Origin of the sequence: Natrinema sp. SYSU A 869, from assembly GCF_019879105.1 — an archaeon.
Classification (GTDB): Archaea; Halobacteriota; Halobacteria; order Halobacteriales; family Natrialbaceae; genus Natrinema.
This window is the reverse complement of sequence record NZ_CP082249.1, coordinates 1,982,261-2,095,351: the sequence shown is the minus strand read 5'-3', so window position 1 is coordinate 2,095,351 and position 113,091 is coordinate 1,982,261. Positions and strand designations below refer to the sequence as shown.

At 62.3% G+C, this 113,091-nt stretch carries 111 protein-coding genes, 1 tRNA gene and 10 pseudogenes (2 of these 122 only partly in view); 71 read left to right on the top strand and 51 right to left on the bottom strand.

The window, feature by feature from the left end:
• Window positions 1-557, top strand: the 3' portion of a protein-coding gene (locus K6I40_RS18570; protein WP_222915290.1) for a hypothetical protein. Its footprint begins 97 nt before the window's first position; the window shows 557 of its 654 coding nt (coding positions 98-654); its start codon lies beyond the left edge, outside the window; the stop codon is at window positions 555-557.
• Between the two features lie 244 nt (window positions 558-801).
• Here K6I40_RS18570 and K6I40_RS18565 read toward each other — a convergent pair whose 3' ends face one another.
• Window positions 802-1,770 (bottom strand): hypothetical protein, encoded by a 969-nt coding sequence (locus K6I40_RS18565; protein ID WP_255681751.1) that lies wholly within the window; start codon window positions 1,768-1,770, stop codon window positions 802-804.
• 198 nt (window positions 1,771-1,968) lie between these two features.
• Between K6I40_RS18565 and K6I40_RS18560 the strand changes: the two genes are divergently transcribed.
• The 8 genes and pseudogenes from K6I40_RS18560 (at window position 1,969) to K6I40_RS18525 (ending at window position 13,790) form a co-directional block, all read left to right on the top strand.
• Window positions 1,969-3,177 (top strand): PQQ-binding-like beta-propeller repeat protein, encoded by a 1,209-nt coding sequence (locus K6I40_RS18560; RefSeq protein WP_222915288.1) that lies wholly within the window; start codon window positions 1,969-1,971, stop codon window positions 3,175-3,177.
• A 145-nt stretch (window positions 3,178-3,322) separates the two neighbouring features.
• The gene (gene radA, locus K6I40_RS18555; RefSeq protein ID WP_222915286.1) at window positions 3,323-4,354 is read left to right on the top strand and encodes a DNA repair and recombination protein RadA; all 1,032 of its coding nucleotides are present in this window, start codon (window positions 3,323-3,325) and stop codon (window positions 4,352-4,354) included.
• A 448-nt stretch (window positions 4,355-4,802) separates the two neighbouring features.
• A complete protein-coding gene (locus K6I40_RS18550) occupies window positions 4,803-6,176 on the top strand; it encodes a diaminobutyrate--2-oxoglutarate transaminase (RefSeq protein WP_222915283.1) in 1,374 nt (457 codons plus the stop codon).
• Window positions 6,173-7,762 (top strand): aspartate aminotransferase family protein, encoded by a 1,590-nt coding sequence (locus K6I40_RS18545; RefSeq protein WP_222915281.1) that lies wholly within the window; start codon window positions 6,173-6,175, stop codon window positions 7,760-7,762. Before K6I40_RS18550 ends, K6I40_RS18545 begins: the two co-directional genes overlap by 4 nt.
• Window positions 7,759-9,690, top strand: coding sequence for an IucA/IucC family protein (locus tag K6I40_RS18540; RefSeq protein ID WP_222915279.1), 1,932 nt, complete (start codon window positions 7,759-7,761; stop codon window positions 9,688-9,690). The genes K6I40_RS18545 and K6I40_RS18540 overlap by 4 nt, the downstream gene beginning before the upstream one ends.
• Window positions 9,687-10,352, top strand: a complete 666-nt coding sequence (locus K6I40_RS18535) for a GNAT family N-acetyltransferase (protein WP_222915276.1) — start codon at window positions 9,687-9,689, stop codon at window positions 10,350-10,352. The genes K6I40_RS18540 and K6I40_RS18535 overlap by 4 nt, the downstream gene beginning before the upstream one ends.
• Window positions 10,345-11,846 (top strand): annotated as a pseudogene (locus K6I40_RS18530) (lysine N(6)-hydroxylase/L-ornithine N(5)-oxygenase family protein). The gene K6I40_RS18535 and the pseudogene K6I40_RS18530 overlap by 8 nt, the downstream one beginning before the upstream one ends.
• A 3-nt stretch (window positions 11,847-11,849) precedes the next feature.
• Window positions 11,850-13,790 (top strand): IucA/IucC family siderophore biosynthesis protein, encoded by a 1,941-nt coding sequence (locus K6I40_RS18525; protein ID WP_222915274.1) that lies wholly within the window; start codon window positions 11,850-11,852, stop codon window positions 13,788-13,790.
• 67 nt (window positions 13,791-13,857) lie between these two features.
• Here the strand turns inward: K6I40_RS18525 and K6I40_RS18520 are convergent, their stop codons facing one another.
• From K6I40_RS18520 to K6I40_RS28605, 5 genes are all read right to left on the bottom strand, one after another.
• Window positions 13,858-14,706, bottom strand: coding sequence for a PHP domain-containing protein (locus K6I40_RS18520; protein ID WP_222915271.1), 849 nt, complete (start codon window positions 14,704-14,706; stop codon window positions 13,858-13,860).
• On the bottom strand, window positions 14,706-14,861 hold the full coding sequence (locus tag K6I40_RS18515; RefSeq protein ID WP_222915269.1) for a hypothetical protein: 156 nt from the start codon (window positions 14,859-14,861) through the stop codon (window positions 14,706-14,708). The genes K6I40_RS18520 and K6I40_RS18515 overlap by 1 nt, the downstream gene beginning before the upstream one ends.
• A gap of 187 nt (window positions 14,862-15,048) precedes the next feature.
• On the bottom strand, window positions 15,049-15,468 hold the full coding sequence (locus K6I40_RS18510; protein WP_222915267.1) for an iron-sulfur cluster assembly scaffold protein: 420 nt from the start codon (window positions 15,466-15,468) through the stop codon (window positions 15,049-15,051).
• Window positions 15,469-15,691: 223 nt separating this feature from the next.
• Window positions 15,692-15,940, bottom strand: a complete 249-nt coding sequence (locus tag K6I40_RS18505; RefSeq protein WP_222915264.1) for a hypothetical protein — start codon at window positions 15,938-15,940, stop codon at window positions 15,692-15,694.
• Between the two features lie 107 nt (window positions 15,941-16,047).
• Window positions 16,048-16,173, bottom strand: a complete 126-nt coding sequence (locus K6I40_RS28605; protein WP_255681744.1) for a hypothetical protein — start codon at window positions 16,171-16,173, stop codon at window positions 16,048-16,050.
• A gap of 289 nt (window positions 16,174-16,462) precedes the next feature.
• On the opposite strand from K6I40_RS28605, the gene K6I40_RS18500 reads away from it, so the two are divergent.
• On the top strand, window positions 16,463-16,645 hold the full coding sequence (locus K6I40_RS18500) for a hypothetical protein (protein ID WP_222915262.1): 183 nt from the start codon (window positions 16,463-16,465) through the stop codon (window positions 16,643-16,645).
• Window positions 16,646-16,824: 179 nt separating this feature from the next.
• On the opposite strand, the pseudogene K6I40_RS18495 reads toward K6I40_RS18500, so the two are convergent.
• A pseudogene (locus K6I40_RS18495) lies at window positions 16,825-17,225 on the bottom strand (HD domain-containing protein); the annotation flags it as partial.
• Between the two features lie 130 nt (window positions 17,226-17,355).
• Window positions 17,356-17,808, bottom strand: coding sequence for a response regulator (locus tag K6I40_RS18490; protein ID WP_222915260.1), 453 nt, complete (start codon window positions 17,806-17,808; stop codon window positions 17,356-17,358).
• A gap of 158 nt (window positions 17,809-17,966) precedes the next feature.
• Between K6I40_RS18490 and K6I40_RS18485 the strand changes: the two genes are divergently transcribed.
• Both K6I40_RS18485 and K6I40_RS18480 read left to right on the top strand, forming a co-directional pair.
• Window positions 17,967-18,191: a hypothetical protein gene (locus K6I40_RS18485; protein WP_222915259.1), complete on the top strand. Its 225-nt coding sequence runs from the start codon at window positions 17,967-17,969 to the stop codon at window positions 18,189-18,191.
• A gap of 314 nt (window positions 18,192-18,505) precedes the next feature.
• Window positions 18,506-18,781 carry a hypothetical protein gene (locus K6I40_RS18480; protein WP_255681740.1) on the top strand — a complete coding sequence of 92 codons (276 nt, stop codon included), beginning with the start codon at window positions 18,506-18,508 and terminating at the stop codon, window positions 18,779-18,781.
• A gap of 225 nt (window positions 18,782-19,006) precedes the next feature.
• Here K6I40_RS18480 and K6I40_RS18475 read toward each other — a convergent pair whose 3' ends face one another.
• The 5 genes from K6I40_RS18475 to K6I40_RS18455 all read right to left on the bottom strand — a co-directional run bounded on the left by K6I40_RS18475 (window position 19,007) and on the right by K6I40_RS18455 (window position 22,568).
• Window positions 19,007-20,254: a cysteine desulfurase gene (locus K6I40_RS18475; RefSeq protein ID WP_222915257.1), complete on the bottom strand. Its 1,248-nt coding sequence runs from the start codon at window positions 20,252-20,254 to the stop codon at window positions 19,007-19,009.
• 392 nt (window positions 20,255-20,646) lie between these two features.
• Window positions 20,647-21,492, bottom strand: coding sequence for a sensor domain-containing protein (locus K6I40_RS18470; protein WP_222915255.1), 846 nt, complete (start codon window positions 21,490-21,492; stop codon window positions 20,647-20,649).
• 11 nt (window positions 21,493-21,503) lie between these two features.
• Complete coding sequence (locus K6I40_RS18465; RefSeq protein WP_255681736.1) at window positions 21,504-21,899, bottom strand: hypothetical protein; 396 nt, start codon at window positions 21,897-21,899, stop codon at window positions 21,504-21,506.
• 4 nt (window positions 21,900-21,903) lie between these two features.
• A complete protein-coding gene (locus K6I40_RS18460; protein ID WP_222915253.1) occupies window positions 21,904-22,221 on the bottom strand; it encodes a hypothetical protein in 318 nt (105 codons plus the stop codon).
• A gap of 5 nt (window positions 22,222-22,226) precedes the next feature.
• Complete coding sequence (locus K6I40_RS18455) at window positions 22,227-22,568, bottom strand: winged helix-turn-helix domain-containing protein (RefSeq protein ID WP_222915250.1); 342 nt, start codon at window positions 22,566-22,568, stop codon at window positions 22,227-22,229.
• 102 nt (window positions 22,569-22,670) lie between these two features.
• On the opposite strand from K6I40_RS18455, the gene K6I40_RS18450 reads away from it, so the two are divergent.
• Together K6I40_RS18450 and K6I40_RS18445 are read left to right on the top strand one after the other, a co-directional pair.
• On the top strand, window positions 22,671-23,654 hold the full coding sequence (locus K6I40_RS18450; RefSeq protein WP_222915248.1) for an ABC transporter ATP-binding protein: 984 nt from the start codon (window positions 22,671-22,673) through the stop codon (window positions 23,652-23,654).
• The gene (locus K6I40_RS18445) at window positions 23,651-24,526 is read left to right on the top strand and encodes an ABC transporter permease subunit (RefSeq protein WP_222915244.1); all 876 of its coding nucleotides are present in this window, start codon (window positions 23,651-23,653) and stop codon (window positions 24,524-24,526) included. Before K6I40_RS18450 ends, K6I40_RS18445 begins: the two co-directional genes overlap by 4 nt.
• Before the next feature lie 126 nt (window positions 24,527-24,652).
• Here the strand turns inward: K6I40_RS18445 and K6I40_RS18440 are convergent, their stop codons facing one another.
• From K6I40_RS18440 to K6I40_RS18430, 3 genes are all read right to left on the bottom strand, one after another.
• On the bottom strand, window positions 24,653-24,946 hold the full coding sequence (locus tag K6I40_RS18440; RefSeq protein ID WP_222915241.1) for a DUF424 family protein: 294 nt from the start codon (window positions 24,944-24,946) through the stop codon (window positions 24,653-24,655).
• Between the two features lie 4 nt (window positions 24,947-24,950).
• Window positions 24,951-25,934, bottom strand: a complete 984-nt coding sequence (locus K6I40_RS18435; RefSeq protein WP_222915238.1) for a tetratricopeptide repeat protein — start codon at window positions 25,932-25,934, stop codon at window positions 24,951-24,953.
• A gap of 91 nt (window positions 25,935-26,025) precedes the next feature.
• A complete protein-coding gene (locus K6I40_RS18430) occupies window positions 26,026-27,651 on the bottom strand; it encodes an FAD-dependent oxidoreductase (protein WP_222915235.1) in 1,626 nt (541 codons plus the stop codon).
• A 132-nt stretch (window positions 27,652-27,783) separates the two neighbouring features.
• Between K6I40_RS18430 and thpR the strand changes: the two genes are divergently transcribed.
• From thpR to K6I40_RS18405, 5 genes are all read left to right on the top strand, one after another.
• Entirely contained in the window at window positions 27,784-28,398 is a 615-nt protein-coding gene (thpR, locus tag K6I40_RS18425) for an RNA 2',3'-cyclic phosphodiesterase (RefSeq protein ID WP_222915233.1), read from the top strand.
• A gap of 124 nt (window positions 28,399-28,522) precedes the next feature.
• The gene (locus K6I40_RS18420; RefSeq protein ID WP_222915229.1) at window positions 28,523-29,497 is read left to right on the top strand and encodes a hypothetical protein; all 975 of its coding nucleotides are present in this window, start codon (window positions 28,523-28,525) and stop codon (window positions 29,495-29,497) included.
• A gap of 125 nt (window positions 29,498-29,622) precedes the next feature.
• Window positions 29,623-29,775: a 50S ribosomal protein L39e gene (locus tag K6I40_RS18415; protein WP_004267621.1), complete on the top strand. Its 153-nt coding sequence runs from the start codon at window positions 29,623-29,625 to the stop codon at window positions 29,773-29,775.
• Between the two features lie 2 nt (window positions 29,776-29,777).
• Complete coding sequence (locus K6I40_RS18410; protein ID WP_222915226.1) at window positions 29,778-30,056, top strand: 50S ribosomal protein L31e; 279 nt, start codon at window positions 29,778-29,780, stop codon at window positions 30,054-30,056.
• 2 nt (window positions 30,057-30,058) lie between these two features.
• Window positions 30,059-30,724, top strand: coding sequence for a translation initiation factor IF-6 (locus K6I40_RS18405; protein ID WP_222915223.1), 666 nt, complete (start codon window positions 30,059-30,061; stop codon window positions 30,722-30,724).
• 495 nt (window positions 30,725-31,219) lie between these two features.
• Here K6I40_RS18405 and K6I40_RS18400 read toward each other — a convergent pair whose 3' ends face one another.
• Window positions 31,220-31,531, bottom strand: coding sequence for an ASCH domain-containing protein (locus K6I40_RS18400; RefSeq protein ID WP_222915222.1), 312 nt, complete (start codon window positions 31,529-31,531; stop codon window positions 31,220-31,222).
• 151 nt (window positions 31,532-31,682) lie between these two features.
• Between K6I40_RS18400 and rpl18a the strand changes: the two genes are divergently transcribed.
• The 6 genes from rpl18a (at window position 31,683) to K6I40_RS18370 (ending at window position 38,433) form a co-directional block, all read left to right on the top strand.
• Complete coding sequence (rpl18a, locus tag K6I40_RS18395) at window positions 31,683-31,856, top strand: 50S ribosomal protein L18Ae (protein WP_222915219.1); 174 nt, start codon at window positions 31,683-31,685, stop codon at window positions 31,854-31,856.
• On the top strand, window positions 31,856-32,317 hold the full coding sequence (gene pfdA / locus K6I40_RS18390) for a prefoldin subunit alpha (RefSeq protein WP_222915218.1): 462 nt from the start codon (window positions 31,856-31,858) through the stop codon (window positions 32,315-32,317). Before rpl18a ends, pfdA begins: the two co-directional genes overlap by 1 nt.
• 28 nt (window positions 32,318-32,345) lie before the next feature.
• The gene (ftsY, locus tag K6I40_RS18385; protein ID WP_222915216.1) at window positions 32,346-34,010 is read left to right on the top strand and encodes a signal recognition particle-docking protein FtsY; all 1,665 of its coding nucleotides are present in this window, start codon (window positions 32,346-32,348) and stop codon (window positions 34,008-34,010) included.
• Between the two features lie 80 nt (window positions 34,011-34,090).
• Window positions 34,091-34,672, top strand: a complete 582-nt coding sequence (locus tag K6I40_RS18380) for a hypothetical protein (protein WP_255681724.1) — start codon at window positions 34,091-34,093, stop codon at window positions 34,670-34,672.
• Window positions 34,673-35,126: 454 nt separating this feature from the next.
• A complete protein-coding gene (locus tag K6I40_RS18375) occupies window positions 35,127-36,827 on the top strand; it encodes a ferredoxin--nitrite reductase (protein WP_222915214.1) in 1,701 nt (566 codons plus the stop codon).
• A complete protein-coding gene (locus K6I40_RS18370) occupies window positions 36,817-38,433 on the top strand; it encodes a Coenzyme F420 hydrogenase/dehydrogenase, beta subunit C-terminal domain (protein WP_222915212.1) in 1,617 nt (538 codons plus the stop codon). The genes K6I40_RS18375 and K6I40_RS18370 overlap by 11 nt, the downstream gene beginning before the upstream one ends.
• A gap of 507 nt (window positions 38,434-38,940) precedes the next feature.
• Here the strand turns inward: K6I40_RS18370 and K6I40_RS18365 are convergent.
• Both K6I40_RS18365 and K6I40_RS18360 read right to left on the bottom strand, forming a co-directional pair.
• Complete coding sequence (locus tag K6I40_RS18365) at window positions 38,941-39,900, bottom strand: AEC family transporter (RefSeq protein WP_222915210.1); 960 nt, start codon at window positions 39,898-39,900, stop codon at window positions 38,941-38,943.
• Between the two features lie 348 nt (window positions 39,901-40,248).
• Window positions 40,249-40,458 (bottom strand): hypothetical protein, encoded by a 210-nt coding sequence (locus tag K6I40_RS18360; RefSeq protein WP_222915208.1) that lies wholly within the window; start codon window positions 40,456-40,458, stop codon window positions 40,249-40,251.
• Between the two features lie 396 nt (window positions 40,459-40,854).
• Here K6I40_RS18360 and K6I40_RS18355 point away from each other — a divergent pair, with 396 nt between their 5' ends.
• From K6I40_RS18355 to K6I40_RS18340, 4 genes are all read left to right on the top strand, one after another.
• Complete coding sequence (locus tag K6I40_RS18355; RefSeq protein WP_222915206.1) at window positions 40,855-41,556, top strand: GNAT family N-acetyltransferase; 702 nt, start codon at window positions 40,855-40,857, stop codon at window positions 41,554-41,556.
• A gap of 268 nt (window positions 41,557-41,824) precedes the next feature.
• Window positions 41,825-42,490 (top strand): thiamine phosphate synthase, encoded by a 666-nt coding sequence (thiE, locus tag K6I40_RS18350; RefSeq protein ID WP_222915204.1) that lies wholly within the window; start codon window positions 41,825-41,827, stop codon window positions 42,488-42,490.
• Complete coding sequence (gene thiM / locus K6I40_RS18345) at window positions 42,487-43,317, top strand: hydroxyethylthiazole kinase (protein WP_222915203.1); 831 nt, start codon at window positions 42,487-42,489, stop codon at window positions 43,315-43,317. Before thiE ends, thiM begins: the two co-directional genes overlap by 4 nt.
• Before the next feature lie 82 nt (window positions 43,318-43,399).
• Complete coding sequence (locus K6I40_RS18340) at window positions 43,400-43,672, top strand: hypothetical protein (RefSeq protein ID WP_222915201.1); 273 nt, start codon at window positions 43,400-43,402, stop codon at window positions 43,670-43,672.
• Between the two features lie 484 nt (window positions 43,673-44,156).
• Here K6I40_RS18340 and K6I40_RS18335 read toward each other — a convergent pair whose 3' ends face one another.
• On the bottom strand, window positions 44,157-44,792 hold the full coding sequence (locus K6I40_RS18335) for a rubrerythrin family protein (RefSeq protein WP_222915199.1): 636 nt from the start codon (window positions 44,790-44,792) through the stop codon (window positions 44,157-44,159).
• Window positions 44,793-44,953: 161 nt separating this feature from the next.
• On the opposite strand from K6I40_RS18335, the gene K6I40_RS18330 reads away from it, so the two are divergent.
• Window positions 44,954-46,174: a polysaccharide deacetylase family protein gene (locus K6I40_RS18330; RefSeq protein ID WP_222915197.1), complete on the top strand. Its 1,221-nt coding sequence runs from the start codon at window positions 44,954-44,956 to the stop codon at window positions 46,172-46,174.
• 173 nt (window positions 46,175-46,347) lie between these two features.
• On the opposite strand, the gene K6I40_RS18325 is transcribed toward K6I40_RS18330, so the two are convergent.
• Window positions 46,348-47,211, bottom strand: coding sequence for a sulfurtransferase (locus tag K6I40_RS18325; RefSeq protein WP_222915195.1), 864 nt, complete (start codon window positions 47,209-47,211; stop codon window positions 46,348-46,350).
• 278 nt (window positions 47,212-47,489) lie between these two features.
• Here K6I40_RS18325 and K6I40_RS18320 point away from each other — a divergent pair, with 278 nt between their 5' ends.
• From K6I40_RS18320 to K6I40_RS18305, 4 genes are all read left to right on the top strand, one after another.
• On the top strand, window positions 47,490-48,284 hold the full coding sequence (locus K6I40_RS18320; protein ID WP_222915194.1) for a sulfurtransferase: 795 nt from the start codon (window positions 47,490-47,492) through the stop codon (window positions 48,282-48,284).
• A gap of 129 nt (window positions 48,285-48,413) precedes the next feature.
• On the top strand, window positions 48,414-48,578 hold the full coding sequence (locus K6I40_RS18315) for a hypothetical protein (protein WP_222915191.1): 165 nt from the start codon (window positions 48,414-48,416) through the stop codon (window positions 48,576-48,578).
• Between the two features lie 22 nt (window positions 48,579-48,600).
• Window positions 48,601-48,792 carry a hypothetical protein gene (locus K6I40_RS18310; RefSeq protein ID WP_222915189.1) on the top strand — a complete coding sequence of 64 codons (192 nt, stop codon included), beginning with the start codon at window positions 48,601-48,603 and terminating at the stop codon, window positions 48,790-48,792.
• A 67-nt stretch (window positions 48,793-48,859) separates the two neighbouring features.
• Window positions 48,860-49,228 carry a hypothetical protein gene (locus tag K6I40_RS18305; protein ID WP_222915187.1) on the top strand — a complete coding sequence of 123 codons (369 nt, stop codon included), beginning with the start codon at window positions 48,860-48,862 and terminating at the stop codon, window positions 49,226-49,228.
• Between the two features lie 41 nt (window positions 49,229-49,269).
• Here K6I40_RS18305 and K6I40_RS18300 read toward each other — a convergent pair.
• A pseudogene (locus K6I40_RS18300) lies at window positions 49,270-50,846 on the bottom strand (ATP-binding protein).
• Between the two features lie 31 nt (window positions 50,847-50,877).
• A pseudogene (locus K6I40_RS18295) lies at window positions 50,878-52,331 on the bottom strand (dihydrolipoyl dehydrogenase).
• Between the two features lie 188 nt (window positions 52,332-52,519).
• Here K6I40_RS18295 and K6I40_RS18290 point away from each other — a divergent pair.
• Window positions 52,520-53,803 (top strand): 4Fe-4S binding protein, encoded by a 1,284-nt coding sequence (locus K6I40_RS18290; protein ID WP_255681717.1) that lies wholly within the window; start codon window positions 52,520-52,522, stop codon window positions 53,801-53,803.
• A 49-nt stretch (window positions 53,804-53,852) separates the two neighbouring features.
• On the opposite strand, the gene K6I40_RS18285 is transcribed toward K6I40_RS18290, so the two are convergent.
• The 5 genes from K6I40_RS18285 to K6I40_RS18265 form a co-directional block, all read right to left on the bottom strand.
• The gene (locus tag K6I40_RS18285) at window positions 53,853-54,074 is read right to left on the bottom strand and encodes a hypothetical protein (protein ID WP_222915185.1); all 222 of its coding nucleotides are present in this window, start codon (window positions 54,072-54,074) and stop codon (window positions 53,853-53,855) included.
• Between the two features lie 55 nt (window positions 54,075-54,129).
• Window positions 54,130-56,319 carry a potassium channel family protein gene (locus K6I40_RS18280; RefSeq protein WP_222915183.1) on the bottom strand — a complete coding sequence of 730 codons (2,190 nt, stop codon included), beginning with the start codon at window positions 56,317-56,319 and terminating at the stop codon, window positions 54,130-54,132.
• A gap of 52 nt (window positions 56,320-56,371) precedes the next feature.
• The gene (locus K6I40_RS18275) at window positions 56,372-56,941 is read right to left on the bottom strand and encodes a DUF2617 family protein (protein WP_222915181.1); all 570 of its coding nucleotides are present in this window, start codon (window positions 56,939-56,941) and stop codon (window positions 56,372-56,374) included.
• Window positions 56,942-56,943: 2 nt separating this feature from the next.
• Window positions 56,944-58,722 carry a spermidine synthase gene (locus K6I40_RS18270; protein WP_222915179.1) on the bottom strand — a complete coding sequence of 593 codons (1,779 nt, stop codon included), beginning with the start codon at window positions 58,720-58,722 and terminating at the stop codon, window positions 56,944-56,946.
• Window positions 58,723-58,822: 100 nt separating this feature from the next.
• A complete protein-coding gene (locus K6I40_RS18265; protein WP_255681713.1) occupies window positions 58,823-59,704 on the bottom strand; it encodes a hypothetical protein in 882 nt (293 codons plus the stop codon).
• Between the two features lie 107 nt (window positions 59,705-59,811).
• On the opposite strand from K6I40_RS18265, the gene K6I40_RS18260 reads away from it, so the two are divergent.
• The 3 genes from K6I40_RS18260 to K6I40_RS18250 all read left to right on the top strand — a co-directional run bounded on the left by K6I40_RS18260 (window position 59,812) and on the right by K6I40_RS18250 (window position 63,555).
• Window positions 59,812-60,777, top strand: a complete 966-nt coding sequence (locus K6I40_RS18260; protein ID WP_222915176.1) for a hypothetical protein — start codon at window positions 59,812-59,814, stop codon at window positions 60,775-60,777.
• Window positions 60,778-60,998: 221 nt separating this feature from the next.
• Window positions 60,999-62,393, top strand: a complete 1,395-nt coding sequence (locus tag K6I40_RS18255; protein WP_222915174.1) for a signal recognition particle protein Srp54 — start codon at window positions 60,999-61,001, stop codon at window positions 62,391-62,393.
• A gap of 166 nt (window positions 62,394-62,559) precedes the next feature.
• Complete coding sequence (locus K6I40_RS18250; protein WP_222915172.1) at window positions 62,560-63,555, top strand: hypothetical protein; 996 nt, start codon at window positions 62,560-62,562, stop codon at window positions 63,553-63,555.
• 2 nt (window positions 63,556-63,557) lie between these two features.
• On the opposite strand, the gene K6I40_RS18245 is transcribed toward K6I40_RS18250, so the two are convergent.
• Window positions 63,558-64,586, bottom strand: coding sequence for a CBS domain-containing protein (locus K6I40_RS18245; RefSeq protein WP_222915170.1), 1,029 nt, complete (start codon window positions 64,584-64,586; stop codon window positions 63,558-63,560).
• 173 nt (window positions 64,587-64,759) lie between these two features.
• Between K6I40_RS18245 and K6I40_RS18240 the strand changes: the two genes are divergently transcribed.
• Window positions 64,760-65,125: a VOC family protein gene (locus K6I40_RS18240; protein WP_222915168.1), complete on the top strand. Its 366-nt coding sequence runs from the start codon at window positions 64,760-64,762 to the stop codon at window positions 65,123-65,125.
• Window positions 65,126-65,216: 91 nt separating this feature from the next.
• Here the strand turns inward: K6I40_RS18240 and K6I40_RS18235 are convergent, their stop codons facing one another.
• Window positions 65,217-65,630, bottom strand: coding sequence for an RNA-binding domain-containing protein (locus K6I40_RS18235; RefSeq protein WP_222915166.1), 414 nt, complete (start codon window positions 65,628-65,630; stop codon window positions 65,217-65,219).
• Window positions 65,627-66,211: an AAA family ATPase gene (locus K6I40_RS18230; protein ID WP_222915165.1), complete on the bottom strand. Its 585-nt coding sequence runs from the start codon at window positions 66,209-66,211 to the stop codon at window positions 65,627-65,629. The genes K6I40_RS18235 and K6I40_RS18230 overlap by 4 nt, the downstream gene beginning before the upstream one ends.
• Window positions 66,212-66,581: 370 nt before the next feature.
• Between K6I40_RS18230 and K6I40_RS18225 the strand changes: the two genes are divergently transcribed.
• The 8 genes and pseudogenes from K6I40_RS18225 (at window position 66,582) to K6I40_RS18190 (ending at window position 72,883) form a co-directional block, all read left to right on the top strand.
• Window positions 66,582-66,995: a hypothetical protein gene (locus K6I40_RS18225; RefSeq protein ID WP_222915163.1), complete on the top strand. Its 414-nt coding sequence runs from the start codon at window positions 66,582-66,584 to the stop codon at window positions 66,993-66,995.
• Between the two features lie 180 nt (window positions 66,996-67,175).
• Window positions 67,176-67,250, top strand: a tRNA-Arg gene (locus tag K6I40_RS18220).
• 171 nt (window positions 67,251-67,421) lie between these two features.
• The gene (locus tag K6I40_RS28600) at window positions 67,422-67,661 is read left to right on the top strand and encodes a hypothetical protein (RefSeq protein ID WP_255681708.1); all 240 of its coding nucleotides are present in this window, start codon (window positions 67,422-67,424) and stop codon (window positions 67,659-67,661) included.
• A gap of 123 nt (window positions 67,662-67,784) precedes the next feature.
• Entirely contained in the window at window positions 67,785-68,075 is a 291-nt protein-coding gene (locus tag K6I40_RS18210; protein WP_222915159.1) for a hypothetical protein, read from the top strand.
• Between the two features lie 2 nt (window positions 68,076-68,077).
• Window positions 68,078-69,696, top strand: a pseudogene (locus tag K6I40_RS18205) (DNA-binding protein).
• 1,426 nt (window positions 69,697-71,122) lie between these two features.
• The gene (locus tag K6I40_RS18200; protein WP_222915157.1) at window positions 71,123-71,815 is read left to right on the top strand and encodes a hypothetical protein; all 693 of its coding nucleotides are present in this window, start codon (window positions 71,123-71,125) and stop codon (window positions 71,813-71,815) included.
• A gap of 59 nt (window positions 71,816-71,874) precedes the next feature.
• Window positions 71,875-72,393, top strand: a complete 519-nt coding sequence (locus K6I40_RS18195; RefSeq protein ID WP_222915155.1) for a hypothetical protein — start codon at window positions 71,875-71,877, stop codon at window positions 72,391-72,393.
• Window positions 72,394-72,630: 237 nt separating this feature from the next.
• Window positions 72,631-72,883, top strand: a pseudogene (locus K6I40_RS18190) (hypothetical protein).
• A 34-nt stretch (window positions 72,884-72,917) separates the two neighbouring features.
• Here the strand turns inward: K6I40_RS18190 and K6I40_RS18185 are convergent.
• From K6I40_RS18185 to K6I40_RS18160, 6 genes are all read right to left on the bottom strand, one after another.
• Window positions 72,918-73,184: a HalOD1 output domain-containing protein gene (locus tag K6I40_RS18185; protein WP_222915153.1), complete on the bottom strand. Its 267-nt coding sequence runs from the start codon at window positions 73,182-73,184 to the stop codon at window positions 72,918-72,920.
• 141 nt (window positions 73,185-73,325) lie between these two features.
• The gene (locus K6I40_RS18180) at window positions 73,326-73,709 is read right to left on the bottom strand and encodes a hypothetical protein (protein ID WP_222915151.1); all 384 of its coding nucleotides are present in this window, start codon (window positions 73,707-73,709) and stop codon (window positions 73,326-73,328) included.
• A gap of 175 nt (window positions 73,710-73,884) precedes the next feature.
• Window positions 73,885-75,060: a hypothetical protein gene (locus tag K6I40_RS18175; protein WP_222915149.1), complete on the bottom strand. Its 1,176-nt coding sequence runs from the start codon at window positions 75,058-75,060 to the stop codon at window positions 73,885-73,887.
• Entirely contained in the window at window positions 75,053-75,883 is an 831-nt protein-coding gene (locus tag K6I40_RS18170; protein WP_222915147.1) for a hypothetical protein, read from the bottom strand. The genes K6I40_RS18175 and K6I40_RS18170 overlap by 8 nt, the downstream gene beginning before the upstream one ends.
• Complete coding sequence (locus K6I40_RS18165) at window positions 75,880-76,449, bottom strand: hypothetical protein (protein WP_222915145.1); 570 nt, start codon at window positions 76,447-76,449, stop codon at window positions 75,880-75,882. The genes K6I40_RS18170 and K6I40_RS18165 overlap by 4 nt, the downstream gene beginning before the upstream one ends.
• A gap of 2 nt (window positions 76,450-76,451) precedes the next feature.
• On the bottom strand, window positions 76,452-78,275 hold the full coding sequence (locus K6I40_RS18160; protein ID WP_222915143.1) for a hypothetical protein: 1,824 nt from the start codon (window positions 78,273-78,275) through the stop codon (window positions 76,452-76,454).
• A 588-nt stretch (window positions 78,276-78,863) separates the two neighbouring features.
• Between K6I40_RS18160 and K6I40_RS18155 the strand changes: the two genes are divergently transcribed.
• The gene (locus K6I40_RS18155; protein ID WP_222915141.1) at window positions 78,864-79,049 is read left to right on the top strand and encodes a hypothetical protein; all 186 of its coding nucleotides are present in this window, start codon (window positions 78,864-78,866) and stop codon (window positions 79,047-79,049) included.
• Window positions 79,050-79,065: 16 nt separating this feature from the next.
• On the opposite strand, the gene K6I40_RS18150 is transcribed toward K6I40_RS18155, so the two are convergent.
• Window positions 79,066-79,341 carry a hypothetical protein gene (locus K6I40_RS18150; protein ID WP_222915139.1) on the bottom strand — a complete coding sequence of 92 codons (276 nt, stop codon included), beginning with the start codon at window positions 79,339-79,341 and terminating at the stop codon, window positions 79,066-79,068.
• Between the two features lie 548 nt (window positions 79,342-79,889).
• Between K6I40_RS18150 and K6I40_RS18145 the strand changes: the two genes are divergently transcribed.
• The 3 genes from K6I40_RS18145 to K6I40_RS18135 all read left to right on the top strand — a co-directional run bounded on the left by K6I40_RS18145 (window position 79,890) and on the right by K6I40_RS18135 (window position 81,513).
• Window positions 79,890-80,594: a hypothetical protein gene (locus K6I40_RS18145; RefSeq protein WP_222915138.1), complete on the top strand. Its 705-nt coding sequence runs from the start codon at window positions 79,890-79,892 to the stop codon at window positions 80,592-80,594.
• 63 nt (window positions 80,595-80,657) lie between these two features.
• Window positions 80,658-81,140, top strand: coding sequence for an RNA-binding domain-containing protein (locus K6I40_RS18140; protein WP_222915135.1), 483 nt, complete (start codon window positions 80,658-80,660; stop codon window positions 81,138-81,140).
• Between the two features lie 61 nt (window positions 81,141-81,201).
• Window positions 81,202-81,513, top strand: coding sequence for a hypothetical protein (locus K6I40_RS18135; protein WP_222915133.1), 312 nt, complete (start codon window positions 81,202-81,204; stop codon window positions 81,511-81,513).
• Between the two features lie 174 nt (window positions 81,514-81,687).
• On the opposite strand, the gene K6I40_RS28595 is transcribed toward K6I40_RS18135, so the two are convergent.
• Window positions 81,688-81,927: a winged helix-turn-helix domain-containing protein gene (locus K6I40_RS28595; RefSeq protein ID WP_255681701.1), complete on the bottom strand. Its 240-nt coding sequence runs from the start codon at window positions 81,925-81,927 to the stop codon at window positions 81,688-81,690.
• 639 nt (window positions 81,928-82,566) lie between these two features.
• Here K6I40_RS28595 and K6I40_RS18130 point away from each other — a divergent pair.
• From K6I40_RS18130 to K6I40_RS18125, 4 genes and pseudogenes are all read left to right on the top strand, one after another.
• Entirely contained in the window at window positions 82,567-83,619 is a 1,053-nt protein-coding gene (locus tag K6I40_RS18130) for a tyrosine-type recombinase/integrase (RefSeq protein WP_222915132.1), read from the top strand.
• Between the two features lie 205 nt (window positions 83,620-83,824).
• Window positions 83,825-84,072: pseudogene (locus tag K6I40_RS29040) on the top strand (DNA-binding protein); the annotation flags it as partial.
• Window positions 84,073-84,696: 624 nt separating this feature from the next.
• A pseudogene (locus tag K6I40_RS28590) lies at window positions 84,697-84,816 on the top strand (site-specific integrase); the annotation flags it as partial.
• Window positions 84,817-85,429: 613 nt separating this feature from the next.
• The gene (locus K6I40_RS18125) at window positions 85,430-88,627 is read left to right on the top strand and encodes a thermonuclease family protein (RefSeq protein ID WP_222915130.1); all 3,198 of its coding nucleotides are present in this window, start codon (window positions 85,430-85,432) and stop codon (window positions 88,625-88,627) included.
• A gap of 6 nt (window positions 88,628-88,633) precedes the next feature.
• Here K6I40_RS18125 and K6I40_RS18120 read toward each other — a convergent pair whose 3' ends face one another.
• Window positions 88,634-89,746 (bottom strand): glutamate-cysteine ligase family protein, encoded by a 1,113-nt coding sequence (locus K6I40_RS18120; protein WP_222915128.1) that lies wholly within the window; start codon window positions 89,744-89,746, stop codon window positions 88,634-88,636.
• 316 nt (window positions 89,747-90,062) lie between these two features.
• Here K6I40_RS18120 and K6I40_RS18115 point away from each other — a divergent pair, with 316 nt between their 5' ends.
• The 3 genes from K6I40_RS18115 to K6I40_RS18105 are packed head-to-tail and all read left to right on the top strand — an operon-like array spanning window position 90,063 to window position 92,004.
• Window positions 90,063-90,671 (top strand): FAD-dependent oxidoreductase, encoded by a 609-nt coding sequence (locus tag K6I40_RS18115; RefSeq protein ID WP_222915126.1) that lies wholly within the window; start codon window positions 90,063-90,065, stop codon window positions 90,669-90,671.
• 59 nt (window positions 90,672-90,730) lie between these two features.
• The gene (locus K6I40_RS18110) at window positions 90,731-91,354 is read left to right on the top strand and encodes a VOC family protein (RefSeq protein ID WP_222915123.1); all 624 of its coding nucleotides are present in this window, start codon (window positions 90,731-90,733) and stop codon (window positions 91,352-91,354) included.
• Window positions 91,351-92,004, top strand: coding sequence for a dienelactone hydrolase family protein (locus K6I40_RS18105; RefSeq protein WP_222915121.1), 654 nt, complete (start codon window positions 91,351-91,353; stop codon window positions 92,002-92,004). The genes K6I40_RS18110 and K6I40_RS18105 overlap by 4 nt, the downstream gene beginning before the upstream one ends.
• 45 nt (window positions 92,005-92,049) lie before the next feature.
• Here the strand turns inward: K6I40_RS18105 and K6I40_RS18100 are convergent, their stop codons facing one another.
• Window positions 92,050-92,466, bottom strand: coding sequence for a universal stress protein (locus tag K6I40_RS18100; RefSeq protein ID WP_222915119.1), 417 nt, complete (start codon window positions 92,464-92,466; stop codon window positions 92,050-92,052).
• Window positions 92,467-93,135: 669 nt separating this feature from the next.
• Here K6I40_RS18100 and K6I40_RS18095 point away from each other — a divergent pair.
• The gene (locus K6I40_RS18095) at window positions 93,136-93,315 is read left to right on the top strand and encodes a hypothetical protein (protein ID WP_222920473.1); all 180 of its coding nucleotides are present in this window, start codon (window positions 93,136-93,138) and stop codon (window positions 93,313-93,315) included.
• Between the two features lie 569 nt (window positions 93,316-93,884).
• On the opposite strand, the gene K6I40_RS18090 is transcribed toward K6I40_RS18095, so the two are convergent.
• The 3 genes from K6I40_RS18090 to K6I40_RS28580 all read right to left on the bottom strand — a co-directional run bounded on the left by K6I40_RS18090 (window position 93,885) and on the right by K6I40_RS28580 (window position 96,182).
• The gene (locus K6I40_RS18090; RefSeq protein WP_222915117.1) at window positions 93,885-94,988 is read right to left on the bottom strand and encodes an aminopeptidase; all 1,104 of its coding nucleotides are present in this window, start codon (window positions 94,986-94,988) and stop codon (window positions 93,885-93,887) included.
• Between the two features lie 85 nt (window positions 94,989-95,073).
• On the bottom strand, window positions 95,074-95,499 hold the full coding sequence (locus K6I40_RS28585; RefSeq protein ID WP_255681697.1) for a hypothetical protein: 426 nt from the start codon (window positions 95,497-95,499) through the stop codon (window positions 95,074-95,076).
• Window positions 95,466-96,182: a hypothetical protein gene (locus K6I40_RS28580; protein ID WP_255681696.1), complete on the bottom strand. Its 717-nt coding sequence runs from the start codon at window positions 96,180-96,182 to the stop codon at window positions 95,466-95,468. Before K6I40_RS28580 ends, K6I40_RS28585 begins: the two co-directional genes overlap by 34 nt.
• A gap of 156 nt (window positions 96,183-96,338) precedes the next feature.
• On the opposite strand from K6I40_RS28580, the gene K6I40_RS18080 reads away from it, so the two are divergent.
• Complete coding sequence (locus tag K6I40_RS18080; RefSeq protein WP_222915115.1) at window positions 96,339-97,355, top strand: GntG family PLP-dependent aldolase; 1,017 nt, start codon at window positions 96,339-96,341, stop codon at window positions 97,353-97,355.
• A 16-nt stretch (window positions 97,356-97,371) separates the two neighbouring features.
• Here K6I40_RS18080 and K6I40_RS18075 read toward each other — a convergent pair whose 3' ends face one another.
• On the bottom strand, window positions 97,372-97,518 hold the full coding sequence (locus K6I40_RS18075; protein ID WP_222915114.1) for a hypothetical protein: 147 nt from the start codon (window positions 97,516-97,518) through the stop codon (window positions 97,372-97,374).
• 402 nt (window positions 97,519-97,920) lie between these two features.
• Complete coding sequence (locus tag K6I40_RS18070; RefSeq protein WP_222915111.1) at window positions 97,921-98,436, bottom strand: metallophosphoesterase; 516 nt, start codon at window positions 98,434-98,436, stop codon at window positions 97,921-97,923.
• Between the two features lie 155 nt (window positions 98,437-98,591).
• On the opposite strand from K6I40_RS18070, the gene K6I40_RS18065 reads away from it, so the two are divergent.
• Window positions 98,592-99,536, top strand: a complete 945-nt coding sequence (locus K6I40_RS18065; RefSeq protein ID WP_222915109.1) for a cation diffusion facilitator family transporter — start codon at window positions 98,592-98,594, stop codon at window positions 99,534-99,536.
• Between the two features lie 22 nt (window positions 99,537-99,558).
• Here K6I40_RS18065 and K6I40_RS18060 read toward each other — a convergent pair whose 3' ends face one another.
• Window positions 99,559-99,987 carry a hypothetical protein gene (locus tag K6I40_RS18060; protein WP_222915106.1) on the bottom strand — a complete coding sequence of 143 codons (429 nt, stop codon included), beginning with the start codon at window positions 99,985-99,987 and terminating at the stop codon, window positions 99,559-99,561.
• A 164-nt stretch (window positions 99,988-100,151) separates the two neighbouring features.
• On the opposite strand from K6I40_RS18060, the pseudogene K6I40_RS18055 reads away from it, so the two are divergent.
• Window positions 100,152-102,301: pseudogene (locus K6I40_RS18055) on the top strand (ATP-dependent DNA helicase).
• A gap of 56 nt (window positions 102,302-102,357) precedes the next feature.
• On the opposite strand, the gene K6I40_RS18050 reads toward K6I40_RS18055, so the two are convergent.
• The 4 genes from K6I40_RS18050 to K6I40_RS18035 all read right to left on the bottom strand — a co-directional run bounded on the left by K6I40_RS18050 (window position 102,358) and on the right by K6I40_RS18035 (window position 105,059).
• Complete coding sequence (locus K6I40_RS18050; protein ID WP_222915104.1) at window positions 102,358-102,675, bottom strand: rhodanese-like domain-containing protein; 318 nt, start codon at window positions 102,673-102,675, stop codon at window positions 102,358-102,360.
• The gene (locus K6I40_RS18045) at window positions 102,675-102,968 is read right to left on the bottom strand and encodes a sulfurtransferase TusA family protein (RefSeq protein WP_222915102.1); all 294 of its coding nucleotides are present in this window, start codon (window positions 102,966-102,968) and stop codon (window positions 102,675-102,677) included. The genes K6I40_RS18050 and K6I40_RS18045 overlap by 1 nt, the downstream gene beginning before the upstream one ends.
• Window positions 102,969-103,020: 52 nt before the next feature.
• Window positions 103,021-104,193 carry a YeeE/YedE family protein gene (locus K6I40_RS18040; RefSeq protein ID WP_222915099.1) on the bottom strand — a complete coding sequence of 391 codons (1,173 nt, stop codon included), beginning with the start codon at window positions 104,191-104,193 and terminating at the stop codon, window positions 103,021-103,023.
• A gap of 365 nt (window positions 104,194-104,558) precedes the next feature.
• Window positions 104,559-105,059: a 2'-5' RNA ligase family protein gene (locus tag K6I40_RS18035; protein WP_222915097.1), complete on the bottom strand. Its 501-nt coding sequence runs from the start codon at window positions 105,057-105,059 to the stop codon at window positions 104,559-104,561.
• On the opposite strand from K6I40_RS18035, the gene K6I40_RS18030 reads away from it, so the two are divergent.
• The 9 genes and pseudogenes from K6I40_RS18030 to K6I40_RS17990 all read left to right on the top strand — a co-directional run.
• Window positions 105,046-105,258 carry a hypothetical protein gene (locus K6I40_RS18030; protein ID WP_222915095.1) on the top strand — a complete coding sequence of 71 codons (213 nt, stop codon included), beginning with the start codon at window positions 105,046-105,048 and terminating at the stop codon, window positions 105,256-105,258. The two genes, K6I40_RS18035 and K6I40_RS18030, sit on opposite strands and share 14 nt — an antisense overlap.
• A 237-nt stretch (window positions 105,259-105,495) precedes the next feature.
• Entirely contained in the window at window positions 105,496-106,626 is a 1,131-nt protein-coding gene (locus K6I40_RS18025; protein ID WP_222915093.1) for a hypothetical protein, read from the top strand.
• Between the two features lie 352 nt (window positions 106,627-106,978).
• Window positions 106,979-108,214: an argininosuccinate synthase gene (locus K6I40_RS18020; protein WP_222915091.1), complete on the top strand. Its 1,236-nt coding sequence runs from the start codon at window positions 106,979-106,981 to the stop codon at window positions 108,212-108,214.
• Window positions 108,215-108,216: 2 nt separating this feature from the next.
• Window positions 108,217-109,775 (top strand): annotated as a pseudogene (gene argH, locus K6I40_RS18015) (argininosuccinate lyase).
• A gap of 228 nt (window positions 109,776-110,003) precedes the next feature.
• On the top strand, window positions 110,004-110,168 hold the full coding sequence (gene lysW / locus K6I40_RS18010) for a lysine biosynthesis protein LysW (RefSeq protein WP_005554620.1): 165 nt from the start codon (window positions 110,004-110,006) through the stop codon (window positions 110,166-110,168).
• Window positions 110,169-110,256: 88 nt separating this feature from the next.
• Complete coding sequence (gene lysX / locus K6I40_RS18005) at window positions 110,257-111,135, top strand: lysine biosynthesis protein LysX (RefSeq protein WP_222915089.1); 879 nt, start codon at window positions 110,257-110,259, stop codon at window positions 111,133-111,135.
• Window positions 111,135-112,211 carry an N-acetyl-gamma-glutamyl-phosphate reductase gene (argC, locus tag K6I40_RS18000; RefSeq protein WP_222915087.1) on the top strand — a complete coding sequence of 359 codons (1,077 nt, stop codon included), beginning with the start codon at window positions 111,135-111,137 and terminating at the stop codon, window positions 112,209-112,211. Before lysX ends, argC begins: the two co-directional genes overlap by 1 nt.
• Window positions 112,212-113,084 carry an acetylglutamate/acetylaminoadipate kinase gene (locus K6I40_RS17995; RefSeq protein ID WP_222915084.1) on the top strand — a complete coding sequence of 291 codons (873 nt, stop codon included), beginning with the start codon at window positions 112,212-112,214 and terminating at the stop codon, window positions 113,082-113,084.
• Window positions 113,081-113,091, top strand: the 5' end (the start) of a protein-coding gene (locus K6I40_RS17990) for an aspartate aminotransferase family protein (protein WP_222915082.1). The gene runs 1,138 nt beyond the window's last position; only the first 11 of its 1,149 coding nucleotides appear in the window; the start codon lies at window positions 113,081-113,083; its stop codon lies off the right edge, out of view. Before K6I40_RS17995 ends, K6I40_RS17990 begins: the two co-directional genes overlap by 4 nt.

Sequence of the window (113,091 nt, the reverse complement as noted above, 5' to 3'; positions counted from 1 at the left end):
CCGCCTACCTCACGATGCAGGCCGATCTGGGCTATGAGTCGCTGGACGTCGGCGCGCTCTGCTTTTCCGGCGTCGACTCGAGCGACTTCCGTGACGCCGTCGACGAGGTCGAAGCGATCCTCGAGGCCGGCCAGGAAGAGACCGGCACCGGATTTTCGGTCACATCGGACGATCATGGCTATCACTGGGTCATCCTCGAGGACGACGACCCCGAGGATCTGATCACGAGCATGCACTTCGCCGCGGACACCTTCATCGAGCACGGCTACGGCTCGCGCCTGCTCGCGGCGGTCTTCGCCTACGAGGACAGCGATGCCGCTTCGCGGCATCGGAACGGAGGCGGTGGAACCGCCGACATGGACGAAACGGCCTACTGGATCTACTCCTTCCGTCGCGGCCGGTTCTACCCGTTCGTTCCCCGGTCCGGTCGGGAACGCGACTCGAGCGCGGAGTTCACCCTCGAGTCGGCGCTGGACGGCGAACTCGAGATCGAGCGCGAGAAGGAGTACTGGTATCCGCTCTGGCCCAGCGAGCGCGGGACCCACCCCTGGGAGTGAGCGTGCTGTCCGACCGGGAGACGAGGGCGTTGCCCTCTCGACCGGTGGGTTCCCAAACTATGTAGGAGTCACCCGTATACAGGTCCCCCGACTATGTAGAAGTACGCGGCAGGAAGCCACATCATCACAACTGCGCCATACACCAGTTGCTCCCTTTTCCTGCCGCTCTCCGTTCCTTGGTGACGAGCCCCCGGCTCGTCATCTCTGTTTCAGTAACCGGAACTCCGGCTATTGCGTACGTTGGTCAGGAGCGGATCACAAAACCGCTATACTGGGACCGAACCCTTTCAATGAAATTCCGGGGGTGCGGTGAGTTCAACCACGTACTCGCTGCCGTCGTACTGGACGAACCATTCCCCTGCTCCATCTTCCCGCTCGAGCGCGGGTTGCGAGAGAACCCGTTCGGACAGTGACGAAAAGGCGTCTTCTCCGTCTCCACCGGTGTACCTGCCGTCTTCGATCGCTTCGGTGACGATTTTTGCTCACCCTCCGAGAGCCCCGTCAGCTCGTATCGATATCGAGAGCGGAGCCAGGACAGGAAGTCGTCGTCCGTCGTTGCGACCCGTTCGGCCGTATAGTGATAGTTGTACCCCGATTTTTTCTCTGTGTGGGCTAACTCGAGCGAATAGCGTTGCCCGTCCCGGACGACCGCGTCGTACTCGGTCTCCGGGACGAGTTCCGACGTGTCCACCTCCTGTTCGTCGTAGAACGTCTGAACCGATTCATAGTCGCGTTCCCCGGTCTCCGGTGGGAGCGCACCCTCGAGCGACTCTCTGTCTCGCTCCGGGAGGGCATCGTACTCGATCGGCTTCGCAGTGTCCTCGGGCGGCGTCCCCGCCGTTCCGATATGGAACTCGGCTTCTATCAGCGTCCGTTCGACCGTTTTCGACAGTGAAAGCGTGTAGTACGCGCCGTCGTATTTGATCGGCCGTTGCACTGCCGATGCGACCACCGGCTGTGCAGGTTCCACGCGGGGACGCGGGGAGGGACTACTGAGTTTGGTGGTGCCAGTTTCGATCGTCTCGACGATCGGTCGGAGTCTGTCGGACGTGGTGTCGACGGGAATCGTACTGGCTGCGCTCGAAAGGAGATCCGAATCGGATGTCTCTCGCATCGTCAGGGATGGACCGTGACCCCAGCATCCGGCGACCACTGCGGGAACGACCGCGGCAACGGCCCCGAGTAGCTGTCTTCGCCGTAGTGATAGCGGCATGTCGTGTACCTAACACCACTGTCGCACTACAAGTGTTTTCTGTGTGTGTAATGAGGGAGAAAAGAGAGAGCCAGTGTGTCCCTACTCGGGAGACTCTGTCGAACTACTTTATCGAGTGACTGGCTCCGACCCGTCGCATGCCACTGCAGGGCGGTGACACGCCTACTGTTATGACCGTTCGGTCGGTAGCCGCGAACAGTGACTGAGTGGAACCAGTTCAAAGGCGATCCGCACAATTCGGGACTCCGGCGCGATCTCGAGGGCCCGGTCCGTATTAGCGAGGCGTGGACAGCCGACCTCGTCGGCCCGCCGGGGTCGCCGGTGCTCGACCGCGACACCGTCTACGTCGGCACGGCTCGGGGGAACTGCTACGCGCTCGAGCGGGAGACGGGTCGCCGGCGGTGGTTGTTCGAGACGACGGCGGCAACCGATGCGACGCCGGTTGTCACCCGCGAGTACCTGTATCTGGGCACGGGCGAGGGAACCGTCTCCGCCCTCGACCCTGCCACCGGCGAGGAACGATGGCAGGCCGAACTGCCGGGCTCGCTCGAGGGCGCGCTCGCGCTCTCGGACGGCCGACTCTACGCCGGCCACGCAGATGGACTCTCCGCGCTCGAGGCCGAAACGGGGACGGAAATCTGGACCCACGAGACCGAATCGACCGTGGTCGGCGCTCCGGCGATCACCGACGGGCGGGAGGGAGAGCAGCGCCGATCCGCGCTGGACGAGGACCGGGGCGACGAGCCCCTCGAGTCGGGAGCGCTGTCGCTGCTCGACGCGGAGCGAGTGCAGGAGCCGGATCGACAGTGGGGAGCGACCGAGGAACGGCTGTTCGTCGGGACCACGGCCGGGACGGTGCTGGCGCTCGAGGCCGAGACGGGCGAGGAGGTCTGGACCGCACCGGCTAACGGAGCGATTGCGGCGGGGCCGACGGTCGCCGACGGGCGGGTCTACGTCGGCGACGACGGGGGAACGATGCTCGCGCTGGACGCAGGGACCGGCCAGACGTGGTTCACCTATGAAATCGGCGACGGCTTTACCACGTCCGCGACCGTGCTCGCGGCCGCCGAGACGACATTTATCGGTGCCGATGACGGCTATCTGCACGTCACCGACACGACCGTCGGCCGGCGCAAACTGCGCGGCTGGCTGTTCTCGCAGAAGGGGGTCGAACTCGATGGCCCGATCCGTTCCTGCCCCGTCGTCGCCGGTGACGTGCTCTGCGTCGGCGACGCGACCGGCTCGCTCTACGGCGTCACCGTCGACGACCCCGAACCGCTGTGGCGATTCGCGGCTGACGACGCCATCAGCGGGACGCCCGCGATCGCGGCCGAACGGCTCTACGTCGGCAGCGACGACGAGCACCTCTACTGCCTCGAGTGGGACGCCGACGAGCAACTGCACTGAGACCGGTCTCTGATTCATCCCCTCGATGCGCCTTCGCTCTTCAACCCACTGTCACTCCCTCGAGCAACCCCGCTTCCTGCTGGCACTTTCACTTTCACTCTCCTGTAAACGAGGGTTTATGGGGGGTCCGGCACAACGAGAGAGTATGCCCGAATCAGATCTCGAGGAACTCCCTGGTGTCGGACCGGCGACCGCAGACAAACTTCACGATGCAGGCTTTGACTCCTATCAGAGTCTCGCCGTCGCCGCGCCGGCGGAGCTGTCGAACACGGCCGACGTCGGCGAGTCCACAGCCGCGGACATCGTTCGCGCTGCCCGTGGTGCCGCCGACATCGGTGGCTTCGAGACCGGCTCGACGGTACTCGAGCGACGAAACGAGATCGGCAAGCTGAGCTGGCACAACGACGAAGTCGACGACCTGCTCGGTGGCGGAATCGAAACGCAGTCGATCACCGAGGTCTACGGTGAGTTCGGTGCCGGTAAGTCCCAGGTCACCCACCAGATGGCTGTTAACGTCCAACTCCCACAGGAGGTCGGCGGCCTCCACGGCAGCGCCATCTTCGTGGACAGCGAGGACACCTTCCGGCCCGAGCGAATCGACGACATGGTCCGCGGGCTGCCGGACGAAGCAATCAACGCGACGCTCGAGGACCGCGAAATCGAGGGCTCGGCCGACAACGAGGCGGCGGTCGACGCACTCGTCGAGGACGTCCTCGAGAAGATTCACGTCGCGAAGGCGTTCAACTCCAACCACCAGATGTTGCTCGCCGAGAAGGCGAAGGAACTCGCGGGCGAACACGAGGACTCGGAGTATCCCGTTCGACTGCTCTGTGTCGACTCGCTGACCGCCCACTTCCGTGCGGAGTACGTCGGCCGTGGCGAACTCGCGGACCGACAGCAGAAGCTCAACAAGCACCTCCACGACCTCGATAAGGTCGGCAACCTCTACAACGCCGCCGTCATCGTCACCAACCAGGTCGCCTCGAACCCCGACTCCTACTTCGGCGACCCGACGCAGCCGATCGGTGGCAACATTCTGGGTCACAAGTCGACGTTCCGGATTTACCTCCGCAAGTCCAAGGGCGACAAGCGAATCGTCCGACTGGTCGACGCGCCGAACCTGGCCGACGGCGAGGCCGTCATGCGCGTCCAGGACGCAGGCCTAAAGCCGGAATAGCGACACTGACACATCGGTTCGATTCGTTTCGTGGCTACTCGACGACACGGTCTACACCGTCATTTCAGCGGTTCGAGCCTGCCGAGCACACCGAAATTGTTGGATAGCGATCCGATACTGGTCCGCTACTTTTCGAACTGAGCGGTCGCGGTCGCGTTCGCGATTACGATGGTGGCTAATCATTGCTGCACCCTCGAATCCCCGGTCCGTCGGGCGACCGGCCTCGGTCGTCCCTGTTACTTCTCGTTCCCATCGTTCGATTCCCGATCACCTTTCAGCCCTGCTACTCCGCAATTACGCGTTGTTCAGGATCTCCGGTATATGCTTTAGGTTACCCTAAAAACCGACACGCTTTTATTTGTTTAGGTTAGCCTAAAACTCGCATGACGCAGGGACAATTACCATTGAGACGATTCGGCGAACGGTCGCCGAAGAGAGGTGAGCGGTCGTGACTGACGGCAGATCGTCGGCCGAGCACCTTCTCGCACAGCAGGCGCGTCGCGAGTCGAACGCACGAACTTATCCTCGCTCGCTGCCGCTCGCGATCGAGCGCGCCGAGGGCACGATCCTCGAGGATGTCGACGGCAACGAGTACGTCGACTGTCTGGCGGGTGCGGGGACGCTCGCGCTCGGTCACAACCACCCCGCGGTCGTCGAGCGAATGGAGGAGTTGCTCGAGCGCGGGCAAGCGATTCACACGCTCGATCTGACGAGTCCGGTCAAGGAGCGGTTCGTCGACCGATTGCTCGAAAGCCTCCCCGAGGAGTTCGCTGAGAACGCGACGGTCCAGTTCTGTAGCCCCGCTGGCACGGACGCCGTCGAGGCCGCGCTGAAACTCGTCAAGACAGCCACTGGAAACCGATCGATGCTGGCCTTCCAGGGCGGGTATCACGGGATGACCAACGGCGCGCTCAGCCTGATGGGCGATACGGCGGCGAAGGAACCGATTCCGGGGCTGATGCCGGACGTTCATCACCTCCCCTTCCCCTACGAGTTCCGCTGTCCGTTCGGTCTCGGCGGTACGGACTGCTGGCAGACGAGCGCCGAGTACGTTGAGCGCACCCTTTCGAACCCCGATAGCGGGATCGTCGACCCGGCGGGGATGATCCTCGAGCCGGTTCAAGGCGAGGGTGGCGCGGTCCCAGCGCCCGCCGAGTGGCTCCAGGAGATGCGCCGAGTCACTCGCGAACACGACGTCCCGTTGATCGTCGACGAGATCCAGACCGGCCTCGGGCGCACCGGCGAGCTGTACGGGATCGAGCACGCCGATATCGTCCCGGACGTGATGACGCTCTCGAAAGCCGTCGGCGGCGGACTCCCCCTGTCGGTCGTCGTCTACGACGAGTCGCTCGACGTCTGGGACCCCGGCGCACACGCCGGTACGTTCCGTGGCAACCAACTGGGGATGGCCGCCGGGACGGCAACCATCGAGTACGTCCTCGAGCACGACCTCGAGGAGCACGCCGCGGCGATGGGCGACCGGCTGCAGGACCACCTCGAGGAGACGGCCGCGACGTTCGAGGCGGTCGGCGACGTCCGCGGGCGTGGCCTGTTGCTCGGGATGGAACTCGTCGATCCTGACGGGGAGCCCGACTCGCTCGGCCGCTTCCCCGCGGACGGCGACCTCGCGTCGGCCGTCCAGTCGGCGGCGTTCGACCGCGGGCTGATCGTCGAGACCGGCGGCCGCGACGGCAGCGTCGTCCGGTTCCTCCCGCCACTGACGATTTCGCCGTCGCGGATCGACGACGTCGGCGACATCATCCACGAGAGCGTTCGTGCGGCGACCGCGGACGATCGAGCTCGGACGGAGGCTCCGGCATGACGAACGACGGGCTCGCCGGGCAGCGCCGTTCGATCCCCGACGAGCCGACGCCGCCGGCCGCCGCGAGTGCGTTCCTCGGCGATTCCGACGGAAACGCTGCCTACGATGACGCGATCGACCGGGCACGCGAGTGTCTCCACGAGTCGTTTGCAACGGCCGAGGGGCCGTACGCGGGGACCGATCATGAGACGCTTCGCGAGCGGATCGACGAACTATCAGTCTTCCCCGACGAGGGCGAACCGCTCGCAGCCGTCCTCGAGACGGTCGGCGAGGACGTGCTCGCGGACTCGGTCCGGGTCCACGATCCCGGCTGCGTCGCCCACCTCCACTGCCCGCCGGCCATCCCGGCGCTCGCCGCGGAGCTGTTGCTCTCCGGGACGAACCAGTCGATGGACTCGTTCGATCAGGCCCCCGCGGCGTCCGTGCTGGAGGAACGCGTCGTCGACGCGTGCTGTGATCTGTTCGACTATCCGTCCGGCGCGGACGGCGTCTTCACTGGCGGCGGCACGGAGTCGAATTTCCTCGGCTTACTGCTGGCTCGCGACTGGTACTGCCAGACGCGGTTCGATCGAGACGTTCAGACCGCGGGAGTACCACCCGAGGCGACGGACCTCCGCCTGTGCTGTTCGGAGGCCGCCCACTTCACAGCGAAGCAGGCGGCTCACCACCTCGGGCTCGGCGAGGACGCGGTCGTCACGGTGGCGACCGACGACGATCAACGGATCGACCTCGCAGCACTGGACGAGACGCTCGAGCGACTCAAGGCCGACGGTCGCCATCCGTTCGCGATCGTCGGCACCGCTGGCACGACGGACTTCGGCAGTATCGACCCGCTTGCGGCACTGGCGGATCGGGCCGCCGAGCGCGACCTCTGGTTCCACGTCGACGCCGCCTACGGCGGCGCGTGTGCGATCAGCGACCGCCTCCGCCCGAAGCTCGCGGGGATCGACCGCGCCGATTCGATCGCCGTCGACTTCCACAAGCTGTTCTACCAGCCGATCAGCTGCGGGGCCTTCCTGTTGCGTGACGGCGACCGCTATCGGTTCCTCGAGCGCAACGCGACCTACCTCAATCCCGAGCGCGACGATGCAGCGGGGGTCCCGAACCTCGTCTCGAAGTCGACTCGGACGACCCGTCGGTTCGACGCGCTGAAGCCGTTCGTGACGTTCAACACCCTGGGTCGGACGGGCGTGGCCGACTGCGTCGAGTATGTCTGCGACCTGGCCGACGCTGTCGCCGCCGAGATCCGGGCCGAGCCAGCGCTGGAACTGTGCTGTGAGCCCGAACTGAGCGCGGTGATCTTCCGGTATCGGCCGGACCGATCGAGCGAGCACATCGAGGAGAATGAGCGGGGCAACGGAACTACCGCGGCCGCCGTCGACCGCGTGAACCGTGCCGTCCGCGATGAACTGCTGGCCGACGGCGAGGTCGTGCTCGCTCGCACCGAAGTCGACGGCACTGCCGCACTGAAGTTCACCCTTTTGAACCCGAAAACGACGCTCTCGGACCTTCGAGACGCCCTTGAAGCGATCGTCGACCGCGGTGAGGCGCTCGAATGCGACCGAAAGGTAACCGATTCCGCATGACTCCACGACCACCGACACGGACGACGCCGACTGACGAACAACGCGTCGATGCGACGCGAGTCGCACGCGATGCGACAGTGCACAGCTTCCTGAACTGCTACTGCCACGAGACTGGTGCCGGCGAGTTCGTCGCCGCTGCGGACGTGCCGATCGACCGCTCATCGGCGAGCGGGCTGGTCCTGCAGTTCCCGCTGGCGAACCAGGGGATCGACTGCTTCGTTCCCGTCGAGTATCGGTCCCCGACGGGTCGCCACCGATTCGATCTACCCGCCTACTACCGTGCCAGAGCCAGCGGGGCCGACGGAACCGGCGGCGACAGCGATCCGATCGAACTGGACTACGCGACGCTCGCGACGCTCGTGACGAAGGAACTCGAGCTCGCACGCGGCGCGGACCCGAACCGCGATGACCTCCTCGAGCGGGTCGTCCGTTCCTGCCGGAACGTCGAGCGATACGTCGACGCCCGCGCTGGCGACGGCGAGACCCTGTACGGAACGGACTTTACCTTCCGCGAGGCCGAACAATCGCTCGTCTTCGGCCACCTCCGCCATCCGACGCCGAAGAGCCGCCGGGGAATGGAGCGCGACGCAGAGCGCTATGCCCCGGAACTCGAGGGCTCGTTCCGACTCCACTACGTTCGCGCGGACGCCGACATCGTCGAGAGCGAGTCCGCGCGCGACGACTCCGCTGCCGCGTGGGTCCGTGAGGCCCTCCAGGAGGATCCGGCCGTCGACGAGTCGGTCCTCGAGGGTTCCCTCACCGACAACGACGTTCTTCTGCCGGTTCACCCGTGGCAGGCCGACCGTCTGCTCGAGCGATCCGATGTCCAGGACCTCGTCGCTGCGGGGAAACTCGAGTCGCTCGGTCCACTGGGTCGCGAGTTCTATCCGACGACGTCCGTGCGGACGCTGTACGCGCCGGATTCCCCGTTCATGGTCAAGGGATCGCTCGCGGTCGAGATCACGAACTCGCTGCGGACGAACAAGCGGCCGGAACTCGAGCGCGGCGTCGCGGTTTCGGACCTGCTGGCGACCGAACTCGGCGACGACCTGCGTGACCGATACCCCGACTTCGACGTGGTTCGGGATCCGGCCTACCTGACGATCGATCCGGACGCGCTGGATGCCGACGGCGACGAGTCCGGCTTCGAGGTCGTCCTCCGGGAGAATCCATTCCGGGGCGAGGACGCTCGGCGGGCGACGCCCGTCGTCGCGCTCTGTCAGGACGCGATCGGGGACGAGATCTCTCGTCTCGGCCGCATCGTCGCCTCGATCGCCGAGCGCGAGGGTCGTGACACCGCCGCCGTCAGCGAGGAGTGGTTCCGCCGTTATCTCTCGATCTCGGTCCGGCCGTTGCTGTGGCTCTACCTCGAGCGGGGGATCGGCCTCGAAGCCCACCAACAGAACAGCGTCCTCACACTGGACGAAGCGGGCTACCCCGACGAGTTCCGCTATCGAGACAATCAGGGCTACTACTTCCCTGAGGACGCCTACGACCGGATCGAGGCCGTCTGTCCCGGCATCGGCGAGCGGGCAGACTCGATCTGTTCCGACGCGGTCGCCGATGAGCGGATCCGCTACTACGTCCTGCTCAACAACGCCCTCGGCGTGATCAACGCCTTCGGGACCGCGGGGCTCATTGCGGAAGGTCGGCTGCTCGACGTCCTCCGCGAGGAACTCGAGTCGCTCCAGGAGTTCGACCGGCCCGGCACGTCGATTCTGGACCCGCTGCTCGAGTCGGATACCGTGCCCTGCAAGGCGAATCTGCTGACTCGCTTCCGCGGACTGGACGAACTCGACGCGCCATCGCTCGACGAGCAGTCGGTCTATGCCGACGTGCGGAACCCGCTGGTCGATCGACCGGCAGCGGACGATTCCGCGGACTCGACTGACGCGCCGGAAGCGGCGGAGCCGGAGGCGAACCGATGACGGCACAAGACTCGAATCGGGGCCCCCACGCGACGGTCATCTCGGACTACGACTTCGAGTACTACGACGAGACGATCGACCGGCACGTTGGCTTCCGGCCGGTCTCGCTCGAGCACGACCTCGGCCGCCTGCACGCGTGGCTGGGGTCGGACCACGTCACGCCCTACTGGGACCTCGACGAGCCGCTGCCCGAGTTCCGGGAGACGCTCCGGGAGAAGCTCGCGGACGACCACCAGACGCTGTACGTCGGCTGTCTGGACCACGTTCCGATGAGTTACTGGGAGCGCTACTGGGCCGCCGAGGACGATCTGGCGGTGTACTACGACGCCGAGCCGGCCGATCAGGGGATTCACCTCCTGATCGGTCCCGAGGAGTACCTCGGCGAAGGGTACGCGGTCCCCCTGCTCCGCGCGATGCTCGCGTTCCAGTTCAGCCATCCCGAGACCGACCGAGTCGTCGCCGAACCTGACGCCCGCAACGAGGCGGCTCTCGCGACCATGGAACGGTGTGGCCTCGAGTCTCATCGTGAATTCGATTTCCCGGAAGAAGAAAAGACCGCGGCCCTTACCGTCTGTACGCGCGAGCGGTTCGAACGCGAGATCTGGCCGCCGACCGCCGACGAAGCGGACGCGCGACCGCCTGAGGTGACCGACGATGACTGAGGGGGGTGACCCCGTCGCTGTCGTCGATGACAGCGACGACGCCGACCCCGTCATCGACCGCGGTCACTACGACGTGCTCGGCGTCGGCCTCGGGCCGTTCAACCTCGGGCTCGCGGCGCTGCTCGACGGCGCGGACTCCGACCTCGAGCTCGATGCGATCTTCCTCGAGCGCGAGCCCGAATTCGCCTGGCACGAGGGATGCTGATCGAGGGGGCCACCCTCGAGGTGCCGTTCCTCGCGGATCTGGTGACGATGGCCGATCCAACCAGCCCCTACAGCTTCCTCAACTACGTCCGCGAACAGGACCGCATCTACGAGTTTTACTTCTATGAGACGTTCCAGATTCCCCGCCGCGAGTACGACGCGTACCTGCGCTGGGTCGCCGAGCGCGTGCCGACGACTCGGTTCGAGCGGGAAGTGACGAGCGTCGCGTACGAGGCCGCGGACGGCGACTCGAGCGAATCGGAACCGACGTCGAGCGGACCGAAACCCGATGATGGCGGAACCTTCGTCGTCGAGGCCGTCGTCCCCGAGACGGGCCAGCGCTACCGCTACCGGGCCGACGACCTCGTCATGGGTGTCGGTTCCCGGCCGGCGCTGCCGACGTTTGCCCGTGACCACGCCGACGGGGACGATCCCTTGTTTCACACCGCTGACTACCTCGAGCGCCGCACGGACGTCCTCGAGACCGACGCGATCACCGTCGTCGGCTCCGGGCAGAGCGCCGCCGAGGTCGTGCTGGATCTGCTCGAGCGCCAACCGAATCACGAGTACCGGCTCGATTGGCTCACCCGCTCGGACGGGTTCTTCCCGATGGAGTACTCGAAACTCGGGCTCCAGCACTTCACGCCCGAGTACACGCAGTACTTCTACGACCTGCCACAGTCGCGAAAGGACGACCTGCTGGCCGATCAGGACCTGCTGTACAAGGGAATCGATCCCGAGACCAGCGAGCGGCTCTACGACACGCTCTACGAGCGCTCGATCGGCGACCGCGAGCCTGACTTCGGCATGCTCGCGACGACCGAAGTCCGCGACATCGAGCGCCTCGCGGATAGCTACTGGCTCGAGTGCGAACAGCGCCAACAGGCGGCGGCGTTCGCCCTCGAGACCGACGCTGTGATCTTCGGCACGGGCTATCAGCGTCCGATGCCGACGTTCCTCGAGCCGATCGCGGACCGGATTGCGTTCGGTGACCAGGGCCGGTTCCGCGTGAGCGAGGAGTACCGCCTCGAGGGGGATCTCGGTGGTGCGGACGACCCTAGCGGCCGCGTGTTCGTCCAAAACGCCGAGATGCACACGCACGGCGTCGGCACACCGGATCTCGGACTGGGCTGTTACCGGAACGCGGTCATCATCGATCAGCTTGCCGGCCGCGAGGTGTACCCGATCGACGGGGACACCGTCTTCCAGAATTTCGACGTCGAACAGTTCGCCGACCACGCGCCGGTGCACACCGATGCGCCGCAATCGCTGTCGCTCAACACGGAGTAATTCATGCAAAACACACGACGTGATACCGATCAGGAGTACGGACTCGACGGAATAGCGACGCTGGACAACGTGCTGACCGAAGACCGCTGGAACGATGCTGGGCGGGAACTCCTCGCGAAGATCCTCCGGGAGTTCACCTACGAGGATATCCTCGAGCCGGAGCCGGTCGATGACGACCCATCCGACGATGGGCCGGACGATGACGCCCCGTCTGGCGACGGGCAGGACGACGGGTGGACTACCTACGAAATCGATCTCGAGGGGACCAGATATCGCTTCGACGCCGTCGAGCGGTCCTGGGACAGCATCGGCGTTCGCGTCGACTCGATCGAACGCGATGCCGGCGATGGATTCGAGTCTGCCGACGACCCCCTCCAGTTCGTCGTCGATCTCGAGCCGACAGTGGAGATGGACTCGATCACGGCCAGTCATCTCGTCCGCGAGTACACGAACACGCTTCTCGCGGATGCTCACATCGACGCCGACGGTGCCGATGGTGGCGATGCCGACGAGGCCAGCGATATCACCGGCGACGTCGGCACCACCGGTACTGAGACATCGGTTCTCGACATGTCCTACGCCGAGATTGAGGGCGAGATGACCGGCCACCCGTGGCTCACGTTCAACAAGGGCCGGGTCGGCTGGGGGTACGATGACTACCGCGACTACGCGCCCGAACGCGCCGAGCAGATCCGACTCTCGTGGTGTGCCGTCTCCCGCGAGGCAGCCGAGTTCGTGAGCGTCGCGGGCCTCGAGCACGAGGCGCTGCTCGAGTCGGAACTCGGGGACTACTACGCGGAGTTCCGCGCGGAACTCGAGGGTCGCGGGCTCGAGCCTGACAACTACCTCTTCGTGCCGGTCCACGACTGGCAGTGGGAGAACGCCATCGTTCCCCTGTTCGGCAAACAGCTCGCGACGGACGACATCGTACCGCTGGGGGCGGGTCCGGACGAGTACCTGCCGATGCAGTCGGTCCGGACGTTCGTTAACGCCGACGAGCCGACGAAGCACAACGTGAAGCTCCCGATGCAGATCATCAACACGCTCGTCTGGCGCGGCCTTCCCGGCGAACGCACCGAAGCCGCGCCGCTCGTCACCGAATACGTGAAAGACGTTCGGGACTCGGACCCGTTCCTGCGCGACGAGTGCGAGGTCGTCCTGCCCGGCGAAATCGCGGGCGTAAACTTCGATCACCCGACGTTCGACTCGCTCGAGGCCCCGGCCTACCAGTACAACGAATTACTGGGCTGTGTCTGGCGCGAGAGCGTCACGGACCTCATCGACGACGGCGAGCGGGCGATGACCCTCTCATCGCTGCTGCACGTTGAGGACGGCGAACCGGTGATCTCGAAACTGGTCGAGCGCTCCGACCTGTCGCTGTCGGCCTGGCTGGACGAGCTGTTCGAAACGATGCTCCCGCCGCTGCTGCACTACCTCTACCGGTATGGGACCGCGTTCTCGCCCCACGGCGAGAACACGATCCTCGTCCTCGAGGACGATCGGCCGTCCCGGCTCGCCGTCAAGGACTTCGTCGACGACGTCAACGTCGCCGAGGCACCGCTCGAGGAGCTCCAGGGGCTTCCCGAGGAGCTCGAGGATGTCCTCCTCTCCGTGCCGCCGGAAGAACTGCGCCTGTTCGTCGTCTACGGGCTGTTCGTCGGCGTCTACCGCTATCTCGCGGACCTGCTAGCTCGGCATCATGACTACTCGGAGGACGAGTTCTGGGGACAGGTCCGGACCGCAATCAAGGACTACCACGATCGGTTCCCCGAGCTCGAGGAGCGGTTCGAACTGTTCGACCTGCTCGAGCCAACGTTCCCGAAGCTGACCCTGAACCGCAACCGGATGATCGATATCGGCTATGGCGACCGCCCCGAGCGGCCCCATGCGATCGAGCACGGCACCGTTTCGAATCCCCTCTCCGAGGTCGAGCCGGAGCAGTGACCTGACGCCGCACGCAGCAGTTGGGTCGCCGGACGCGACGGTCGGGTTCCGGGTCGTCGACCGCCCGTTACGAACGCGAGCCAATCGGCGGCAACGCGAGGTCGAGGCTCGGTCGGTCGCGGACGAACGCCCGCAACACCTCGACCCGATCGCGGACCTCTCGAGGCGTATGGCCGTCCGTTCCCAGCACGAACGCGATGTCCCGATCGGTGAATAGCTCGAGGGCGTCGGGGTTCGGATGCAGCCGCCCCAGTCCGCGACGCGCTCGACCGGCGTTGAGTTCCGGCACGGTCGACGAGGTCGCAAGCGCGTCCGCGACGGCTCGGTAGTGGGCGTCCGTCGTGAGACCGCGAAGCGGCTCGAGGCGCTCCGGGAGATCGACATGGCCGACGACGTCGAACAGCTCCGATTCGATCAACTGAACGACCGCGTCGTAGTAGGCGTCGACGGTGGCCCGTCGCTCATCGCGGGAGCGGGTCGCGACAGTGGCCGCCGACGTGATATCACAGCCGTCGACGAAGTGGACGCTCCCGATCGCGTACTCGAAGGCCGCGTCCGAGAGGAAGGAGTCGATTTGTGATTCGGTTCCGGGAACGTAGTTGAACTCGACGGCATCGAATACGTCGATCTCGTACCCCTCGCGCAGGCCGTCGATCCGTTCGCGTCGCTGCTCGTAGGTTTCGACCAGATCGAACCGGTCGCGGCGACCGTGCGCGTCGCCGGCGAGGAGACAGTGGTCGGCGAGCCCGATCCCGTCGCAGCCGGCCGCGACGGCGGCGTCGATCATCGACTCCATCGCCGACCCGTCGGAGAATCGCGTATGCGCGTGACAATCGTACCACGCCGACGACTCCCGCGTCGTCGGCTCGTCGCCGTCGTCCTGCCTCTGTTGCCGCGCGGTACGACGCTCGGGCATCAGTTCTCGGCGTCCACTGCCACGTCGACGAGGCGCTGGCCCTCGAGTTTCGGGATTGCGGTCCGGGCGTCGACCCGCATGCTATACTCAAGGAGGTCGCGGACCCGAACCTCCGCCTTGTCGACGTACCCATCTAAAGTATATTTATAATTCAAATATTTGAAATATAGATGACGATAGAGACCGGTGTATCGGTATATACGGATTCAGTCGCCTCCGAGCCGTCAGACGGCGGTAATTCCGATCGTGATCCCGCCGCTCCGTATCGTCATGCCGCCCGCTATCGGATCAATAGAGGGAGAGAGAAAGCAAAACGAGATTGGCCGGCTGTCCGAAAACCGCTCAGTCCTCGGTCGTCGTCTTGTCGACGTCGAGTTCGCCCTGGTAGATCTCCGCGCCGTCCTGTGCGACTTTCTCGGCGAGGACGGCACACTTGACTCGCATCGGCGAGATTTCGACGCCGAGCATGTCGATCACGTCGTCGCGGTCCATCTCGTCGAGTTCCTCGAGCGTCGTCCCGGCGAGTTCGCTCGAGAGCATGCTGGCGGAGGCCTGACTGATCGCACAGCCGTCACCCTGGAAGGCAACTAGCTCGATCGTCTCCTCGTCGTCGGCGAGTTGGACGTCCATGCGAATCTCGTCGCCACACATCGGGTTCTCGCCGATGTGGGTGAACGTCGGATCCTCGAGTTCCCCGTAGTTGCGCGGGTTCTTGTAGTGGTCGAGAATCTGCTGTCGGTACATATCGGAGCCCAGTCCCATCGTTGGATACGGATAGGCCAGTGAGTTGTAAAAGGGTTCCGGGGACGAAACAGGCGGTCGTCCGTGTTCGGCATGTTCGGCCGCTCGAGCGGCCGCGAGTGGTCGCTCGGTCCGTCCGACGAAAAGAGTCCGGCCGTCGATTCACTGGGTACCGAACCTCGCTGCAGTGGCTGTCGGGGTCGTCGGTCCATCGCGTTTGCAAAACGGTTGGGAACTGGCGGTGCTACACTGACCCTCGGTCGACAGGTGGATTCAGGTAGCAGGCGTCGACGACTGCGAGTCCGCCGACGATTGCCGCGCCCAGCAGGGTCTGCACCACCGACACTTCCAGTACGGTCGCGGCGACCAGTGCAACCGCGAACGCGAGCGGGATGATCCCCAACAGGAGATCATACCGACTCGCCGCGGTGAGAACGTCGACCAGGGTCTCAAATGGATCCCGTCCGGGACGGCCGATTCGTTTCTCGTACATTCGTTCTCACCTCGGCAGTTCACGGATACGGCACTGAGTTTCAAAACTCTTTCTGCGTTTGTTGTTTATTTCTGAGGGGATGCGGTCGACGTTCGGTCTCGAGCCCGTCATGCGTCACCAGCGGCCTCCCTGTCGAACTGCTCGAGGTACTCACGGACGAATTCCGCGCGATCGGCAGCGAGTTCGCGGCCCACGTCCGTCTGCATGCGCTCGGGAAGTTCGAGGATCTTCATGTGAAAATGGTTGTACTGCGTCGCGCCGGCCTCGGTGTCGTCCGCCTCGATCAGCCGGGCGGATCGCGGATCGGATCGCTGATCTCGCCGCCGTAGACGAACACGCGAGCGATCCCGACCGGACCGAGCGCATCGAAATTGTCTGGATTGGCGATGATCTCGTCTTGAGCATCGCGGACTCAATATCGCTCGAGCATCAGTCGACAAGGATATTGTACTGAACGCTTTCAATATGGTGTATATAAGTATAAACGAAAATAGTTAATTAAGAGAACTAGGAAATTAGCATATGTCCCTGAAACTTCTTCTTAAGTGGTGGCTCGTTTCGGCATTAATATTTGCCCCATTTGGGATGGTTGGCGCAGCGATAACACCTCCTGATCCAGGATTATTTCCGGTTCAGATCGTCAGTATTCTGTTCAGCTATGCTATTGGATTCTATCTCGTCTATTTCCACTGGCAGGACGAATAGCGTTTGTAGCTATATGCAGCTATCGGGCAAACTATGCTTCCTTTCTATTATTTCGCATCTCGTACTTAGTGGTCTCACTACAGGTTCTGTTGTTTGATAGTGTCCACACCCTAGCAGTCACCGCTGGCCCGTGAGTTTCCTATCACACCGCTCGAGGTACTCGCGAACAAATTCGACGTGCGAGCGATGCCGACCGCACCGAGCGCATCGAGGTTGTCCGCGTCGGAGACGAGTTTTGCCTCGAGCGTCGCGGGTTCGATCTCGTTCGAGTATCGATGGGCGCGGACGCAGTGCTGGACGCGCTCGATCGTGTCCGTCTCTGCATCGAGGTCGTGCAGGATCTCTCCGCCTCCTGCGCACCCCAGATCGCGTGGTCGTCGATCTCGCCGCGATCCTCCTTGCTGCGGCCGATATCGTGGCAGAGGACGCCGAGCTGGACGACTCGCTCGTCGACGGGTTCCGGGTGGCGATCGACCAGCGTCTCGGCGAGGGTCTCGACCCGCTGGACGTGGTGCCAGTCGTGGGCCGGCGGCGCGTCGTCGAAATACGGGCAGACACGGGAGCGAACTGCCTCGAGCATCGTTGGACGGTTTCACCGATGGAGAAATAAACGCGCCGTCCTCGAGCGACCCACGGAGGACGGAAGGCGAACGGAATCGATCGGTCATCGCCCGCGATTGTTCGCGGTCGCAAACTCGCCAGTCAGGGGGTCACTGCGACGGCTTCTGGACGATCTCGAACCAAAACTCCTCGACCGACTGCACGAACTCGACGAAGTCCTCGGGTTCGACCGGCTTCTGTAGGTAGGTGTCCGCCTCGAGACCGTGCGACTGGACGACCTTTTCTCCCGCATCCGAACTGGTGAGCACGACGACCGGAATCTCGCTCAGCACCGGGTCGTTTTTCAGTTCCGAGAGGACGTCGATCCCACTCTTGCCGGGTAGTTGTGGCTCGAGGAGGACGATATCCGGGCGCGGTTCGTCCGAGTATTCGTTTCGCTGATGGATGAAATCGAGCGCCGATTCACCGTCGGAGATGTTGTGAATAGTGTTCAGGAGCTTTGCGTCTCTGAACTGTTCCTCGAAGAGCCGACTGTCGCCGGGATTCGGTTCGACCAACAGGATATCGATCGGCCCGTTCGTTCGCTCGTCTTCCGTGGGCATCTGCACACTGTATTACGTGCGCGGGTAAAACATCCGGGTCACGCTCGCTGAACAGTCTCCGTTCCCAGAACGGTCGTTTTGGGGCGGACACAGTCCGTCGGCAGTATCGATGCTCGATCACCGAGTGACATATAATTCCGTGCAAACAAGTTGGTTATATGATTGGTATCGTAGCTGCGTTTGCTCCGGTCTTCGGTGCGGCCGCCGTCTACGTTGACGCGACCGATCGCGACGCCGATTGGCCGATCTGGTGGACAGCGCTCACGCTCGCCGTGGGATACCTCTTCGGTCCGATTCTACTGGGCCTGTTCTTGGCGATCTATCTCGCGTTGCACGCGGTCGAGGCCCGCTGGGACCGGCGACGCGCCGCGACCGGCGTCTGATAGGTTCAGTCGCGCACGAGACCAACCGAATCGCAAGCCTGCAATCGGCTTGGAGCCGTTGCTACTCGCGATCGGCCGATCCTGGGGCGCTCGAGCCGTATGCAGTATTTCTCTGAATACTTAGCAATAGATATAAGTCACTCTGGTCTGACAATCTTCACGGAAGCCGATCTCCAAACGCGCGAGCGGCGGGGGGCACGTCTCGAAATGCCCCGGGTGCTGAAGTCACCCGAGACTGGCTTCCAATCCCCATTGCGGGATTTGCAAGCCATGAACGCGTACATTCTACCGGGATATAAACGTCCCGCACGACGGTGGAATCAACTCCAACGACCAGCGACTGCACCCGATTCCCGGGACCGTCCGCGCCGTTTCCGGGGGTTGCGATGATTGGCGACGGTGAGCCGATCGATCCGGCCAGCGCGACGACGGAGCCAGCCGACGACGCGGCGGACACGGCCGAGTGGTCGCTCCCCGACTGTCCCGCCTGTAGTCGTCCTGTCTGGGTGGTGACCGTGAGCGGCCCCACCGACGGCACCGCATCCCCCTGTGGCTGTTCCGTGCTCCCAGGGAGCCTCGAGCGCGACTAGCTGCGTTCGCTCGCGAAAATAGCGCGGGACCGGAGGTCCCGCGGACCGTGCACACGAGCGCTATGCGCCCGTGCGCAGACGTCGTCGACATCTCCTCGCACTCCGTTGTTCGCTTACGCGAACAGCTGACGCGCCGGGCGAGAGCTTCGCTCTCGCTGGCCGTTGTTCACTCACCCCGTTCGTTCACAACAACATCGTCGACATCTCCTCGCGGTCAGCGTTCGCTTACGCGAACAGCTGACGCGCATCGTCGATGGCGTCGACCAATTTGTCGACTTCCTCTTTCGTGTTGTAGATGTAGAAGGACGCTCGAGCCGACGCAGCGACTCCCAGCTTGTCGTGGAGCGGCTGGGTACAGTGGTCACCGGCTCGGATCGCGACCGCGTGGTCGTTCATGATCGAGGCCAGGTCGTGGGCGTGGACGCTCTCGAGATTGAAGCCAACGAGTCCGCCCCGATTCGGGCCTGGTTCTGGGCCGTAGATTTCCACGCCCGGCTCCGCGTTGAGTTGCTCGTAAGCGTAGCGGGCTAGCTCCTCCTCGTGGGCCTCGATGCGTTCCATGCCGATCTCCTCGAGGTAGTCGATCGCGGCGACGAGGCCGACGGCCTCGGCGATCTGTGGCGTGCCGGGTTCGAACTTCCAGGGGAGGTCATCCCAGGTCGAGTCCTCAAAGGTGACCTTGCGGATCATGCCGCCGCCGTAGAGGTACGGCTGCATCGCCTCGAGGATCTCTTTCTTGCCATAGAGGGCACCGATGCCGGTGGGGCCGGCCATTTTGTGACCAGAGAAAGCGTAGAAATCGGCGTCGATGGCCTCGACGTCGACGGACCGGTTGGGGACCGCCTGTGCGCCGTCGATGAAGGCCAGTGCGTCGTGGTCGTGGGCGATATCGACGAGGTCGGAAACGGGGTTGACGGTGCCGAGCGTGTTCGAGACGTGGACAGCCGAGAGCATCGCGGTGTCGTCCGTGATGAGCTCGCGGGCGTGGTCCATGTCGAGGCGGCCATCCTCGTCGATCCGGATGTATTTCACGTCAGCGCCCGTGCGCTTGCCGATCTGTTGCCACGTGACCAGCGAGGCGTGGTGTTCCATCTCGGTGAGGACGATCTCGTCCTCGGGACCGAGTTCGTTCAGGCCCCACGCGTAGGCGACGAGGTTCTCCGCTTCGGTCGTGTTCTTCGTGAAGATGACCTCCTCGCGCCCGCCACTCGCACCGATGAAGTCGGCGACCCGGTCGTGGGCCTCCTCGTAGAGAAGAGAAGCTTCCTGGCTCAGGTGGTGGATTCCACGGTGGACGTTAGCGTTGGACTCGCGGTAGTAGTCGCTCATCGCGTCGATGACCGGATCGGGCGTCTGGGTCGTCGCCGCGTTGTCGAGATAGACGACCTGCTGGCCGTCGAACTCCCGTTGGAGGATCGGGAACTCCTCCCGGATCGCGCCGACGTCGAGTGTCTCGAGGTTCTGTTGACTCATTGGTGACTAGAACGGACCGCACACAAAACACTCCTTCGGTCCGAAACTGGCCGATCTTTCCGGGACCGTGGCGAACCGGTCCGTATTGCCTGTTTGAGGCCAGACCCGACACCGGCACGGTGACGGATCGAATAGCGATGCGCTGCTCGAACGGTGAAAACGGGAGGGGGAGTGGAGTGGGGGTGGGGAGGTGGGGTGGGACGGGGTTCGGGAGGGGAACGGCAGGGAAGTGGTGGGTGTTCCCTGGTGGGTGCCCTGCCGCAATAGGTACTTGGAGACCCTCTGGGATACCGGTATCTCCAAACGACTTTGGTATCCGCCCAAGCGGGCGAACGTAACTGACGGCCGGTCGTCATGAGCGGTGGCCGAAGTGTCGAGGTATCGACCTGCGCTTATTGCGGCGGCTCGCGGAAGATCGACGGCTGCGTATACTGCAACAGTAGTTCCGTGTACCGTGCGTACAGCCAGGCGAGGGCGTTGAATAGGTGCAACACGACGAGACCGACGAGCACGCCGATCGCCGAGACGGTCAGCGCCGCCTCGAGCGAATCGACGTACAGCGAGATCAGTTCGCCGTCGGCGATTGAGAGCGTGATCGGTGCGATATCGATCGTCCAGCCGTCGTGCTGATAGGTGAGTTCCGGGACGATTTCAACCGGATTGCCGAGATGGATGCCGACCAGTTGATTTCGGTAATGGAAGGGGGCGGCAACTAGCACGTATGTGAACGTGAAGCCGACGGTGAGGACGATAAACGAGACGGTTCCAAACACGAACTTGCTGAACAGATAGACGGCTCCCTTCCACGTTCCGCCATCGAGGACGAGCCGTCGTACCCGCTCGCGGACGCTTCGGGCCGGTCGAGACGTCGGAATCTCGACGTCGAGCAATCGATCGGCGAGGAGTCGCTCGAGGGCGGTCAACTCGATCGAAGCGAACAGGGCAACCAGTGCGATCGGCACCCCGATACACAACAGGACCAGTGCGAGCGGAATCCCGGCGAACAGGAGTGCGACGGGCTCGGACGTGGCCAGGTCGACGAACGCAAACGTGAGTCCGATCGGGATCGCGAACCCGGTCACGAGGACGGTGAAGTAGCCGATGCCGAGCGGAAACGCGAGTAGGAGATAGAGCAGGTTGTAGTACGTCTGTTTGCGGACGAAGACGCCGAAAAACCAGCGACTCCAGTCTCGAACGCGGTCGAATACGGTCCCGACTGTAGTGCGTGGCGAAGACATCGGTGTGGATTTCATCGGGAAGTGGGCCTCCTGAACGAGCGAACGATCGCGAGTAGTCCGAACAGGTGGCAGGCGGTGACGACGAGCAACACCGTCGCATCGGTCGCGTCGGTCGCCCAGTCGATCCCGTGTGAAAGCACGAACGGGACGATCGTGAGGAAGGCGACGCCGATGGCCAGGAACAGCATCGGCTGGCTAGCGTTGCGAGCGTAGCCTCGATAGGCCGTCCATGTGACGACCGTCCCGAGTGCGGCACTCGCCATCCCGGCGAAGAAGATCGTCGTCGTCTCGTCGAGGCCAAACACTGTCGTCTCGAGGACGGAGGCGGAGACGGAACCGGTATCGAGCGCGCTGACGTCTCCAATCATCGAGACCACCTCCGGCTGGCGGATCGTTTGGTATCGCATCGTCTCACGGCCGGCCGTAGACGGTATAGAGGATCGCCGTGAGGCCGGCGACCTCGCTGAGATTCGCGAGGACGGTCGTCGTCACCGACGACGCCCCGAAGACCGTCGGGAGCAGGAAGCGAAGGATCGTCGGTGCCGCCGCGAGCAGCGTGATCCCGAGCGCGAGCCAGAGTAACGCAGGCCGGCGGGCGTCCCTGTACCCGTCGTAGGCGCGTTTCACGATCCAACACGCGATCACGAACGCAGTGGCCTGCCCGACGAAGACGGCAATCGCGACCGTCATTGCGCCGCCCTCGACGGTCTGGATGGGATACCCGAGCATGGCGATCACAGATCCTCGAACAGCCGCGTAAACCGGTCGGCGGGGTCCTCGTCGCGTCGGTATACGTCCATCTCCATCGAGCCCTCGGCGATCTCGATCGCCACGCGCTCGAGTCGCGTGCTGTAGGTCTTGTAGTGGTGTCCATCGGGATCGAGCTCCTGGTATTCGTCGAGGAACCCCTGGTCCGCGAGTCGTTCGATCCGTCGATAGATCGTCGGCGGAGAGGCGTCACAGCACTCAGTGAGTCGGTCGACGGACATCGGTTCCTCGCTGGCGGCGATGAGGATGCGACGCGCGTACTCGTCGTCGAGTAGGGCGAGCACTTCCCGGCCCTCATCGTCGGTCATTAAGTCGTTCGTATGACAGGATGATATAAAAGACCCCACAGTTTCCGTGCGTGAAATCGTGGTCAGTGGATTATACGAGCCGTCGATGTAGGCGTACTCGAGATGACGGCGATCGAAATATCTGGCTTGACGAAAGAGTACGGCGATCTCACGGCCGTCGACGACCTCACCCTCACCGTCGACGAGGGCGAGGTGTTCGGATTTCTCGGTCCGAACGGGGCAGGGAAGTCGACGACCATCAACATGCTACTGGATTTCACGCGCCCGACCGCGGGGTCGGCGACGGTACTAGGCTACGACGCTCAAGCCGAAGCCGACTCGATCAGCCCGCGAATCGGCGTGTTGCCGGAGGGATTCGATATCTACCCGCGCCTATCGGGCCGCCGGCACGTCGAGTTCGCCAGTAAGACGAACGGTACTGACGACGACCCTGACGAGATCCTGGAGCGGGTCGGGCTCTCCGCCGAGGACGTCGACCGGCCGGCCGGCGACTACTCAAAGGGGATGCGCCAGCGACTCGCGACCGGCATGGCGTTGGTCGGTGATCCCGACCTGCTGATCATGGACGAGCCCTCGACGGGGTTGGATCCCCACGGCATCCGTGAGATGCAGGACCTCGTCCGCAGCGAGTCCGAGCGGGGCACGACCGTCTTCTTCTCGAGTCACATCTTGGAGCACGTCGAGGCGGTCTGTGACCGCGTCGGCGTATTGAACGAGGGCGAACTCGTTGCCATCGACACGATCGAAGGCCTGCGCGAGGAAATCGGCGGCGGTGCGACGATGACGGTGTCGCTCGCGGATCCCGCTGAATGGGCTCGCGAACTCGTCACCTCGCTTGCGGGGGTTGTCGACAGCACGGCGTCCGGGCGCACGCTCGAGTGTACGATCACCGATCCGGCGGCGAAGGCGACCGTCGTGACCAAACTCACCGACAGCGGCGCGACGATTCGGGATCTGCGGATCGAGGAGGTTTCCCTCGAGTCGATGTTTACTGCGCTAACGAACGGCGAGGAAGGTGAGACGGAACTGCAGTCGGGAACGGGCGATGGCGCTGCGACGGAGACGGAAACGGGGGTGGCGCGATGACGTCTCACATCCCCACCGTCGCCCGCAAGGAGTTCGACGACGCAAGCCGGTCGAAGCTCCTCTGGTCGCTGATCGGGCTACTCGTGGGCCTCGTCGTGATCGGCTACGTCGCGATTTGGTACACGGTCGACGACGTCACCGCGGCAGAGGTCCTCAACTTCCTCGGGCTTCCGCTGCAGGTAATTATCCCGGTCGCCGCACTGATCGCCGGCTACATGGCCGTCGTCGGCGAGCGTCGTTCGGGCAGCATCAAGCTCCTGTTGGGACTCCCACCCAACCGGACGGATATCGTCTTCGGCAAGCTGTTCGGTCGCATGGGCGTCGTCGGTCTGGCCGTCGGGCTCGCCTTCCTCGTCTCGCTCGTCCTCGGGGCCGTCTTCTTCGGCTCGGTACCGTTCGTCGACTGGCTGGGCTTTGCGGCCGTGTCACTGTTGTTCGGGATCACCTTCGTCGGGCTGGCCGTCGGTGTCTCGGCCGCCGTCTCTACGCGGGGCAAGTCGATGGCCATCGTCGTCGGATTCTACATGGTGCTCGTCGCATTGTGGGAGCTGCTCACCGCCGGTCCGTACTATCTCATCTACGACGAGGGGCCGCCGGTCGAAGCCGAGACGTGGTATCTCCTGGTTGAGCAGTTCAATCCGATCTTCGCCTACACCAATCTGGCCAGCAACATCGTCGAGGGCACGATCTTCCCCTTCCAGTTCCAGTACGGCCTCCAGTCCGTGGAGGCCTACCAGATGACGCCGGCCGAGCGCTACCCAGGCGACGCGCCGTTCTACTTACAGGACTGGTTCGGCATCGTCGTCATGCTGGTCTGGCTGGTCGTGCCCGTTGCGATTGGCTACTATCGGTTCAACCGAGCCGATCTCTAAAGTCTCGAGTCGCTGAATCGGCCGTACTCTCAAGTCACCCGGTCTATCGCAGCCTCGCGTCCCTTGCAGAAAATCGGTCCCCACTGACGCTCGACCGGTCCCCGCCGGTGCTCGGTTCCGGCCGCCTTACTGCATCTGCAGCAACTGCGCGTGTAGCGTCGCCCCCACCTCGAGGACGTTCGTCTCGTCGACGAACCCCTCCTCGACGGCGAGTTCCACGGCGCGGGTGCCGACGATATTGGCGACGTCCGCCTGGGTGAGGCTCTCGATTGCTGTGCCCTCGTCGACCGCATCGGTGCCGTAGAACTCCTCGGTGACGGTCAGGGAGAGCTCGCCTTCCTCGAACGTCTCGCCGAGGACGTCCTCGTCGCAGACGGCGACCAGCAGCCCCTCCTGGGTCTCTCGCTCATTGACGATCATCCGATCACTCGAGTTCCCACTCGCGGTCGTCTTCCTCCTCGTCGTCTTCGACGCCGAGATCGGCGACGCCGAGGTCGTCCAGTCCGATGTCTCCCTGTCGCTGGGGTGGCGACTGGCGGTTCGCGCCGCGACCGCCGAGTCCGGCACCGGCACCGCCGCGGCCAGCTCCGGCACCACCGCGGCCGGCTCCCGGACCGCCGCCAGCGCCAGCACCGCCGCCGCCGCCCGCACCCTGACCGTACATCTCCTCGCGGTCGTCCATCATCTCCTGTTCGGCTTCCTCGCGCATCTGGTTCGCTTCGTCGGCGATCTCCTCGGCCTGATCGAACTCGCCGAGTTCCTCGAGGATCTCGGCCTTCGTCTCGAGTACTTTCGCGTTGCGCAGACCGAGGCGGATCGCGTTGTCGACGCAGTTGAGTGCCTCCTCGGATAGCCCGCGCTCCGAGAGGAAGAACGCGCGGTTGAACCAGCCTGCAGCGAATCGCTCGTCGATCTCGATGGCACGCTCGGCGTGTTCTAAGGCCTCGCTCGTCTGGCCGAACTCCCAGAGGGCGTAGGCGAGGTTCGTCTCGGCAGTGGCGGCGTGCTCGCTCTCGTCGTCGATTCGCAGGGCCTCGCGGTGGGCACCGATCGCCTTGTCCCACTCCTCGAGTTCGCCGTGGGCAACGCCCTTGTTCACCCATGCCTCCTGCTCGAGCTTGTCGTCTTCGGCGAAGTGAGACGTCCGATCGAAGGCCTCGGTGGCCTGCTCGTAGCGGTTGATCTGCATGTAGTTCAGGCCAACGTCGAGCAGTTCGCTCGCATCGACGTCGTCCTGATCGATGTTATGCTGGTCGAGCGTGTCGGTGACGACGCGGGAGTCGACGGGGTCGACCTTCGACGGGTCGACGCCGAGTTCTGGCGGGTCCAGATCGAACTCCTCGTAGGGATCGCCAAAGCCCTCTCCCTCAGAGAAGTGATGGTCGCGGTCGTCGTCTCGGTCAGTCATTAGTACGATTTGGCGGTGACGACTGTTAAGGCCTGCGACCCGGGTATCGACGGGGTTGTGGCGGCATTGTGCACGGTTCGGAGCGGCGCTCTCAGACCCGTTTCCCAAGCTGTCTGGTAACGCTCCGCAGTGACTGCGTCACCGCTGCTGGATGCGGTACCCCGAGCCGGTACCGGACTCGGTCCTGTCGCTTGAACGGCTCGAACACTGCGGGTTCCCTGAGAGCCCAGATCTGTGCGCGACCCCGTCCGCCGTGTCGATCGAGGATCGCGTTCGCTGCCCGACGGCCGGCCTCGTTGGCCGACTCCATCGAGGCCAGGTCCGAATTCGTTCGCACGTAATCGCTCGCCAGCGTGAGGTTCCGAACGCCGACGTCGGCCGGCGGCCGGTTCCGAAGCGACCCCACGGTGTTGATCAACAGCGGCGAGTGGTTCTCGACTCCAGCATCCGTTTCGACGATCGACGGATCGAGGAACCAGTCGACGAGCATCTCGTCCCGTACCCGTTCGTCGGACCCGTTCAGGTGGCCTTTCAACTGCGCCCAGATCTCCTCGGCGATCTCCTCGCGCGTACACGCTCTGGCGGGTTTTTCGTGGACAATCCCCGGCGTATCCCAGTCGGACGCGATCACCGAGAGGACGCCCGCGACCGCGTCGGGGCCGCGCCCCTCGAGGTCGTACTCGGTCCAAAACTGGCGCTGTGAGATCGAGGTCAGTGCCCATGGAGCGTCGGCGTAGACTTGATGGCCGCGAGTCAGTTCGACGTCCTCGGTGAGGTAGAACTGAATCCCGTTCATCCAGGCCGTCTCGAGGCGCTCAATCCGACCCAACTCCGGCGCGGCCCGGCGCAGTTCGGGCGTAACGAACTCGGGGGCGACCTCCACTGGAACGGCCAGTACGAACTCGTCGGCCGCGATCGTCCGGCCGTCGGCCAGTTCGACACGGGTGACGCGCCGCCCGTCGAACGCGAGGTGGCGCGCGGGGGTGTTCGGCCGGAACTCCACGCCGAGCGTCTCGAGGTGGCGAACCCACGGATTGATCCAGGCCTCGTTCGTCGGCGCGTTCAGGATTCGCTCGGTCGGTTCGGTCGGATCGAGTTGGCCGAACAGCAACTGCAGGTAGATGGTGCCGACCGTCCGGGCGCTGCCGACCTGCGGCCGGAGCGCGACGAGCGCCTGGGTAGCATATGCGAGCCGGTCTCGAAACTCCTGGGAGCGGTTCTCAGCGTCGATGAACTCCCACCAAGAGACATCGTCGAGTTCGCCCTCGCGTCGCTTCTCACAGGCGGTCAGCAGGTAGAGCAGTCGCTCGAGCAGGAAGCGAACGTCCTCGGCGGGCAGGTCCTCAGCGAAGGCCGGCCGCAGCGCCTCGAGCCAGCCGCGCATCGAGTCAGGCGTGCTCGTCTCGGCGATCCGTTCTGACTCCGTGGTACTCGCGATGAGCGTCGCCTCGGTCTCGACGAGGTTGTCGGCGACGGTCCCGCCGCTGTCCGGAATCCGCTCCATCGTGTCGACGACGTGCCGGTAGAACGCCGGGAAGAACCGAAAGCCGTGTTCGCCGTGCAATGCCGCCGGCTCGTCCGCGATCGGCATCGATCGGGCCTTCCCGCCAAAGCGGTCGTTCGCCTCGAAGACGGTCACCGCGAACCCGCGTTCGGCGAGTTCCTGCGCCGCGGAGAGGCCGCCAATTCCGCCACCGAGTACGGCTACGTCGGTCATTAGCGTTCTTGAGAGTCCAATCCAGATAACCGGTGTCCCTAACCACGAACCCCTCGAGACGGGCACCGGTCGGTGCTGGAACTGCCCCTATCCCCCGTCAGTATTGAGTACGCCGCCCGCGAGGATTCGACTATGCGACTGTTCGTCAGCGTCGACCTCCCCGACGACCTCACCGAGCCGGTCGCCGACCTGCAAGACGAACTCGCCGAGGCGAGCGGGCTCAACGTCACGGATCCGGAACAGGCTCACATCACGATGAAGTTCCTCGGTGACGTTCGAAAGAGCTTTGCTCTTTCGAGCCAATCAGAACCGCAAAGCGATTCTGATGACGTCGACGAGGACCGACTGCCTACCCTCGAGCGGGAACTGTCAGCCGCGGTCGACGACGCCGATGTCGACCCCTTCACGGTCCGCTACGGCGGATTGGGAGTCTTCCCGAACCTCGACTACATCAGCGTCGTCTGGCTGGGCGTCGAGGCGGGCGGCGAGGAACTCACCCGTCTTCACGAAGCGATTGAGGACCGCACGACTGCGATGGGGTTCGACGCCGAGGATCACGACTTTACCCCGCACGTCACGCTCGCGCGGATGGAACATGCTGGCGGAAAGGAACTGGTCCAGAACCTCGTTCGGGAACGCGACCCGACCGTCGGCGAAACCCGCGTCGAGGCGGTTCGCCTGACCGAGAGCACCCTCACGGACGCGGGACCAGTTTACTCGACGGTCGAGTCGTTCCCGCTCGAGTGACGTGCCTCGAGTACGTCCGAAACAGCTGTCCTCGAAACAAGCGATTAGACCATCTCATCCGGATATAGTCAGGAAATACAGAACTAGGTCTCAAGGGACGGTCCCCCGTATCGAACGCGAGACGATGGTATCCGGGCTCGACGATCAGCCGTCAGACCACACGAGCGGCCGGTGGCGCGTCACTCGCCGCGAGGCGCTCGCAGCACTTGGCGGTGCAGCACTCGCCTCCTCGAGTGGCGCATCGAAGACCACGATGGCAGCCGACCGTGGCCCCGACGCGCCCGTTCACGTCCGGGTCTATCCCGGTGCCGTTCCGTTTCAAGCCCGGCTTCGGTACGGGCTCGGCGAACTGCGACGCGACTGGCCGACACCCCTCCGCGATGCGTCGGCGGCCATCGAGGGCGCGTTCGAGCAGGTGCTTGCCTACGCCCGCGAGCGCTCCCGGCTCGAGGCCCTCGAGGTCCGCGTCGAACGCGGTGCTCCGATTCGATTTCCGCCCTCGGCGACGCCGCTTTCGGCCGACGCAGTGCTCCCGTCGCTCGAGGCTCTCCTCGGTCGATTTCGCGAACAGTTGCGAAAGCGGACCGCGCTCACCGGTCGGACCTGCCACGTCCTGTTGCGCTGGTCGCCCCTGAATTACCGCGTCGGCTACGGCGGGACGCTGGCACCGAACTCGGTTACCGGCGAGACCGATGACGGCGGCAGCGGTGACGCACAGACAGTCGCCAATGTTGGCGCGACGGAGGTCTGGGACTCGCGGGCGGTGACGCGGAACATGGCGATCCACGAGACGATCCACACGTTTCTCCCGCACGATATCGTCGAATCGATCGGGGAGGCGTACTGCGATCACGAACTCGGGACGGCCGTTCGGACGGGCGAAAACACGCTGGAGATCTCGCCGATCGCGACGGCCTACGCCGGTCCTGACCGGATCGGCGGCGGGACCCGATTTCACGGTACCGGCTGCTGTGAGAAGAGCCGTTTCTCCCGCCACGACGGCACTGACGGCATCGAAAACTGGACCTACACGACCGAACTCAGCGACACCACGTGCGAGGGAGTGACGCGCTTTCTCGAGTGGCGGTTCGACTCCTGATACCCCTCTCGTGGACGATTCGATCGCGATCACGCCGGAGATTTGTCGCGATCGGTCGCCGTTCCGGCCCGCTGCCCCTGCAAGATGGACAAGATTTAAGCCAGCACGGGCTACGTCCGGCTACTATGGGTAAGAAATCGAAGGGCAAGAAGAAGCGACTTGCCAAACTCGAGAACCAGAACAGCCGCGTGCCGGCCTGGGTCATGATGAAGACTGACATGGAAGTCCAGCGCAACCCCAAGCGACGCAACTGGCGGCGTAACGACACTGACGAGTAACGATGAGTGCAAGTGATTTCGAGGAACGCGTCGTCACCGTTCCGCTGCGCGATGTCAAGAAGGGAGCCAACCACGAGGCCGCCGACTACGCGATGCGACTGGTCCGCGAACACCTCGCGAAACACTTCGCAGTCGACGAGGAGGCCATCCGACTCGATCCCTCGATCAACGAGGAAGTCTGGTCGAACGGCCGCTCGAACCCGCCGCGAAAGCTGCGCGTTCGCGCAGCCCGCTTCGACGAAGAGGGTGAAGCCGTCGTCGAAGCCGAGGTCGCTGACTAAACTTGCAACGTCTCGCCTTCGCCGGGTCGGCCTACGTCGGCGTCTTCGCCCGTGCGACCGACTCGTGCGTTCTCGTTCGCCACGACGTCGACGACGACGTTGCTGCTGACCTGACAGACGAACTCGAGGTGCCCGTCATCCAGACGACCGTCGGCGGCTCCTCAACGGTCGGTGCGCTAGCGACCGGTAACGAAAACGGCCTGCTCGTCAGCGCTCGCGTCCTGGAGTACGAACGCGAGCTCCTCGAGGAGGAAGTCGACGTGCCCGTCGCCGAACTGCCGGGCAGTATTAACGCTGCCGGCAATGTCGTGCTCGCGAACGATTACGGGGCCTATGTCCATCCGGACCTGCCCCGCGAGGCGATCCAGATCGTCAAAGACACGCTCGAGGTCCCCGTCGAACGCGGCGATCTTGCGGGCGTCCGGACGGTCGGCACTGCCGCAGTGGCGACCAACACCGGCGTGCTCTGTCACCCCAAGGCGACCGACGAGGAGCTCGATATCCTTGAGGACGCCCTGGACGTCCGTGCCGACGTCGGCACGGTCAACTACGGCGCGCCGCTAGTCGGCTCCGGTCTGATCGCTAACGAGGCCGGCTACGTCGTCGGCAAGGATACGACCGGGCCCGAACTGGGCCGGATCGAGGACGCGCTCGGCTATCTCGACTGACGCGGCCGATCCGAGACCCAATTTCGGTTCTCTGCGCACCCCATCTTCTCCTCGAGCGACTGCGACCGACGCCGTTCGCTCACCCCAGACTGCGTGAAACCCTTTCTGAGACACTCTCTGTCCGATATATCCATTTACTCGATACCGAGTACCCTATATATGGTCTGACAAGGTGTGGTCTTCATTACTGGCGATTTGCTCTCAGTCGTCTTTCTCGCACCCCTATTCCGGGACGAAACGCGTGAATCCCCTCGTGACGAGCGTTCCCAAAATGGTGTTGGGTGCCATCTACGCGGCCACGTTCGCCACGATGGGACTATCACTCGCTGCGATTGGTCTTCTTGCGCCGGAATCATCTGGTACTTGCTCGCGGCGTATCGCTCGCCGTGGGCAATCTCGGCCTCGCGTTCTCGCTCATCCGCTTCGGTCGCTCCGGTTGCGCGCGACGGGCAGCAGCAACTCCCGAAGCTCGAGGACTGAGGGTTCGACCGGGCCTCACTGACGCTCGAACCGATGTAACACGACGTCGCTGTCGTCGTCCCACTCGAAATTCTCGTGGGCGCGCTCGAGCATGCGTCGATACCCCTCGAGGTCGTCCATCCCTTCGGCTCGTGCGTCCTCGTCGGTCAGCTCTCCGAGCGTCCGCTCGCGGACGTCGGTCACTTCGAAGGTCGTCCCGTCGATCGTGAACGTGTCCCCTTCGTCGGCGTACTGATGGCCGCGGTGGATCTGGGTGACCTCGCCCTCGAGGGCCTGAGTCTGCATCCGCTCACTGGGCAGTAGCTCGCTAGGATCGCGTTCGCTCATGATCGCGGATTCGGTCCCGTGCGGTAAAATCGTTGACCCTCCGCTCGTCGGGAGATCGTCGGTCGAGACGCGCCTCCCGACCTCTCGTGACCGATGTGGCCGCTCGAATGGGAAGGGAAGATTCTTCCGACTGCCTGCCGGAGGAATGGGTATGAGTCAATTTACGGTCAGTGGTCGGTTCAAGAGCCGCGACGGCTTCGCGGAGTTCGAGACGACCATCGACGCCGAGAACGAGAACGTCGCTCGCGAACACACCTACACCCAGCTCGGAAGCCAGCACGGGCTGAAACGTAGCGAAATCGAACTTGAGGAGGTATCCCAATAATGAGCCAACAGCAACTACAGCAGCTATCCCAGGAGCTTCAGGAGATCGAAGAACAGATCGAGTCCCTTCGGACGAACGTCGAGGCCGTCCAGCAGGAGAAGACCGAGGCCGACGAGGCAATCGAGGCCCTCGACACGCTCGAGACGGACTCGACCGTGCAGATGCCCCTCGGCGGCGGTGCGTATCTTCGAACGACCATCGAGGACATCGACGAAGTCATCGTCGACCTCGGTGCCGACTACGCCGCAGAGTTCGAGGAGGGCGACGCCGTCGACGCTCTCGAGAACAAGAAAGAGCACCTCGACGACCAGATCGACGATCTCAACGAGGAGATCGCCGAACTCGAGACCGAAAGCGACGAACTCGAACAGCAGGCCCAGCAGCTCCAACAGCAGGCGATGCAACAGCAGATGCAGGGACAGGGGATGGAGGGAATGGGCCAGGGTCAGCCCGACGAATAACTCGGCGTAGGGACTCCTATCGATACCCATGTTCGACAACCTGAAGGACAAGCTCGGTAGCTTCCGGAAAGACGCCGAAGAGGCCGCCGAAGAGAACGTCGAGGAGGTCGACGAAGAGGATCTCGAGGCGGTCGACCAGGACGCAGCGCCGGCGGAGTCGACGGACGCGGAAGCCACCGATACTACCCCCGAAACGGCGGACGCCGAGACGGCTGAGACGGCAGCCCCAGCGTCTGCTGCGGTGGAGCCGGACACAAAAGGAGCGCCGGACGCGAGATCGGAGCCGGGGGAAACGACCGAGTCCGCCACTGCAGACGCGGCCGAGTCCGCCGGCCAAGAGCCGGCGACCGATTCCGACCCCGATTTCCTCGAGTCCAACGACTCTGCTTCCCTCGAGTCCGACGACTCTGATTCAGTCTCTGACGAACCGGTTCCCGACGAGGAGCCGGCCGATACAGCGGCCATCGACGAGGGCGAAGAAGCCGCCGAAGACGAGGAAGAAGCCGACGACGACGAGGAAGATGACGCCGATGACGGCGAGCGGACCGGGTTCGGTGCCAGGGCCAGGTCACTCATTACGGGATCGTCCGACGACTCCGAACCGGAATCAGATGAGACGGCCCCCGACGACAAACCGGCCGACGAAGCGACTCCTGCTGGGGAGTCGGCCGATACAGCGACCGTCGACGAGGAGCCAGCCGATTCGGCAGTCATCGGCGAAGAGTCGGCCGATGCAGCGGCAGTCGACGAAGAACCAGCCGTCGAAGAAGACGAGGAAGCCGAGACTACCGATAACGGCGGAACCGGCTTCGGTTCCAAGGCCAAGTCCCTCGTCAAGGGGAAGTTCGTCATCGAAGAGGAAGACCTCGAGGGGCCGCTCCACGAACTCGAGATGGCGCTGCTCTCGAGCGACGTCGAGATGGGCGTCGCCGAGGAAATCCTCGACAATATCCGCGACGAACTGGTCGGCGAGACGCGGACCTTCACGACCTCGACCGGCGAGGTCGTCGAGGAGGCACTGTACAATGCGATCTACGACGTGATCAGCGTCGGGCAGTTTGACTTCGACGAGCGCATCGCCGTCGAGGACAAGCCGGTCACCATCATCTTCACCGGCGTCAACGGCGTCGGGAAGACCACCTCGATCGCTAAGATGAGCCGCTACTTCGAGGAACGAGGGTACTCATCGGTGATGGCCAACGGCGATACCTACCGCGCCGGAGCCAACGAGCAGATTCAGGAGCACGCCGACGCCCTAGATACGAAGTGTATCAGCCACGAGCAGGGCGGCGATCCCGCGGCGGTGCTGTACGACGCCGTCGAGTACGCCGAGGCTAACGACATCGACGTCGTACTAGGCGATACGGCGGGACGACTCCACACTGACGAGGGGCTGATGGACCAACTCGAAAAGATCGGTCGCGTCGTCGATCCCGACATGACGCTGTTCGTCGACGAAGCCGTCGCCGGCCAGGATGCGGTCAATCGCGGCCGCGAGTTCAACGAGGCCGCCGAGATTGACGGAGCCATTCTGACGAAAGCCGACGCCGACTCCAACGGCGGTGCGGCGATCTCGGTCGCCCACGTCACTGGAAAGCCGATCCTGTTCCTCGGTGTCGGACAGGGGTACGACGACTTAGAGCGGTTTGATCCCGACGAGATGGTCGACCGGCTGCTGGCCGACGACGAATAAGCGCTCCGTTGCGCGACCGTCATCACGTCATCGGTCCGCTATTTCAGAAGACACTTATTGTTCGTCTGAGATGTTACTGTATGACCCCCCCTCGCTCTCGACGAACGGTTCTCGCGTCGATAGCAGCGACTGCAGCGCTCGCAACGGGCGGGTTCGAGTACAACTCGAGTCGCGCGACTGGGGCGTCACTCGAGTCCGGAACCGTTCCCGCGGATCGGTACGACTGCAGCGATGTCGACCGTCCTGAGCCCGACTCGTCGGACGACGAGGCGGCGCTCGAGCCGCTGGAGTATCCAACGCTGCCGTCGGAGGCAAACGCCAGCGAGGATCACAGTCCGGCGGACGGCTCACGATCGCCGGCGATGTACGGTGCAAGCCGATACGTCACCGAGTTCGAGCGGGCATATCAACGGAACGCGTTTCTCGTCCAGTACGGGTCCATGGCACGGGTCTTCGACCTTCACCGGACGGCGTATCGGACGGTACCGATCGACTCGACCGCAGACGGGGATGCCGTCCTGGTGGCGATCCGCTACAACGTGACGAGGGGACACGCCAGTCGACCACGAACCACCGCACCGAGTGGGACGTCCGTGTCGTCTACTATCGCGACGCCCGGTTCTTTCTCCGAGCGCAGTACGACGGCGTCGCCGAGGAGTTGACGTTCGATCCCGATCCGCGGACGCAGGGAACGCTCGTTGCCTGCTTCGACTGACCGGTCGTAAATCGTCATCGGTCGAGGTGTGCTCGAGGATGGCCGCGTCCGCTGTGGACTCCCCGTCGATCCCCCGTCGATCGGTTAGGATCGTGACGCGTTCTGGCGGTTACACGGTACCGGGGACGATTGCCGCTATCACCGACGCGGTCGCCGCAGCTATCGACGCCGGGTGGCGCGTTTCGGCGTGCTGTCGCCGGTTTCGGGCTGATACTGTCGCCAGTTGCTGGCCGAGGGGCAATACTTACCGGTGAAAACGATCCACGTCATGATTCGCCGAGTTACGGGGGTGTATAGGTGTGGGGTGGTATTACCCGCTAAACAATGGTCCTTCGAACGAATACTCGGGATACCGAAAGCATAGGTACTTCTGCTTTCGCACGAACGACGAGGTGGTTCGCGTGAATACAGTCGAACAACACAAACAGGAGAAACACCCCCTCGACGTCGTCGACGATGTCTACGACTACGCCGAGGAGGACCTCTCCTTCGACGAGATTGAAGCACGCGCCGGCGGCGGCGAGTGGGAGCGACTGAAGTGGGCCGGCATGTACGCCCAGAAGCAGGAGGGCTACTTCATGATCCGGACCAAAGTCCCGGGCGGGAAACTCACGCCCGAGCAGGCCGAAGTGATCGGCGAGGTCACCGACGACCTCGCAGTCGCCCCCGAGGAGTACGGCGGCGAGGAACAGAACGAACTTTGGGGCGACGCCTACCTCGATATCACGACTCGACAGGACATCCAGAAACACTGGATCCGCGTCGAAGACGTGCCCGAGATGTGGGAGCGCTACGACGAGGTCGGCCTAACGACTGTTCAGGGCTGCGGTGACTCCGCCCGGAACGTCCTCGGCTGCCCCGCGGCCGGACTCGACGACCACGAGTGTTTCAACGCACAACCGGTTATCGAGGCCGTCTCGGACTTCTTTACCGAGAACCGCGAGTACGCCAACCTCCCGCGGAAGTTTAAGATCACGATCACCGGCTGTGCCCACGACTGCGCACAGTCCCAGATCAACGACGTCGGTCTCGTCCCCGCGAAGAAGGAGATCGATGGCGAATATCTCTACGGGTTCCACGCTCGCGTCGGCGGCGGTCTCTCCGACGGCCCGCGGATGGGTTCGGAGCTCGACGTCTTCATCAATCCCGAAGACACCGTCGAGTTCTGCCGTGCCGTCGCCCAGACGTTCAAGGAACTGGGTGACCGCAACAACCGCGGTGTCTGCCGCATGCGGTATCTCGTCGAGCAGATGGGCCCCGAGAAGTTCGAGGAGGCCGTCCGCGACCGCTGTACCCTCGACCTGCCCACCGGCGGCGAGAACCTGACTGTCGGCTACCAGGGCGACCACGTCGGCGTTCACAATCAGAAGCAGGACGGGCTCAACTACGTCGGCTTCAACGTCATCGCCGGCCGCATGGGCGGTGACGAGTTCGCCGCGGCCGCCCGCGCCGCCGAGAAGTACGGGACCGAGGACGCCTCCGTGCGCCTCGCAACCGACCAGAACTTCCTCATCACCCATATCCCCGAGGAGAACGTCGATGACCTCCTCGCGGAGCCGTTCGCTCAGGAGTACAGCCCCGATCCGGGTCCGTTCTCCCGCGGCGCGGTCGGCTGTACGGGCAACGAGTTCTGTAACTACGCGATCATCGAAACCAAGAAGCGCACCAAGCGCTGGGCCCGCCAACTCGACGACCGCATCGACGTGCCCGACGACATCGAGGCTATCCGGATGCATATGTCCGGCTGCTCGGCCTCCTGTGCCCAGCCCCAGATCGCCGACATCGGCTTCCGCGGCGAGACCGTCAAACTCGAGGACGAGAACAGTACCAACGCCGAGGGCGACAACATCGTCGAAGGGATGGACTTCGGTCTCGGCGGCTCGCTGGGTGCCGACAACGAGTTCCTCGATTGGGTCGAGAGCGCTGTGCCCGCCGATTCCGTGATACCGGCCTTAGAGCAGCTGTTCGACGCCTATTCCGCGGATCGAGCCGACGGCGAGAAGTTCTACGAGTGGTGTCGCGGTATCGACAACGAGCGGCTCCGCCAGATCATGCAAGGGGCAGACGCACCGGTTGCACGAGGTGTTGCCCATGGGGACTAACGGCGAGGACACCGAGCGCCGATTCCCACATGTCCCCGAATCGGACGACGATGACGATGCCGTCATCGTCCCCAACGCCGACAGCGGCGCATCCCGCTCTCGAGAGAATACGGACCACGCTCGAGAGGGCGCAATTCGTACTGACGGTGGCAATGGTGCCGACGACGCGAGCGGCGATAGTTGCTCGCCGAACACCTGTACCTGCGGCGAGAAGACGCAGGACGAAACGACGGCGGATCAGCCCGTCGCCACCGATGGAGCCGGCGTCGCCAACGTCGACGAGATGGGCGAACTCGGTGACCTCGAGTTCACCGAGCCCGCCGAGGACGTCAGTCAGGACGTCTACGACGACTCACCCGACACGCGCGTCGGGATTCCGGATGGCGTCGATCTGGACACGCCGGAGTACTCGATCCGGTCGCAGATGAACGATATCGAGACGCCGGATGAGAAGACCTGGTTCATGGAACTGGACGAGGCCGTCATCGACGAGGACCGCTGTATCCAGTGTGGGACCTGTGTGGCTGCCTGCCCATCGGATTCGATCGGGATCGGCGACGACGGGGAGCCGGAACTCGTCAAGATGTGTACGGGCTGTTCGCTGTGTTGGGACTTCTGTCCCCGCGGCGGCATGCGCTACGAGCGCCAGTGGAAGATCACCGGCGGCGACGACAACGTCAAGGGCGCAGGCGACCCGATCACGGAGTTCTCCGCGAAGGTCGAGGACGACTGGACCGACGAGGCCCAAGACGGCGGCGTCGTCACCGGCGTCCTCTCGACGCTGCTCGAGGAGGGCGAAATCGACGGCGCGCTCGTCGCAACGGAGAGCGAAGAACAAGAGTGGAAGGCCGAGAGCTACCTCGCAACGACGACCGAGGAGCTCGTCGCAAATGCCGGCACCGTCTACAACCAGACGATGGCGCTTGGCAACCTCGACCTCGAACAGTGGGAGCACAAGCTCCCCGACAAGTCCTGGGACGAGCTCAGTATCGCGATTGTCGGGACGCCGTGTGAGATCGAGGGCATCCGCGCCCTACAGGACTTCGAGTGGGACTATCAGGCCCAGAACGAGGGCATCCGCGCGGTCGACTATACGATCGCGCTGATGTGTACGAAGAACTTTAACTACCACAGCCTCATGGGCGAGCAGTTAGAGGAGCAACGCGGCATCTCGCCGTCGGAGATCGGTAAGATGGACGTTCTCAACGGCAAGATGATGGTCTACGACCACGAGGGAGAGATGATCGTCGAGGAGGACATCGAGAACTTCCACGACGCCGCGCTCAAGGGCTGTGACGAGTGTGCCGACTTCACGGGCTTCTGTTCGGACATCACCGTCGGCTCCGTCGGCTCGAGCGACGAGTACTCGAGCGTCATCATCCGGACCGACCAGGGGATGAAAGCCTGGGAGATGACCGAGCCGAACCTCGACTACCACGATCTCGAGGACAAGTCCGCAGTCGGCAAGCTTCAGGGCTGGGACAAGAAGAAGGCATTCGAGAGCCTCGATCGTCCCTTCGACCCCGATGCGCCGCGGTTCATCGAGTACACCGACCACGCCGAGAACTACGGCACCGCGCTGAACCCCCACGACCAGGGTCACTGATCGGAGTCACTCTCGACGCCGCCGCGTTCCGTTGCCGCGTTTGTTCTCCGTTATAGTAGCCACTGAAACGAGTCACACACTGATCGCACAGCTGTCATTCGATCAGGTGTGCAGTGACTTTCAGCGGCTACTATAGTTTCGGACGTCGGCCATTCCTCAACGAGTATCGACCATGTCAGCCAGTGAACGGGGAGTGAACTGCAGTGGTTTTGCCTGTCGTCGCAGATAGGTAGGGCTCGCATCACGGTTCTCGATTAGTCTGTTCGATTATGTTTCAGGGCAGTTATTTATGTCGGAATGTGGTAACAACGACCACACTCGCGGGACCATCTGTGTGAATGAGCTCCCAGAATCCCCGTCACGTTCGGCACTTCGTGTACGGCGATCCCGCGAGTGTGGTCTCACCCCCAATTTTGACGTCTCGATCGACGTGTGCTGCGGTACCATCCGAACGAACGGGCGGACGATTTCCCGTTTGCGCTGATGACAAGTGGTTGCAGCCACCGCTCAGATCACGACGCCGGACTGCAAGACTGCGATCAGGGCGGTCAACACTGGTATCGCGAGCAGCGTCGTCAGGAACACGCAGGTCGAGACGTACTCGGAGACGAGTACTCCTTCCGTCCGGGCGCTGCCGGCGAACTCGATGACGAGGATTAGCGGCGTCACGGCGGCCGGCATCGCGGTCTCGAGGACGAACACGCGCGCAACAGTGGGATTCTCGAAGCCGACGAGGAGTGCAACCCCGAGGCCGACGACGGGGGCGAGGCCCATCTTGAGCGCCGTCGCGGGCCAGGCGCGCGAAACTGCCGAGGCGGTGTCAGCTCGTGCGAGCTGGACCCCGAGGATGAGCAGCATGAGCGGGATCGAGGCGTCACCGACGAGCTGGAGTGTCTCCATCGCTGCCGCATCCGCGGGCGGGACGAGGTCCAGCGCCCGTGCGAGCAGCGCCGCGATGACGGCGTAGGCCAACGGGATGTAGAACACCCGGCGGACGCCCTCGAGGCCGGCGGAGCCGCTGCTTCTGGAGGCGACGTAGACGCCGATGGTGTACATCAGCACGGACTGGACTGAGAGGAAGAGGACGGCTGTCTGGCGGCCAACCTCGCCGAACGCGAAGTCGGAGACGGGAATGCCGAGGTTCCCCGAGTTACAGAAGATCGCGACCAGTATCAGCGCGCTCAGGGCAGGTTCGCGTTCGCCGACGGCGCGGCCAGCGAGTTCAGCGATCCCCCACATCACTGCAGTGAAGATAGCGATGCCGACCGTCACCCGCAAGAGCGTCGCCGCCTCGAGTTTCGTGACGGCGAGGCTGTGGAAGACCAGTGCGGGTGCCAGCACGTAGACGACGGCCGTGTTCAACGGCTCCGGATCGATTTCCTTGACGGTCGCCAGCACGTAGCCAACTCCCGCAATGGCGATGATCGGGCCGACCGCAGAGCCGAAAATACTGACAAGGTCTGCCATCAGTCAGTGTTCGACCTCGCGGTGAGTCGGGCGACTCGAGAGAGCTAGCTGCCGGGCGACGATTGCGTGCTGCATTCGCAGCGTGATACTCCCTACTCCTGATATGGGGCTTGCGATTAGAGCGAACTGCGGCTGGAAATCTCGGTAAATGATTGGGGCGACCCTCCGTTCAGCACGCGCCTGTACTCGTTTATTGCAACTACAGATGTGCGTCTCACGGCTACGGATGTTCGTGAACTCGAACCGAGACGCACGGCTGGGGGCGTCTTCACGTGGTCGCAACTGTCGGCGTTGAGACCGGCCTGATCACCACTGTGGAGTGGTCTGCGGCCACGTGGTCCCCGTTCTTCAGACACCGGCGCGCGACCAGTCCTCGTCCTGCTCCCGCCGTTCGAACCGAGCTCCCTGTCCACACTCCGGACAGCCGAACTGTTGGTACTCAACCTCACTTCCGATGAGCGGGACGGTTTTCTCGACGCCGCTCCCTCGATGCTCCATCTCGATGTCACACCGTGAACACGTGGGAATCTCTCGGAACGGTTCGTTCTCGATGGACATTGGTCTCCCGTGCTATATGCTAACTCTCAACTCCCCTAAATCGTTTGCGCCCACAGTTTCGCCGGCAGCCACGGGTTCGAGGGTGATCGCCATATCTCGCCTCGGTTTCGAACTGCTTCGTACGTATACGGACGCCGATGAGAGCGTTCAGTGATCCGACTCGAGTCGCCCCATTCGCCAGCGGATCATCGGTCGCCGTTTAAGTAGTTCTGGTCACAAGGTAAAGATACGACGGAAGAACGGTCCCTTCTCGAGGCAATCTCCATCTCCTAGCCGCGCGTCTCGGTTCGAGTTCGCGATCGGTGGTCGAACCACACCGTGTGTGGATTGTGGGTGGCAACGGCCAACTCGAGTCACCTTCAGCGGACTTATTTCGAGCGCCCGGTAACCGAGACCATGGAAACCGACGCTCGAATTCGGGTCGCGACTCCGGTGGACGCGGCCGCCGTTCGCGACATCTACGCGCCCTTCTGCGAGTCGACGGCGGTCACCTTCGAGGAAACTGTCCCCGCTGAGGCCGAGCTGGTCGACCGGATCGAGTCGACCCTCGAGCACCATCCGTGGCTCGTCTGCGAGGTCGACAACGCGGAGCAAAGTCGAGGGAACTCGGCGAGTTCTCGACCAGTAGAAGACGAAAGCTTCCAAGACTCCGCGAGCAGCCGGACGCAGCCCGGCGACGGCGAGGTTGTCGGCTACGCCTACGCGGGGCCGCTGCGCAAGCGCCGAGCCTACGAGTGGGTCGTCGAACTCTCGGTCTACGTCGCCGACTCGGCTCGCCGGGTGGGAGTGGGACAGGCGCTCTACGAGTCGCTATTCGCCGTTCTCGAGCGGCAAGGGATCCGCGACGCATATGCCGTAACGACGGTCCCCAACCCCGAAACCGAGCGGTTTCACGAGCGGATGGGGTTCGAACGGCTAGTCGACTTTCCGGCGATCGGCTACACGCAAGACGAGTGGCAGGACGTGGCCTGGTGGCGACGGCCCCTCGCCGAGAAATCGGAGACGCCCGAGCGTCCGCGCCCGTTCCCGGCCGTACGCGAGGACGAGGACTGGGAGTCTCTGGTCCGAACGGGTGTGGATTCGCTGGACCTGTCATGACCGAACACCAGCTCAGTCGATCCGCCAGCGCGGGGTTGTTGACGTCCGCGTGGTCGGTGAGCACGGCTGCGGTCGCATCGCCATCGACGAGCGTGCTGTCGGAGTCGACGGTAACCGTCGTGACGCAGCCAGGGTTGAACGCCATAGTTGCTCCCTCGCGTAGAGGGTCGAAAACGTCGCGTGTTCTATTCACCAGCGAGCCGAAGAGATGGGTTCCGCCGTCCTGTCAATCGAAGCCGCTTAGTGGAACTACTGATTGGTACCACACATGAATCCCTCGAACTGGCGGACCTACCTCGTCACGCAGGCGTCGCTGTCGGCCGACCGGTCGACGCCCGAGACCGTCCGCGCGGCGATCGATGGCGGTGTCGATGCCGTGCAACTGCGCGAAAAGGACGCGAGCGCCCGCTCGCGGTACGGACTCGGCCTCGAGTTGCGAGAGCTGACGGCCGAGGCTGGCGTCGATCTGATCGTCAACGACCGCATCGATATCGCACAGGCAATCGATGCCGACGGCGTCCACGTCGGTCAGTCGGACCTGCCGGTCGCGGTCGCTCGCGACCTGCTCGGGTCGGACGCGATCGTCGGCTGTTCGACGTCGACGGTCGCCGAGGCCCGTGAGGCGGAAGCCGAGGGCGCGGACTATCTCGGTGTCGGGGCGGTCTACGGGACCTCTTCGAAGGATGTGGACGAGGACACGGACGGCATCGGTCCGGACCGGATCGCCGACATCGCCGAGGCGGTCTCGATTCCGATCGTCGGCATCGGCGGTATCACGGCCGACAACGCCGGACCCGTCCTCGAGGCGGGCGCGGCCGGCGTGGCCGTAATCAGCGAGATCACGGCGGCTCTCGATCCACAAGCGGCGACCGAATCGCTTGCTGCCGCCGCCGAAACGCCGAAGGAAGTCGGCCACGGAGGAACCAGCGAATGAGCGTTACCGACATCGCCGCCGCCGACCTCGCGGATTCGGTTCGAACGGTTCGAGAGACGGAGCCACTCGTCCAGCACCTGACCAATACGGTGACGATCAACGACGTGGCGAACCTGACCCTTCACTGGGGCGGGCTGCCGGTGATGGCCGATTCCTTCGGGGACGCCGGTGAGATGGCCGAGGCTGCGCGCGCGGTCGTGATCAACATCGGGCAGGTGCCCGACGGTCGCGTCGAGGCCATGCACGAGGCCGGCCGAAAGGCAAACAAGCGCGGGATTCCGGTCGTTCTCGACCCCGTCGGCGTGGGCTCGACGCCCTCGCGCGACGCGGTTGCCGAGAGCCTCCTCTCAGAGGTCGAGTTCGCCGTGATAAAGGGCAACTACGGCGAAATCAGCGCGCTCGCCGGCGTCGAAGCCGACGTGAAAGGTGTCGAGTCCATCGGCGACTACGAGGAAATCGAGGAGACGGCCCGATCCGTCGCCGAGTCAACCGGCTCGATCGTCGTCGCCTCGGGCGTCGAAGACGTCGTCGCCGACGCCGACGGCGCGGTTCGGCTCACCACCGGTCACGAGATGCTCGGCGAGGTCGTCGGCACCGGTTGTATGCTCGCCGCGACCATCGGGACCTTCGGTGGCGCGCTCGAGGACGCCCATGAGGCCGCCGTCCACGGGACGCTCGCCTTCGGTATCGCGGGCGAGCGCGCGGCCGAGATGGAGCATGCGGGGCCGGGAAGCTACCGGACGAACTTCCGCGACGCCGTCACAAACGTGTCGGGCGATAGCGTCGCCGGTCTCTCCCTCGAGGACCGACTCGAGCAGTTGCTTTGACCCGGCCGAACCGCGCCGGTCACCGTTCCGATAGTCGGACTGTACTGAAACCGTTTTAGTAACCCCCGTTGAACTGGAGAGTATGGCTCGAGACGAACTCAAAAATGCGGCCGAGTCGATCGAACAGGCAGCCGACGCGACATCCGACGACGAGGCACAGGACCGACTCCAGACGCAGGCAGCGAAATTTGAGGACTACGCGACGGCCGATCACGGTCCGGATCACGGCCAGCTTGCGCGCCACGAACACATCCTGAACGAGATTGCTGACGACGAGGGCGGCGACGTCGCGTCGAATCTCAAGGATGCGCTCGAGTCGATCACCGAGTTCCGGTCGACGCTCGAGGGCGTCTAGCGGTTCCCGCGGTTTCTCGGTTTCTTGGAGGCTCGGTGAGTAGTAACGGTTCTCGAGAGGGTTCTGGAACCAGTTCGTTCGATGTGAATTGTGAATGAGTGAATGAAGTGGTGGATTTTGATGGGAACGAGAAAGTGTCCTGCTATCGTGGCAACAGGAATCGCCTCGCCCTCCCCAGCCGATTTCTGCTCACGGGCGTGTAGCGCCCGTTCGCATGGTTCTCGGAACCGAAGGTTCCGCGCTACCGCTCACTCACTGGGTTCGTTCGCTCATCCACAGGAAGTCGCTTCGTGTCTTCCACGCCTTCGTTCACTGCGTTCACGAAGACCTCACGCAATAGTGTCGGCTCCCCTCACTAGCACTCGGCTGGCCGACAGCGCGCCACTGCATACCGGCTGGTCAGTCTAAGCGACACAGAGCACCCCTGAACTGAGCACGAAGTCACGAGCAGTTCTTCGACAAGAGACTGTCAGACCATTTTCTGTTAGCAGACGGGCTTGGGGTTCGCGCCCATCCCCTCGAGCGTCTCGACGTACTCGTCGTAGGCGGCCTGGATCGCGCCGGTAGCGGCTTCCTCGGCGCGGTCCCAGTCCTCGTCGCTCTCGCAGACCGTCTCGAGGAGCGCTTTCGCGCGCTCGAGTTGGTCGTCCAAGTCCTCGCCGAACCCGCGGAACAGGCTGGCGGTCTGGGGGTCGGCGTCGCCGACGAAGTAGCCGACGACCTGATCCTTCGAGCGCTGGCTCGCGAGGATGCGGCCGACGAGCGCGCCGACGCGGGAGACGGTGTCCGCCTGGTCGCGCAGGTACTCGTGGAGCGCAGGGACGTCTTCTGGCTCGTACTCGTCGTCCGCGAGCTTACCGTCGACGGTCTCGTAGTGATCCTCTTCCTCCGCGGCCGTAGTTTCGAACACCGCGCGCGCGTCGTCGTCTGCCTCGTCGTCGGCCCACTCGCGGAACGTCTGCCAGGCGGCGTACTCGGCGTCGGCGGTCGCCTCGAGGACGGGTTCCGTTTCGATCTCGCCTTCGGTCTCGGCGTACAGCGACTTCGAGGAGCCGAGTCGTGAGAGTGCGGTCTGGTTGGCCTCGTTGACGGTGTCGACGAACGCGTCCGGATCGGTCATGCAGGTCCCTTCGAGGGGCCCCGAGTTATGTTTAACGTGACGCCGCCGTGGGGATTCCCTACTATCCCCGTGACAGCGGTCGATATACATTGGTTACTGTTCGAACACTGAACTCCAACGGCAGCATAACAATTACCGTACCCAAGGTTTTCTCGAGCGGAATGAAACGACGAGTGTATCTGGTAACGGCCGCCGCAGCGACACTCGGTGGCTGTTCCGCCCTGAGCGATTCGGAATCGTCGGACGAGCCGGACGATGACGACAATGAGACTGACTCGTCCGATCCGTCGGACTCGATCGACGAGGAACCCGGATCGTTCGACCAGTTCGACGACCTCTCGATGTGGGAAGTGATGGACGGTTCGCTGGAACTCGACACGCAGCGAGCGTACGTCGGCGATCAGTCCGGCCGCATGACGGCCGACGAGTCCCAGCAGCGAGTGATGATCAAACGCCGGTTCGACTCGCCACGAGACCTCTCGACCGAGTTCCCCGCACTGGCGTTCGCGACCGAGGAAGACGTTGACCCGGTTGTTCAGCTCACCGACACCGACGGGAACCGGCTGCTCCTCCAATGTGCCCTCGAGCCGGGACTCCCGCTCGCACGTCACGACCTCGCGGTCATAGACACTGACGGTGACCCGGACCTGAGTGCGATCAAACACGCCAAGATCTCCGCGTGGGCGGGCGACCGGTCGGTAACAGTGTGGGTCGACGACTTCCACTTCGTCTCCCGCCCGGACACGGGCAAAGTCCTCCTCCAGTTCGATGGCGGCGACGAGTCCGTCTACACGCGGGCGCGGTCCACGCTATCGGACCACGACTTCCCCGCGACGGCGTTCGTTCCCACCGACTACGTGGGTGGTAGCGGCTATCTCAGCAAAAGCCAACTCGAGACCCTCCAGAGCGATGGCTGGACGATCGGTAGTCACGGGACGACCGCCGGCGATCTCGCCGGCGCGACCGAGTCGGCCCAGCGCGAGCAGGTTCAGGGGGCCATCGAGTGGCTCGAGGACAACGGGTTCGAGGACGGCGCGAATTACTTCTCGTATCCGCTCAATCGCTACGACGACGCGGCGATGAGCGTCGTCGAGGAGAACCACGATATCGGCTTCGTCGGTGGTTATGCCGGTCACGGTGATCTGTCGAACCCCGCCCTCGCACCGCGGGCCGTCAGTCCCGACGCCGACGAGGCGCGACAGCTACTCGACCGGACGGCACGGTTCCGAACGATCACGACGCTCTCCTACCCCGGCCTCACCGGTGCGTCGCAGTGGGCGTTCGAGGAGACGATCTCGTATCTCAGCGACCTTGAGTCGGCCGGCGAGATCGAGGTCGTCGGCCCGGACGATATCGCGTCGAATCATATCTACGAGGAGTAGTCCGCTCGGACAGGGGATCCGTTTCGGGGTTGGTCTGCCGATATTTTTGCGGAGACGACGACTCGAGAGCGACGGCGCTCGCCGGCTCAGTGAGTAGTGCGGAAAATCGGCGCCGTTCGGAGACGGTGCGGCGTTCGGTCACGAGAGAGCGAGGCTCTCTCGAGCGACTACGCTTACTCGCCGCTGCCGGTTTCGATCGGCGCGTTGACGAGGTTGCCCCACTCGGTCCAGGAGCCGTCGTAGTTGACGGTGTCGTCGTAGCCGAGCAGTTCGTGGAGCGCGAACCAGGCGACGGAGGAACGCTCGCCGATACGGCAGTAGGCGACGGTCGTCTCGTCGCCGTCGATGTCTTCCTCGGCGTAGAGCTCCTCGAGCTCGTCGTAGTCCTTGAAGGTGCCGTCGTCGTTGGTCACGGCCGCCCACGAGATGTTCTTCGCGCCGGGGATGTGGCCGCCGCGCTGGGCGGTCTCCTGCAGGCCGGAGGGCGCGAGGATCTCGCCGGAGAACTCCTCAGGCGAGCGAACGTCGACCAGCGGAACACCGCGTTCGATCGCGTTCTCGACGTCCTCTCGGTACGCGCGGATGCTCTCGCGCGGACCGGCGGCGTCGTATTCGGTTGCCGAGAAGTCGGGCTCCTCGTCCGTGGTCGGGTAGTCGTTCTCGAGCCAGTACTCGCGGCCACCGTCGAGCAGGTAGACCTCGTCGTGACCGTAATACTGGAACTGCCAGTAGGTGTAGGCGGCGAACCAGTTGGAGTTGTCACCGTAGAGGACGACCGTGTCGTCCTCGCTGATGCCGTGACTCCCGAGGAGGTCCTCGAAGTCCTCCTTCTCGAGGATGTCTCGCTGGGTCTGGTCCTGCAGTTGGGTTTCCCAGTTGAACCCGATTGCGCCGGGTGCGTGTTCGTCCTCGTAGGCTTCCGTGTCAACGTCGACCTCGACCAGTCGGAGGTCGGAGTCGTCGTCTTGGAAGTCGTCGAGTCGGTCAGCGACCCAGTCGGCCGTGACGAGTACGTCGTTGGCGTAGTCGTTTGCCATACGTGTCCCTACACTGGCGACACACAAAGGGACTTCTTAACCGGTCAATTCGGACACCGATCGACTCTGGCGGAAATTATTGCCGACTTCGCCAGCGCCGATCGTCAGCTCCCGCCGGTTAGCCGCTGCATTCGTCGTATTCGCGGGGTATTCGATATATAGCGATAGGGACAGGTCATCACCCCCGTCAAAACAAGCAAGAGTTGCCACTGTCTCGGTATCCAAAACTCGCCCCGAAATCGGTGCGTACTCGAGTCTTCGTTCCGAACGGCGGACTAATGGACGACTCCGTCGTCGTTTCCCCCGACTGGCTCGCATCGCGACTGGACGATCCACAGGTCCGCATCGTCGACGTCAGAGACGCTTGGGAGTTCGACGGGATCGGTCACCTCCCCGGCGCGATGAGTATCCCGTTCGACAGCTACCGCGACGAGAACGACATTGACCGGGGGACACTGCCGGGTGCTGAAGCCTTCGCGACCCTGCTCGGCGACGCAGGCATCAGCCCTGAGGATACGATCGTCGCCTACGACGACACCCACGGCGTCTTCGCCGCTCGGTTCGTACTCACTGCACTGGAGTACGGCCACGACGACGTCCGCCTGTTAGACGGTGACTACAGCGCCTGGAACCAGGCCCACGAGACGACCAGCGAGACGTCCGCGTTCGAGCAGACTGACTACGAACCCGACCCGCTCGCGCCCGAGGAAAGCCCGTTGGTTGGCTATGACGCTGTCGCGGACGCTCTCAAGCACGACGCCGTCTTCGTCGACACGCGCGAACTCGAGGAGTTCGAGGAGGCGCGCTTGCCAGGTGCCGTGCGGTTCGACTGGCGCGAGGTTGTCGACGACGAAACTCGTCGGTTGAAACCCGAGGGGGAACTCGAGGAATTGCTCGCCGACCACGGCATCACGCCGGATCGAGAAATCGTCCTCTACTGCAACACCGCGCGGCGGATCAGTCACACCTACGTCGTGCTCAAAGCGTTAGGCTACGAGGACGTCCACTTTTATGAGGGCAGTCTCACGGAGTGGCTCGCCAACGACGGCGACGTCGAGACCGGGCCCGCATAACCGCTCGAGGACGAGCAGGGCCATGGCTGCGTCGTTTCCCGCTGGCACGTTCGGTACCGGATGACCCACGCTCCCCCGAACAACCGGATTATCCCACACGTTGATACCGATCGACGCGAATCGACGGCCATGAACGATGGGGTCGGCCGGCGTCGTTTTCTCGTCGCGGCTGCCGGCGCGGGAACGATCGCGGGCTGCTCGTCGTCGGAGCTTGGCGAGTCGGCGTCTGACGAGACGCGACCGCCGCTGCGTCGACGGCGATCGAACGGGTATCGGCGGCGCTGCAGTACGTAGACGCGACGAACGACGGCCCGAAGTGATTGCGACTGAGGGTCGCCAGTACGTCGTCGTCACAATCGGCGAGACGACGGTCGACGTGGCCGAGACTGTCCTCCGGCTGGACGGGACGGAGTACGCCAGTTCGTTCAGCGCGGAGTCGGACGGACGTCTGGACATCGGATTCGAGGTCCCCCGTGACGTTGCGGCGGAGAACGGCGCGGTGCTATAGTAGCCACTGAAACGATTTACACACTAATCGCACAGCTGTCATGTGATTAGGTGTGCATTGACTTTCAGTGGCTACTATAGTCCGAGATGGATCGCGCTCGCTCTCGCGAGACGTCCTCGATCGGCTGGCGAACCCGCCCCGGTTCACCGACGTCTCGTTCGACGCTCGAGCGGAGATCCGCCCCGGGGCGATCATGGGTCTCGACGTTCGCGTCTGGAACAGAGGCGGCCCGGGACCGTTCTCGGGCGTCTTCGACGTCCCCGGCGCACCGCCGACGGTATTCTCGGAGCCGATCGACAGCGATACGCTCTCCGACCACACGGCGCACGTGACGATCGGCGACGACGCGGATCCGGGCGACGAGACGGCCGTCTTCGATACTGGGTTCGAGCAGTACACGGCACCGTTCACGATCGTCACACCGGACGAGACGTAACGTCGAAACTCTGGCCGGCGGCACTCGACGACCGGCTGCGGTCAGGATTCGTCCGTCGTGACGGCCGGCAGCGTGAATCGGAACGTGGTTCCGTCACCGGACTCCGATTCGACCCAGATCTTACCGTCGTGGCGCTCGACGATGCGCCGACAGAGCGCGAGTCCGATCCCCGTTCCGGGGTGCTCCTCGTGGCTGTGGAGTCGTTGAACACCTCGAAGATGCGCTCCTCGTCGTCGGGATCGATGCCGATTCCGTCGTCGCTGACCGAGACGAGCCACTCGTTGCCTGCCGGCTGTGCCTCGACACGGATCCGCGGCGGCTCGTCATCGCTGTACTCGAGCGCGTTGGAGAGCAAGTTCTGAAGCAGTTGCCGTAACTGGTCAGCATCGCCCTCGACGCGGGGTAACGACTCGCTCGAGAGTTCCGCGTCGGTTTCCACGAGTCTGAGTTCCAGGTCGCTTCGCACGTCTGCGAGCACGTCGTTCAGGTCGACGGGTTCGAACGGATCGCCGCGCGTTTCGACCCTCGAGTACGCGAGCAACCCGTCGATCATCGCCTGCATCCGCTCGGCACCGTCCACGGCGAACTCGATGAACTCCCGTCCGTCAGCGTCGAGTTCGTCCGCATATCGCTTTTCGACGAGCGAAAGGTAACTCGAGACCATCCGCAGGGGCTCCTTGAGGTCGTGGGAGGCGGCGTGGGCGAACTGTTCTAACCGCTCGTTCGACGCCTTGAGTTCCCGTTCGGACCGTTGTCGCTCGAGTTCGCTGCTCACCCAGTTACCCAGCAGTTCGACGAACGTGACCTCCCAGTCGGAGAACTCCTCGACGCGCGCTTCCATATCGTAGAAGCAGAAGGTGCCGTACACCTCGTCGCCGACGGTGACTGGCGTCCCGAGATAACAGGAGATTCCCCACTCTGCGTTCCCGGCGCGGTCAGCGAACTCCGGCGCGTCCGCGTCGACGTCCTCGAGCACGAGTGTCTGTTCCGTGTTGACGACGTGTTCGCAGTTCGTGGCGGAAAGCGTAGTGGTGTCGCCCGCCTCGAGGTCGGCGTCGGCTGGTGCGTCGACGGCCTCGAACATGTACTCGTCGGCGTCTTCGTGGACACAGGACAGCGTGGCATAGTCCGTCCCGATCGTTTTCCGAACGACTCCCAGGAGCGAATCGATCTGGTCGGCGAACGATTGGTCGGGGTCCGCGATGACTTCGTAAGCGTCCTGCAGCGCCGCTTCGCGCGCCCGGAGCTGTTCCGCCCGGCGAGCGCGCTGGGTGTTGACGCTGACGGAGACCGTCAGCCCGGTCTCGGAGGGATACGCGCGGCCCTCGAGGCGGGTGTCAAGGGGTTCGGCGACCGTTTCGAACGAAACCGGCTCTTGCGTCTCTATTGCGTGCTCGTATTCGTCGCGAACCGCCGACCCGATCGCGTCGGGGGCCGCCTCCCAAACGACCGTCTCGAGTAACTCCGCCTCGGAGTGCTTGAACAGCCGCTCGGCCGGCTCGTTGCAGAAGGTGAGTCGCCACTCCCCGTCGAGCGCGAAGACGGCATCGGTGATACGCCCGTAGGCTGCTGCAGCGTTACCGTCGTGCGATTCGGACGGTTTCGATTGCTCGGGCATTTACTCCGTTGACGCGCTTGGGACGGATAAGCTATCCGTCGCTCACGTCCCGCCAGTCCGGGGCCGTCGAGTACTTCATCTCCGAAAGCTCGTCGAATGCTGCGTACACCACCTCGTTCAATGCAGGATGGATGTGGACCGGGTCGGCAACGTCGTCGACGGTGCCGCCGCCGTCCATCGCGACGACCACCTCGTGGAGCAGCGTCGCGGCCTGCGGGCCGACGATGTGACAGCCCAGAATCTCACTGTCCGGTCCGGCGATGGCCTTCACGAACCCGTCGTCGGCCTCGAGAATCATCCCCATCGGCGCGGCGTCGTAGGGGACGGTGACGGCCTCGTACTCGCGGTCCGCGGCTGCGAGTTCGTCCTCCGTCCGGCCGACACTGGCGACCCGCGGCTCGGTGAAGATCGCGTGGGGCATCGCCTCGTAGTCGACCGTCTCGCTAGCGTCGTCCAGGACGTTCCGCGTCACGACCTGTGCCTCGTCGTCGGCCGCGTGCTTGAACGGCTGCTCGCCGAGGACATCGCCCAGCGCCCAGACGCCGTCGACGGTCGTCTCGAGGGTCTCGTTCGTCTCGATGTGTCCCTTCTCGTCGACCTCGATACCAGTCTCCTCGAGATCGAGCGTGTCCGTATTCGGTTGCCGCCCGGTCGCGATCAGGAGGTCGTCGGCGGTGAGTTCGACTGCCTCGCCGTCGTCGCTGTCGTCGCTCGGTTCCGCGGTAACGACGACTCCCTCCTCGTCTCCCTCGTCCCTGCTGCCTCGACCTCGGCCGCCTCATGTCCGGTGTAGACGTCGCAGTAGGTCTCCATGGACTCGGTCACGACCGCACTGACCGCGTCGTCTTCCCGGGGTACTAACCGCCCGCTGCGGCCGACGATCGATACCTCCGCCCCCAGCGCGCCGAAGAAGTAGCCCAGTTCGGCCCCGATGTAGCCGCCCCCGACGATCACGAGTTCGTCGGGTCGCTCCGCGAGGAAGAGCGCGTCGTCGCTCGTGAGGAAATCGACGTCCTCGATGCCGTCGATCGGCGGGACCATCGGTCGACCCCCGACGGCGATGACGACGGTTTCACCGCTGATTTCCTGCGTTTCCTTCCCCTCGTCGTTCGGCTCGATCTCGATCGTTCGATCGTCGACGAACCGACCCTCGCCACGGTAGAGGGTGACGTTCTCGCTGTCCCGCAGGCTGGCCTCCTGATTGTCAGCCTTCTCGTAGACGGTGTCGTGAATCGAGGCCGTGATCTCACCGTAATCGGTGTCTTTTAACTGCGCAGCGACGCCGAACGCCTCGGCCCCTCGCACGTCCTCCATGACGTCCGCCCGGTGGATGAGCGCCTTCGAGGGGACACAGCCGCGAGTGATACACGCACCGCCGAGTGGTCCTGGCTCGACGACCGCCGCCTCGAGGCCCTGTCTGGCCGCCGCGGTCGCGACCTGACTGCCCGACCCGCCGCCGAGCACGACGATATCGTACGACTCCATACCGAGAGCGACCACGGACGGCCGCGTAAAACGAGCGCCTGCTATGTGAACGGTGTTTCTACGCTCTCGCCCGCGGACAGTTCACTGCCGTCCGCCGCCCCGCATCGGTTCGGCAGTTGTCACCGCCTGTTCCGGATTCGTTAACCGAACCAGACCGATGATATTTATTCCGCTGGGAGTTGGTATCGATGGTAACGGATCACGACTCGAGCAACGGTATCACTATCACCGGAAACCGGTTCGTCAGGTTCCTGTTCACCAACGAGTACGTCCAGCCGGCGGTCAACCTAGTCACCGTCGGGCTCTTCGTATACGCGATCTACCGGGCCGCGGTGGGACCGACGGAGTCGAGTGTAAACTTCGGAACTGTCGCGTTCTTCGACCTCTGGTGGTCGCCGGTGATGATCCTCAGCCTCCTCGTTTTCGGTCGGATCTGGTGTTTCTTCTGCCCGCTCGGCGCGATCGTTCGATTCACGCAGCGATTCGGTCTGCAACGTTATTTCCCGATGTACACGCACAGGCGATGGCTCGTGCTCGGCCTGCCGATTTCGATCCTGTCGCTGACCGCCGTGACGTTCGCGCTGGCGCGGTGGCCGATGTATAAGGTCGGCGTCGCCTACACGCCGCGGCTCGTCCCCTCCTACTGGCTCGCGATTCTCGCCGTCGCCGTCGGGATCAGTCTCGTCTACCGGCGACAGGCCTTCTGCCGGTACGTCTGTCCCGCGACCGGCGTGATGAGCGTCACCGCGAAGCTCTCGCCCCTCGAGATCTCACAGCGCGCCGAGACCGGCGTCCGCTGTGCGACCCTCGAGTATGGGAGCGAGTACCTGAGCACCGATCGCCGGTGTACCGCGTGCATGAAGTGTACGACCGAGCGACCGGACGAAGACGTCGAATTGCGGTTTCGCTGGCCCGGCTCGAAGATCGTCACCGAGCGCGTTCCGCTGGTCGACGAGGCGATCGTCGCGCTCGTCGTCTGGGCGGTCTTCCCGATCGATCACGTCCTCGGCGACGCCGTCGAAGGGTTCGCGGTCGTGGCGGGGCTGCCGGGGCTGCTGACGCCCACGACGGCGTATCTCGCGAGTATCACGGCAACGATCCTCGGATTCACGGCTGTCAACCGGCTCGCGAGCGACTTGAGCGGTCTCGACTGGACCGAGTCGTACACCAAGTTCGGGCTCGCGTACGCGCCGCTCGGCGTTATGTACTCGCTCGGCGCGCACGTTATCGGCGGCCTGTTAGAAGACGGCGGCCACACCCTGAACGCGTTCGCGAACGGGCTGGGACTCCCGCTTTCCCTCCCTGGCGGCGCGAGTCCGGCGCTCGTGTCGGCCTGGGAGGCGTTCTTCGTCGGCGGTTGGCTGTGGCTCGCCGTCGGCTGGAGCGGTCTGATCGTCTGGCAGGTCGCCGACACGATGACCGACTCGAAGAAACGGGCGCTGCAGCGTTCGTCCCGCACGTCGCGTTCATGACTGTCTGTACTGCTCTCGTCGTTCTCACACACTGACTGGCGTCCGCGCCTCAGAGCCAGTCGTCGCCCGGATCGTCCGACGTGGCTTCCGTGTAGGTCTTGACTGTCTCCGCGAGGTTTGCGAGGGCCTCTTCTGGCGTCTGTCCCTGACTCGAGACGCCGGTTTCCTCGTCGTCGGCGATGTGGAGGCCGTGGTCGTTGACTCGCATGGTCACGTCCGCGTCCTCGAGTCCCTCGTACTCCGAGGGATCGACGTCTGCGTCGGAACTCATGGACGGGGATTGGCGCGCTCGAGTGAAATACGCATCGACGCCGCCGCCGACCGGCTCACAGCTCGGAGCGTTTGACCAGCGCGTAGACGAGCAGGGCGGCGAGGATCGTACTGAGGTATGCCTCGGAGCCGGCGAGAAAGCGGGCGAGCGGTCCCACGGGGCCGATGTTGCCGTAGCCGATCGTCGTGTAACTGATGTAGCTGAAGTAGAGGTTATTGTAGAACCCCGTCGCTTCCGTTTCGAACAGCGGCCCGCCGAACGCGTACGGGATCGCGAAGAACAGCGGTGCGATGGCGAACGCGATGCCGATCCGCATCGGTCGCATGCCGTGGCCGCAGGTGATCCCGAGGAAGAAGTTCTCCGCGGCGCGACCGAGGTTCTTCGTCCGCGTCAGTAGTCCGGAATCCGGATCGCGGACGGCCTCGAGGCTCTTGTGTCGGCTGTACCGCTGGCGCTTGACGCGGAACTCGCCGGCGGTCTTCATGTCGCCGATCGCGCTCGCGCTCTGTTTGGCCTTCAGATACGTCGTTTCGACGACCTCCGGCGTCATCTCGAGCGCGTAATCGGGGTCGAAGTCGTCCGTCGACGGCTCGTCGAAGGCGTGGACGGTCCAGCCGTTCCGGTCGAGGTACTCGCGGTGGCCGCTGAAATCGAAGGTGTGGCCGTCGAACTCGTCGAACTCCGTCCGGCAGAACCGAAAGTAATCGAGGAGCTGGCGGTGATCGCGCGTCCGCTCGGCCACGAGGTCGACATCGCCGATGCTCGCGAGCGTCAGGTCGTACCGTACCCACCCCTTGGCGGGCTGGACGATCCGGCCGCTACGAATCTTTCCGCGGGTGAAATCGACGAACGCGTCGTCGTCAATCCCCTGTGCTTCGAAGTCGATCCGTTCGGAGACGAGACACCGTCTGAAATCGACCGTGCCGCCGAACGCCGTCTCTAGGAAGTTCGCCGACGAAATTTCGGCGTCGTGAAAGTCGACATCGTCGACGAACCGGGCCCCTTCGAAGGAGACGTCGTCTTTGAGGTGGTTCGCACCGCCGACGAACTCACAGCCGCGGAAGGAACACGGTCCGTCGAATTGGACGCCGGAGAAGTCGGCGTCTTCACGGAACCGTCCCTCGTCGAAGTCGACCCCGCGGTCGAACGAGGCGTCGGGGAAGTCCGCATCGCCGGTGAACGTCGCCGATTCGAAGACCGCGTCCTCGCGGAACTCGGCGGCGGCGAACGTGACGTAGCGAAACGTTGCGTGTCGAAACGTCACGTCGTCGTGGAAGGTCGTCCCGGCGAAACTGGCATCGTCGACCAGCGACCGAGCCCCGCCCTCGAACGAGCCGCCCCGAAAGGTCGCCGGCCCTCGGAACGCGGCGTCGGTGAACGCGGTATCCCCCTCGAACCGGACCTCGTCGAAGTCCGCGTCCGCGCCGAATTCGGCACCGTGAAATTCTGCATCGCCGGTGAACGTCGCCTCCTGGAAGACTGCCGCCTCGTTGCAGGTGATTCCGTCGAACGTCGAAAACCCGAACTCCGTCTCGCGGAAGGTCACGTCGGCGCGAAAGATCGCCCCCGAAAACGTCGTGTTGTCCTCGAGGTGGTTCGAGTCGCCGTGACACTCCGCTGCCCGAAACGACACCTCGTCGTCGAACGTGGTACCATCGAAGCGAACGTCGTCGCGGAAGGTCGCCTCGTCGCAGTTGACCGGCCCCTCGAACGTCGCTCCGTCGAACGTGACGTCGTCGTCGAACGTCGCCTCGAAGAGGTTTGTTTCCCCGGTAATGGTCGCATCCGAACACGAAATCGATGCGTCGACGTGGGCTTCCGTCAACCGGAGCGACCCGATGGTAGCACCGTCGAGCACGAACGGCAGCGTCACCAGCGCGTACGTCAGCGAGAGCCCCTCGATGGTCGCCCCGCTGAGATCAACCGGGTGACGATCGACGCTCTCGAGGGCGGTCCGATCCAGCGATAGCTCGGGCAGTGTGACGCCACTGAGGTCCTTCTGGGCCTTGGTCCCGCGGACGAGCACCGCGCGAAACGTTTCGCGGACTTCGTCGTCGGTGATCCCTCGCGCCTCTCGCTCGGCAGGCGAGAGATGCAACACCGAGGGGTCGACCGACGAACCGGCTCCCGTCTGGAGACGGCCGTCCGACTCCGCGACCGTCCTGTCGTCGATATCGGAGCCGTCACCCTCGTTGGCGGTGGCCCCGTCCCCCCTCCCGGCCTCGTCCCCTGATTTATCTTCCATTGGGGACCGTTATGTAAACGCGCATCATATAAGTTCACAATATAGCCTGTTGTCAAACCGTGTCCGATGGCGCGGGCGTATCCGCCGCACGAGCGGCCGACGCCTCGAGCGCCGACGCCTCGAGCGCCGACGAGTCGTGATCGGTCGCAAAGACGGTCCGCGTGTACAGGGCGAGATCGAACTCGGGATAGGTGTGATACGTCTCGTAGCCGTCCGCGTCGATTTCGATCGTCGTGACGGCATCGGGATCGCCGTCGAACGCGTACGCGAGGTCGAACGATCCCGGTCGAGACAGGTATCGATCGCGGGGAAACGCCGAGAGCGGCCGGTGTTCGACCCGCGTTACGCACTGAAGGGCGTCGGCCTCGAACGTGAGCCGGCGGGACGGTCGATCCGACTCGAGCGGAATCGCGGTTCCGTTGCGACTCGCTGACGGGGCGGGATCACACGTCGCGAGCTCGTGAAACCCGTACTCGGGCGCGCTGATGTAGTGTGAGCTACCGATGATCCGAAACGTGAACTTGGTCCCCAGGAACGGCCGCGTGAGCGAGTTGAACACGCGGACGCCGTCGGTCGCTGGCGGGCGGTCGGTGTGAACGAATTGGAGGGTCTCTCGAGACATGGTCAGTCGACGATGATGTCGTAGTTCGGGCGCAGAATGCTGTTCGGCTCGACGTCCTCGTAGACGGGGAGCGACCGCCAGCGCCACTCGTCGAACGTCTCAGCGTGGTCGCGGACGTAGTCGCTCTTCGCACGCTCGAGGTCGGGTTTCGGTGTCGGGCCGTCCGAGAGCACGTAGAAGCGCTCGCCGGGCTCGAGCCCCCCGTCGCCGTCGAGGTCGTCGTACACGTAGTAGGGAAGGTACCGGTCGAATCCGGCATCTCGGACGGTGGTGGTGTAGGCCTTGTTGTGCGCCGGATGGCCGCTCCTCGTGTAGACCCAGGAGACGACGAGGCCGTCGTCGGTCAGGTGCTCGCGGACCTGAGTGTAGAACTCCGTCGAGTACAGCGACAGCGTCTCGTCGCTTCGCGCACCGGGGACATCGAGCAGGACGAGGTCGTACGTCTCGTCGGTCTCTCGCAGGTAGGTGACGGCGTCCTCGGTCGTCGTGTTCAACCGGTCGTACTCGTAGGCGTCGTCGTTGTACTGCCGGAAGAACTCGCGTTCCCGCGCCATCTCGAGGAACTCGCCATCGATGTCGACCTGATCGACCGAGGCATTATACTGGCGGAGGTGGTCGACGGCGATGTAATCGCCGCCGCCGACGAGCAAGACGTTCAGTGAGGACGGATCCTCGAACGTCGTCATCGGGACGTCGACGAGCCCGCTGTGATAGGAGTCCACCCAGGTATCACAGAACTGTATCGCCTGATCGAGGTGGAGACACTGCTCCGTCTGGGCGTGGCCCTCGAGATCGCGCTCGTAGGTGAGCACCGTCTGGTAGCGCGTCGTCTCGTAGCTGAGTGCCCTGACGTCGGCCGCACCCTCGCGGTACTCGCCCTCGATGTTGCGCTCGAGGTATGTCGTCGTCACCGCGCGGTCGACGGCGGCGGGATGGCCGACGAGGCCGGCATAGGTGCCGGTCAGGAGGAGGCCGACGACGAGGACGGTTCGCCACCGCCCCGCGGTCGGTCGTGAGAGCACTCGAGCGGAGCCCGAGAACGTCCACGCGGCGAAGGCCAGCGCGGCGATGGCGTTCAACAGCCCCAGTGCGAACACGGACACGACAAGCCCGAACCGGGGGTACAACACGAGCGCGTAGACGACCGTCCCCGCCAGACTCCCGAGGTAGTCGACGCCGAGCACCTCGGAGAAGGACCGCTCGTCCGGCTCGCCGACGGCGAAGAAGACGCCGAGGACGACGCGGACGATCCGTCGCGGATACAGCCGCCCCAGCGACGCGAAGATCGTGTCCTCGCGGTCCTCGACGAGGTCGGTCAGGAGCGGGACTTCGAATCCGGATAGCACGCCGACGACGAGGATCGGGACGTGCGAGAGCACGAGGACCAGCGGTTCTTTCCCGGCGAAGGTGAGTTCCGGAAGGGAGTTGACCGCGACGATGGCCATCGCTCCCGCGGGGCCCGCGATCGCGAGGTAGATCTCGGTCCGGAGGAAGTTCGACTCCGTCTCGCCGAGCTGTGCGGAGAGCACCGAGCCGATCCCGAGCGAGAACATGTAGAGCCCGATCGTGATCGAGTATCGGAGGACGGTTCCGCCAAAGAACACCGTGAGCAGCTCCGAGTAGACGAGTTCGTACGCGATCGAACAGAACGCGACGACGAACGTCGCCGCCAGCGCGACCCGTCGATCGGTGAGGACCGAACCGGACCCGCCGGTCTCCGCCCTCTCAGTTGCGTCGGGTCGGCCCCCGTCGGCGCTATCGGTTGGTGTCTCGTCGGACATGTGAACTGAATTCGTCGGTATCGACTCGTCCGGCGACGGTCTCGACTGCTCGATCCGAACTGACTCGAGCAGTGGGGACCGTCATCGGACCAATCGGCGGCTACAGTCGCGGTCGGACGTGCCACTCCTCGTCGACGGTGAGTCTGCCGGTCGACGATCGATCGAGTTTGAAGTCGGCCGCTTGCCAGTTGAAGTTCGTCTCGCCGCCGGGCGATTCGAGGTGGGTGCCGACGCGGTACCAGCCCTCGTCGGCGGTCGCGGTAGAGGCGACGCCGTCGCCGGTGTCGGTGTCGGTCTCGTTTTCGGTGGAAGATTCGGCTGCGGTCTCGTTCTCGGTGGGGGATTCGGTCGCGGTCTCGTTCCCGGCAGTGGCTCCCGATTCGGCGTCGGGATCCGAGTCCGACGTGAGGGTCGCGAGGTCGACCTCGAGCGTCGTCCCCGGGTCGAGATCGCTCCACTCCCGGTCCCAGTCGACCGGCTCCGGCCCCGGCGAGTTCGTCTGGTACTGGCTGTTCGAACCCATGTAGGCGACGCCGAGGGCGGCGATAGCCGCGGTGTACATCTGGGTCTCGTCCTCGTGATCGTCGCGCCAGTTCCTGTGCGAATGCCCGCCGTAGATGGCCCAGCCGTGTCGACCCGTGGGAGCCGACGAGTAGCCGCCGCTGCCGCGACCGGTCGCACCGCCTCTCCCGGACCCCGACCCTGAGGACCGCGAGCCGGCACGCGCAGTGCCGATCGGGAGCAGCGAGCCGACGATCGCGGACTCGTCGACGTTGTCGATAGTCGATTCGACTTTCGGTTCCGAGTCGAGGGCGATCTCCATCGTTCCGTCCGCGATCGAGACGTCCTCGAACACCTCGGCCTTTCGCGGCGGTGGCTCGTCGCTCCCGTCGCTCCCGTTGCTCCCGAGGCAGCCGGCCAACCCCCCGGTCGCGATCGCGAGTCCTCCTCCACCGATGCGAAGGAACCGCCGTCGATTCATACCCTCCTGTGAACGTTCCATCACAAAGTGTTTTAGGTTTTATAGACAGTCTCTTCATCCACTATTCGAACCGTTGAAGTGAACGGCCTGAGTACCTCGAGCGTAATATGACCGGGAACGAGAACGCGGTGCGACGGGAGGTCTCGGGCGACGTTCGCATCGGTGGGGGCGAGACCGCACCCGTCGAACTCCGCGGTGCCGAAGACGTCTACGTGAGCGCCGAGGGCGTTTCCGGGCGGCTCACGATTCACGATCCGGAGTACGTCTTCACGGACGTTCCGACCGGTGCCGAACCCGCCGATTCGGCCGACGCTCGGACGGTGTTAACCGGCAATCTCGACGACGGCTACGTCGACGGCGCCGACGGAGACGTTCACGTCACTGGGGCCGAAGACGTCTTCGTCGAACACGGGGCAGCCGAGACGCTCTCGACTATCGGTGCCGAGCAGGTCTTCTACGACGACGCGGCAGCGCCCACTCGGTCGCCGGAGGACTACGAGGTCTCGGTCTCGGGTTGGCAACAGACGCGAGATGTCCGCGATCCCCGCGACGGCATCTCCGTCAGGGGCGCGAAGAACGAACTGACCGTGACCGACGCGCGCCACGATCTCACCCTCTACGTCGCGGGGTGGGGCAACGAGATCCGCATCGAGGGCCAGGCGATCGATGTGACGGTCTACTTCGTCGGTCGGGACAACCGCGTCAGCGTCGGCCCGTACGTCACGGCAACCACAGGGGCTGAGAGCGGCTACGACAACGACCTCGAGTCAGATCCCCTTCCGCCGGAAGCACTCGTCGAACAGACCGAGGCTGAAGCTTACAAGGGAGCATTCTTCGGCCGTCACAAGGTGACCTATCAGGAACCGGCGTCAGGGAAAGAGTGGTGTCCCAACTGCGGCGAGAGCACGGACGCCGTCATTACACGCAAGCAGCGCGACGCCTTCTTCCTGTTCGGGAAACCGATCCGCACCTACGACAGCGGCGACGGGGCCTTCGAGTGCGAACACTGCACGCCCATCGCGATCGGCTCCGTCGAACTCTCGCCCGAGGAACGGAAACGGATTCTCGGCTAGGACGGGTCCTGTGACCTCGGATCGACGGTTGGCATTGCTCCCGATCCGTTCCCTCAATGCGACTCGAGTCCGGGCCGGTCGGCCTCTCCGTCACTGCCGTCTAGTCGGCCTTTCTGCACCGCGTCGCTCGCTCGCTGCGTGGCGTCCGTGCTGGAGAACCGTTTCGCCGCGACCGGCAACTAGATAAAACCTTTAACGCCGTCGTCCCGTAGTCCCAGCAAATGGTACTCGACGATCTCGGGACTTCTCTGCGGGGGACCTTGGACAAGCTCCGCGGGAAGTCGCGACTCAGCGAAGAAGACATCGAGGAGATCGTCAAGGAGATCCAGCGATCGCTGCTCTCCGCCGATGTCGACGTCTCGCTCGTGATGGAGCTGTCGGACAATATCGAGGAGCGCGCCTTAGAGGAAGAACCGCCTGCCGGCACCCCCGCGCGGGACTTCGTCCTCCGCATCGTCTACGAGGAACTGGTCGATCTCATCGGCGACTCGACCGAACTCCCCCTCGAGGAACAGACGATCCTGCTCGCGGGGCTGCAGGGGTCCGGGAAGACCACGTCCGCCGCGAAGATGGCGTGGTGGTTCTCGACGAAGGGGCTCCGACCGGCCATCATTCAGACAGACACCTTCCGACCTGGTGCGTACGACCAAGCCCAGGAAATGTCTGAGCGTGCGGAGGTCGACTTCTATGGGAACCCCGACAGCGAGGACCCCGTCGAAATCGCCCGCAAGGGCCTCGAGGAGACCAGTGACGCCGACGTTCACATCGTGGACACGGCGGGTCGCCACGCCTTAGAGGAGGACCTGATCGACGAGATCGAGCAGATTGAGGACGTCGCAGATCCCGATACGTCGTTGCTCGTCCTCGACGCTGCGATCGGGCAGGGCGCGAAGGACCAGGCCCAGCAGTTCGATGAGTCGATCGGGATCGATGGCGTCGTCATCACGAAGCTAGACGGGACGGCGAAGGGTGGCGGTGCGCTGACTGCGGTCGACCAGACCGACTCCTCGATCGCCTTCCTCGGGACCGGTGAGGAGGTCCAGGACATCGAGCGCTTCGAGCCCGACGGCTTCATCTCGCGACTGCTCGGCATGGGGGACCTCAGCCAGCTCGCCGAGCGCGTCGAGCGCGCGATGGAGGAGACTGATATCGAGGAGGAGGACTGGGACCCCGAGGACATGCTCCAGGGCCAGTTCACCCTGAACGATATGCAAAAACAGATGGAGGCAATGAACAACATGGGGCCGCTCGATCAGGTGATGGACATGATCCCCGGTCTCGGCGGCGGGATCAAGGATCAGCTCCCCGAGGACGCGATGGACGTCACCCAGGAGCGGATGCGGGCCTTTACCGTCATCATGGACTCGATGACCGAAAAGGAAAAGGAGTACCCCAAAGCGATTGGCGCGAGCCAGATCGAGCGCATCGCCCGCGGTTCGGGAACCGACGAGGAACAGGTTCGGGAACTGCTCCAGCAGTACAAGATGATGGAGCGCACGATGAAGCAGTTCCAGGGCATGGGCTCCGAACAGGAGATGCAGCGCATGATGCAGCAGATGCAACAGGGCGGCGGTGGCGGTGGCGGCGGGATGGGCGGCATGGGGCCGTTCGGATAACGCCGTGGATTGTCCTATCCACCGACCATCGACCACTGACTACTGATCGCCACCTCGGCGGCCGCTGGACTCGTTTTTATCGCTCGTCCCACCACGAACCTACCAACTCGAGTTACATTCGCCATGCCACTACGTTAATGCACTTCTAGACGTATCCTCGAGTAGGATGAATCGCCGACAGTATCTCACTCGAGCCGGCATAGCCGGTGCTAGTGTCGGATTTCTCACTGGAATCGCGGGTTGTCTCGACGATCTGAGCGGGTCCGCCGACACGACTGATGACGACGACAATGCCGGTAGTCGGGCCGGCGTCCGCGCGCTCGATCGCACCGCCGGTGCTCTGAACAAAGCCGCGCTGGTACTGGACGAACTCGACGATCTTGAGGATCCCGGCACGGTCGACTTCGACCCGTCGGAGCCGCGGGATCGACTCGCCGACGCTCGAGACCACCTCGAGACGGCCGAGGCCGAACTGGGCGACGATCGGGCGGCCGATATCGACACGCTGCGGTCGTACGCCGACGCTCTCGAGGGACTGATCGCGGTCACTGCAACCGTCACCGACGATGGTCTCAGCGAGGATATCGACACCGTCTCCGCGGCGCTCGAAACGGAGAGCGGGATCGAGGACGCGAGCACGACGGTCGGCGACCGACACGCCGAGATCGCCGATGCCCACGAGCGGTGGGTCGAAGCGGACGAGACGATTCAGGATATCGATGCCGACAGGCTCGACGACCTGGCCGACGTGCCGCGTACCGATCTCGAGGAGGGTGCGACCGTCCTTGGCAAGGTCGTGACAGCCCTCGAGACGCTGGCCGCGGCGTACGACACGACGTTGGGCGACGAGGGATACGACGCGCTCGACCGCGGCCGGGACCACTTAGACGAGACGGAGTACGAGGCCGCACGGGACGAGTTCGCGACCGCCGAATCGACGTTTTCGGACGCGCACCGTCGGCTCGAGGACGGAACGGCGGACGCGCCCGAGGGACTCGTCGGGTACTTCAAGACGGCCGAGTGTCAGACGCGTCATCTGACGGATGCGGCGGCAGCGTTCGCCGACGCAGCGACCGCCGCGGCGGAGCGGGACCCGGCCGCGACCGACCACCGGAGCGAGGCCGAAGCCGCCCTTGACGGGGTCGGAGACTGTTCGGACTAGCCCTACTGGGCCGGCGTCGCGTCGCCTTCGCGGGCTGCCATCGGCGGGAGGTCGTCGACGAGCACTACTGCGTCGCCCTCGAGCACGACGGTCCCGTCACTGCCGGTCACGGTCGTCTCGATTCGGTACTTCGCGCGGCCGAGGTCCTCGACAATCTCGCAGACGGCGGTCGCGTGGTCGTCGATCGAGAGCGGTGCGCGGAAGCTACTCTCCTGTGATAGATAGATCGTCAGCCCCGGTAATCGAGCGAGAGCCGCGCTAATCAGCCCGTTCGCGAGGACGCCGTGGACGATTCGCTCGCCGAAACGGGTCCCGGTGGCGTAGGCCGCGTCGAGGTGGACGCGGTTGGTGTCGCCCGTGACCTCCGCGAAGGCCTCAACGTCGTCTTCGGAGATCGTCTTCGAGAACCGCGCGACATCGCCGACCGAGACGGTTGTCTCGTCCTCGCCGCGATAGTTGAACTCCCAGTCGTCGCGTTCGTACTGGGTATCGGTTCGCACCTGTCGTCGCGGCGGTTTCTCGCGCGTCTCTGTGGTACGGCGGACGAGTTGTGGCACGTAGTAGGAGAGTTCGATCGTCGTAACGATACCGATGAGTTCGGCTGCGTCGTCTCCCGCCATTTCAGCCGTGTCTTTACCCCGTTCCGCCTCGGTCGTGCCGTCAGCAGTCTCGGTTGCGCCGTCAGCGGCCTTGGCCGTACGCTCATCACTCGAGACGACTGGCAGGTGTTCGACGTCCGTGGAGCGACACAGTTCGACGGCGTCGACGATCGACGCGGTCGATTCGATTGTCGTCAGCGGCGACGACATAATATCGCTGACCGCGACGGTACCGAGATCAGATCGTTCACAGAGGTGGGTGACAAAGTCGCCCTCGGTGACGATGCCGACCGGCTCGCCGTTCCGAACGACGATCACTGAACTGACGCTCTCGTCGCGCAGCAATCTCGCTGCCTCGGTCGCAGTGGCATCAGGTGTGACGGTGACGACGTCTTCGATCATGATTTCGGCGACGGGTATCGTGTCGTGCATTTGACTACCATACGTTATTGATCCCTATCAGTGGTCGGCGGGCTGTTCCCGCCGAGGGTGACAGACGGGGGAATCGCTACAGCCTCAATTCGATCGGACTCGATTCCAGTTGGATTGGTAACGTTTTCCGCCACCACTAGCGATTTATTCGCACCGAAGTATGCTCACTATGCATGGCTGAGTTGGAATTTATTACTTTCGCTTGTACGAACCCCGACCGAGTGGCATCGTTTTGGGAAGGGGCGCTCGACGGCGAGCGGCGAGCGCTCCCGGCGTCGCTTGAGCCGGAAATCGTCGATCGACCCGGCGAGGGCCCGGACCTCCTGTTCAAGAACCAACCGTCGGGAACGGATCGGGACCTGCCGATCCACCTCGACCTATCGACGGCGGATCGCGAGGCGACCGTCGATCGACTCCGCGATCTCGGCGCGTCCGTCCGCGAGACGAAGACCGAAACGTACGAGACGCATACGGCGACCTGGACGGTGATGGAAGATCCCGAGGGCAACGGGTTCTGCGTGAGCGAGTATCGAGAATAGCGACGGCGAGTCGGATTCAGCTGACGTGAGAGCGGCGACTGCTCGATGACCGGCTAAACGGGGAAGAGAGCCGGTTCGGTGTCGAAACTGCTCAGGCGTCGACCGGTCGGCCGTCCTCAGTCGGCGGCGCGATGTGATCGACGTACTCCTCGAGGGTCGGTTCTTCGACCCGGACGCGGACGCTGATCTCGCCGAGTTCGTCCGGTTTGCCCACCGAGAAATTGACGTAGTCCTCGAAGGCGGCCTGTTTTTTGAGTGCGAACGAGAAGGTGTCGCCCTCGCGATTGGCGAAGAACTCGCCGCGGGCGGTGTCGAGGATTTCCTGGCGGTGGAGCAACTCCGAGAAGTGATCGAGCGCGTGGGCTTCGGCCCTGATCTCGCCGAACTCTTCTTCGATGTCGGCGTTGGGGAAGATGTTGGCCACGGCGTCGAGCACGCGGCTCGTGACCTCAGTATCGTAGACCGGTGCCGTGATCTCGACGTCGACGCGGTAGATCTCGCTCATGGTTCGGATTCCGCTTCCGCGCGTTTCCGTCCGTCGGTTCCTGTTCGGATGATCGACCGGATCTCCTCGTGGAACGCCTCGAGCGAATTCGTGTTCTCGACGACGACGTCCGCGCGGTCCATGGCGTTGTCCATCCCGAAGCCGCGTTCGCGCTCGTCGCGCGCCGCGAGTCCCTCGCCGCCGTCGGCCTCGCTCGCGTCCCGACCGCGCTCGTCGATCCGCTCAGCACGGACCTCGAAGGGGGCCTCGATACTGACCAGCGTGAACGCGTCGCCGAACTCGTCCTCGAAGATATCGACCTCGGTGCCCGAGCGGATGCCGTCGACCAACACTGTCTCGTGTTGCTCAAGGCGATCCTCGATCATCGGCAGCGACCGTTCTGCGATCGCCGTCGGGCCGTTTTCCTCGCGCAGCGCCTGCGCGACCGTGCCGTGATCCTTTGCGGGATCGAGCCCGCGGTCAGCTGTCTCCTGGCGGACGACGTCGCCCATCGTCACCACCGGGATTCCGTCCTCGCGTGCGACGGTGGCGGCCTCGCCCTTACCACTCCCAGGGAGTCCCACCGTTCCGATGACGTGCATCGAGCACACGTACCGTCGAGACGGGCATAAACGCTGTGTTCGCCACACGGTATGCACTGCACTGTTGGCTCCCTTCGACGTTCGACCCCTCCCCGTTGTTTCCTTGCAACGGTTTTAGGACCGTATTTGCCGCGTTGCATCCCGGCTCGCTGTGCCCCTCGAGAGGCGGTCGGCACGATCCGGCCCCGCTCGAATCGGGGCGGCTTATGGGTCCAGTATTGTTCTGTTTTCTCGTATCGAAACGACGCGCTCGACGGTGGCAGCTCACTCAACCATCCGAAGTATCGATAATTCAATTGAACTCTGACTAATCGATAAAACGGAGATTGGGCATTATATGGATCTCAGTTGCAGGGACAAGTGCCGTACCATGACAGACACAATCATCAACAGGCGTCGATTCACGGCCGGAGCCGGCGCTGGACTGGTTGCTGCAGTTGCGGGTTGTATGGACGACGGCGAATCCGGTGGCGAGACCCCGAGCGACGACGGAACGAGCAACGGACCCGATGGAACGAGTGGCGATTCCGATGGCCTCGGCTCTGGTGAAAACGCGGACAACGAGTCCGAGGACGGCGGACTGGGCAACGAGTCCGACGGCAATGAGACCGGTACCGAGACTGGCGGCAATGAGACCGGTACCGAGACTGACGGCAATGAATCCGGTACCGAGTCCGGCGGCAATGAGTCCGGTACCGAGTCCGATACCGAAACGAGCGACACCGAGTCGGACACTGAGGACACCGAAAACGAGAGCGGCGACGATTCGGAGGTCAAGTTCTAACGTCGGTCAGTGACGGCGGGCGACAGTCATGTTGCTTTAGGGATGCTTCTCCCTTTTCGGATAACTCGATGGATAGCAGCGGGTACTGATTCTCGTTCGACCATCCGGTACCGAAGACAGCGGTTGACTGTGATCGGAATCCCAACTGCTTATGCCGTTCCATCGTGGATTCAGACTCGAGGGCACGTAGCTCAGTCCGGAAAGAGCGTCGGACTTCTAATCCGACGGTCGTGGGTTCAAATCCCATCGTGCCCGTACGAAAGCTATCGTTTTCGGACTTCTACCCAGAAGTCCGTATTACGAGCGGTACCGTTCATATTCAACGGATTACCGATTCGGTAGCCATCCTGAGAATGCGGACTCCGTTCAACAGTTGAACGCCCCCTCTCGCCCGCATGCGATTTCCGTTGTCGCGCAGCGCTTGAGGTGGTCTGCGTGACGATCGCTCCGTGGCCGTCGGCTGATCGCTCAACGTGCAAGCACTGCGGAGCCTACGTCACGGATCAGTTCCGCCGTGTTTTTGGTGATGATGACGATCGAGCCCATCGCTGTGGTGATTGCGATACGTACGCTCGACTGAGCCGCGGCTCCGCTGCTGGCGTCGGCGTATCGATTCCAGACCCAGAAACGTCGCCCGGCCGTCACGGCGGTGAGCCCGATGTGTGATCGCCCGTTCGTCCGGGCGAGCGAACTGTACGACATCGAAAGCCGGACGCCCATCGCCCATCCCGCGGCACAAGCTACTGACGAGCAGGTTTGGCGTACCCTTGAAAATCAGGGTGAATCGCGATGAGTGCCAACGCCGATCGTGACGATCGCGACCTCGAGGCCGACCCGGCCAGTTCGACGTCCGGTCCAGTCGGCGTTCCCGTCGACGCAGTTTGCGTAGGCTGTGGGCGAACTCGAGTCACACGGACCAGCCTCGAGGCGATGGAGATCGACCCTCGGGTTGATCTCTCGGATCTCGATGCGGCGGACTGCACGTCGTTCAAGCACGTCTGTCGCTCGTGCTGGGCCATCACGTGGAGGAATCCGATCGCCATCCTCACCGGCTTGCTCGAGAGCGAACGAGGTGAGTAGCGGTGTCCCAAGTCGAGACGACACCCCACGAGATCGAAGGCCGGTGGAAATGGCCTGACTGGGGCCGTGGACCGTACGACGCGCTCTCGTCGGTGATGCTCGGTCCGCCCTTCGAGGGATACCTCGAGATCAACACCGAAATCGACGGCGAGCCTTGGCACCTCGAAGTGAGCTATAGCAAGTCAGGATTCGCTCCGCGGCTGTCTGACGGGATCAATGCCGAGCGACTATACGAGTGGGATATCGTGGGCCGTGGGCGGGGCGAGAGAAAGGCATCGTACAATATCGGCCCGCGGTTCCCGAACATGCGCCACTGGGAGAGCGGTGAACGGTTGCAGCTCCCGTGGGAGAACCAAGTCGGGAAAGTCGATGGGGTCGACGTCGAGTTCCATACCAGCAACATCGAACCCGACCGCGGTCTCGAGTTGCTGCCGGAGTTCTTCGCGGCGATCTTCGAGCACGCCGGCGAGCGCATTCACTCGGAGTACTTCCGAACAGAGCCCCATTCGGCGAGCCGGATGTGGGCGTACGAGCGATACGTCCGGATTCGCCGTGAATGGGCTGAAAAGCTCTCATCGGCCGGTGTCTTACAGAAAGTCGCGCACTACCTCTCCGACCTTGAGGGAGTGAAAGCGGAACTCCATATCGACAACGAGGAAGTCGTCAATCACCAGAACCGGCTGTTTTGAACCCAACATCGGCCGGCGAACTCCTACCGGGGCACACCTACGGGAGAAAGTTCGAGATCTACCAGCTGGCAGATCCGGACGCGGTCTCGAAAGATCACCCGTCCTACCACCCGAAGGTGGAAGTCCTGGTGAACAAGTCGATGAACGACGGGGAGGCATGGGCATGGGCCGATCGCCACGAGGTGACCGAGCAAATCGAGGAGACGCTGCTGAATGCACTGCATTGGGAAGACATCCCGCTCGGTCCCGACGGCAGTGGTGTCTACGTCGCCGACGATCACTTCGACGCCGTCGCTCGAGACGATCCGGTCGAACTGTACGAGGATCCAACACCGCGCCTCGAGGCGAAGTCGGACCACCTGTTGATGACGACGCTCCGTGATATGGGCGAGACCGCTCGCGACGTTTCGGAGACGGTCGCGACGGACGGCGGTGCGACCGTCGACGATCTCGCCGACCAGCTGGGGAAACACCCCGCAACAATCTATCGCGCGATCAACGACCTCGGTGAGATTCTCGAGCTCGACCAGGGCGACGTGTCGTTTCGAGCCCGGAAGTATCGCGAGGAACTCCGCGCGCTCGTCGAGTCCGCCGAGTATGCGATCGAGAGTTACGCCGATCGGATGCAGCATATCATGGGCTTGGCCGACCACGTCGCCGAGTCCTCTCCCTTCCAGGAGTGGCTCGCGAAGAACGGCGCCGACCTCGAGTTCGATGATCAGGGCGAGCCGCGACGGATGCGGATCGATACGATTCTCTCCCGACTGAAGGCCGATAGCTTCGAGAACGTCAGGACGATCGCCAGTGAGACCCTCGAGAAGTGGTCACGGTCGGGGAACGATCCGACCGCACTGCGTGGCGTCGAACTGACCTGGAAGACGCCCGGCGGTGGGACTGAAACTGGGTTCGTCGGCGCAGTCGCGGATCGCTGAACCGGCCCGTGTAGTGGCAACACTCTCGGTACCGCTGTTTTCTGCAAATTAGGTTGACTACCACCGTTTCTTATGCAAATCTGGTTGTAGTTCGTGCCTCGAGAGCGGGGTCAGCACCGCGATCGCACCGCAGCGCCTGCAGGGTCGTTTCGCGCTTCGCGCGAAAGCCCCCTTGGCGGGTGTCCCCAAGGGGACTGAGCCAAAAAAATTATAGCGCCCCGCCCCCGCTTCTGTGCGCTGATCTCCAGTTGAAGCACACGAAGCCGAGGTATGAACACCTCAAATAGAACCCTAATTTATGAATGGATATTTACCTAGTACTTATCTGATAGTAGTCTCCTTGCCAAGATGCATGAGCAGTGATAATGGGGATCAATTCTCTTATGAAGGGCAACTAGTGTTTAATGGGATTCATCTAACTAATGTGCTCGATGCAGATTTGACTTTGATTATATTATTGAAGAGCAACTTGCCACCTATACTAAAGGATCAATTGAACGTCCGGGACGCGGTTATCACACGATCCCCTTTGCTGACTATGTAGCAAGGGATCCCAATATTGGTCGCCACATTAATGAGTTACTTGGCGATATAAACGCGTTCAGATACCTTGAGGAAAAATGGGAGTATCGAGAAACAGAACTTGAGGGAGAAACAGATAACCGCCCAACAATTCAAGACTACTCAACCTTTGATGGATATTGGGCATTTCCAAACTATCTTTTCATTAAGGCAGATAAGTCGAAAGCAACTAAAGCCCAAAATCTGGTAAGTCAAACTCTCAATGAGTACCTTTCTCTTCGGGAGATTGAGTTCAGCCCTGAGTTCCTGTTATGGCTATTTTCACGTGAGAAAAATGATGAGACTGTCCCAGGTGAAATCTCAGTAAATATGTTGACTGATGCTGAAATCCGGGGGAATGAACCAGATTTGTTTGGGCAACACAGTAAGGTTGACGACTCAATCGACATTACAAAATCTGCACCTGTTCTGATAGGAGTGCTTAGTCAAAAGGGGCTCGTGGCGATCGAAGGCGTATTTGGTTTAGCAGACAGATTTGTGAGAGCTCGAATTGATTCCGATGGCCGGGTGCATATTAAGGCAGATCATGCCATTAGCGGGTCATCAGATGTTGAACGCATGACGATATCATTAGCGTTCCTCAAGCAGCTCATTGATTTATACCAACACTGGAAAATTTGGATTCTGAACACCGTTATCCGCCACTCGAATTTTCACAGATATCTATAAGGAGTGTCAACGGCAGGGTGTAGAAGTTACATTTTCTATTGATGAAGTTGTTGATGAATATCGGAAAAAAGGCAGCTCGGAGGAGTATGATGAATACCAATCCGGTCTCAGCGAGTTTTGAACACGACCTAAATACCTATCACATATGGTCTTCCAAATAGTACCGTAAAGTACGATGGCCGTGTCCAACCTCCGTCGAGCAAACACAGGTGAGACCTCCTTAGAGGGACGTCTCGCTGAGTTGTCGACGGCACGGCTCTCTCTGGAATCAGTCTTTTCAGAAGAGATCAAACCCCTTTGTGACAATTACCCCTTCTCGCAACAGGTTCACCGAGGTACAATTGTATACAATGAACCATCACAGTATACTCCTGGAAGAGATATCGAAGTTGATTTTGAGTACCGAGATGGGTCTCAGCTACTGATCTTGGATTTAGAGACGGATGTTAATTCTGTAGACCGTCTTGCTCAGAGTTTTGCAGATGCTATTCCGGCAGGATTCGCAGTCTATAGAAACCTGCATGTTCCCGAAGACTCACTCTGGTCTTTCCTAAAACAAGCAGACAGTATTATCGAGATCCGTGTGCTCGATCAGGGTCAGGAGATCTCCTATCAAGAAGTCGACGGTGTGTCTCGTGAAGAAGTGATTGGGGAATACGCTATTGAGAAGGCAGAAGTCGGATTTATTGTAGATGGACACCAAATTGTCGTTCGTTATCAGCAAGGGAGTTTACAAATCGATACAGACTGGCCAGACGGCCGAGAATATATTTGCAGCTGTTTGAACGAGAAGTTTTTGCAGAAAATAGCTAATCATGGGGATGAGCGAGCCTTCACGCTGGCAATCACTCAAACAAATACTCAATAATTTGTCACTCACTATCGTGAAACTAATCTTGGATTTGTCGCTCTTTCTCTTGCTTCGGTTTGTTTGGAGTCAATGGGTTTGCATCATTCCCCTGGAAGAAGCCAATTCTTGGAGGAAGTGCTGTTATTGGTATCGTCCTTTCCTTAGTCTATAACTATAGAATTGGCTGCCCTTTTGGAATCGATATGAATTTTACACCGACTCATCTTGTTGACGGAGAGCGACAACCCGATACGATGTCTGAGCGGAAGGGGATTGCAATCATCCAGAATGACGAACTAGTAATCCATGGTACTGTACAACTCTCTCGCTTTACTGACCGGTTTAAACTAGCTCTACAAACCTCATCCGAGATTGAAGTGGAACTCCGAACAATCCCAAAAAAGGAACACGAATATGATCCGGAGAAGAACATAGTTCAGTGCAAAGAGGTAACCGAGTTCGAATTTCCGATAATAATTGAAATCTTCCCTAAGCGAGGAGTGGCTGAAGGAGGACGATATCATAGATTAGAACTTGTTGATATGCATAGTAACCGAACTCTTGTCGAATTTGATGTACTAAATGTTGGATACTAATTATGAGTAATTCCCGAAACAACCGTTTTAGTGTTCGATCCTGGGGTCGCACGTCGGCAGAAACCGATTCCCGAATATGCACACGAATCGCGACACCTCGTGTGCATACCTCGAGTCGATCCGTCGCTTGAACCGTCATTCTTCTCCGACTGACTGACAGGTTCCGCCGGTTTTGGGCCGAAATGAGCCGTCCAGTGAGTCGAAAAAACTAGGATTTCGGGGGTCGTGTGTACGAGTATGCGAATCAGAACCGACGGCGACTACGCGTACCGACGGACGCGACCGAACGCGCGGCCGACTTCTACGACTGCAACAAGACAAAGGCGGTCGTGAGCGCCTGCGACGACGTATCGAAGTTCGTCCAGGTTGCCCACCGGGTCCTCGAGCGCGAGGACCTTACGCTCGAGCAGCGTCGGGAGATCGCCGAGACGCTCCGACTCGAGCAATGACTTTCGAGGTCACTACTGAGACAACCGTTGAGACCGACTAGTAAGAGGTTAGATTCCAGCCCCGGATCAGGGCGGTCACACTGCCATTTTATCGGGATCGAAGGTCGCTTCGCATTTTTCGATGTCCACATTTCCTGTGCTATCGACAGTCACTGTGTAACCCTTGTAGACGAATTCGACTTTGGAAGGACTCTTCTCAGAGTCACTTGCTTGATAGAGTGAGTCAAGTGCGTCCGTGTTGATCGCGTAGTGGATCGGTGGGCTGAGTTCTTCCGGTTGCACACCTTCACGTTCGGCGATCTTTTCTACAATCTTCAGACTGAGTGATTGAGTCGTTTGCATGGTCACTCTCTGCCAGAAACTACCACATAAAACCAACCGATCTTCTAATGATGCGCGTCAGACAATGACCTGTAACCGGTTTCTATGTGCTGTACTGATCGGTCGAAAAATACGAAATTAAGGCAGAGTAGAACTCGCTCTTCAGAAGATAGCACCGATTGAGATCTTCGCTTGCTCGGTCCCACGGTGATCACCACCGCCATGCCACCGGAGCAGTGGGAGATCGCCCGAGCGGACCATCTTGTCTCGGAGGACCGTACAGCCCGATCGCCCGTGTGGCCGATAGACGACGAAACAGTACCAGCCGTTGTGACGCCGGAGTTTCTCGTGATATTCGCGATAGACCTTCCAGTTGCCCGGCTGGCCGTCCGCGTGTTCGTGCATCGTACTCTTGATTTCGACCGGCGTCCCGTTCCCGAACCGAGCGTCATGCCAGCTCGAGCGCTCGAGATCGAAGCGGCGTTTCTCGGCCATGCGCTTTTCGCAGACCGTGCCGAAGTGGTTGGCTCGTTGGGATCGATTCACGCAGACCACGCGCGTCGCGCGCCGATATATATACTCCTCCGCTGGTGTCTCGCGGCGATCGGGAGCGATGGGCGACGATTGTGAGTGAATACGTGTAACTGAGCGCTGGGCGTTGGGCCTGATCCTCTCCTAAAGGGGGGCCGATTCCGGTTTACAGGTTTCCACCCCGATGCTCTCATGCGATCACCTGTTCGACTGTGTTAACCCAGTCGGCCTTTTCGCCGCCCTCATCGATGTCTCGCCACCAATTTGAGACGGTAGCGTGACTGTAAGGGACGTATTCGGCGGTTTCGCGGGCTGACTTCCCCTGTTGTCGGCAGGTTTCCATCGTCCACGCAGCGACTCGCTTGACCTCACTTTCGTCGATTTCGGGCCCGCCGTCGTCGCTCGAGGGAGCGGACCAGGACCAATCGGCTTCGTCGTTTGTGTGCGGTTCGAAGTCGGCCGGCGGGATGCCTTTCAGCGGCCGCGGGTCGACGTCTTTCAGTTTGCCGCCAGCGATCCGTTCGGCGATGAGTGCCTTCCCCTTGTCGTTGCGATCGGGCTTCTTGAGGATCGTCCCGACGCGCCACAGGAGCGGATGAATTGAACTCTCGTCGTGGCCGATATAGACGAGAGCGCCATTGTACTTGCGAATCTTGAACACGAGCGGCCCCATCAGCTTCCGGACCTTCTGGCCGTCCGCGCCGGTGCCGCTCGCGTTCGTCGAGAACTCGTCGCCGATGAACAGTTTCGGCTGCTGGGGGTTCGTCACTGGATCGCCGTCCTGTTCGACCCATTCCTCGAGGAGGGGATAGTTCGGGATCCAGCCGTCCTCGACGGAGCCGTCGTTACGAGTCCAGTCGTCGTTTCGATCCAGCGTGCGGATGTTGCTCGCGACGCGGAGATTACCGTCGACCCACCGGTCACGCAGCTGCGTGACGAGACACGCGAGGTTCGTTTTACCGGCCCCCATCTCGCCAAGGATCACGATCACCGGCGCGGGCCCGGCGACTATCTGCCGGAGTCGCGAGATCGCCTTGATACCAGAGAGGTCGGCCTCTTGGCTCGGATCGCCGATGTAGTGTTTCAGCGTCAGCGTGTCGCCGTTCTCGAGCGCTTGTCGAGCCGCGGCGCTTCCCTCTGCTTTCAGGATATCTCGGTTCTTGCCGACCGAGAGATAGTCCGCGGCGGCCTTTCCGTCCCAGCGGTCCGGGTCGTGATGGATCGCCCGCATGGCCATCTGCCGATCGATTTGCTCATCTCTCACGAACCCGGAATGCGGCAACACCTCATCGGGGTCGCGCTTGCGATTGTTGTCCTGGTACTCGCGAAAGCCCCCGACCGTGTAGTTGTCTTGCTCGTCACTCATCGCTACCACCGTCCGTTCGAGCGGGCGAGTCGATCCCGTCGACGGTATCGTACAGTCGGTTCGGACGGGGCCGCGGAGCGTGCTCGCCGTGCTCGAGGATGTACTCGTCTTCGTAACCGTCGATGTCTTCGATATCTTCGCGAGCCTTGTCCTCGACATCGGATTTCGCCGCGTCGAACCGATCTTTGACCGACGTTTTCGGATTCATCAAGCCGCGCTCGTCGGCTTCTGCCTCCTGGTTGATTACGTCGCCCTGTATCTCGAGTCCCATCTTCGAGATTCGGCCCCGGAGCCGGTTCAGTTGCAAGAACGCATCCACGAGGTCGCCGTGCACGTCCTCGAGCATCGCCTTCGATGTGACGAGTTTCGAATCAGCCATCTGGGACATGTAGCAGCCGGTCACACGCAGCTCGTCCATGTTCTCAAAGTGCTCGAACTCGCGCACCTCGTACGCATCGCCGTCATTGGCGACGTACGGGCTCGGTCCATCGACGGTTTTCGACTCCCACAGTTCCGGCGCGACGTAATACTTCTCTCGAGTGTCGGTGACGCCGTTGATGTGATAGACCGTTTCTCTGTGCCGGTTCCGTAGCTTCTCCGCACCGACCGCGAACAGACCGAACAGCGGCGGCCCGAGAAGCATCAACGCGACGGCGATCCCGACGGCGATCGGCGGCACGCCCGGCACCGACGGCCGGACCAACAGCAGCAGAATCCCGACCGAGATCGCCACGCCGAGGACGAGAAGTTGCGCTTCGGCGATGATGTACGTGAGTCGATCCTTCCAGTTCCCGAACGTCGTGCTAAGGTTCCTGTCACTCATGCTTTCTCGACTCCCTTCGATTCGGTTTTCACCACGTAGAACGCCCCGAGCGCGGCGAGTGCGACCGTCATAATGACGCCCGTGAACAGTCCGCTCGCCCCGCCGAGCGACCGAAATGGGTCCTCATTTCCAGACATTCCGCTCGAGAGCCGGACCGTGCCGCCCTGAGTCGATACCGAGACGGCCGAATCGCCGTTGATCGACGCGACGGATAGCGAGATTTCGTTCCGTCCCTCGCTCAGTTGGTATTCTTTCTCGGGAACCGTCGTCGCTCCCTCCTGCTCGATCCCAGCGAGCGCGTCGCTCACGATCATCGGCTGCCGTTCGTCCGAGTCGATCACCATGCTGGCGTCGCCGTCGCCGATATCGAATTCGGCGACCCGTGTCTGGTTGTCGATCACTATCTGCTCGAGGCCGGTCTGGTTGCTCTCGTTGCCCGGAGCGCTCTGGTTACCCCCGTCCTGCGCGCCCACAAGGCCCACGCCCATGCCCATGCTCATCGACGCGATCGCGACGACTGCCAGCGCCAGCACTACCCGCGTGTTCGAAAACGAAAAACGAGCCATGGTTACAGAATCTCCTCGCCGAGATCACTGACCAGCGATGCAACGACCGCGATGATCGCGACCAGGAAAGCAGCGCCGAGCCACATATCGCCGCCGCCGTCGGGAACCCAGCCACCGGCCCCGCCGAGTAGCGACTCATCCTCTTGCTCTTCTGCCTCTTCTTGCAGCCGAATCTGCTCGTCTCGGAGTTGTGCAATTTCTTCCTCGAGCGCGGTCACGTCGGCCGTCTGGTTATTCTGACTCTCGGGCTCGAAGTTCTCGACTTCAGTCCCGCTCGAGTCGGTGACTTCGACGATCGTGAACGGCGCTTCGATTTGGTCGAACTGGCCACTGCCGGAATCGTCGTTGTAAGCGATATAGAACGGTTCTGCCCAATCCCGCGGATCGTACCGCTGGCCGCTGTTGAAGCCGGTCTCGGATGCCTCGAGAGACTCAACGGATGTGCTTGGCGTCGATAGATCACCGGACGCATCATAGGACCATGTTCCATCTCCGTTATCCGTGATGTCCGCCGCTGCGATATCGACAGACTCCCCGTCAGTCGTGGTAAGGGTGTAACTCTTGCCGTCGATCGGCGCGGTTTCGGTCGTCACGACTCCCGACGAGATCGACGCCGAATCAGTCAGAATGCCGGGGTTTCGATCGGTGAACAGATCACAGTCAAGGGTCACTGTCTCGTCAGACTCAGTGTCTTCTATCTTGAGCGTCACCGAATGCTCGGCCGTCGTCGGAATCCCCATCATTGCAGCGTGTGCGGACTGTCCAGCGGCGTTATCATAGTCCTGATCTAGCTCAGTGGACGCCGTGATTGGGTCAACAAGGTCCTCGGTCGGGATGTCTCCGGCATCGTACTCAGCGTACACATCGCTCACGAACCCGGAAAGTTCCGAAATCACCGAGTCGTGAGCGTCCAGTATCGATCCCCATGCAGCCGTGAAACGGTTAGCCTCGTAGCTGTCCGGTATCTTACCAGACCTTATGTAGGTCTTTACCTCACCTGAATCTAAGAAACACACAGGGAAGTTGTACTCGCCGAACTCGTCAGCCGGATCAATACCGAAGCCGAGGAAGTCGATATCCCCCGATCTATTCTTGTCCCAATCCGGGTTGGCTCCGTTGACGCCCGCGAAAAACGAATACTCAGCAGTATCCCCGTTCAGAAGCTCCACCTCATACGTTTCGAGACTCTCCGGGCTGTCCGTGATTGAATTAGTAGTGTCTTTTCCATGGTAGAAAACATCGGCCAGCGCGGCGTCATCGTGGGCTTTGAGTTGTTCGAAGTCGTGATGAATTTGCTTTGTCTGCTGATCAACGTGGGTGAGAAGATTCTCTTGAATCGACGCATAGTAGTCCTTCACCGCCGAATTATGCGCATTGGTCGCTGCTGCTTCATTATTTCCCGCATTCATTTCCTTGATGATCGCCGCCTTCCCCTTGGCGAGCGCGACGTTCTCCGAGTTGGAGATGTTATTTTCGATGCCAGTCATCACCCGCTCGTCAGCCGATTTCATCTCGGTCACTCCCAACGCAATCTCCTTCTTGAGTGCGTCCGCGCCGGTATAGCCAGAATAGTCCCTCGAATCGCCGAGGAACGTCTCAGCACCTTCTCGAGTGAGATAATAGCCGGCGTATGCCGGGCTCGCGGCACCCTTCGCGAGCGTCGAGAGATCGTCCGCGGCCACCCGACCGACCGGAGAGAATTGCGGCGCGGCCTGCGACCCCGCGCCGATCGCGACGAGCGAGCCGCCCGCAGCGGCCGAGCGCCGGAACAGGTCACGCCGAGTCATCCCGTCTGAATCGGTGGGCCGTGGGCTTTGGGCTGCCATCAGAGCCACCCCCCGATAGAGAGGATAGCCATCGCACTTCCGATCCAATTCCACCCGTCAGCGTCTCTTTTGATTGTTTTCGTCATTTGACTCACTCTGTGTAGGAGATCCACGCCGTTGCGAACGACACCAGCACGGTCGCGCCGAGAAGAAACCAGTCGTTGCTCGAGAGCAGGTCCCCGAACGCGGGCACGAACTCGAAGACGATCGGAAAGAGAAGCGTCGCGCCGATCGTCCATTTTCCATGTCTGAGTAGTTCGCCCCGTCGAACTCGTTGGTCCAGAGAATCCAGACCACCGAGACCGTCGCGAGGATCAGCGGCACCGAGAAGTTCGCACCTCCTGCCGAGTAGATGGCCGAACTGAAGTCGTAGCCACCGAGAATGTTGAGGTTCAGGGTCCAGACCCCGAATATCATACTTGCCATCGTGGGGTAGACCCACAACGCCGCGTAGTCGATCTTATCAATAACGTCTCTTGCCATTGTGCAACGCCCGTGCGTGCGCTACCTCCAGCCGAAATACTCCGGAAAACCTCGGGAATCCCGATGGTCACCAACCTTTATGAGATGGGGGATTGCCACCCGGGTATGGCGTTAAACAAACTCCGGCAGTTGGATCAAGATTCAGTTGGTATCACGCTCCCGAAAGACGACGTCCGCGTTGAGGGACTACTCGACGACCAGGGCCGGCTCGAGGGAGAGCACCATATCCACATCCGTCACGTCGACGACGGCGAATGGACGCTCGAGCTCGTCGAGGAAATCGACGCGTAACGAAGTGGCTGTTTTCTCACTCTCGACCGATGCGCCATTGTGATCGGTACTCGAGTGACAATTCGTCAGTGTCGAGAATCTCAGCGATCTCTGCTGCAGTAAGTGATCCCTCCTGGTCAGCTCGCCCAATTAGTTCGGGTACACTCCCATTCGGCTGGGCAGTCGTGTCCCCGCGCATTTTGAGATAGTAGTCTGCAGCTGCGTCGAGTGCGCCTGAGACAGTGCTTTCACCGGTCGCTTCTTTTAGATACTCCCACTTCCGCTCTCGAGCCTCAGTTGTCTGGATTCGCATCCTAATTTGCACAACCCCCTCGAAATCCTAGGTATTTGCGGTGACTCAAATCTCGAGCCCATATAAAGAGCAGTTGGTTGGGGTCAGTGTCTAGCGTGATCGTCGCGACGATCGTCCCCGCTCGAGGTGGGTTTTGCACATCTCGACTCGAGATCGATGTGCAAAATTGGGGATCGGATTTTGTCGACGTGCGACCCCTGGCTTCCTGTGGGCTCTTGTTGACTGGTCTGCTTCGGTTTACCCCTCAGAGAAATTATAGAGATATCAGACACCTTTCCGAAATATCATTAGCATGTAGATCAATAGATTAAATATCAATTACGACTTTCCTACAGAAAGTGATCCAAATCGATGGTTGAGTATAGTGGATATTTGCTCTTCAACAATATTGTCGGCTGTCAAACCCATTCAATCTAAATGATGTCGATGATATCACAGCTAATACTTCAGATAATATCTCAGACGAATTTGCAAGGGAAGAATCAATCGAAGAAATTTTCTTACCACCAAGAACGCTTGAGGAACCACTTGAGACGGAATTTTTCCGATTGTTTGACGAAGAATGCCGCTGGTTCAGGTATACTATAAAAGAATACAAACCTCAAGAAGGATTGGATGAAAGTGGTGATTTGTCAACCTTCTATACGCCTGATACACGATCTTGTGATATATTTGTCACGGATTCAGGGTTTGTTTTCTTCCGAGGAAGCCAATCAAATGTGGATGAGTTCACACACCTATTCTATCAAAGTCTACGAGACCAAGGTGTTGACGCTGTACCTGATGAAATAAGATTTGATCCGGACTTCTTCCTTTGGCTGTTCTATCACTACCGGTTCCAGAATAGATTCTCCTCTGATTTGTCAATAGAACAGCTCACTGATGCAAAGGTTATTGGTGAACGTGATATGATTGGTGGCGTGAACCGCGTTTCTGGTTCTGCTGATGCTGCCAGGTCTGCGCCTGTTCTAACTGGGATTCTTAGCGGTAAGCACCTATCAATGATCGGTGGAATTTTTGGAGTCCGCGACATTTCTTTGAGGGCAGATATAGAGACAGAAGGGCGAATCCATATCAAATCTAAAGACGGTATTAAACACCTTGAGTCAGAAGGCCGTATCATCGTAGCTGTCTCATTTTACAAGAACTATGTTCCTTATGGGAACACTGGCAAAATATGGAAATTCCAGGCCGGTATCCACCGGATTCTTTCTTTGAGGAAATTTATGATGACCTACAAAATGCTGGAGTAGAGATCACGTTCCCTCTTGGGCCAATACTGGATGAATACAGAAGTAAGCGGGGCGAGCGATAGTATGCCGGAAATATACGAACAAGAAGAAGCATCTATTGGGGTTGCCGAAATACGGTATGCTATTGAAGCCGGTAGAGGTGAGCGTACAGAATTTTATGCTACAATACCAGAAAATGAAGATCGTCTTGCTGTGACTGCTTGTAGTTTAGCTAACAACGGCGGTGGCCAAATTCTCATAGGGGTTGATAAAGAAGGAAACAGGATTGGTATTGATAGTCCTAATGTTGAAGAGATTGTAAAAGAGGTATTGGATAGAAACCTTGAAAGAAGGCGTGATCGAAAGTACTTTACATCCGTTGAGGAGACCAATAATTGTAATATTCTAATAATAATAATTGACGAGTTTAAGGACTTCCCCTTGATGGCAGATGGTCGTTTTTATATTCGACACCAGAGAGATGATCTACTTCTCACTCCAGTTGATGTATTTTACCTAATGCGTGGAATTGAACCTGATGAAATAGAACAAGATCAGAGATCGTGATTGATAAAGAAGCAATCTATTTCACAAATACTTTCATCAGATCTTCTAAACTAGGTAGAACATGAGTATGTGGAGCGTGTTCGTTAGCAGGATAGTTCCGGACTACTCTAGTAGAATTTCGTCACGGAACACACTAAAAAGACAGTATCAAGAAGCACTACATGAATTAGAGACGGGTGGTTCATTCTATTTTCCTGAAGATCCAGTTAACAAGGACAAACTTGGCGATCGAGTGTTTCAGCAGTTTTTAAAAACCAGAACGAAGCTAGAAAACAACGGTTTTAATTCTGGAGGAGAATGGCATGTGGCAGATAGAGATTCTATAAAGCCATCTCTTAAGAAAGGGATGTGCGAAATAAAAGGGCTAACATAATAGATGTTCTTAAAGCATCAATTGTTGGCACAATTGCATTAGTATTAATCACCGTTTCGATATATGTTGGTATTTTTGGAATTGATTCAATTATAGATATTTTATCTGCCATATTATAGTTGGAAGAGATCTTCTGTGTAATATTACGGAGGACACCAGAAACGAGCGAAAGTTCTATTCGTTCTGTTTGAGGTCGTTCGCGTCAAGTTCGCCTTTGAGATACGCTCGTCCTCGGTCAGTGATTTGATAAAGTCCTTCGTCGACACGGTCAACGAGTCTAGCGTCACGAAGCATACCGAGTCGTGTACTTAGATAGTGCCGCGAATAGTCTATATTAGCCGATAGTACACGAGGTGAGAGAATTAGATCGCTATCCGCGAGGGTCTCGAGGATACGATCATCGGCTTGTGTCATCCAAGATACCCTCGGTCTTCGCATACAGTCACGTCCTGTACTGGCATTTTATCAATACTGATTAAATCCACTGGCAGCAACGTTCGATTCACTGGAGATTAACGAGCGGTTGGTTAAATATAAGTAAATGGGATGTTTCGGTTGCTGCTAACGGAGGCCAGATGGACCCGCCGCCCGAACAGGGTCTTGAGAAAATGCGGACCCGGTGTTGTGGCACCGGCCCGCCTGGCTTCCGTAACCCAGCTACGGAAGCATGCAATTGCACGATGTTACGGGGGATAAAGTCCCCGATAGACCGCATAGTACGGCCTACGGCCCACAACCCACGGTCAACTCAAGCACCGATTTCGGAAGTATCGGAAAGCCGCTGAACCACGGCTCAGTAGTCACGAGATCGTTTCAGTCACGAAAGCTGACTATTTTCGGAACTATCGGAAACTGCATTCCGACAACTAAGAGGGTCGGGTACAGTCGCTATAATCAACCGACGGACAGCAGCCGCGCGCGCCCCAGCTCCTACACAACGGCGTACGCGGCTCGTCCGCGGTCCCATAACAGTGAGACCATGACCAAACTGGCACGCTACCACGGTAAGAGTACCGGATACTGTAACTACAGCGATACGCTCGAGGTAACTCGATGAGCGACGACCTCGAACCCATTCCGCCGCACGAAGCGGTCGAAATGTATCACGATGCAATGCGCGACGAGCACGCGGATTCGACTCGTGAGAGCGAGCGATACCGACTCGAGTCGTTCATTCAGTTCTGCGATGAGAACGATATAACAGATCTAACGACCCTCTCTGGGCGGGATTTGTACAAGTACCGAACGTGGCGTCGCGAGGGGAAAGGCGACGGTCGCGGTCCGATCAAACTGGTCACGCTCAAGGGCCAACTCGCGTCGTTACGCCGATTCCTGCGATTCGCGGCCAACATCGATGCCGTCCCCGCGGAGTTGTACGAGCAGGTCACGCTGCCGACGATGAAAAACGGCGAGGACGTATCGGAGACGACCCTGAAGCCCGAACGGGCAATCGAGATTCTCGACTATCTGGAACACGCACAGCCCGCGTCTCGCGACCACATTATCGTTCTCCTGCTGTGGCGGACCGGCGCACGAACTGGTGCCGTCCGCGGGCTCGATCTCCGCGACCTAGATCTTGACGGGAGCCACCCGCGGGTGACCGGTCCCGCAGTCCAATTCGTTCACCGTCCCGACACCGAGACGCCGCTCAAGAATCAGGACAAGGGAACCCGTTGGAACCGGATTAGCGAAAAGACGGCCAGCTACCTCGAGGACTATATTGAGTACCACCGCCACGACGTAACTGACGACCACGGCCGTGAGCCGCTTCTCACGACCGAGTATGGCCGACCAGCGGGGAACACGTTTCGGACCACGCTGTACCGCGTTACACGTCCGTGCTGGCGCGGCGAACCGTGCCCGCACGATCGGGATGTCGAGACCTGCGACGCGACCCACCTCGATCACGCGAGTAAGTGTCCATCGTCGCGGTCTCCGCACGATCTCCGAAGCGGCCGGGTGACTTTCTACCGGCGCGAGGACGTTCCCCGACGAGTTGTCAAAGATCGCCTCAACGCGAGCGAGGACATCCTCGATCGGCACTACGATCGCCGATCGGACCGCGAACAGGCCGAACAGCGCAGCGATTTCCTCCCCGACCTGTGATTCCAATGATTGCTACTACTAGCGTCGCGAATCCCGAGATGCTCCGATCCCATCGTGCCCGTTATCTGCGAACAACGTGAGCAGTAACGGCACCGGGGATTTGAACGAGACCGAGGTTCTGCGCTTCGCGCAGGTTCTCGGGCGTAGTTCATAATCCCATCGTGCCATGGGCGACAGTACCCACTGAATTGGGATTCGAATATCGCTCGCGAGGAAGGGAGCAGACCTCGAGCTCGACGACTAAGGCGATCCTCGACGGATGCGGATCGATAGATACCCTCTCGACTGAAGTCGGATAGCTTCGAGAACGTCGGGACGATCGCCAGTGAAGCCCTCGAGAAGTGGTCGAAGTCGGGGAACGATCCGACGGCACTCCGCGGGATCGAGTTGATCTGGAAGACTCCCGGCGGCGGAACTGAAACTGGGTTCGTCGGCGCAGTCGCAGATCGGTAAATCGGCTCGGATAGTGGCAACACTATCGATTTCCCCCATTTCTGCAAGTTTGCTTGAATAACACCGCCATGTGGGAAACCTAGGTTGTACTCGGCCCCTTGATGGCGGGTCGGCGGCACGATCGTGCCGCGGCGGTTGCGGGTCGGTTTCGCGTGCAGCGCGAAACGCCCCTTGCCGGGTGTCGCCAAGGGGACATTTGGATAGTTCGCGCATTTTATCTGGCTAGCATATTATCAATAATTTTTCAACTAATTCCAAATAGTGTAGTGCACGGATCAGAAAATCTGCCAGACAAAATGGAGTCCGGAGCAGAATGGATCCTAGAAAAGATGTTATTGGTTATTTGTGGGAAATGACAGTGTCTGATTGGGTTATAGATTGATTGAAATGGCACTGTCTATTTACACGGTTCTGGCATAGACCGGCGTTTTAGCGGCTGTTATGTCTTCAGTGCTGATCCCAGAGATTGTTCCCCCCTCGTGAGAGGTGTGGTGAGACAGCCGAATCTCTACTGCTTATAGAACAAAAATTTATTATATACGACTTTTCATGGTTGTTTCACAGTCGATATCACAACGTCACCGTCTTCGAGTCTTCCGGTTTTTCGTATATAGATAGTGCTTCCCTCGTCGGATTGTCAAGGATCAATTTAATGCGAGCGAGGACATACTCGACCGGCATTACGACCGCCGTTCTGACCGTGAACAGGCTGAACAGCGCAGCAACCTACTTCCAGACCTATAAATTCATGAACGTTCAAAAGAGGGTCTCTGACCTCGAAATCACTGATACCCATCGTGTCCGTTATCTGTGAACAACGTGAGCAGTAACGGCACCAGGGATTTGAATTAGGGAGGAGCGTTGCTCCGACCATGGTTCACATCCCATCGTACCCCTCTTTCTCTCTGGGTCCTTACTCTGCGATGGACGGCCATCTGCTGTCCGACCTCGAGCTTTTGATTACCTCACCCGTCGCAACCGCTCATTCGGGAGGTGAGGTCGCACAGGCAGATCATCGTTTCAGACCACTTTATTATTGCGGATATTTTCGATACACTAATATGGGACACCATCGGTAAATAGTACGTCGGCAGAGCCGGCCGATGGCATCACAGGGGATACGGGGGACGCACTGATCATCGCCACGCGACGATCACTCCTGCTGCCGACGCGTGTCCACCCTTTCGATACTAATTCTGCCCGGTAGCGGCTTCTCTTCGACTCGAGGGTGTTCCGACCGTTGACTCCGAGTCCGGTTCCATCGGTCGATCAGGGTGTCTCGGTCGCGAATATAGTTCACATATCTCGACGTAGTACTATTATGAAGATTCATGTAATAAAGAATGTCAGAGTGTGCATGGTCTCGTTTCGAGCCACCGGTGAGAGCGGAATCGATCGTCGATCGTTTGTCTCGTTGCTCGGTACGACAACGGGTGCGCTCGCGTTGTCCCGATCGTCCGACGCGGTCACGACAGTCGACTCGGCGTCCGGCGACGGCCTCAAGTCCCTCTCGTTTTACTCGACGGCGTCACAGGTGACCTCGGCGGGCGGCCCGCTGACGGATGAGGATCACGTCGTCGCGTGGGCCTCCGAGGACGCGGATGTGACGATCACGGACGGCGGAACGGACGAAGCCGACGTCGTCTCCTACGAGGACGAGCGGATCCCGCTGATCACGCAGGACGGGACCGTGATGGGGATTGGCAGCGCCGGCTTTCTCAGCGACGAGCGCGGCGGGTTCGACGCCGGCAACGAGGAGTTCGTGCTGAATGCCTGGGACGAACTGCTGGGGCCTGACAGTACGGTGCTGTGGGACGAGAGCCACGAGCAGTACTGGGACCTCTCGAGTCACGATACCTTCCGTCGCTACGCCGAAGACAATGGCTACGAGCTGCGAGCGCTCGAGGAGTTCGCAACCGACGGGACGACCCTCCAGTTCTATTCGACGGCGAGTCAGGTGGCACCCGATGACGACGTGCTCACTGAGGAGCACCTCGCCGCGGACGACGACCTCGAGGTCCTCGCGTGGGCGGAATCGACGGCGACGAACGGCGATCAGACCGGGTCCGACGCCGTCGAGTACGGCGACGACGAGCGGATTCCGTTGGTCACCCGCGACGATCAGGTGGTCGGGTTCGGTGCGCCACTCGTCGAGGACGACAGCGATCACGACGAGAACAGTGCCTTCGTCCGGAGCATCTGGGACGCAGTGATCGACGGCGAGACCGTCTACTGGGACGAGAGTCACGACCAGTACTACGATCTCGGCCAGTTCGAGACGTTCGTCGCCGACGCCGAGAGCGACGGGTACACCGTTACCGCCACTGACGACCTGCCAGCGGTACTCGAGGGCGCGAGCGACGGTGCGGACGGGAGCACCGAGACCGACGCCGATGCGGTTGTGATCACGACGCCCGCAGCGGCGTTTACCGACGATGAACTCTCGGCCCTCGAGTCCTTCGTCGTGGACGGCGGGGCTGTGTTGCTCCACGATCAGGCCGATTACGGCGGCCACGACGAGACGGGGAATCTCGACGAAGTCGCCGAGCGGCTCGACCTCGGCTTCCGATTCAACGCGGATCAGGTCGAAGACGACGCGTCGGGCTGGGACAGCCACGTGTTCACGACGACGGCCTTCGATGAGACGTATCTCGAAGATGAGTCGGGCTCGGTCGGGTTGGCGGACGCCGACGGACTCGTCATCACGACGCCCCAGTGGGCGTTTGACGACTCGGAACTCGCGGCCCTCGAGTCGTTCGTCGCGGACGGTGGGGCCCTCTTCCTGTTCGATCAGTCGGACTTCGGCGGAAACGATCGAACGGGGAATCTGAACGAGATTGCCGACCGACTCGATCTCGCCTTCCACTTTAACGGCGGACAGGTCGAAGACGAGGTCCAGAACGCTGGACCCGTCTACGAGCCGGTTGCGACGGATTTCTCGCCCGCATTCGACTACTTCGAAGATCGAGACGGTATCGGCATCGGGTTCGAACGTGACGGGGAGTATTACGGCCGGGTCACTCGCGTGTTCGACGGCGACACCGTCGAGGTCGAGTTCGACACCGAGTACGGCTACCGCGAGACCATCCGTAACGTCGGCGTGGACACCGCAGAGACACCGCCGACGGAGACCAGTCCCAGGGAGTGGTTTGGAATTCCCAACGACGCGACCGATCACCTCCACGACTGGGGCGAGCGCGCGTCTGACTTCGCCCTCGAGCGGCTGGCACCCGATGGCGCGGCGGTCGACGAGGCCGATCTCGAGGGCCGCCATGTCAAGATCACCTTCGACGAGGCGGAACCGATACGCGGGAACTACGGGCGACTGCTTGGCTACCTCCACTATGATCCCGACGACTTCACAGCCGACTTCGATGCCGGCTCGTTCTCGGTGAACTACAATCGACAGATCGTTGCGGACGGGTACGCCCGCGTCTATTCGTCGGGCTTTGCGGCCCACGACGAGTTCGCGGCACTCGAGGAGGACACCCTCGCGGCGGGCCGGGGCGTCTGGTCGGCGTCCGACTTCGACACGCTCACCGAGATTCGAAACGAGCCCGTCGAGGACCTGTTCGTCCCGTCGGCCCGGAGTATTCACAGCGCTCAGGGCCGGAACGGCGGTCGCCTTCGGGACGATCAGGTGGCCGTGTCGGCGGCCCCGAGCGCCGAGCAGCGTCTCGAGGGCGATGGCGTCGGGTACGACGGCGATATTCCGTTGGTTGGCGTCGATGACCGCCGACGGGTCGCGCTCGTCGGCGGGCCGGTGATCGACGAGACATACGAAGAGAGCGAGGGCTTCGGTGCGGACACGAGCGGGTACGGCAACTTCCCGTTCCTGACGAACCTGATCGATCACCTCTCAGAGACCGATGGCGACGTGATACTCGCTGGTAGCCAGGGCCAGTTTAACGCCGAGGGCTCGCTCTCCCTCGAGGACTGCAAGTACTACCTCCGCTACCTCGAGGGGGTCGACGTGCGGCTCCGCCAGGTAAACGATCTGGAACGGACGCTGCCCGATGAGTCGGAGCCGCCGCGTGCCGTCTTGCTCTCTGCACCCGCGCGCGAACTCGAGTTCGGGGAACTCCTCGCGTTGCGCGAGTATCGGAACGAGGGCGGCGCGGTCGTCCTGCTCGGCAGCGCGGCGGCCCCGGCCGACCACACGCGGAATCTGAATCGGCTCGCCGCCCGGCTCGATACGGATCTCCGGTTCAACGAGGATCAGATCGTCGACGCGGAACGGAACCTCGCCAACGATCCCACGGTCCTCGAGACGGCGGCGTTCGACGACTCGTTCCCGCTGTTTGACGTCTACGATCCGTCGGACCGCACGGACGAAGACGACGAGGTGGACGAGGCCGACGAAGCACCCGAAAACAGCGACCACGCGCGGGGCCACCGCGGAAATAGCGATCACGCACCAGGTCACCGCGGACACGGTCCCGGAAACAGTGGCAACGCATCGGGACACAACGGCGACTCACCGGGCAATAGCGGAAACGCACCGGGACATCGCGGTGGCGGGCCGGGCAATAGCGGAAACGCGCCCGGCCGCTAACCCGACTCAGGCGCGAACGCGACGCCGCTCGAGGTCGGCCTCAAGCCGGTCGGCGGCCCGGAGTCGCAATCGTTTCGCGCGTCGTTTGGTCAGCCACGAGTCGGTTACGCGGTCGGCAAGCGGATCGTACGCTGGCGGGGTGAACCCGAGTCCGCGCAGGTAGCGCTGGACGGCCTGATTCTCGAGTCCGTCGTGGATCGCTGCGTCGGTGATCGATTCGACGGTATCGAACGCGGGGAGGTGGAGCGGGTCGGCAGTGGCCGCGTTCGAATCGATAATCGCGTCGGACTCCGACGGGCGCTCCGAGCCATCGACCACCGTTCCGTGGGCGTCCGCTCGTGTGACGATCGATCGCACCTCGTCCGCGAGTCGGAGCACCTGACTCGGCAGGGCTGTGTCGGGCGAGCGCCACTCGACGGTCGGCATCGCGGTTCGCAATCGGACTGGGTTCCAGGCTGCCTCGTAGGGGTCGAACTTGTCGTCGAACGCGTCGGGGTCGACACCACGCTCGAGTGCACGCTCGCGGAATCCGTCGTAGGCGTCCTCGAGTCGCCGTTCCCACTCGTCGACACTATCGACGTAGGGTCGGAGCTGGCCCTGTTCGGGACAGGTTTCGTAACACGACCGCCGGTAGAGGAACGGCCGGGCGCACTCGAGGATGCGTTCGCCGCGGTAGTGCGCCGAACTGTTGACCAGCGCGAAGGCCGGATCGACCGCGGTCAGTGCGTTGAGCTGGTCGGCGACGTTCGATTGTTCGAAGTGAACGTGTGTGCCGGCGCAGACACGGGCGTCGTCGAAGGCGGGCCCGACGATCCGGCGCTGGAGGTCGGTACTCGTCTTCTCGCGGTAGGGGATTTCGTCGGGCGAGGCGGACAGCGGCGTTGCGAGCGGGACGAGTCGCTTGTCCTGTTCGCGTGCGGCGTCAACGACGCGGCTGATCCGACTGACCAACTCCTCGCGGAGTTCGGCCATCGATCCACACGGGGTTGTTTTGATCTCGAGCATCGGCTCGACGAACTCGGGATCGACCTGCTCCGAGATGTCGAGCAGTGTATTGGGTGCGACCAGGTCGCCGTCGTCATCGACGACCCAGTACTCCACCTCGAGGCTGGTGTTCATAGATGTGTCTGGGAGCGCGTGGTGAGTGGCCCTCGAGCGAGCCGTCACTGGGCCACCGGGCGGACGGTGTTCGGCGGGGGACTCCCATTCGTGTGAAGGGAGCCGTTCGCGTCAGCCGAGCCGTCGTCCGGTAGTTCTCCCGTTGGATTCGCTGGTAGGGTCGATCCATGCGAAGGCGTTGAGCCTGCGAAGGCAGGCTGTGATATTGGTACCGGCCCTCGTGATTGGTGAGCGCGCTACTGGTAACACCAGTGTTACGTGGTTGTCTCAACGTATCTGCTGGATTGATATCCTTCCGGTAACATGATGTAACTACATGAGCGACGAAGCGACTGCAGACGACGCGTCAGTGATTGTTGTCGGCGGCGGCCCCGCCGGACTGAGTGCGGCCCTCTTTACCGCGAAGAACGGCCTCGAGACGACAGTGTTCGATACCGACGGAACCTGGATGCACAAGGCTCACCTGTTCAACTACCTCGGAATCGGCTCGGTCGGCGGCAGCGAGTTCATGGCGACGGCCCGCCAGCAGGTCGACGACTTCGGCGTCGATCGCAGACAGGGCGAGGAAGTGACCGCGGTCAGCGAGGCCGGCGACGGGTTCGCAGTCGAGACCGACGAGGGGAGCTATGAGGCTGACTTCGTCGTCCTCGCGACCGGTGCGAACCGCGAACTCGCCGAGGACCTCGGTGTGGCGTTCACTGACGAGGATGTCGTCGATGTCGGCGTCGATACCGAGACGAGCGTCGAGGGGGTCTACGCGACCGGCGCAATGGTCCGACCCGAGGAGTGGCAGGCTGCGATCGCCGTCGGCGACGGTGCCGCCGCGGGACTTAACATCCTGACGAAAGTACGTGGGGAACACTACCACGACTTCGACGTTCCCGCAGACGCCGAGCGCGTCTTCGGCGAACTGATCGCGGAGTAACTCGCGCCACCAAACTCATTGGAGTCAGCCGACCTACCCAACTCACCGAATTCACTACGATGTCTAACGAATCACAGAATCCAGTCACGCCGGAACTACCCGACAGCCCCGTCCACACGACGGGTACCGACCACATCACTATCTGGGGGAGCAACGAGGCCGATACGATCGCGTTCTATCAGGATCTGCTCGGAATGCCGCTCGTCCTTCGTCAGCCGAATCTCGACGATCCCTCGCAGACGCACCTGTTCTTCGATACGGGCGACGGTCGCATCCTCACTTTCTTCGTCAGCGACGACCGCTCATCGAACCAGCGAGGCCAGCGTGGCGGAACCGGTGCCGTCCACCACCTCTGTTTCAGCGTTGACCCCGACGACTACGAGGACACGATGGAGGCCCTCGAAGAGGCAGGTCACCAGTACAATGTCTTCGACCGGGGCATCTTCCACTCGATCTACACCACGGACAACAACGGCCTCGTCATCGAACTCTCGACGGACAAGTACGAGGTCCCCGACGACCGCCGCGGCGAGGTGCTGGCGAAGGCCCAGGAACTCCGCGAGGAAGACGGTGCCGACTACGCCAAGGACGAGCACCTCCGCGGTGCCATCGAGGCGCTCGGTCTCGAGCTCATCGAACACGACCTGCCCGAGGCCAGCACTGGCGTCGGTGGTGTCCAATGAGCGCGGACCGCATTGACGGCCCCCATCAGGACCAACAGCTCGTCACCAGCGGGACCGACCTCGCGGATGCCGAGGCTGCCTTGGTACTCACCCACGGCCGCGGTGCGACCGCTCGCGGGATGATCCAGATAGCAAACGAGGTTCATCGGGAGGGCGTCGCCTTCCTGGCCCCGCAGGCAGCCGGCCAGACTTGGTACCCGAACTCGTTTCTCGCACCTGTCGAACGCAACGAGCCCGGCCGGTCGTCGGGCCTGCAGGCCATCAGCGACGCGATAAGCGAGGCCAACGACGCTGGGATTCCGACTGAGCGGATCATGCTGATCGGTTTCTCGCAGGGGGCCTGTCTCGCCAGCGAGTACCTCGCCCGCAACCCGCAGCGCTACGGCGGCCTCGCCGCCCTCAGCGGCGGGCTCATCGGCGAAGATCTTGACGACGAATACCCCGGCGATCTCGAGGGCACACCCGTCTTCCTGGGCTGTAGCGACGTCGACCCGCACATTCCCGAAGAGCGGGTCCACGACACGGCCGACATCCTCGAGTCCATGGACGCCAACGTGACCAAACGGCTCTACGAGGGGATGGGCCACGGCATCAACGAGGACGAGATGGAGTACGTCTCGGGAATGGTCGCGGATCTGGTCGACGACTAATCGTAGCTTCATCGCTGACGGATTCCGGCTGCGCTCGAGTTCCAATCACCGGATAACGGTGACCGGAATGGGAGCGCGTCGGACGATTTTCTCGGCAACGCTGCCGAGCAAGACGCGGGAGAGTCCGGAGCGGCCGTGGCTGCCGATGACGATGTGATCGATGTCGTGTTCGTCCGCGAACGAGACGATTTCGCGCGCTGGCTTCCCGACGACGGTCTCGGTTCGAAACTCGATGTCGGGATCGCCGACGATCTCCGCAATCTCGTCGGGGAGTTCCTCGGAGACCGTTTCCTCTCGCTCCCGAAGCATCTCCTGAACGATATTGATCCCTGCCTCCGTGGATCCGTCCGCCGCCTCGATGACGCGCAGCAGCACGATCTCTGCGTCGGGATACGTCGCAAACGCGTGTTCTACTGCCTTCTGTGCGGGCTTGGAGCCGTCGTACGCGACGAGGACTTCCATACGTCTGATAGCTCGTTCGGGAGCATAAACCCGGCCGATGGTGGCAGACCGGTTCGGAGCGACCGTCGTGAGCGAGAACCGCAACGTGAGTGGCGTCCTCAGAAGTGCAGTGCACTCCGAGAGGCCATGAGAATCGCTTCGCGATTCTCGAACGCAACGCGCTGCGACTGTCGAGACGAGCGCGAAACCCCAGTTTCGCGAGCAGTCGAACAGGTGCGACGTACCCGTGAGACGACGGCGAAATCGTCTCGCAGCGCCCGTGCGGAGAAATCGGCTGGGGAGGGCGCGGTGACTCCCTGCCACCAGTGTGAGCAGGCTACTTTCCGCTGCTCCCATCACGCTGTATATCCAATCAGACCAGTACCCTGCTAGTGAGCAATTTCGCACGTCCTCGAGGTCCACCCAAATCTATTCCACACACTTTGTAGTAGTTATAAGCCACTACGGTCCGACAATTAGGGTGGAAGCTACGCTCCACCAGACGCAGGGGGTGTGCGCCGAAATGCCCCGGGTGCTACAGACACCCGAGACGTGGCTTCCAAACACGGTCCGTTTGCAAGCCATGATTGCGTACATTCTAGCGGGATATAAACGTCCCGCACGACATCAGAATCGCACGCCACAACCAGCGGTAGCCTCAAAATCGACACTCTACGGACGCAGTGACAAGTGGTCGGCGTGACCGACTCTCCCGACGAGAGCGACGACACCACCGCCGACGACTCGTCGTTCTCCGCGTGCCCGCGCTGCGGCGATCCGGCCCTGCTATCGGTCGTCACCGGTCCCAGTACCGGCTTTGTCGACCCCTGTGGCTGTTCGGTCCCGCCCGGCCTGCTTGAGCGCGAGTGATATCTTCACTGGGCACCTACGTTTCTCGTCGGGCTCGAGCCCCGGCGGGCAGCCGGTCTCCTGTCGCTGGACGCCACCACCGAAACCACCGCGTCGACGGCAGGGGTCCGGCCCGTAAACGGGGCTCGAACGGGTGTGATCGGTGACGGCTAGTTGATTCTGATCGTCACGTCTCGACTGTGGATCGGCCTCGAGTTCGTCGTCGTTGGTACTAACGAGGGAGAGACACTGCTCACACTGGCGGCTAGGGATTTCCACACCCTCCCCAGCCGATTCGTTCGCTCGCACCGCTCGCTCACTCATCCCTTGCGCGGAGTCGTGTACGCGGTTTGCCGTCAGCAAACCGCGACCCAGCGCACGCCACCGCACGTGGCTATTTTGGATCGCTACAGTCGCGGGCGTCCGATTCAGCGTAGCTACGAAAAATTGCGTGAGCGAGCCAAAGCGGTGCTATTCTTCACGACTCGCGTCGCTCACGGGTCATTCCTCCCCGTTCGCGTCACCGCGGCGCGACCGAAGGAAACGCCGCGCATCGCTCGTCGTTCGGATTCTCGAGGACTTCTCGCCGGTCAGTCCTCACCTTCCTCGAACCCGTCCTCAAATCGGAACGTCCCATCCCGCTGAACGACCTCACCGTCGACTTCGATAACGGAATCCTTGCTCATGTCGACGATCATGTCGACGTGGACCGCAGAATCGTTGGCTTCGTTGCCCTCCCCGACGGTGTCGTCGTAGGCCCGGCCGACAGCCATGTGGACCGTATCGCCCATCTTCTCGTCGAAGAGCATGTTGTAGGTGAACTGATCGATGTCGCGGTTCATCCCGATACCCAGTTCGCCGAGTCGACGCGCGCCGTCGTCCGTGTTCAGGACTTCCGTGAGGACGTCCTCGTTTTTCGCCGCCGAGTGCTCGACGACCTCGCCACCCTCGAACTCGAGGTATACGTCAGTGATCTCTCGGCCCTGATGGTACAGGGGCATGTCGAAGAGGACCTCGCCTTCGACGCTGTCCGGCTGGGGTGCGGTGAAGACCTCGCCGCCGGGGAGGTTGTGCTCACCGTGATCGTTCAGCGTCGGATTGTTTTCGATGGACATCGTCACGTCGGTCGTGTCGCCGCTCTTGATCCGGATCTCCTCAGCGGGGTCCATGATCTCGACCATGTGCTCCTGGTGTTCGCGCTGTTCGTCCCAGTCCTTGTTGACGGCGTCCCAGACGAAGTTCTCGTAGCCAGCCGTGCTCATCTCTGCGAGCTGGGCGTTCGCCGGCGCGGGGTACTGCGTGAGACACCAGCGCTTGGAGAGGCGCTCCTCGAGGATGGGGCGATGTGCCTGCTGGTGGGCCGCGCTGATCTCGGGGTCGACGTCGCTAGTCTGGGTGGCGTTGTCCGTCGCGCGAATGGCGATGTAGACGTCCGTATTCTGGACGAGCGCGAGTTCGTGTTCCGGCGTGTCGAACTCCCCGTCTGCAGCGCGCAGGTAGGCGCGCTGCTGTCGCTTTCCGGTTCGCTGGCTCGTCGTGATCGGGTTTGCGCCTCGATCACCGATCACCTCGTGGAGGGCGACAACCAGGTCTTCGGCGACGGGGTGGGCGTCGATGACGACGTTGTCGCCTTCCTCCAAGTCGACCGAGTGGTTGGCGATGATCTCGGCGTGTTCGCGGATTCGCGGGTCCATGCCCCGGTATTTGTGGGAGGAGGAAAAAATGGTTCGTAATGGGGAACCGCCGACCCGATCGCCGACTGCGGCGCGTTTTCGCCACTCAGTCGGTCGCAAACCCGTACTCATCGGTCTCATACTCGTACTCGTTGGTCTCGCCCCTACCGGATGTGTCACCCGAGGACCCGCCGGTCGCGCCCGGCTCGGTCCCCTCGAGATGCGTCTGGAAGAACGAGACCGTCGCAGCCGTCAGGAGGACGCCCACGGGGGCCGAAACGAGCAGCGCGAGCAAGAATCCGCCGCCACCGCTGCTCACCAATACTGACAGGACCGCGGAAACGACGGCCCCGGCAACCGCGTGCCAGAACGCGAAGCTGAGGACCGGCCCGCCCGCCGTCGTCAGCCGAACCGACCGGCGAAACGCCTCGCGGAACGGCGCGTCGTCGACGACGAACAGGAACGGGACGGGATAGAACACGTAGCCGACGACGATGATCACCGGAAACATGAGCCAGATGAGCGGCGGCACGAGAACGAAACCGGGAGTACCAGTAGAAACGCACCGAACACGAGGAGATTGTACAGGACGAACCGCGGCGCGTAGGTGACCACACACGAGCCGATAGCGAGTGGCTCGCCGCGGAGTCGCCGATCGAGTCCGCCGACGTACGCCGCCATCAGGATCGCGGAAATCACCGCGTACGCGGCGAGTGCGAGGCCGATCCACGCCATCATCTCGGCGCTGATTGCCTCGAGCGGGAACGCGATGGTTTCGACGGGGGTCTCGATTGTCACGTCCATTCCACTGGACCCGGTTGACCCGACGGGGGTCGTCGGTTCGCCGGTCGGAGCGGGCTCGCCGGGCGCGTCGCCGACCGAGGGGGTGTACGGGTCCTCGCTCGGGGTCCGCATCGTCGCGGGCGGATCCGGCGGGTCTACGAACCGCCACAGGGTCACGAGCGGCGTCGGCAAGAGAAACTCGAAGTTGATGGCGAACCCGCGGCCGGTGTTGGCGAGCGCGCGTTGCACGTTCTCGAACTCGAGCAACGCGGTGAGCAGGGGAACGAGCGCGAACGCCCAGAGCTCGTCGAACCGATCGGCGACTCGAGACATGTGATGCCAAAACGGACTCGAACTCCCCGTGTCCGGACCGTCGGCGGGCGTCGATGGGCCACCGTCCGAAGGCGGCCCGTTGTGAGGCTCAGGGACCATACGTCGCGGTACACATGACGTACCAGTGAACCTTTCGCCCGGAACGAACGTCGCGCTTGAGGACGGCGATGCCGAACCCTCACAGCGGGGCAGGAAGTTCGGACTCCCTCGAGAAACGGGGCGACATATTTCTCTCTCGTCCCGGTATCGATACCCGTGATCGATCTACGCTCCGATACCGTCACGATGCCGGACGACGCAATGCGCGAAGCCGCCGCCACCGCCGACGTCGGCGACGACGTTTACGGCGAGGACCCGACCGTGACCGAACTCGAGTCTCGTGTCGCCGACCGGCTGGGAACCGAGGCGGCGCTGTATTTCCCGACGGGGACGATGGCGAACCAGACGGCCGCCTGCGTCCACACAGAGCGGGGACAGGAGGTAATCGCCGACCGACAGAGCCACGTCGTGAAGTACGAACTCGGCGGGCTGGCCCAGCATGCGGGGCTGCAGGTACGGATGCACGATTCCGACCGCGGGGTGCCCTCGCCGGAGCAGGTTGCAACAGCAGCCATCGAGGCGGATCTGCATCGGCCCGGTACCGGCCTGCTTTGCCTCGAGAACACGCACAACGCACGCGGCGGACTTGCGATTGACCCCGACGCGATCGCTGCGGCGGCCACAGCGGCCCGCGAACGCGATGTCCCGGTGCATCTCGACGGTGCGAGGCTGTTTAATGCCGCGACGGCGCTCGACGTGCCGGTTACCGAACTCACCGAGCCCATCGACTCCGTCATGGTCTCCCTCTCAAAGGGGCTGGGCGCGCCTGTCGGCTCGATGCTCGCAGGAGATGGTGAGTTCATCGAGCGCGCCCGCCGGACACGAAAGCTGTTCGGCGGCGGTATGCGCCAGGCCGGAATTATTGCAGGTCCTGCACTTGCGGCCCTCGAGAACGTCGATGACCTCGAAACCGATCACGAGAACGCGCGCCTGCTGGCCGAGGGACTAGACGGCATCGACGGATTTGATATACAGGAACCGGAGACGAACATCGTCCTCGTGGACGTGTCGGGAACGGGACTCGAGCCGGCGGTCGTCGTCGAGCGACTCGAGGAACGGGACGTGCTGGCGACGCCCTTCGGCCCGACGACGGTCCGGTTCTGTACGCACCGCGATATCACTCGATCGGCTATCGATCACGCGCTCGAGCGACTCGAAAATGGAATCGCCTAACGGCAGTACTTGGCGCCTAGCGGTCGCCGCGCATCCCGTCGCGGAACTCGAGGACCGTCCGTCGGAGCAGGAGATACGCGAAGAAGACCAACCCGAGCAGGATCAGGACGACCGCGATGATGACGGGATCGTCCGGAAGGAAGCCGATGATGGTATCCAGCATATGTCGCGGCTACACTGTCAGCGTGGTTAATCGTTTCGACCTCATTTGGTTGCATCCATGCGACCGATTCGCTAACTAAAACACGGGTTTCAGCTTGCGTTGCCTATAACGTCGGCCGGTTCGTCGGTCGACGTGTGCCTCGAGTTCGAGGGCGGCCGTCCTGCCCTCCAGCCCGTCCGAGGGTCGTCCTCGAGTTCGAGGTCACCTCCTGATCATCCCTCCCGCTCCCACCAGCCGGTTGTGGGCCGTCCCGTCTGCCGATCGGACGGCCTCCGGGCAGCCGGACCGTTGATACCGGCTGCGGAATCCGCCCTGTCCCCGCTGACGCCGTGTGCTGGTTCCGTCGACGCCTGTTTTGGTCTCGCTGACGCTTTGTACCCGCGTCGGAGCACCCTTCTCTCACTACTCCGTGCAAATCTCAACCGTCTCGAGCGGCGTTCTGTCCGGCTCGCGAATTTCGCCCTCCAGACCGCCGTCCTCGCGCTCCTCGAGTACGGCAAATCCCGGCCGGTTCCCACGCGGATCGGCGTGGCTGCCGGGGTTGAGCAACTGGACGTCCTCGGTCTCGACGACCGTCGGCCGGTGACTATGCCCGAAGACGACGACGTCGGCCCCACGCGACCGACCGAACATCGCGAGCCCCATCTCGCCGCCGTCCCGTCGGTGAGTGACGGCGAATCGGACGCCGCCGGCCTCGACGACGCGAGCCGTCGGCAGTCGGTCGCGTACCGCCGCGCTGTCGGCGTTCCCGTGGACCGCGAACAGGCGGTCGCACTCTTCCTGGAACGCCTCGAGTGCCGTCTCGCTCGTGAAATCGCCCGTGTGGATGACGGTATCGGCCTCCCGGGCCGCGGTCAGTGCATTACTCTCGAGCTCGTGGCCGCTGGCGCTGTGCGTATCGGAGAAAATCGCGATCATGGGTAATTTTCACCCGACACTGACAGGTCCCTTTCGGATGCGGTCGCCGGTGTGGCCAGATCGCGGTCGGGAAGGGGTTCGACTGGTTTCAGTCGGCAGCAAACCGGCTCTAGAACGCCTTACACTTTTAGGTTCGCCCTTCGTAGTCGCCGTTAATGGCCAGTAGCACCTCTGTCGTCCTCGCTGCACTGTTTGCGAACGCGGCGATTGCGGTCCTGAAGTTCGGTGGCTTCGCGCTGACTGGAAGCCCCGCGATGCTGTCGGAGACGTACCACTCGATTTCGGACACGGGGAACCAGATCTTCCTGCTGGTCGGGATCAAATACGGCGCACAGGAGGCAACCCGTGAGCATCCGTTCGGCCACGGGAAGGCGCAGTTCTTCTACAGCCTGCTCGTGAGCATCATGCTCTTCGGCATCGCCGGCTGGGAGAGCGCCCGCCACGGCTACAGTGCACTGCAAGAGGGCGGCGTCCACCGGGCCAGCGAGGACGTCACGCTGCTTGGCGCACCGTTCGACCCCGTCTACGTCAACTATGCCGTGTTGCTCGGCGCGATCCTCTTCGAATCCTATGCGCTCTGGAAGGCCTATCAGGGGATCAGCCGCCAGATGGACGAGTACGGCTGGACCAGCCTCCGCGAGGCGTTCAGCAAGACCAGCGACGTGACGACGCTGACCGCGCTCACCGAGGACACTATCGCGCTCGGCGGCGCGGGGATTGCTCTCTTCGGGATTTATCTCACGCGAGCCACCGGAAACGGGATCTACGACGCCGGAGCCGCCCTCATCATCGGGATCATGCTCATGGGATTCGCCGTCGCGCTGGCCTTGGAAAACAAGCGGCTCATCCTCGGGGAGAGCCTCTCCAAAGACGCCGAGGACGAACTCCGTACCATCGTCGCCGACTGGGACGGCGTCACCGAACTCGTCGACTTTCGGACCGTCTACTTCGGTGCCGAGGAGCTGCTCGTCACCGCCGACGTGGCGTTCGAAGCCGACCTCGACACCGAGACGATGAACGAACGCATCACCCAGATCGAACTCGCACTGATGGATCATGACGATCAAGTACAGAAAGTCTACATCGAACCCGAAATCTGATCGGCCGTCGACGTTCTTCGCGCTATTCCATTGATTCCGCCGGTTCACCGGTCGCTTTGTCTCGATTGTCATAGCCCGCTACTACCGTCGACCCCGGCGGCCGGTCGTTCAGCACCGCCGTCACCGTCGTCTCCTCGAGATCGACCGTCGACTCGAGGGGATCCCATCCCGACTCGGTCTCGACGGCGACGGCGACATCGGTCGGACTCGCGCCGGGCGGCAGTCTGGCGGGGTCATAGACGAGCGCGATTCGGACGGCTTCGACGGCCTTCAGCTCCTCGAGACCCACGAGATCCATGGGATCAGCAAGAGCGTCGACCGGCGGTTCGCGCCCGCTCTTCGCGAGGCCGAACGCGTCGGGGACAACGCCTGCAACGAGTTCGACGCGGGCGCCCACCTGCTCGAGGGTATACTCGGCGACATTACTGGAATCATAGCCGGGAATCGCCATATCGAAGACAGGTACTCGAGACACATGGCCCTGTACCGCGCGTTCGCCGGCCGGCGAACGTTGCTGTCGTCTCCCGGATCGCTTCACTGGCGCGACCGAACCGAGACGAATCCTTTTATCGCAGCGCGAACCTATCGTATCGTGTGTCCGAGACTGCCGGGTACATGCGCTTTTTTCCGTACGACCAGCCGTACGAGAACCAGCGCGAGGCGATGGATCGCATCCACAACTCCCTCCACCGAGGGCAGGACGTCCTCTTCGAGGGGCCTGCGGGACCGGCAAGACACTCTCGTCGCTGGTCCCTGCTCTCGAGATCGCTCGCGAGCAGGATAAGACGGTCGTCATCACGACCAACGTCCATCAGCAGATGCGCCAGTTCGTCGCCGAGGCCCGTGCGATCACCCGCGAGGAGAACATTCGTGCGGTCGTCTTCAAGGGAAAGGCATCGATGTGCCACATCGACGTCGGCTACGAGGAGTGTCAGGCCCTGCGAGACAACACCCGCGCCATCGTTGACGCCGAACGCGATCGCGAGCAACTCGAGCGCCGCCAGAGCGAGTTACTCGCCGAGAGTCAGGACGGCGACGGGTCGGCGACCGATGCCCGGAGCGCCGTTATGGACGAACTCGAGGATATCGAGGAGCGTCTCGAGGACTTAGCAGAGCAGAACGTCTGTGACTACTACCGCAATAATCTCACCCAGGATACGGACGATTTCTTCGGCTGGCTCTTCGAGGACGTCCGCACGCCCGACGATATCTACGACTACGCTGAACAGCAGCAGTTCTGTGGCTACGAGCTCTTGAAGGAGGGGCTCGAGGGCGTCGATCTGGTCGTCTGTAACTACCACCACCTGCTCGATTCGACCATTCGAGAGCAGTTTTTCCGCTGGCTGGGCCGTGATCCCGACGATATCATCGCCGTCTTCGACGAGGCCCACAACGTCGAGGACGCTGCCCGTGAACACGCCACCCGGACCTGCTCCGAGCGCACGTTCGACTCCGCGCTGGACGAGTTAGCCGACGCTGACGACTCGCGCTCGGACGACGCCACGAACGTCCTCTCGGCCTTTCACCGCGCGCTCGTCGAGACCTACGAGGACTCCTTTGGCTTCGGCGAGCGCGAGGGGATCGGCGACAACTGGTCCGACGTGCCGATCGCCAACGAGGACCGCAAGGACGACCTCACGCTCGAGTTCCTCCAGCGCTACTCCGGTCGAGGGATCGAGGACGATCTCGAGGCCGCGATGCAACTCGGCCAGGAGTTAGACGAGCAGTACGAGGAGGCCTATCGCGAGGGCGAGACGGCCACACGGACGGAGTGTCAGACCCTGCAGGCCGCGGCCTTCGTCAGTGCATGGATGGCTGAGGGCTCGGCGGAGGGGCTCTATCCAGTCGTCTCCGTCACCCGCGACGCCGGCACCGACGAGATCTACGGCCGCGCGGAGCTGTACTCCTGTCTCCCGCGGCAGGTGACCGGCCAACTGTTCGACGAGATCTACGCGACCGTCCTGATGAGCGCGACGCTGCAGCCGTTCGACGTCACCGAGAACGTGCTCGGCCTCGAGGACGTGGTGACGATGGCCTACGGGTTGCAGTTCCCCGCAGAAAATCGCCGAACGTACGCCGTCGAGAGCCCGCCGCTGTTCTCCTCGGATCGCGACGACCCCGCCGTCCAAGAGGAGGTGACGGAGACGATCCACGACGCCGTCCGCATGACGCCCGGCAACACGCTCGCCTTCTTCCCCAACTACGGCGAGGCAAGCCGGTACGCCGACCGGCTCGAGACCCGCAGCGATCGGACGGTCTATCTGGACGAGCCGGGCATTGCCGTCGAGGAACTCCGCCAGCAGTTCATCGCGGACGACAACGCAGTGCTCTGTACGTCGCTGTGGGGTACCCTCGCGGAGGGGGTGAGCTTCGACGGCGACGACGCCCATACGGTGCTGGTCGTCGGCGTCCCCTACCCCCACCTCGATGACCGGGCCGAGGCAGTGCAGGAAGCCTACGACGTGGCCTTCGACGGGACCGACACGGGCTGGCGATACGCCGTCGAGATCCCCACGGTCCGCAAGACCAGGCAGGCGCTCGGTCGCGTCATCCGATCGCCGGAAGACGTCGGCGTCCGCGCCTTACTCGACCGGCGCTACTCGAGGGATGCGAAGTCAGATCTCGGAAAATACAGCGTCAACGGCACCTTTCCACACGAAGAGCGCGAGGAACTGATCGACATCGATCCGGAGAAACTCAAGTTCTCGATGCTCAACTTCTACGGCGGTCACGACACCTACGACGGCGAGCCGCCGGCACCGTGAACGGCTATCGGGTATCGATTCTCGGACTACCGGAACGTCGGCCCACTAACGCGCGATCAGTCGGCAGTCGACGGCTCGAGGGGTTCCCACGCATCGTAGCCGCCGGCCATGCTCGAGACCCGCTCGGCATCGCCGTACTCCTCGATGAGGCGAGCGGCCTGGACTGACGTCTGTCCGATGTAACAGTAGACGACCACGTCGTCGGCCCAGTCCCGGTCGACGACGGTCTCCTCGAGCTCCTCGATAGTGACGTGTTCGGCGTCAGGGAGGTGTCCCGCAGCGTAGTCGTCGTTGTCGCGGATGTCGAGCAGTTCGAACTCGTCGTCGCGTTCGATGCGTTCTCGGATCGTCTCGGGGGTGAGTTCCTCGACCATTATCGTTTCCGGAGGTAGATTCGGTAGACTGCATCGCCGCTGCGCCACACCTGCGCGTCGGCGTCGTCGCCGACGGCTCGCGGCACGTTCTCGGTACAGGGGACGTGATCGGTCTCCTGAACGAGGAGGTCACCCGACTCGAGCCCTTGAAGCCCCTTCTTGGCCTCGACCTGCGGGTAGGGACAGACCTCGCCCATCATGTCCTGGACGAGATCAGCCTCCTCTAAGAGTTCGTCCGCTTGATCGTCGCTCAATTCGTCTGGCGTGTTCGTCACGTCGTCGATGGATGGCATTGTATCGTGTTTCCGTGTTCGTAGCGGTATGTAATTGGCGAACGATTCGTTCTCAGATCGCACAGCCGACTTCGCGGTAGATCCAGTGAGTCATCACGTAGACGCCGGCGACGATGCCGATGGCCGCAATGAACGAGTGGACCGAGAGTTCCGCGATGCCAGAGTAGATGTTCCCGATGTTGCAGCCGGGAGCGAGCCGCGAGCCAGCCCCCATCATGAGGCCGCCGACGATGGCGTTCGGAAGCCGGCGGCGCTTCGGGACCCGCACCGAAAAGTCCCCGCTCCAGAGGGCTGCGAGGAACGCGCCGACGATGACGAAGCCGATCATCACCATGTCGACGGTCACGCCGACGCCCTGGCCCTGGAAGAGGACCGAGCCCCAGTAGTCGAACGATTCCGCGTCGACGCCGACCTGCGAGAGGAGATACCCCGTCCAGCGGGCTTCCGGGCCGGTGATACCGACGATAGAGACTTGGCTGAACCAGAGCACCGCGGCCGCGGTGATGCCGAGCGCGGCGGTGCGGGGATCCCACGGTTGCTTGCTCGAGACGATGGGATGGCGCCACGTGTGGACGAGACCGCGGAAATACGCCACCGTTCCGCGGACAAACTGGCGGAGTCCCACGACCGGTGCGAGGAGTGCGGTCGGGTTGAGCTGGGCCACGTCTGCGCGTTCGCCGAACGCGGCGGCCGTCGACGAACGCCCGGTCAGCGTGGCGTAGACGAACAACCCGGCGACCGCAACCGCAAGCGCGAGAAGACCAGCCGGGACGGACGTGACAGTGAACAGGCTCACCCCGGTCCCGAACGTGAGCGCATCGAAGTACGTACTCTCGAGGGTCGGGAAGGCAACGGTAAACCCGACGTAGCCGACGCCCATGAACAGCAGGGTGAGCCAGAACTGGAGGTAGCCCTCACCGGCCCGGTAGAGCGTGCCGCTGGCACAGCCGCCGGCGTAGGTCATCCCTACGCCGAAGATGAAGCCGCCGACGAGGCCGGTCAGCCCCCAATCGGGCGTCCAGAACCCCTGATAGTAGCCGAACTGATAAGCGATACCCCAGAAGACCATCGTCAGAAGCGTCGCAGCGAGAACGCCCTTCGTGACCCGGGAGTCCTTGTACGCGAAAAAGTCCCGAAAGGCGTTGACGAAACAGAATCGCCCCTTCTGGAGGAAGGCTCCGATGGCGATTCCGACGACCGCTGCGACAAGTAGCGTTGAAACCACATCAGTGCCACGGGCCGGAGCGACTTAACCTACAGTTCAACGGCCGACGCTACCCTGACTGCTGACACCTTCGTACACCAGATTACGGCTGATTTAGCTTCCAAGCGGATCTCTCTCCGGAACGAATCCTTGTGGCCTCCGGCGTAGGTAGCAGCGGTATTTGCGAATCCTGACTGAGACTACCTCCCACGTTCGAGCCGCCCCTGCAGGCTGACGGTGGACGCACGCGGCCGCCGATGAATAATGGATGCACACGCACGCGGCCGCCGAAACCGATTCGAGTCCCGCTACGACGGCAGCGAGTGCGAGACGCGACTCACCGCCCGCTACGACGGCAGCGAGTGCGAGACGCGACTCACCGCCCGCTACGACGGCAGCGAGACGCGACTCACCGGCAGCTTGTCCGTCCCGTCCCAGAACTCGAGTTCGCTGACCGTCCACCGAATCGGATCGATATCGCGGTCGGCCAGCCGTTTCGCGGTTGCGAGGTCGCCGCCGCGGGCCAGCGTCACGTGCGGGACGTAGTCGCTGCCCTCGAGTCCGTCGACAGTCTCGAAGGCGTCGGTGAGGTCGGCGTGGATCCCCTCGAGCCCGGGACTCTCGACGGCCAAATAGACGACCGGAGCCGAGCCCAGCGGCGGGTCGTCGAAGTAGTCGATATCGGTGATCTCGGCTTCGACGGCGGGAGCACCCTCGAGCGCACGGTGGGCGCGATGCTGAAGCTGTGCGACGTGGTCGGCCTCGCCGAGTCGCTTGAGCAGACACGAGTGGTCCTCGCGGACAGTCTCGAACCCGATCAGGTCAGGGTGAAGTCGGTTCGCGAGCTGCCGGACACGACCGGGAACTGGAACGTTGACGCTGTACACTTCGGTCGATATTGGATCGAGGCGGCTATCAGTCTGCTGGTCGCTCGCGGTCGACGGCGGTTCGATGGCCGGGTTAGAGCTGATCGAGCAACCAGAGGATGATCAGTACGGCAATCGCGAACTGGATGAGGAGGGTGAACGGACCGAGCAGACTCGTGATACTGCTGATCACCGCTCCGATGACCTCGAGCACGAGTAATACGGTCTACTGTAAGTCATTGCCAGCGCAACCCCGTCCGCTCTGGGGTTGCGCCGGTAAATCGTTACAGTAATCCGTATAAGACGGCGACCAGCCCGAGGACGATCTTCAGCAGGCTTTCGACCCCAAGTTCGCCGCGCGTATCGAACATATGTTCAGATTGTGCTGACTGTTTGAAAAACACATCGTTACCGCGGTCGGAAAGACCTATTTAGACGGATCCGTCATATCATAGCAATGGAGGCGAGGGGGCTGTGGGCCCTGCTGTGTGTGCTCGTGGTAGTTGCGTGCTCGATCGGGTTCGTCTCGGCCTCGGCTGGTGTCGCGGCAGACGTCGGGACGCAGCGAGCGGCGCTACAGGAAGCACCCGACGGCCAGGGAGAGGCGAACGAAACGCCGCAACTTGGGGAGGCGAATCAGACCTATATCGACGTGTTGATCACCGAGAACGGCTCGGCACGGGTGACTGTCGACTATCAGTTCTATCTCTCCGACGAAAACCGATCCACAGAGTGGGAGTCGTTACGGGCGAATATCTCGGACAATACGGCTTGGTACGTCGCCGAGGAACGCCGGAGTTGGAACGAGACGCTCTCCAAGGGAGAAAACGCGACTGACCGTGAGATGTCGATCTCAAACGTCTCCATTACCACGGAGACGACGTCCAGACCGGAGGAGATCGGTCACGTAAGAGTCACCTTCGAGTGGTCTCACTTCGCGCGCGTTCAGGTCAATCGGATCGAAGCGGGCACTGCCCTCTCCGGGTTTACGCTCACCGACGGCACGACGCTGCAGTTCCGCTGGCCGGACGAGTACGCCGTCTATGAGAACGAGGGCGAACTGGCGGTAGAACCGTCGCCGTCCGGTCCCCCGGATGGATCGGTCAGTTGGGAGGGCGACCAGAGCTTCGCCGACGACGAGCCCAGAATCGAGCTGATACGGAACAGTGATGCGGGCACGGAAGAGCCCCAGTCCGGCGAGGAGCCGTCGATGCCGTGGGCGATCGTCACGCTCGCACTCGCGCTGCTCGCGACCGTCGGCGTCGCCGGCTGGTTAGTCGGCCGCAAACGTTCAGACCACGAGGCAACCGCCGACGGAGACGAGACCGTCCAACGGGCTGATAGCGCGGCTGTCTCTGAGCAGACCGTCCCCGACGGGCCCCCGCCGGAACTGCTGAGCAACGAGGAACGGGTCCTCCGCCTGCTCCAGGAACGCGGCGGCCGGGTCAAACAACAGGAGGTCGTCTCGGAACTAGACTGGACCGAGGCCAAGACGAGTCAGGTCGTCGGCGACCTGCGCGAGAGCGACGAGATCGAGGTGTTCCGAATTGGTCGGGAGAACGTGCTATCGCTGCCCGACGACGACTAGCGTCGACCCCTAACGTACCGGTTAGCTCTCTCGAGATCGACGAACCCGCACTGAGAACCGCTGGGGCGTGATGTAGCAGGATTTAATACTATGGATCCGCACTGTTCCGACAATGAGCCGCCTCGTCGGTACCACACTCGCCGTTCCCGGTACCGACGGGACCGTCGCTCGGCGGCGGCCGCGGCGATTCCGACCGGGCCTTTGAGCCCGTACTATACTACTTCCCTTGTTCCGGTTCGTTTCAACATTCCCCGAAACTGCAGTATTTTCGGTTAGCGGCTTCTCTATCTCTATTTTTCGAAATTGAAACCAATGAGTTTAAGTCCGTCCTGTGGGTTTACTCGAGTACGATATGACCCGCGTGGCACTTGCGTTTTCGGGTGGTCTGGACACGACTGTCTGTGTCCCGCTGCTCGAGGAAGAATACGGATACGACGACGTGATCGGCGTCACCGTCGACGTCGGCCAGCCGGCCGAAGAGTTCGACGAAGCCGAGGAAACCGCTGAGGCGCTCGGCCTCGAACACTACGTCGTCGACGCGCGAGAGGAATTCGCTCAACTTTGTCTCGAGAGCGTTCGCGCGAACGCGACCTATCAGGGCTACCCGCTGGGAACGGCGCTCGCCCGTCCAGTAATCGCGGAAGCGATCCTGGAGGTCGCAGAGGAACAGGACTGTACCGGTATCGCCCACGGCTGTACGGGCAAGGGCAACGACCAGCTCCGATTCGAGGCCGTCTGGCGGACCTCGGACCTCGAGGTCATCGCCCCCGTGCGCGAACTCGGGCTCACCCGCGAGTGGGAAAAAGAGTACGCCGCCGAGAAGGACCTCCCCGTCGAGGGCGGCAGTGGCGGCGACTGGTCGATCGACACCAACATCTGGAGCCGCTCGGTCGAGGGCGACGACCTTGAGGATCCGAACTACGTCCCGCCGACGGACATCTACGCGTGGACTGACAACCCCTCCGACGAAACCGAAGAGATCGAGATCACCTTCGAGAACGGCTATCCCGTCGCCGTCGACGGCCAGGAGTACGAGCCGGTCGAACTCATCGAACATCTCAACGAACTTGCCGGCAGTTACGGTGTCGGTCGTACTGACATGATGGAAGACCGCATGCTCGGGCTGAAGGTGCGCGAGAACTACGAGCACCCCGGCGCAACGACGCTGCTGAACGCTCACGAGGCCCTCGAGGGCCTCGTTCTCACCCAGGAGGAGCGTCAGTTCAAACAACAGATCGACCACCAGTGGTCCCAGAAGGGCTACGAGGGCCTGATTGACGCACCGCTCATGAGCGCGCTCGAGGGCTTCATCGACGAGACCCAAAAGCGCGTGACCGGCACCGTCACGATCCGCTTCGAGGGCGGCCAGGCGCGTCCGGTCGCACGTGACAGCACGTTCGCGGCCTACTCCGCAGAACACGCCTCCTTCGACACCGAGACGGTTGGCAAGATCAAGCAGGAAGATGCCACCGGCGTCGCGAAGTACCACGGCTTCCAGCGCCGCCTCGCGAACGAGGCGATCGCCGCGAACGCGGACGACGAGGAAGTCGAGCTCGCAACTGACGGAAGCGGCGGAGACGACGACTAATCATGACCGAGGAGAGTGCTCACGACGATTCGTCCCAGCTCGAATCCCACCTTACTGACGGGGAACTGACGACGAGGGTGTCGTCCGCCGGGACCGCTTCAGCGGCGGCCCCGCCCGGAGCTTCCTCTCCTCGCTCGCAGCGGACGAACGCATTTTCGAGGCAGACCTCGAAGTCGACCGCGCACACACGGTCATGCTCGCCGAGCAGGGAATCATCGCGGACGACGTGGCTGGGCAGATTCTGACCGCTATCGACGCGATCAAGGTCGACGGCCACGGTTCCTTACCCGACGGTGAGGACGTCCACGAGGCCATCGAAACGGCGGTCATCGAGCGCATCGGCGCGGACGGCGGCAAGATGCACACCGCACGGTCGCGCAACGACGAAGTCGCGGCCTGCATCCGATATCGCCTGCGCGAGGACGTTCTCGGGGCGATCGAGACGACGCTCGCACTGCGCGAGTCGCTGGTCGACGTCGCCGAGGCCCACATCGAGACGATCATGCCCGGCTACACACACCTCCAGCCCGCCCAGCCCACCACCGTGGCCCACTGGGCGCTGGCCTACGAGGGTGCTGTCCGCCGCGACACCGAACGGTTGCTCGAGGCCTACGACCGGATCAACGAGTCACCGCTTGGCGGGGCCGCCTTTGCGGGCACGACGTTCGATATCGACCGCGAGCGGACGGCCGACTTACTCGGCTTCGGGGGAGTCGTCGAAAATTCGATGGACGCCGCCTCGAGCCGGGACTTCCTGCTCGAGACGACACAGGCGCTGTCGACGCACGCGACGACGCTGTCGGGGCTCGCGGAGGACGTAATCATCTTCGCGAACCGCGGCTTCGTCGATCTGGCGGACGACTACTCCTCGACGTCGTCGATCATGCCCCAGAAGAAGAACCCGGATACGCTGGAACTCGTCCGTGCGGTCGCGGGCGACGCGGCCGGCAACGTTCAGGGATTGACGACGACGCTGAAGGGGCTGCCACGCGCGTACAACCGTGATCTCCAGCGGGCGACGACTCATGCCTGGGAGACCGCCGACGCGGTCACCGAAGCTAGCGAGGTCGCGGCGGGCGCGGTCGCCACTGCTGACTGGAACGAAGAGACGCTGGCCGCGGAGGCCGGCGAAGGCTTCTCGACAGCGACCGGCGTCGCGGATCTGCTCGCGGCGAACGGGTTGCCGTTCCGGACGGCACACGAACTTGTGGCCATCGCGGCCGACAATAGCGCGGAACGAAGTTCCGCGGAGAACGCGAGCGGTGACGAACCGAGAGCGAACGGCGCGGACTACGACGCTCTCGAGTCCGCCGCGCAGGAAGTGCTCGGCGAGTCGCTCGAGGCCTACGTCGATCCCGCGGCCGTCCGAGACGCGCTCGATCCCGTCGAGAGCGTCGCGAGTCGCGACTCGCAGGGCGGCCCCGCGCCCGATGCGGTTACCCCCCAGATCGAGTCGGCCCGCACGGCCGTCATGACCGACGAGAATGCACTCGCGGACGCGTCCGACGCGCTCGAGACGGCACACGATGTGCTCCGTTCGGAGGTGAACGGCTATGTTTGAAATCATCGCTCGCTCGATGTGGGCCGGTCAACTGCCGAAACCGCACCCCGCCGACCGACTGGACCGACGACGATCCCCCTAGGGGATCAAATCACCTACTTCATGATATGTCAAAGTGAATCTGCGGTGAAGTAGCCCCCACGGACCGTTAGAGTGGCGTGCAGTTAGTATAATTTTGCTGTTAAGTTCGAAGGCTTTAAGTGATCCCGGCTCCCACATGCGAGTACAATGACCGAATGCGTCGAGTGTGGGGCTGAGGTGTCCCTGCACGACGATCTGGAAGTGGGAGAGATCGTTGACTGTACGACCTGTGGAGCCGAGCTGGAAGTCGTCGATACGGAGCCGCCAGTCCTCGAGCGGGCACCCGAGCTCGAAGAGGACTGGGGTGAGTGACCTTGCAGACGGCCGCGACATCGCCGCACCCGACAACGTACGTTCGCGGGGCGCGTAGCTCCGCGACATCCACTCAGAGGTGGCTCGCGTGAACGTTGGCATACTCTATTCACGGATTCGCAAGGACGAGAAGCTCCTCCTCAACGAGCTTCGCGAACGCGATCACGAGATCACGAAGATCGACGTTCGCAAGCAGACCTTCGACATCTCGGAAGCGCCCGAAGCGTTCGATGGCCTCGACATCGTCGTCGACCGCTGTCTCGCCACAAGCCGGAGCCTGTACGCCACGCAGTTCTTCGAGGCCTACGGTATCCCGGTGGTCAACAGCCACGAGACCGCGGACATCTGTGCTGACAAAGTGAAGAACAGCCTCGCGCTCGAGAAGGCGGGCGTTCCCACGCCCGCGACGAAGGTCGCCTTCACGAAGGAGACGGCCATGGAGGCCATCGAGGACTTCGGCTATCCGTGCGTCCTCAAACCTGTCGTGGGCTCGTGGGGCCGCTTGATGGCCAAGATCGACTCCGAGTCGGCCGCAGAGGCCATTCTGGAGCATAAGGCGACGCTCGGCCACTACGAACACAAGGTGTTCTACGTCCAGGAGTTCGTCGAGAAGCCCGGACGGGACATCCGCGTGCTCGCGGTCGACGGCGAGCCCATCGCCGGGATGGTCCGCTCGTCGGACCACTGGATCACCAACGCCGCTAAAGGTGCGGAGACGGACGTCTTCGAACCGGACGAAGAAGCGAAAGCCCTCGTCCAGAAGGCGAGCGACGCCGTCGGCGGCGGCCTACTTGGTATCGACCTGATGGAAACTGAAGACGGGTATACTGTCCATGAGGTCAACCACACGGTTGAGTTCAAAGCGCTCGACGGAGCCGTCGAGACCGACGTCGCCGGCACCGTCGTCGACTGGCTCGAAGAGACGGCCGCTGCCGCGGCCGACGAGGAACTCGAGGTGACCGCCTGATGGCGGTCGGCACCGAGACCGGTGCGGACGAAAACGCCGAGACGATCACCGCGAGCGTCATCGGCGGGAGCGGGTTTACCGGCGGCGAGCTCTTGCGACTGCTCGCCGGCCATCCGAACGTCGATATTACGGAGGTTACGAGCCGTTCGAAGGCCGGCAAGAGCGTTGGCTCCGTCCACCCACCGCTGCGAGGGTCGGACCTGCGCTTTACCGAACCCGAGGACCTGGAGAGCGTCGACGTCCTGTTTGTGGCGACGCCCCACGGCGTCTCTATGGGTCGGATCGACGACTTCTTCGACATTGCCGATACCGTGGTCGATCTCTCGGCGGATTTCCGCCTCGAGAGCGAGGCCCAGTACGAAGAGTGGTACGACGGCCACGAGGCTCCCGAGTACCTCGAGAAGGCGGAATATGCCCTTCCCGAGATCAACCGCGAAAACCTCGAGGGGGCAGACCTGATCGCCGGCGGCGGCTGTAACGCCACCGCGACGATTCTCGGGCTCTACCCGCTGTTCGAACACGATATTTTGGAGGGCGGCGAGCAGATCGTCGTCGACGTGAAGGTCGGCTCCTCCGAAGGGGGCGCAGGCGGCGGCGAGGCCTCGAGCCATCCGGAGCGCTCGGGCGTCGTGCGTCCGTACGCGCCGACCGGCCACCGCCACGAGGCCGAGATCGAGCAGTTCCTCGATACCTCGGTCGCCTTCACCTGCCACGCCGTGGATATGATCCGCGGCGCGAGCGCGACGAACCACGTCTTCCCGTCGGGACCCGTCTCGAAGGGTGACCTCTGGCAGGCCTATCGAAGCTGCTACGAGGACGAGCCGTTCGTCCGCATGGCCGCCGGCGGCTCCGGCGTCTACCGTTACCCCGAACCAAAAGCGGTCGCCGGCACCAACCTCGCCGAGGTCGGCTTCGAACTCGACCCCTCGAACAAGCGCGTCGTCGTCTTCTCGGCGATCGACAACATGATGAAAGGCTCCGCGGGACAGGCGGTCCACGCCGCCAACGTCGCGCTGGGGCTCGAGGAGACGGCTGGACTCGAGTTTACGGGGCTCCACCCCGTGGGGGCACCGTAAATGACAGTAGTGGTCAAGATCGGCGGCGCACGCGCCGTCGAGCCCGAAGGTGCGCTCGCTGACGTCGCGAGCCTCGTCGACGACGGCGAGGACGTGGTGGTCGTCCACGGCGGTTCGACCGCCGTCGACGAGACCTTGGAGGAACTCGGCGAAGAACCCACCTACGTCGAGACGCCCGGCGGCGTCGTCGGTCGCTTTACCGACGAGCGCACCATGGACGTCTTCAAGATGGTCATGCCGGGCAAGCTCAACACCGATCTGGTTGAGAGCCTGCACAACGAGGGCGTGAACGCAGTCGGCCTCTCCGGGACGGACGGCAAACTACTCGAGGGCAAGCGCAAGTCCGCCGTCCGCGTGAAAGAGGACGGCAAGAAGAAGATCAAGCGCGGCGACCACTCGGGCACGATTGAGTCAGTCAACGCTGACCTGCTCGAGATGACCCTCGACGGTGGCTACACACCTGTCGTCTCCGTCCCGGTCCTCGGGAGGGAGAAGGAGGGCGGCTACACGGCGGTCAACGCCGACGCCGACCGCGCCGCCGCCGCAGTCGCGGGCGCTCTCGAGGCCGATCTGGTCGTCCTCACGGACGTTTCGGGGATCTACGAGGATCCCGATGACGAGTCGACCAAAATCGACTCGGCGTCGACGCCCGACGAGTTCTCGGCCGTCAAGGACGCCGCGGAAGGCTTCATGACGAAGAAGGTCATGGCCGCCGAGGAAGCGCTCGAGGGCGGTGCGACGTCGGTGATCGTCGCGACAGCGAACGCTGACGAGCCGATTACGAGTGCGCTCGAAGGTGAGGGCACGACGCTCGAGCCCGGCGCGCTCAAGGACGAGGACGAAAACGAAGCGGAAACGGAGGCCGCAGAATGAGCGACCT

Coding starts and splice junctions, on each gene's coding strand:
- K6I40_RS18565 (WP_255681751.1), bottom strand. CDS start 1,770: ATGCCGCTATCACTACGGCGAAGACAGCTACTCGGGGCCGTTGCCGCG.
- radA (WP_222915286.1), top strand. CDS start 3,323: ATGCCCGAATCAGATCTCGAGGAACTCCCTGGTGTCGGACCGGCGACC.
- K6I40_RS18545 (WP_222915281.1), top strand. CDS start 6,173: ATGACGAACGACGGGCTCGCCGGGCAGCGCCGTTCGATCCCCGACGAG.
- K6I40_RS18540 (WP_222915279.1), top strand. CDS start 7,759: ATGACTCCACGACCACCGACACGGACGACGCCGACTGACGAACAACGC.
- K6I40_RS18535 (WP_222915276.1), top strand. CDS start 9,687: ATGACGGCACAAGACTCGAATCGGGGCCCCCACGCGACGGTCATCTCG.
- K6I40_RS18525 (WP_222915274.1), top strand. CDS start 11,850: ATGCAAAACACACGACGTGATACCGATCAGGAGTACGGACTCGACGGA.
- K6I40_RS18520 (WP_222915271.1), bottom strand. CDS start 14,706: ATGCCCGAGCGTCGTACCGCGCGGCAACAGAGGCAGGACGACGGCGAC.
- K6I40_RS18510 (WP_222915267.1), bottom strand. CDS start 15,468: ATGGGACTGGGCTCCGATATGTACCGACAGCAGATTCTCGACCACTAC.
- K6I40_RS18505 (WP_222915264.1), bottom strand. CDS start 15,940: ATGTACGAGAAACGAATCGGCCGTCCCGGACGGGATCCATTTGAGACC.
- K6I40_RS28605 (WP_255681744.1), bottom strand. CDS start 16,173: ATGAAGATCCTCGAACTTCCCGAGCGCATGCAGACGGACGTGGGCCGC.
- K6I40_RS18500 (WP_222915262.1), top strand. CDS start 16,463: ATGTCCCTGAAACTTCTTCTTAAGTGGTGGCTCGTTTCGGCATTAATA.
- K6I40_RS18490 (WP_222915260.1), bottom strand. CDS start 17,808: ATGCCCACGGAAGACGAGCGAACGAACGGGCCGATCGATATCCTGTTG.
- K6I40_RS18485 (WP_222915259.1), top strand. CDS start 17,967: ATGATTGGTATCGTAGCTGCGTTTGCTCCGGTCTTCGGTGCGGCCGCC.
- K6I40_RS18475 (WP_222915257.1), bottom strand. CDS start 20,254: ATGAGTCAACAGAACCTCGAGACACTCGACGTCGGCGCGATCCGGGAG.
- K6I40_RS18470 (WP_222915255.1), bottom strand. CDS start 21,492: ATGTCTTCGCCACGCACTACAGTCGGGACCGTATTCGACCGCGTTCGA.
- K6I40_RS18465 (WP_255681736.1), bottom strand. CDS start 21,899: ATGCGATACCAAACGATCCGCCAGCCGGAGGTGGTCTCGATGATTGGA.
- K6I40_RS18460 (WP_222915253.1), bottom strand. CDS start 22,221: ATGCTCGGGTATCCCATCCAGACCGTCGAGGGCGGCGCAATGACGGTC.
- K6I40_RS18455 (WP_222915250.1), bottom strand. CDS start 22,568: ATGACCGACGATGAGGGCCGGGAAGTGCTCGCCCTACTCGACGACGAG.
- K6I40_RS18450 (WP_222915248.1), top strand. CDS start 22,671: ATGACGGCGATCGAAATATCTGGCTTGACGAAAGAGTACGGCGATCTC.
- K6I40_RS18445 (WP_222915244.1), top strand. CDS start 23,651: ATGACGTCTCACATCCCCACCGTCGCCCGCAAGGAGTTCGACGACGCA.
- K6I40_RS18440 (WP_222915241.1), bottom strand. CDS start 24,946: ATGATCGTCAATGAGCGAGAGACCCAGGAGGGGCTGCTGGTCGCCGTC.
- K6I40_RS18435 (WP_222915238.1), bottom strand. CDS start 25,934: ATGACTGACCGAGACGACGACCGCGACCATCACTTCTCTGAGGGAGAG.
- K6I40_RS18430 (WP_222915235.1), bottom strand. CDS start 27,651: ATGACCGACGTAGCCGTACTCGGTGGCGGAATTGGCGGCCTCTCCGCG.
- thpR (WP_222915233.1), top strand. CDS start 27,784: ATGCGACTGTTCGTCAGCGTCGACCTCCCCGACGACCTCACCGAGCCG.
- K6I40_RS18420 (WP_222915229.1), top strand. CDS start 28,523: ATGGTATCCGGGCTCGACGATCAGCCGTCAGACCACACGAGCGGCCGG.
- K6I40_RS18415 (WP_004267621.1), top strand. CDS start 29,623: ATGGGTAAGAAATCGAAGGGCAAGAAGAAGCGACTTGCCAAACTCGAG.
- K6I40_RS18410 (WP_222915226.1), top strand. CDS start 29,778: ATGAGTGCAAGTGATTTCGAGGAACGCGTCGTCACCGTTCCGCTGCGC.
- K6I40_RS18400 (WP_222915222.1), bottom strand. CDS start 31,531: ATGAGCGAACGCGATCCTAGCGAGCTACTGCCCAGTGAGCGGATGCAG.
- rpl18a (WP_222915219.1), top strand. CDS start 31,683: ATGAGTCAATTTACGGTCAGTGGTCGGTTCAAGAGCCGCGACGGCTTC.
- pfdA (WP_222915218.1), top strand. CDS start 31,856: ATGAGCCAACAGCAACTACAGCAGCTATCCCAGGAGCTTCAGGAGATC.
- ftsY (WP_222915216.1), top strand. CDS start 32,346: ATGTTCGACAACCTGAAGGACAAGCTCGGTAGCTTCCGGAAAGACGCC.
- K6I40_RS18380 (WP_255681724.1), top strand. CDS start 34,091: ATGACCCCCCCTCGCTCTCGACGAACGGTTCTCGCGTCGATAGCAGCG.
- K6I40_RS18370 (WP_222915212.1), top strand. CDS start 36,817: ATGGGGACTAACGGCGAGGACACCGAGCGCCGATTCCCACATGTCCCC.
- K6I40_RS18365 (WP_222915210.1), bottom strand. CDS start 39,900: ATGGCAGACCTTGTCAGTATTTTCGGCTCTGCGGTCGGCCCGATCATC.
- K6I40_RS18360 (WP_222915208.1), bottom strand. CDS start 40,458: ATGTCCATCGAGAACGAACCGTTCCGAGAGATTCCCACGTGTTCACGG.
- K6I40_RS18355 (WP_222915206.1), top strand. CDS start 40,855: ATGGAAACCGACGCTCGAATTCGGGTCGCGACTCCGGTGGACGCGGCC.
- thiE (WP_222915204.1), top strand. CDS start 41,825: ATGAATCCCTCGAACTGGCGGACCTACCTCGTCACGCAGGCGTCGCTG.
- thiM (WP_222915203.1), top strand. CDS start 42,487: ATGAGCGTTACCGACATCGCCGCCGCCGACCTCGCGGATTCGGTTCGA.
- K6I40_RS18340 (WP_222915201.1), top strand. CDS start 43,400: ATGGCTCGAGACGAACTCAAAAATGCGGCCGAGTCGATCGAACAGGCA.
- K6I40_RS18335 (WP_222915199.1), bottom strand. CDS start 44,792: ATGACCGATCCGGACGCGTTCGTCGACACCGTCAACGAGGCCAACCAG.
- K6I40_RS18330 (WP_222915197.1), top strand. CDS start 44,954: ATGAAACGACGAGTGTATCTGGTAACGGCCGCCGCAGCGACACTCGGT.
- K6I40_RS18325 (WP_222915195.1), bottom strand. CDS start 47,211: ATGGCAAACGACTACGCCAACGACGTACTCGTCACGGCCGACTGGGTC.
- K6I40_RS18320 (WP_222915194.1), top strand. CDS start 47,490: ATGGACGACTCCGTCGTCGTTTCCCCCGACTGGCTCGCATCGCGACTG.
- K6I40_RS18315 (WP_222915191.1), top strand. CDS start 48,414: ATGAACGATGGGGTCGGCCGGCGTCGTTTTCTCGTCGCGGCTGCCGGC.
- K6I40_RS18290 (WP_255681717.1), top strand. CDS start 52,520: ATGGTAACGGATCACGACTCGAGCAACGGTATCACTATCACCGGAAAC.
- K6I40_RS18285 (WP_222915185.1), bottom strand. CDS start 54,074: ATGAGTTCCGACGCAGACGTCGATCCCTCGGAGTACGAGGGACTCGAG.
- K6I40_RS18280 (WP_222915183.1), bottom strand. CDS start 56,319: ATGGAAGATAAATCAGGGGACGAGGCCGGGAGGGGGGACGGGGCCACC.
- K6I40_RS18275 (WP_222915181.1), bottom strand. CDS start 56,941: ATGTCTCGAGAGACCCTCCAATTCGTTCACACCGACCGCCCGCCAGCG.
- K6I40_RS18270 (WP_222915179.1), bottom strand. CDS start 58,722: ATGTCCGACGAGACACCAACCGATAGCGCCGACGGGGGCCGACCCGAC.
- K6I40_RS18265 (WP_255681713.1), bottom strand. CDS start 59,704: ATGAATCGACGGCGGTTCCTTCGCATCGGTGGAGGAGGACTCGCGATC.
- K6I40_RS18260 (WP_222915176.1), top strand. CDS start 59,812: ATGACCGGGAACGAGAACGCGGTGCGACGGGAGGTCTCGGGCGACGTT.
- K6I40_RS18255 (WP_222915174.1), top strand. CDS start 60,999: ATGGTACTCGACGATCTCGGGACTTCTCTGCGGGGGACCTTGGACAAG.
- K6I40_RS18250 (WP_222915172.1), top strand. CDS start 62,560: ATGAATCGCCGACAGTATCTCACTCGAGCCGGCATAGCCGGTGCTAGT.
- K6I40_RS18245 (WP_222915170.1), bottom strand. CDS start 64,586: ATGCACGACACGATACCCGTCGCCGAAATCATGATCGAAGACGTCGTC.
- K6I40_RS18240 (WP_222915168.1), top strand. CDS start 64,760: ATGGCTGAGTTGGAATTTATTACTTTCGCTTGTACGAACCCCGACCGA.
- K6I40_RS18235 (WP_222915166.1), bottom strand. CDS start 65,630: ATGAGCGAGATCTACCGCGTCGACGTCGAGATCACGGCACCGGTCTAC.
- K6I40_RS18230 (WP_222915165.1), bottom strand. CDS start 66,211: ATGCACGTCATCGGAACGGTGGGACTCCCTGGGAGTGGTAAGGGCGAG.
- K6I40_RS18225 (WP_222915163.1), top strand. CDS start 66,582: ATGACAGACACAATCATCAACAGGCGTCGATTCACGGCCGGAGCCGGC.
- K6I40_RS18210 (WP_222915159.1), top strand. CDS start 67,785: ATGAGTGCCAACGCCGATCGTGACGATCGCGACCTCGAGGCCGACCCG.
- K6I40_RS18200 (WP_222915157.1), top strand. CDS start 71,123: ATGGCCGTGTCCAACCTCCGTCGAGCAAACACAGGTGAGACCTCCTTA.
- K6I40_RS18185 (WP_222915153.1), bottom strand. CDS start 73,184: ATGCAAACGACTCAATCACTCAGTCTGAAGATTGTAGAAAAGATCGCC.
- K6I40_RS18175 (WP_222915149.1), bottom strand. CDS start 75,060: ATGAGTGACGAGCAAGACAACTACACGGTCGGGGGCTTTCGCGAGTAC.
- K6I40_RS18170 (WP_222915147.1), bottom strand. CDS start 75,883: ATGAGTGACAGGAACCTTAGCACGACGTTCGGGAACTGGAAGGATCGA.
- K6I40_RS18165 (WP_222915145.1), bottom strand. CDS start 76,449: ATGGCTCGTTTTTCGTTTTCGAACACGCGGGTAGTGCTGGCGCTGGCA.
- K6I40_RS18160 (WP_222915143.1), bottom strand. CDS start 78,275: ATGGCAGCCCAAAGCCCACGGCCCACCGATTCAGACGGGATGACTCGG.
- K6I40_RS18155 (WP_222915141.1), top strand. CDS start 78,864: ATGGCGTTAAACAAACTCCGGCAGTTGGATCAAGATTCAGTTGGTATC.
- K6I40_RS18150 (WP_222915139.1), bottom strand. CDS start 79,341: ATGCGAATCCAGACAACTGAGGCTCGAGAGCGGAAGTGGGAGTATCTA.
- K6I40_RS18140 (WP_222915135.1), top strand. CDS start 80,658: ATGCCGGAAATATACGAACAAGAAGAAGCATCTATTGGGGTTGCCGAA.
- K6I40_RS18135 (WP_222915133.1), top strand. CDS start 81,202: ATGAGTATGTGGAGCGTGTTCGTTAGCAGGATAGTTCCGGACTACTCT.
- K6I40_RS28595 (WP_255681701.1), bottom strand. CDS start 81,927: ATGACACAAGCCGATGATCGTATCCTCGAGACCCTCGCGGATAGCGAT.
- K6I40_RS18130 (WP_222915132.1), top strand. CDS start 82,567: ATGAGCGACGACCTCGAACCCATTCCGCCGCACGAAGCGGTCGAAATG.
- K6I40_RS18125 (WP_222915130.1), top strand. CDS start 85,430: ATGGTCTCGTTTCGAGCCACCGGTGAGAGCGGAATCGATCGTCGATCG.
- K6I40_RS18120 (WP_222915128.1), bottom strand. CDS start 89,746: ATGAACACCAGCCTCGAGGTGGAGTACTGGGTCGTCGATGACGACGGC.
- K6I40_RS18115 (WP_222915126.1), top strand. CDS start 90,063: ATGAGCGACGAAGCGACTGCAGACGACGCGTCAGTGATTGTTGTCGGC.
- K6I40_RS18110 (WP_222915123.1), top strand. CDS start 90,731: ATGTCTAACGAATCACAGAATCCAGTCACGCCGGAACTACCCGACAGC.
- K6I40_RS18105 (WP_222915121.1), top strand. CDS start 91,351: ATGAGCGCGGACCGCATTGACGGCCCCCATCAGGACCAACAGCTCGTC.
- K6I40_RS18100 (WP_222915119.1), bottom strand. CDS start 92,466: ATGGAAGTCCTCGTCGCGTACGACGGCTCCAAGCCCGCACAGAAGGCA.
- K6I40_RS18090 (WP_222915117.1), bottom strand. CDS start 94,988: ATGGACCCGCGAATCCGCGAACACGCCGAGATCATCGCCAACCACTCG.
- K6I40_RS28580 (WP_255681696.1), bottom strand. CDS start 96,182: ATGGTCCCTGAGCCTCACAACGGGCCGCCTTCGGACGGTGGCCCATCG.
- K6I40_RS18075 (WP_222915114.1), bottom strand. CDS start 97,518: ATGCTGGATACCATCATCGGCTTCCTTCCGGACGATCCCGTCATCATC.
- K6I40_RS18070 (WP_222915111.1), bottom strand. CDS start 98,436: ATGATCGCGATTTTCTCCGATACGCACAGCGCCAGCGGCCACGAGCTC.
- K6I40_RS18065 (WP_222915109.1), top strand. CDS start 98,592: ATGGCCAGTAGCACCTCTGTCGTCCTCGCTGCACTGTTTGCGAACGCG.
- K6I40_RS18060 (WP_222915106.1), bottom strand. CDS start 99,987: ATGGCGATTCCCGGCTATGATTCCAGTAATGTCGCCGAGTATACCCTC.
- K6I40_RS18050 (WP_222915104.1), bottom strand. CDS start 102,675: ATGGTCGAGGAACTCACCCCCGAGACGATCCGAGAACGCATCGAACGC.
- K6I40_RS18045 (WP_222915102.1), bottom strand. CDS start 102,968: ATGCCATCCATCGACGACGTGACGAACACGCCAGACGAATTGAGCGAC.
- K6I40_RS18025 (WP_222915093.1), top strand. CDS start 105,496: ATGGAGGCGAGGGGGCTGTGGGCCCTGCTGTGTGTGCTCGTGGTAGTT.
- K6I40_RS18020 (WP_222915091.1), top strand. CDS start 106,979: ATGACCCGCGTGGCACTTGCGTTTTCGGGTGGTCTGGACACGACTGTC.
- lysW (WP_005554620.1), top strand. CDS start 110,004: ATGACCGAATGCGTCGAGTGTGGGGCTGAGGTGTCCCTGCACGACGAT.
- argC (WP_222915087.1), top strand. CDS start 111,135: ATGGCGGTCGGCACCGAGACCGGTGCGGACGAAAACGCCGAGACGATC.
- K6I40_RS17995 (WP_222915084.1), top strand. CDS start 112,212: ATGACAGTAGTGGTCAAGATCGGCGGCGCACGCGCCGTCGAGCCCGAA.